94 protein-coding genes (1 of these 94 cut by a window edge) are annotated in these 106622 nt (G+C 65.9%); 36 read left to right on the top strand and 58 right to left on the bottom strand.

Features of this window, described 5'->3' with window-relative positions; translation table 11 throughout:
- Nucleotides 1-150: 150 nt before the first annotated feature.
- On the bottom strand, nt 151-1680 hold the full coding sequence (gene xseA / locus AC1DIO_RS09730) for an exodeoxyribonuclease VII large subunit (protein WP_441506133.1): 1530 nt from the start codon (nt 1678-1680) through the stop codon (nt 151-153).
- A gap of 92 nt (nt 1681-1772) precedes the next feature.
- On the opposite strand from xseA, the gene purD reads away from it, so the two are divergent.
- The 3 genes from purD (at nt 1773) to AC1DIO_RS09715 (ending at nt 4941) form a co-directional block, all read left to right on the top strand.
- A complete protein-coding gene (gene purD, locus AC1DIO_RS09725) occupies nt 1773-3053 on the top strand; it encodes a phosphoribosylamine--glycine ligase (RefSeq protein WP_476853362.1) in 1281 nt (426 codons plus the stop codon).
- 76 nt (nt 3054-3129) lie between these two features.
- On the top strand, nt 3130-4044 hold the full coding sequence (locus AC1DIO_RS09720; RefSeq protein WP_441506131.1) for an alpha/beta fold hydrolase: 915 nt from the start codon (nt 3130-3132) through the stop codon (nt 4042-4044).
- 27 nt (nt 4045-4071) lie between these two features.
- Nucleotides 4072-4941, top strand: coding sequence for a patatin-like phospholipase family protein (locus tag AC1DIO_RS09715; RefSeq protein ID WP_476853361.1), 870 nt, complete (start codon nt 4072-4074; stop codon nt 4939-4941).
- Here the strand turns inward: AC1DIO_RS09715 and AC1DIO_RS09710 are convergent.
- On the bottom strand, nt 4904-5647 hold the full coding sequence (locus AC1DIO_RS09710; RefSeq protein ID WP_476853360.1) for an ArsR/SmtB family transcription factor: 744 nt from the start codon (nt 5645-5647) through the stop codon (nt 4904-4906). The genes AC1DIO_RS09715 and AC1DIO_RS09710 overlap by 38 nt on opposite strands.
- 106 nt (nt 5648-5753) lie before the next feature.
- Here AC1DIO_RS09710 and AC1DIO_RS09705 point away from each other — a divergent pair, with 106 nt between their 5' ends.
- Nucleotides 5754-6497: a sulfite exporter TauE/SafE family protein gene (locus AC1DIO_RS09705; protein ID WP_441488875.1), complete on the top strand. Its 744-nt coding sequence runs from the start codon at nt 5754-5756 to the stop codon at nt 6495-6497.
- A 51-nt stretch (nt 6498-6548) separates the two neighbouring features.
- Here the strand turns inward: AC1DIO_RS09705 and AC1DIO_RS09700 are convergent, their stop codons facing one another.
- Complete coding sequence (locus tag AC1DIO_RS09700) at nt 6549-7703, bottom strand: oxidoreductase (protein WP_441506127.1); 1155 nt, start codon at nt 7701-7703, stop codon at nt 6549-6551.
- A gap of 1 nt (nt 7704) precedes the next feature.
- Nucleotides 7705-8100, bottom strand: coding sequence for a RidA family protein (locus tag AC1DIO_RS09695; protein WP_441488873.1), 396 nt, complete (start codon nt 8098-8100; stop codon nt 7705-7707).
- Between the two features lie 195 nt (nt 8101-8295).
- Between AC1DIO_RS09695 and gcvA the strand changes: the two genes are divergently transcribed.
- On the top strand, nt 8296-9174 hold the full coding sequence (gene gcvA, locus AC1DIO_RS09690) for a transcriptional regulator GcvA (RefSeq protein WP_441506126.1): 879 nt from the start codon (nt 8296-8298) through the stop codon (nt 9172-9174).
- 1 nt (nt 9175) lies between these two features.
- Here gcvA and AC1DIO_RS09685 read toward each other — a convergent pair whose 3' ends face one another.
- Nucleotides 9176-9403 (bottom strand): DUF4287 domain-containing protein, encoded by a 228-nt coding sequence (locus AC1DIO_RS09685; protein WP_441488871.1) that lies wholly within the window; start codon nt 9401-9403, stop codon nt 9176-9178.
- 92 nt (nt 9404-9495) lie between these two features.
- Nucleotides 9496-9924, bottom strand: a complete 429-nt coding sequence (locus tag AC1DIO_RS09680; RefSeq protein WP_441489224.1) for a nucleoside deaminase — start codon at nt 9922-9924, stop codon at nt 9496-9498.
- Between the two features lie 103 nt (nt 9925-10027).
- Between AC1DIO_RS09680 and AC1DIO_RS09675 the strand changes: the two genes are divergently transcribed.
- The gene (locus AC1DIO_RS09675; RefSeq protein WP_441506125.1) at nt 10028-12391 is read left to right on the top strand and encodes a pseudouridine synthase; all 2364 of its coding nucleotides are present in this window, start codon (nt 10028-10030) and stop codon (nt 12389-12391) included.
- Between the two features lie 12 nt (nt 12392-12403).
- Nucleotides 12404-12964, top strand: a complete 561-nt coding sequence (locus AC1DIO_RS09670) for an RsmD family RNA methyltransferase (protein WP_441488869.1) — start codon at nt 12404-12406, stop codon at nt 12962-12964.
- Nucleotides 12965-12969: 5 nt separating this feature from the next.
- Here AC1DIO_RS09670 and mutL read toward each other — a convergent pair whose 3' ends face one another.
- The 9 genes from mutL to AC1DIO_RS09625 all read right to left on the bottom strand — a co-directional run bounded on the left by mutL (nt 12970) and on the right by AC1DIO_RS09625 (nt 24903).
- Nucleotides 12970-14775 (bottom strand): DNA mismatch repair endonuclease MutL, encoded by a 1806-nt coding sequence (gene mutL, locus AC1DIO_RS09665; protein WP_441506124.1) that lies wholly within the window; start codon nt 14773-14775, stop codon nt 12970-12972.
- Nucleotides 14776-14818: 43 nt separating this feature from the next.
- Nucleotides 14819-16141 (bottom strand): glucose-6-phosphate isomerase, encoded by a 1323-nt coding sequence (locus AC1DIO_RS09660; protein ID WP_476853359.1) that lies wholly within the window; start codon nt 16139-16141, stop codon nt 14819-14821.
- A gap of 50 nt (nt 16142-16191) precedes the next feature.
- Nucleotides 16192-17487 carry a M16 family metallopeptidase gene (locus AC1DIO_RS09655; protein WP_441506122.1) on the bottom strand — a complete coding sequence of 432 codons (1296 nt, stop codon included), beginning with the start codon at nt 17485-17487 and terminating at the stop codon, nt 16192-16194.
- 58 nt (nt 17488-17545) lie between these two features.
- Nucleotides 17546-18838 (bottom strand): M16 family metallopeptidase, encoded by a 1293-nt coding sequence (locus AC1DIO_RS09650; RefSeq protein ID WP_441488865.1) that lies wholly within the window; start codon nt 18836-18838, stop codon nt 17546-17548.
- A gap of 101 nt (nt 18839-18939) precedes the next feature.
- Nucleotides 18940-19599, bottom strand: a complete 660-nt coding sequence (locus AC1DIO_RS09645) for a hypothetical protein (protein ID WP_441488864.1) — start codon at nt 19597-19599, stop codon at nt 18940-18942.
- Between the two features lie 86 nt (nt 19600-19685).
- Nucleotides 19686-20174, bottom strand: coding sequence for a signal peptidase II (gene lspA, locus AC1DIO_RS09640; RefSeq protein WP_441488863.1), 489 nt, complete (start codon nt 20172-20174; stop codon nt 19686-19688).
- Nucleotides 20171-23170 (bottom strand): isoleucine--tRNA ligase, encoded by a 3000-nt coding sequence (gene ileS, locus AC1DIO_RS09635; protein WP_441506121.1) that lies wholly within the window; start codon nt 23168-23170, stop codon nt 20171-20173. Before ileS ends, lspA begins: the two co-directional genes overlap by 4 nt.
- A gap of 206 nt (nt 23171-23376) precedes the next feature.
- On the bottom strand, nt 23377-24360 hold the full coding sequence (locus AC1DIO_RS09630) for a bifunctional riboflavin kinase/FAD synthetase (RefSeq protein WP_476853358.1): 984 nt from the start codon (nt 24358-24360) through the stop codon (nt 23377-23379).
- Between the two features lie 99 nt (nt 24361-24459).
- Nucleotides 24460-24903, bottom strand: a complete 444-nt coding sequence (locus tag AC1DIO_RS09625) for a MaoC family dehydratase (RefSeq protein WP_441506119.1) — start codon at nt 24901-24903, stop codon at nt 24460-24462.
- 254 nt (nt 24904-25157) lie between these two features.
- On the opposite strand from AC1DIO_RS09625, the gene AC1DIO_RS09620 reads away from it, so the two are divergent.
- Nucleotides 25158-25541: a response regulator gene (locus tag AC1DIO_RS09620; protein WP_043231142.1), complete on the top strand. Its 384-nt coding sequence runs from the start codon at nt 25158-25160 to the stop codon at nt 25539-25541.
- A 13-nt stretch (nt 25542-25554) separates the two neighbouring features.
- Here AC1DIO_RS09620 and AC1DIO_RS09615 read toward each other — a convergent pair whose 3' ends face one another.
- The 8 genes from AC1DIO_RS09615 to AC1DIO_RS09580 form a co-directional block, all read right to left on the bottom strand.
- On the bottom strand, nt 25555-26424 hold the full coding sequence (locus AC1DIO_RS09615; RefSeq protein WP_441488860.1) for a TIGR01459 family HAD-type hydrolase: 870 nt from the start codon (nt 26422-26424) through the stop codon (nt 25555-25557).
- A gap of 99 nt (nt 26425-26523) precedes the next feature.
- Nucleotides 26524-28017: an EAL domain-containing protein gene (locus tag AC1DIO_RS09610; protein ID WP_441506118.1), complete on the bottom strand. Its 1494-nt coding sequence runs from the start codon at nt 28015-28017 to the stop codon at nt 26524-26526.
- A 128-nt stretch (nt 28018-28145) separates the two neighbouring features.
- Complete coding sequence (locus AC1DIO_RS09605) at nt 28146-29936, bottom strand: hypothetical protein (protein WP_476853357.1); 1791 nt, start codon at nt 29934-29936, stop codon at nt 28146-28148.
- A 936-nt stretch (nt 29937-30872) separates the two neighbouring features.
- Nucleotides 30873-31367: a peptide deformylase gene (locus tag AC1DIO_RS09600; RefSeq protein ID WP_441506116.1), complete on the bottom strand. Its 495-nt coding sequence runs from the start codon at nt 31365-31367 to the stop codon at nt 30873-30875.
- 17 nt (nt 31368-31384) lie between these two features.
- Nucleotides 31385-33589 carry a 3-hydroxyacyl-CoA dehydrogenase NAD-binding domain-containing protein gene (locus AC1DIO_RS09595; RefSeq protein ID WP_476853356.1) on the bottom strand — a complete coding sequence of 735 codons (2205 nt, stop codon included), beginning with the start codon at nt 33587-33589 and terminating at the stop codon, nt 31385-31387.
- 23 nt (nt 33590-33612) lie between these two features.
- The gene (locus tag AC1DIO_RS09590; RefSeq protein WP_441506114.1) at nt 33613-34821 is read right to left on the bottom strand and encodes an acetyl-CoA C-acetyltransferase; all 1209 of its coding nucleotides are present in this window, start codon (nt 34819-34821) and stop codon (nt 33613-33615) included.
- A gap of 140 nt (nt 34822-34961) precedes the next feature.
- A complete protein-coding gene (locus AC1DIO_RS09585) occupies nt 34962-36758 on the bottom strand; it encodes an acyl-CoA dehydrogenase C-terminal domain-containing protein (protein WP_441506140.1) in 1797 nt (598 codons plus the stop codon).
- A 232-nt stretch (nt 36759-36990) separates the two neighbouring features.
- Nucleotides 36991-37458, bottom strand: coding sequence for a MerR family transcriptional regulator (locus AC1DIO_RS09580; protein WP_441488853.1), 468 nt, complete (start codon nt 37456-37458; stop codon nt 36991-36993).
- Between the two features lie 362 nt (nt 37459-37820).
- On the opposite strand from AC1DIO_RS09580, the gene AC1DIO_RS09575 reads away from it, so the two are divergent.
- The 3 genes from AC1DIO_RS09575 (at nt 37821) to AC1DIO_RS09565 (ending at nt 43255) form a co-directional block, all read left to right on the top strand.
- Nucleotides 37821-41360: an SEL1-like repeat protein gene (locus tag AC1DIO_RS09575; protein WP_441506113.1), complete on the top strand. Its 3540-nt coding sequence runs from the start codon at nt 37821-37823 to the stop codon at nt 41358-41360.
- 195 nt (nt 41361-41555) lie between these two features.
- Nucleotides 41556-42485, top strand: a complete 930-nt coding sequence (locus AC1DIO_RS09570; RefSeq protein ID WP_441506112.1) for a sulfite exporter TauE/SafE family protein — start codon at nt 41556-41558, stop codon at nt 42483-42485.
- Nucleotides 42482-43255: a TIGR02186 family protein gene (locus tag AC1DIO_RS09565; RefSeq protein WP_441488850.1), complete on the top strand. Its 774-nt coding sequence runs from the start codon at nt 42482-42484 to the stop codon at nt 43253-43255. The genes AC1DIO_RS09570 and AC1DIO_RS09565 overlap by 4 nt, the downstream gene beginning before the upstream one ends.
- Before the next feature lie 67 nt (nt 43256-43322).
- Here the strand turns inward: AC1DIO_RS09565 and AC1DIO_RS09560 are convergent, their stop codons facing one another.
- Nucleotides 43323-44579, bottom strand: coding sequence for a molybdopterin molybdotransferase MoeA (locus AC1DIO_RS09560; RefSeq protein WP_441506111.1), 1257 nt, complete (start codon nt 44577-44579; stop codon nt 43323-43325).
- Between the two features lie 7 nt (nt 44580-44586).
- Entirely contained in the window at nt 44587-45117 is a 531-nt protein-coding gene (gene mobB, locus AC1DIO_RS09555; protein ID WP_441493552.1) for a molybdopterin-guanine dinucleotide biosynthesis protein B, read from the bottom strand.
- 241 nt (nt 45118-45358) lie between these two features.
- Between mobB and AC1DIO_RS09550 the strand changes: the two genes are divergently transcribed.
- From AC1DIO_RS09550 to AC1DIO_RS09535, 4 genes are all read left to right on the top strand, one after another.
- Entirely contained in the window at nt 45359-45589 is a 231-nt protein-coding gene (locus AC1DIO_RS09550) for a sulfurtransferase TusA family protein (RefSeq protein ID WP_441493551.1), read from the top strand.
- Nucleotides 45590-45615: 26 nt separating this feature from the next.
- Nucleotides 45616-46749, top strand: coding sequence for an Mrp/NBP35 family ATP-binding protein (locus AC1DIO_RS09545; RefSeq protein WP_441493550.1), 1134 nt, complete (start codon nt 45616-45618; stop codon nt 46747-46749).
- A 165-nt stretch (nt 46750-46914) separates the two neighbouring features.
- Nucleotides 46915-47937 carry a MerR family transcriptional regulator gene (locus AC1DIO_RS09540; RefSeq protein WP_476853355.1) on the top strand — a complete coding sequence of 341 codons (1023 nt, stop codon included), beginning with the start codon at nt 46915-46917 and terminating at the stop codon, nt 47935-47937.
- A 112-nt stretch (nt 47938-48049) separates the two neighbouring features.
- Nucleotides 48050-48451: an SRPBCC family protein gene (locus tag AC1DIO_RS09535; RefSeq protein WP_441506109.1), complete on the top strand. Its 402-nt coding sequence runs from the start codon at nt 48050-48052 to the stop codon at nt 48449-48451.
- Between the two features lie 183 nt (nt 48452-48634).
- On the opposite strand, the gene mobA is transcribed toward AC1DIO_RS09535, so the two are convergent.
- On the bottom strand, nt 48635-49261 hold the full coding sequence (mobA, locus tag AC1DIO_RS09530) for a molybdenum cofactor guanylyltransferase MobA (protein ID WP_441493547.1): 627 nt from the start codon (nt 49259-49261) through the stop codon (nt 48635-48637).
- Between the two features lie 52 nt (nt 49262-49313).
- Entirely contained in the window at nt 49314-49829 is a 516-nt protein-coding gene (locus tag AC1DIO_RS09525; protein WP_441506108.1) for a DUF2478 domain-containing protein, read from the bottom strand.
- 198 nt (nt 49830-50027) lie between these two features.
- Here AC1DIO_RS09525 and AC1DIO_RS09520 point away from each other — a divergent pair, with 198 nt between their 5' ends.
- Nucleotides 50028-51272, top strand: a complete 1245-nt coding sequence (locus AC1DIO_RS09520; protein ID WP_441506107.1) for a peptide ABC transporter permease — start codon at nt 50028-50030, stop codon at nt 51270-51272.
- 21 nt (nt 51273-51293) lie between these two features.
- Here the strand turns inward: AC1DIO_RS09520 and AC1DIO_RS09515 are convergent, their stop codons facing one another.
- The 6 genes from AC1DIO_RS09515 to argE all read right to left on the bottom strand — a co-directional run bounded on the left by AC1DIO_RS09515 (nt 51294) and on the right by argE (nt 58418).
- Nucleotides 51294-52214, bottom strand: a complete 921-nt coding sequence (locus tag AC1DIO_RS09515) for an ABC transporter ATP-binding protein (protein ID WP_441506139.1) — start codon at nt 52212-52214, stop codon at nt 51294-51296.
- Between the two features lie 86 nt (nt 52215-52300).
- Nucleotides 52301-53287, bottom strand: coding sequence for an ABC transporter ATP-binding protein (locus AC1DIO_RS09510; protein WP_441493544.1), 987 nt, complete (start codon nt 53285-53287; stop codon nt 52301-52303).
- A 4-nt stretch (nt 53288-53291) separates the two neighbouring features.
- On the bottom strand, nt 53292-54245 hold the full coding sequence (locus AC1DIO_RS09505) for an ABC transporter permease (RefSeq protein ID WP_441506106.1): 954 nt from the start codon (nt 54243-54245) through the stop codon (nt 53292-53294).
- Between the two features lie 20 nt (nt 54246-54265).
- Complete coding sequence (locus AC1DIO_RS09500; protein WP_069882170.1) at nt 54266-55246, bottom strand: ABC transporter permease; 981 nt, start codon at nt 55244-55246, stop codon at nt 54266-54268.
- A 194-nt stretch (nt 55247-55440) separates the two neighbouring features.
- On the bottom strand, nt 55441-57030 hold the full coding sequence (locus AC1DIO_RS09495; RefSeq protein ID WP_441506105.1) for an ABC transporter substrate-binding protein: 1590 nt from the start codon (nt 57028-57030) through the stop codon (nt 55441-55443).
- A 236-nt stretch (nt 57031-57266) separates the two neighbouring features.
- The gene (argE, locus tag AC1DIO_RS09490; protein ID WP_441506104.1) at nt 57267-58418 is read right to left on the bottom strand and encodes an acetylornithine deacetylase; all 1152 of its coding nucleotides are present in this window, start codon (nt 58416-58418) and stop codon (nt 57267-57269) included.
- Nucleotides 58419-58585: 167 nt separating this feature from the next.
- On the opposite strand from argE, the gene AC1DIO_RS09485 reads away from it, so the two are divergent.
- The 3 genes from AC1DIO_RS09485 (at nt 58586) to AC1DIO_RS09475 (ending at nt 61522) form a co-directional block, all read left to right on the top strand.
- Nucleotides 58586-59554 (top strand): threonine ammonia-lyase, encoded by a 969-nt coding sequence (locus AC1DIO_RS09485; protein WP_441506103.1) that lies wholly within the window; start codon nt 58586-58588, stop codon nt 59552-59554.
- A 130-nt stretch (nt 59555-59684) separates the two neighbouring features.
- Nucleotides 59685-60146 (top strand): DUF4126 domain-containing protein, encoded by a 462-nt coding sequence (locus AC1DIO_RS09480; protein ID WP_441506102.1) that lies wholly within the window; start codon nt 59685-59687, stop codon nt 60144-60146.
- Entirely contained in the window at nt 60143-61522 is a 1380-nt protein-coding gene (locus tag AC1DIO_RS09475) for an FAD-containing oxidoreductase (RefSeq protein WP_476853354.1), read from the top strand. Before AC1DIO_RS09480 ends, AC1DIO_RS09475 begins: the two co-directional genes overlap by 4 nt.
- A gap of 2 nt (nt 61523-61524) precedes the next feature.
- Here the strand turns inward: AC1DIO_RS09475 and AC1DIO_RS09470 are convergent, their stop codons facing one another.
- On the bottom strand, nt 61525-62475 hold the full coding sequence (locus tag AC1DIO_RS09470; protein ID WP_476775466.1) for a phosphoribosylaminoimidazolesuccinocarboxamide synthase: 951 nt from the start codon (nt 62473-62475) through the stop codon (nt 61525-61527).
- A 166-nt stretch (nt 62476-62641) separates the two neighbouring features.
- Between AC1DIO_RS09470 and AC1DIO_RS09465 the strand changes: the two genes are divergently transcribed.
- Nucleotides 62642-63130 carry a GAF domain-containing protein gene (locus tag AC1DIO_RS09465; RefSeq protein WP_441506099.1) on the top strand — a complete coding sequence of 163 codons (489 nt, stop codon included), beginning with the start codon at nt 62642-62644 and terminating at the stop codon, nt 63128-63130.
- A gap of 43 nt (nt 63131-63173) precedes the next feature.
- Here AC1DIO_RS09465 and AC1DIO_RS09460 read toward each other — a convergent pair whose 3' ends face one another.
- The 3 genes from AC1DIO_RS09460 to AC1DIO_RS09450 all read right to left on the bottom strand — a co-directional run bounded on the left by AC1DIO_RS09460 (nt 63174) and on the right by AC1DIO_RS09450 (nt 66033).
- On the bottom strand, nt 63174-63911 hold the full coding sequence (locus AC1DIO_RS09460; RefSeq protein WP_476768383.1) for a DUF2161 domain-containing phosphodiesterase: 738 nt from the start codon (nt 63909-63911) through the stop codon (nt 63174-63176).
- Between the two features lie 261 nt (nt 63912-64172).
- Nucleotides 64173-64943, bottom strand: coding sequence for an acid phosphatase (locus tag AC1DIO_RS09455; protein WP_441493534.1), 771 nt, complete (start codon nt 64941-64943; stop codon nt 64173-64175).
- 295 nt (nt 64944-65238) lie between these two features.
- Nucleotides 65239-66033, bottom strand: a complete 795-nt coding sequence (locus AC1DIO_RS09450) for a bestrophin-like domain (RefSeq protein WP_441493533.1) — start codon at nt 66031-66033, stop codon at nt 65239-65241.
- A 255-nt stretch (nt 66034-66288) separates the two neighbouring features.
- Between AC1DIO_RS09450 and AC1DIO_RS09445 the strand changes: the two genes are divergently transcribed.
- From AC1DIO_RS09445 to AC1DIO_RS09435, 3 genes are read left to right on the top strand one after another with little or no spacing between them, the layout of a single operon-like run.
- Nucleotides 66289-67464, top strand: coding sequence for a M20 aminoacylase family protein (locus AC1DIO_RS09445; protein ID WP_441493532.1), 1176 nt, complete (start codon nt 66289-66291; stop codon nt 67462-67464).
- 13 nt (nt 67465-67477) lie between these two features.
- Entirely contained in the window at nt 67478-68584 is a 1107-nt protein-coding gene (locus AC1DIO_RS09440) for an NAD(P)/FAD-dependent oxidoreductase (RefSeq protein ID WP_441493531.1), read from the top strand.
- Nucleotides 68581-69246, top strand: a complete 666-nt coding sequence (locus tag AC1DIO_RS09435) for an IMP cyclohydrolase (protein WP_441506097.1) — start codon at nt 68581-68583, stop codon at nt 69244-69246. Before AC1DIO_RS09440 ends, AC1DIO_RS09435 begins: the two co-directional genes overlap by 4 nt.
- Here the strand turns inward: AC1DIO_RS09435 and eda are convergent.
- From eda to AC1DIO_RS09395, 8 genes are all read right to left on the bottom strand, one after another.
- Complete coding sequence (gene eda / locus AC1DIO_RS09430; protein ID WP_441493529.1) at nt 69243-69887, bottom strand: bifunctional 4-hydroxy-2-oxoglutarate aldolase/2-dehydro-3-deoxy-phosphogluconate aldolase; 645 nt, start codon at nt 69885-69887, stop codon at nt 69243-69245. The two genes, AC1DIO_RS09435 and eda, sit on opposite strands and share 4 nt — an antisense overlap.
- A gap of 30 nt (nt 69888-69917) precedes the next feature.
- Complete coding sequence (gene pgl / locus AC1DIO_RS09425; RefSeq protein WP_441493528.1) at nt 69918-70607, bottom strand: 6-phosphogluconolactonase; 690 nt, start codon at nt 70605-70607, stop codon at nt 69918-69920.
- Complete coding sequence (gene zwf, locus AC1DIO_RS09420) at nt 70604-72112, bottom strand: glucose-6-phosphate dehydrogenase (RefSeq protein ID WP_441493527.1); 1509 nt, start codon at nt 72110-72112, stop codon at nt 70604-70606. The genes pgl and zwf overlap by 4 nt, the downstream gene beginning before the upstream one ends.
- 115 nt (nt 72113-72227) lie before the next feature.
- The gene (locus AC1DIO_RS09415; protein WP_441493555.1) at nt 72228-72980 is read right to left on the bottom strand and encodes an ABC transporter ATP-binding protein; all 753 of its coding nucleotides are present in this window, start codon (nt 72978-72980) and stop codon (nt 72228-72230) included.
- Between the two features lie 2 nt (nt 72981-72982).
- Nucleotides 72983-73858, bottom strand: coding sequence for an ABC transporter ATP-binding protein (locus AC1DIO_RS09410; RefSeq protein WP_441493526.1), 876 nt, complete (start codon nt 73856-73858; stop codon nt 72983-72985).
- Nucleotide 73859: 1 nt separating this feature from the next.
- The gene (gene nikC / locus AC1DIO_RS09405; protein ID WP_441493525.1) at nt 73860-74765 is read right to left on the bottom strand and encodes a nickel transporter permease; all 906 of its coding nucleotides are present in this window, start codon (nt 74763-74765) and stop codon (nt 73860-73862) included.
- A gap of 10 nt (nt 74766-74775) precedes the next feature.
- Nucleotides 74776-75822, bottom strand: a complete 1047-nt coding sequence (locus tag AC1DIO_RS09400; protein ID WP_441493524.1) for an ABC transporter permease — start codon at nt 75820-75822, stop codon at nt 74776-74778.
- Nucleotides 75823-75978: 156 nt separating this feature from the next.
- Nucleotides 75979-77568 carry an ABC transporter substrate-binding protein gene (locus tag AC1DIO_RS09395; RefSeq protein ID WP_441506096.1) on the bottom strand — a complete coding sequence of 530 codons (1590 nt, stop codon included), beginning with the start codon at nt 77566-77568 and terminating at the stop codon, nt 75979-75981.
- Between the two features lie 251 nt (nt 77569-77819).
- Here AC1DIO_RS09395 and AC1DIO_RS09390 point away from each other — a divergent pair, with 251 nt between their 5' ends.
- The 5 genes from AC1DIO_RS09390 (at nt 77820) to pobA (ending at nt 86545) form a co-directional block, all read left to right on the top strand.
- On the top strand, nt 77820-81197 hold the full coding sequence (locus tag AC1DIO_RS09390) for a transglutaminase family protein (RefSeq protein ID WP_476770165.1): 3378 nt from the start codon (nt 77820-77822) through the stop codon (nt 81195-81197).
- Nucleotides 81198-81205: 8 nt separating this feature from the next.
- On the top strand, nt 81206-83725 hold the full coding sequence (locus AC1DIO_RS09385; RefSeq protein WP_441506095.1) for a circularly permuted type 2 ATP-grasp protein: 2520 nt from the start codon (nt 81206-81208) through the stop codon (nt 83723-83725).
- Nucleotides 83722-84606, top strand: coding sequence for a transglutaminase family protein (locus AC1DIO_RS09380; RefSeq protein WP_441506094.1), 885 nt, complete (start codon nt 83722-83724; stop codon nt 84604-84606). The genes AC1DIO_RS09385 and AC1DIO_RS09380 overlap by 4 nt, the downstream gene beginning before the upstream one ends.
- A gap of 2 nt (nt 84607-84608) precedes the next feature.
- Nucleotides 84609-85310, top strand: a complete 702-nt coding sequence (locus AC1DIO_RS09375) for an HAD family hydrolase (protein ID WP_441493520.1) — start codon at nt 84609-84611, stop codon at nt 85308-85310.
- Between the two features lie 62 nt (nt 85311-85372).
- Nucleotides 85373-86545, top strand: coding sequence for a 4-hydroxybenzoate 3-monooxygenase (gene pobA, locus AC1DIO_RS09370; protein ID WP_441493519.1), 1173 nt, complete (start codon nt 85373-85375; stop codon nt 86543-86545).
- A 3-nt stretch (nt 86546-86548) separates the two neighbouring features.
- On the opposite strand, the gene AC1DIO_RS09365 is transcribed toward pobA, so the two are convergent.
- A complete protein-coding gene (locus AC1DIO_RS09365; RefSeq protein WP_441493518.1) occupies nt 86549-86908 on the bottom strand; it encodes a winged helix-turn-helix transcriptional regulator in 360 nt (119 codons plus the stop codon).
- 98 nt (nt 86909-87006) lie between these two features.
- On the opposite strand from AC1DIO_RS09365, the gene AC1DIO_RS09360 reads away from it, so the two are divergent.
- Complete coding sequence (locus AC1DIO_RS09360; RefSeq protein ID WP_441493517.1) at nt 87007-88020, top strand: zinc-binding alcohol dehydrogenase family protein; 1014 nt, start codon at nt 87007-87009, stop codon at nt 88018-88020.
- 56 nt (nt 88021-88076) lie between these two features.
- Here AC1DIO_RS09360 and AC1DIO_RS09355 read toward each other — a convergent pair whose 3' ends face one another.
- Both AC1DIO_RS09355 and AC1DIO_RS09350 read right to left on the bottom strand, forming a co-directional pair.
- Complete coding sequence (locus AC1DIO_RS09355) at nt 88077-89522, bottom strand: aldehyde dehydrogenase family protein (RefSeq protein ID WP_476853353.1); 1446 nt, start codon at nt 89520-89522, stop codon at nt 88077-88079.
- A gap of 208 nt (nt 89523-89730) precedes the next feature.
- Nucleotides 89731-89883, bottom strand: a complete 153-nt coding sequence (locus AC1DIO_RS09350) for a hypothetical protein (RefSeq protein ID WP_441490044.1) — start codon at nt 89881-89883, stop codon at nt 89731-89733.
- Nucleotides 89884-90096: 213 nt separating this feature from the next.
- On the opposite strand from AC1DIO_RS09350, the gene AC1DIO_RS09345 reads away from it, so the two are divergent.
- A complete protein-coding gene (locus tag AC1DIO_RS09345; RefSeq protein ID WP_441490045.1) occupies nt 90097-90585 on the top strand; it encodes a pyridoxamine 5'-phosphate oxidase family protein in 489 nt (162 codons plus the stop codon).
- A gap of 9 nt (nt 90586-90594) precedes the next feature.
- Here AC1DIO_RS09345 and AC1DIO_RS09340 read toward each other — a convergent pair whose 3' ends face one another.
- The 4 genes from AC1DIO_RS09340 to AC1DIO_RS09325 all read right to left on the bottom strand — a co-directional run bounded on the left by AC1DIO_RS09340 (nt 90595) and on the right by AC1DIO_RS09325 (nt 93772).
- Nucleotides 90595-91272 carry a phosphatase PAP2 family protein gene (locus tag AC1DIO_RS09340; protein WP_441506092.1) on the bottom strand — a complete coding sequence of 226 codons (678 nt, stop codon included), beginning with the start codon at nt 91270-91272 and terminating at the stop codon, nt 90595-90597.
- Between the two features lie 41 nt (nt 91273-91313).
- Nucleotides 91314-92225 carry a diacylglycerol/lipid kinase family protein gene (locus AC1DIO_RS09335; RefSeq protein ID WP_441506091.1) on the bottom strand — a complete coding sequence of 304 codons (912 nt, stop codon included), beginning with the start codon at nt 92223-92225 and terminating at the stop codon, nt 91314-91316.
- 48 nt (nt 92226-92273) lie between these two features.
- Nucleotides 92274-93167, bottom strand: coding sequence for a transglutaminase-like domain-containing protein (locus tag AC1DIO_RS09330; RefSeq protein WP_441490048.1), 894 nt, complete (start codon nt 93165-93167; stop codon nt 92274-92276).
- Nucleotides 93168-93400: 233 nt separating this feature from the next.
- Nucleotides 93401-93772 carry a PRC-barrel domain-containing protein gene (locus AC1DIO_RS09325; protein ID WP_441479701.1) on the bottom strand — a complete coding sequence of 124 codons (372 nt, stop codon included), beginning with the start codon at nt 93770-93772 and terminating at the stop codon, nt 93401-93403.
- A 313-nt stretch (nt 93773-94085) separates the two neighbouring features.
- Between AC1DIO_RS09325 and AC1DIO_RS09320 the strand changes: the two genes are divergently transcribed.
- On the top strand, nt 94086-94349 hold the full coding sequence (locus AC1DIO_RS09320) for a glycine zipper domain-containing protein (protein ID WP_069877583.1): 264 nt from the start codon (nt 94086-94088) through the stop codon (nt 94347-94349).
- A 58-nt stretch (nt 94350-94407) separates the two neighbouring features.
- Here the strand turns inward: AC1DIO_RS09320 and AC1DIO_RS09315 are convergent, their stop codons facing one another.
- Nucleotides 94408-95157: a UTRA domain-containing protein gene (locus AC1DIO_RS09315; RefSeq protein WP_441490049.1), complete on the bottom strand. Its 750-nt coding sequence runs from the start codon at nt 95155-95157 to the stop codon at nt 94408-94410.
- Nucleotides 95158-95174: 17 nt separating this feature from the next.
- On the bottom strand, nt 95175-96542 hold the full coding sequence (locus AC1DIO_RS09310) for a formimidoylglutamate deiminase (protein WP_441506090.1): 1368 nt from the start codon (nt 96540-96542) through the stop codon (nt 95175-95177).
- Between the two features lie 100 nt (nt 96543-96642).
- On the opposite strand from AC1DIO_RS09310, the gene hutI reads away from it, so the two are divergent.
- The 5 genes from hutI to AC1DIO_RS09285 all read left to right on the top strand — a co-directional run bounded on the left by hutI (nt 96643) and on the right by AC1DIO_RS09285 (nt 102527).
- A complete protein-coding gene (gene hutI / locus AC1DIO_RS09305) occupies nt 96643-97866 on the top strand; it encodes an imidazolonepropionase (protein ID WP_441490051.1) in 1224 nt (407 codons plus the stop codon).
- On the top strand, nt 97863-99398 hold the full coding sequence (hutH, locus tag AC1DIO_RS09300; protein WP_441506088.1) for a histidine ammonia-lyase: 1536 nt from the start codon (nt 97863-97865) through the stop codon (nt 99396-99398). The genes hutI and hutH overlap by 4 nt, the downstream gene beginning before the upstream one ends.
- Nucleotides 99398-100207 carry an N-formylglutamate deformylase gene (gene hutG, locus AC1DIO_RS09295; protein WP_441490053.1) on the top strand — a complete coding sequence of 270 codons (810 nt, stop codon included), beginning with the start codon at nt 99398-99400 and terminating at the stop codon, nt 100205-100207. The genes hutH and hutG overlap by 1 nt, the downstream gene beginning before the upstream one ends.
- A gap of 62 nt (nt 100208-100269) precedes the next feature.
- The gene (hutU, locus tag AC1DIO_RS09290; protein ID WP_441490054.1) at nt 100270-101937 is read left to right on the top strand and encodes a urocanate hydratase; all 1668 of its coding nucleotides are present in this window, start codon (nt 100270-100272) and stop codon (nt 101935-101937) included.
- A gap of 2 nt (nt 101938-101939) precedes the next feature.
- Nucleotides 101940-102527 (top strand): HutD/Ves family protein, encoded by a 588-nt coding sequence (locus AC1DIO_RS09285; protein ID WP_441490055.1) that lies wholly within the window; start codon nt 101940-101942, stop codon nt 102525-102527.
- 19 nt (nt 102528-102546) lie between these two features.
- On the opposite strand, the gene AC1DIO_RS09280 is transcribed toward AC1DIO_RS09285, so the two are convergent.
- The 4 genes from AC1DIO_RS09280 to AC1DIO_RS09265 all read right to left on the bottom strand — a co-directional run.
- Complete coding sequence (locus AC1DIO_RS09280) at nt 102547-103617, bottom strand: class I SAM-dependent methyltransferase (protein ID WP_441506087.1); 1071 nt, start codon at nt 103615-103617, stop codon at nt 102547-102549.
- 257 nt (nt 103618-103874) lie between these two features.
- On the bottom strand, nt 103875-105281 hold the full coding sequence (locus tag AC1DIO_RS09275; RefSeq protein WP_441490057.1) for a TRAP transporter large permease: 1407 nt from the start codon (nt 105279-105281) through the stop codon (nt 103875-103877).
- A gap of 3 nt (nt 105282-105284) precedes the next feature.
- Complete coding sequence (locus AC1DIO_RS09270; protein ID WP_441490058.1) at nt 105285-105869, bottom strand: TRAP transporter small permease; 585 nt, start codon at nt 105867-105869, stop codon at nt 105285-105287.
- Between the two features lie 69 nt (nt 105870-105938).
- Nucleotides 105939-106622, bottom strand: the 3' portion of a protein-coding gene (locus AC1DIO_RS09265) for a sialic acid TRAP transporter substrate-binding protein SiaP (protein WP_476853352.1). The gene runs 291 nt beyond the window's last position; the window shows 684 of its 975 coding nt (coding positions 292-975); its start codon lies off the right edge, out of view — the gene reads right to left on this strand; its stop codon occupies nt 105939-105941.

The following is a 106622-nucleotide window of genomic DNA, read 5'->3' as shown; positions in this document are numbered from 1 at the left end:
AAGGGCCCGGCTGCTCTCTTTCGACCCTTGGAGCTCGGCTCGAACACGCGCCGTCGTGCGGGCGCTGCCATGAAGAACGCTTCCCATAATGCATCCTCCTCCTGACGACTCAGGATCGATGATGCACCATCAGATTTCGGGACTACACACCTAGAAGAGGTCGCCCTGCCCGCTGCGCGGAACGTCCCGGCGCGGCGCACGAGCCGGCCGTGGCGACAGCCCTTCCCCGCCCGCGGTGACGGTGACATCGAAGCTGCCGTCGCTGACCTGAACGCTGAGCGCCAGGCCGGGCTTTGCCTGCTCCACGCCGCGAACGAGCGCTCCCGAACCATCGCGCACCAGCGCATAGCCACGCGCCAGAACAGCCTGGGGGCCCAGCGAGCGGACCAGGCTCCAGGCCGATTCGAGCCTGTCGCGACGGCGCCCCAGACCCTGGACAAAGGCGCGGCTCGCCCTCAGCGACAGCTCGTCGGTGCGCTCATGCGCCCGTTGGAGGCGCAGCCGTTCTGCCCTGAGCAAAGCATCCCGCCCAGCCCGCAGGCGGCTTGAGAGCCCATCAAGCCTTGCCACATAGGTCGCGAGCCGGACTGATGGAGATTGCCGCACGAGCCTCTGCGACAAAGCTGCAAGCCGTTGCTCGTAAGCCCGCGCGTTGCGCGCCAATGCCGGAGCAAGACGCGCCGCGGCCAGATCGAGCCGCTGCCGCGGGCCGGAAAGGACAGCCTCCGGCCCCGGCAAGGCCCGCGCAAGCGCACGCAGATCGCTGCGACGGCGATCCGAGAGACGGCGCATCGCCCCCGCCTGCCGACGGGAGAGATCGGCGATCAGCGCCATCAGATCGGCGCGGACCGGCACGACCTTCTCGGCGGCGCCGGTCGGAGTCGGCGCACGCAGGTCGGCGGCGTGGTCGATCAGGGTCCAGTCGGTTTCGTGGCCGACTGCCGAGACGAGCGGGATCAGCGAGGCGGCAGCGGCGCGCACCACGACCTCCTCGTTGAAGCCCATCAGATCCTCGAGCGAACCGCCACCGCGCGCGACGATGATCACGTCGGGGCGCGGGATTCGTCCGCCTTCCGGCAATGCGTTGAAACCGGCAATGGCGGCCGCCACCTCGGCCGCACTGGTCTCGCCCTGGACGCGGACCGGCCAGACCAGGACATGGCGAGGAAAGCGGTCCTCGAGACGGTGCAGGATGTCGCGGATGACAGCACCGGTCGGCGAGGTCACCACGCCGACGACGCGCGGCAGATAGGGAATGAGCTGCTTGCGCCCCTCGTCGAACAGGCCTTCGGCAGCGAGCCTCTTGCGACGCTCCTCAAGCAACGCCATCAGCGCGCCGACACCGGCCGGCTCGAGCGAATCGATGACGATCTGGTAGCTCGATTTGCCGGGGAAGGTGGTGATCTTGCCGGTGGCGATGACCTCCAGCCCTTCCTGAGGCCGTGTCTTCAACCGCCCGAAGACGCCCTTCCAGATCACCGCGTCGATCTTGGCGTTCTGGTCCTTCAGCGAGAAATAGACATGGCCCGAGGCGACCGGGCCGCGATAGCCCGAAATCTCGCCACGCACCCTGACAAAGCCGAAGGCGTCCTCCAGCGTACGTTTGAGCGCACCAGACAGGTCGGAAACCGACCATTCCGGCGCATTGGAGGGCTTGGTGTCGGGCGATTCGATATCCATTGCGCGACCATAACGGTCGCAGCGACGGAGCAGAAGCGTTGCCCCGCGCCGCTGCGAAGGCTATTGCGCGCGGAGCAAGCGGAGACGGCGCGATGAACATCCTTCTGATCGGTTCCGGCGGACGCGAACATGCGCTCGCCTGGGCGATATCCGGCTCGCCGCTCTGCGACCGGCTCCTTGTCGCACCCGGCAATCCCGGCACCGCGCAATGCGGCGAGAACGTCGCGCTCGACATCGCCGATCACGCCGCAATCGTCGCCTTCTGCAAGCGGGAGAAGGTCGACCTCGTCGTGGTCGGGCCGGAAGGGCCGCTCGTCGCCGGCATCGCCGATGATCTCGTCGCGGCCGGCATCAAGACCTTCGGCCCCTCGAAGACGGCAGCCCAGCTCGAGGGCTCGAAAGGCTTCACCAAGGAACTCTGTGCCGAGTTCAACATCCCGACGGCCGCCTTCGGACGCTTCGGGGATGCAGCATCGGCCAAGGCCTATGTCAGGGCTCAGGGCGCGCCGATCGTGATCAAGGCCGACGGGCTCGCCGCCGGCAAGGGCGTGGTGATKGCACAGACCCTCGACGAGGCCGATGCCGCCATCGAGATGATGTTCTCGGGCGGCTTCGGCGCAGCAGGCGCCGAGGTGGTGATCGAGGAATGGATKATCGGCGAGGAGGCGAGTTTCTTCGCACTCTGCGACGGTAGCCATGCCCTGCCGCTTGCCTCGGCTCAGGACCATAAGCGCGTCGGCGACGGCGACACCGGCCCGAATACCGGCGGCATGGGCGCCTATTCGCCCGCCCCGGTGATGACCAAGGCCCTGGAAGACCGGGTCATGGCGGAGATCATCGCACCGACGCTCGCGGGAATGCAGAAGCGGGGCGCACCGTTCAAGGGCGTGCTTTTCGCCGGATTGATGATCACGGCGCAGGGGCCGAAGCTGATCGAGTACAATGTCCGCTTCGGCGACCCGGAATGCGAGGTGCTGATGCCGCGCCTGAAGAGCGATATCGTGCCGGCCTTCCTCGCCGCCTGCGACGGTGTGCTCAGCTCGTTCGACCTGCGCTGGCTGGACGAAGCCGCGCTGACCGTCGTTCTGGCGGCGCGGGGTTATCCCGCCACGCCCGAGAAGGGCAGCATCATTCGCGGCATCGAGAAGGCCGAGGCTATGGACAATGTCCTCGTCTTCCATGCCGGGACGAAGCAGTCCGGGACCGACATCGTTGCCGATGGTGGTCGCGTGCTCAATGTCGTTGGCCTCGGCAAGACTGTCAGCGAGGCCCAGCAACGCGCCTATGCCGCCGTCGACGCGATCGACTGGCCGGAGGGGTTCTGCCGCCGCGACATCGGATGGCAGGCGGTCAAACGGGAGCAGGAAGGCTGAACATCCGCGCTCGTCGGGGGTTAGGATTTCAGCCAGACTGATATCAGGCCAGCGGTTACGCCAGGAGCGCTCCTCCATGAGCAATCTCGATTCACTCTTTCCCGGCTTCACAGCCCATTGGGTCGACGGGCCCGTCGGCAAGATCTTTGCGCGTTCCGGCGGTGAAGGGCCGCCGCTCGTGCTCATTCACGGTTTCCCGCAGACCCACGCCGAATGGCACAAGATCGCGCCCGAACTGGCGAAGACCCATCGTGTCGTCTGCCTGGACTTGCGCGGCTATGGCTGGTCGGCGGCTCCCCATGGCGATGGCGGCAAGGAGACCTACACCAAGCGCGCCATGGGCGAGGACGTCGTCGCCGTCATGGAAGCGCTCGGCCATATCCGCTTTGCCGTGATCGGCCATGACCGCGGCGCGCGTGTCGCCTATCGCCTCGCTCTCGACCATCCCGGCAGGGTCGAGCGGCTTGCCGTGCTCGACATCCTGCCGACGCTCTCGATGTGGGACGGCATGGACGCCGCCCGCGCCATGCAGGTCTATCACTGGACCTTCCTGGCCCAGCCCGAACCCGTGCCGGAAAACCTGATCAAGGCCAATCCCCAGGCCTGGCTCGATCATACGATCGCGAGCTGGACACGGGCCAAGGCGCTCGACGTATTCAACCCGCTCGCGCTCCGATCCTATGGGGAATCATTCGACGACCCGCATCGCATCCATGCGGCCTGCGAGGACTATCGCGCTGGCGCCACCACGGATCTCGCCCAGGACAGGGCCGATCTCGCGGCGGGAAAGACCATCCTCTGCCCGGTGCTGGCACTCTGGGGCGAAGCCGGAATACCCGCCAAGGGCGAAAGCCCGCTCGCGATCTGGCGCTCGACCTTCGCGCCCAAGGCCGAGGGGAAAGCGATCATCAGCGGCCATTTCCTGCCGGAGGAAAACCCTGCAGCAACGCTGGAGGCCTTGAAGCCGTTCCTTGCTGGCTCGGTTGCCTGAGCAGGGTTCAGGCCGCAGCATCGCACCATGCCAAGCTTCACGACGCCTGCCGAGCAACGATCCGACAGCGCCGAGCCCAGGCTCGCGCTCGTGCTTGGGGCCGGAGGGGCACGGGGCCTGAGCCATATCGCGGTACTGGAGGCGCTGGACGAACTCGGCGTGAGGCCCGGCCTCATCGTCGGTTGCTCGATCGGGGCGATCATCGGCGCGGCCTATGCGGCCGGCCTCTCTGGCAGCGAGCTGCGGGAGCATGTGTCACTGACATTCCGTGACCGGGCCAAGGTGATCGCGCGGCTGCTCGACGCCCGCGTCGGCAAATTCACCGATCTCATGCGCGGGCTCGGCAATCCCGTGCTGATCGACGGCGAGCGGCTGCTCGACCTGTTCTGGCCGCAAGCCGTGCCCGACCGGTTCGAGGAGCTCAGATTTCCCTTCGCCGCGATTGCGACCGACTACCATCTCCATGCAGAGGTCTCGTTGACGAGCGGGCCGCTGACGCCGGCCGTCGCCGCCTCGCTGGCTATTCCGGGTCTCGTACGCCCGGTGGTGCTCGGCGGCCGCGTGCTGATCGATGGCGGAGCGATCAACCCCCTGCCCTATGACAGGTTGCTGGCGCCGGGGCGCATCGTCGTGGCGGTCGACACCAGCGCGCCGGCAACGATCAGCGACACGCGCGTGCCCGAGCCGCTCGAAGCGATGGTCGGCGTCTCGCAAATCCTGACGCGCACCATCGTACAGCGCATGATCGAGCGCCACCCGCCAGATATCCTGATCAGGGCCGGCATCGACGGCTATGGCGGGCTCGACTTCTTCCGGGCGCAAGCCATCCTCGACGCCTCCGAGCCGCTCAAGGACGAGGTCAAGCGAAGGCTGTCTCAGGCACTCCGGCAGGGCTGAGCGCCTCCGGTTCGTCGCAGCGAAAACCCGGCAATACCGAGATCAACGCGTCACGCCCCTCATCGGTCAGGATTACGGCACGACTGTCCTTCTTGCGCAGGACCCAGCCCGTCTCGAAGCAGCGGCATGCGAGGGCTGCGGCCAGGCTTCCCGCCAGATGCGGACGGCGCTCGCTCCAGTCGAGGCATGGCCGCAACGACGCGCGCCGGCTCCTGGCCGCCTGAGCGATGTCGATGCCGAGCGCCGCGAAAACGCCTTCCCCCGATGTCGCCAGGCCGTAGCCGCCATCGGCAACCGTCAGGTGCCCGCCCGCGACCAGCGCATCATGCAGGCCGATGCCGAGGCGCCCGGCGAAATGATCGTAGCAGGTGCGGGCCCGGCTGAGGTCGGCGCCGACCCGGGACGGCAAGCGGCGACTGGAGGGCTGGCTTCCGGCGAGGACCATCAGCCCTTCGAGCGCCGTGGCGACCTCAGGCCCGGCGAGCCTGTAATAGCGGTGGCGCCCCTGGACGGCGACCGCGAGCAGGCCGCCCGCCATCAGGCGGGCGAGATGGCCGCTCGCCGTCTGCGGCGCGACGCCGGCAATATAGGCGAGTTCCTTGGCGGTCAGCGCGCGCCCGTCCATCAGGGCGTGCAGCATGTTGGCGCGGGCTGGATCCCCCATCAGATGGGCGATCTCGGCGAGATAGGGGCCATGCGTGCTCATGCAGCCATCTTGCTCCCTTGCTCAGCCGAGGCAACCTGGAACAGTACGCTCCCCACCGTAGCGTTCGGGCGCGACAGTCCGCATCGACACTGCCACAAACAGCCTCATGGAAAACGCAGATCTCATCCTCTTCATCGCCGCCACCTTTCTTCTGGCCGGCTTCGTCAAGGGCGTCATAGGGCTCGGCCTCCCGACCATCGCAGTCGGCATCCTCGGCGTGGTGATGGCACCGGCGCAGGCCGCGGCGTTGCTCGTCGTGCCCAATATCGTCACCAACAGCTGGCAGGTCGCAACCGGCCCGGGGCTGAAGGCGATCATGATCAGGCTCTGGCCGATGCTTGCCGGCATCTGCGCGGGGACTTGGGCGGGCGCCGGGTTGCTGCAACAGAGCAAGGGCGGCTCGGCCACCTTCTGGCTCGGCTGTGCGCTGGTGCTCTATGCACTGGTCGGGCTGAAGGCGGCGAAGCTGCGCGTCCCTTCCAGTGCTGAGGGTTGGCTCGGCCCCGTCATCGGCATCACGACGGGCATCGCCACCGCTGCGACCGGTGTCTTCGTATTGCCGGCCGTGCCCTATCTGCAGGCGCTCGGCCTGGACAAGGACGAGCTGGTGCAGGCGCTGGGCGTCTCCTTCATCATTTCGACGCTGGCCTTGTCGGTCGGCCTGATCGGAGCAGGCGCCCTGGATGTCGGCGTGGCGCAATCCTCGCTGCTGGCGCTGCTGCCTGCGCTTGCCGGCATGTCGGTCGGCCAGGCGATCCGCACGCGCATCTCCGCGGCCACCTTCAAGCTCAGCTTCTTCGCGGGGCTGCTGATGCTGGGATGCTATCTGGTGATCAGGACGCTCGCCTGAACGTCCTGCCAGCACCTTGGGGGTACGGCGCCAATTCGTTTGGGCGCGCCCTCAGCTTGCAAAGTCGAGCAGCGCTGAACGGCGCCGTTCGGCGTTCGCCAGATCCGCGATCGGCGACAGGATGCATTTGTCGAACGGCTCCAGCGCCCGCCCCTCGCGGAAACGCGTCGGCCAGTCGGCATGGGTCAGCGCGCCACGCCCGAGCGACACGAAGTCCGCCTCGTCGCCCTCGATCATGGCCGCAGCACGTTGCGGATCGTGCAGCGACCCATTCGCCAGAACCGGAAGCCGGGCATGCATCCGCGCCAAGGCCGCCAGACTTGGCCCGGTATCGCCGAAGGCCGGGCGCCACCCCTCGAATTCGGTCGTATGGATGTAGTCGAGGGGAAGCGTGCCCAATGCGCTGAACACCATCTCCGCTTCGCGGACACCTCCGACCCATTTGTGGAGGAAGTCATTCACCTTGGCCTGCGAGATTCGCATGCCGACGACATGATCCGCTCCCACGGCCGAGCGAACGGCTTCGGCAACTTCGACGAGGAGCTGAAGGCGGCCCGCAATGCTCCCGCCATAGCGATCCTGGCGTCGATTGATGCCCTCGGTCAGGAACTGGTCGAGGAGGTAGCCGTTGGCTCCGTGGATCTCGACACCGTCGAAGCCAGTCTCCCTTGCGAGCGCGGCCGCGCTGGCAAAGCCTGCCACCGCTTCACCGAGATCCACCTCCGACATCGCACGAGGAATGCGGTAGGGGCCATTGCCGCGATAGAACGCCATTTGCTCGCCCTTGGGACGCAGGGCGGAAGGGCCGATGCTATGGTCCCGATGGATGTTGCCTTGCGCCAGGGCTCCGGCGTGCATCAGCTGCGCAACAATCCGCCCGCCTGCGTCATGAACCGTGCTGACGACCTGTCGCCACGCCTCGACCTGTTCGGCATCAGCGAGGCCGGGCTGGTACTGGTAGCCCTGCGAGAATGCCTTGTCGGTGTAGATGCCCTCCGTCACGATCAGGCCGAAGCCGCCTTCCGCGAATGAACGGTAATAGGCGGCCATACCTTCGGTGGCACGGCCATCGACGGTTGCACTCACGCGCGTCATGGGCGCAACGACAAGCCGGTTGGATAGAGCGAGCCTGCCGATCCGGACGGGGGAGAAGAGACTCTCCTCCGCCCTCTGGCGAGGCAGGCCGGAAGCGGGGTTGCCAGTCATCTTACCGGCCCTCCCCTGGCACTGCCGCAATCGCCTCGATCTCGATCATCACCCTGGAATCGTAGAGGCCCTTGACCTCAGCGATCGTGTCGGCGGGATAAGGCGCGCTCCAGAACCTGCGGCGAAGCTCGACCACGTCCTTGAACTGAGCCTGCATGTCGGTGACGAAAATCGTCACCTTGACGACATCCTTCAGGCTGGCACCGCCCGCTTCGAGGGCACGCCGCAAATTGGAGAAGGCCTGCTCGCCCTGGGCTAGGAATCCGCCCTCCACGACCTTGCCCTCGTCATCATAGCCGGCCTGGCCCGATACGAAGAGAAGGTTGCCGACCTTGATGGCCTGCGACAACAGATACGGCTCGTAGGGGTCGGGCCGCGTGACAACTTGCTCGAACATCTTTTCATCTCATCTGTGAATGGACTGGCCGCGTCGCGAGATGAATTTCATTCATCCAATCGGTGTGCCCGTCCGGCGATGAGATGAATGTGTGCGTTCACGCCCAGGACAACAAACGCGAAATCCTCACTCGATAACTGAATCAAACTCACTCATAATCAGGCAAGTTGTGAGCTCAATCATTGGACCTCCGTGATGCGACGCCTGCCGCCCTTATCCTCGCTGCGGGCATTCGAAGCTGCGGCGCGTCATGGCAGCTTCAAACGAGCCGCCTCCGAGCTGCTGGTCACGGCCACTGCGGTCAGCCACCAGATCCGGACGCTCGAGGAGCACCTCGATGTGCGCCTGTTCGACCGCCAGACGCGGCGTGTCAGTCTGACCGAACAAGGCCGGGCGCTCTATCTCGTGCTGCGCGATGGCTTCGACGCCTTCGCCGCAGCGATCGAGCGCATTCGGTCAGAGCGGAAACGGCCGGTCATCACGATCTCGGCGACCGTAGCCTTCTCTGCGAAATGGCTGGTGCCGCGCGTCGCCGGCTTCCAGAAAGCCCACCCCGGCGTCGATCTGCGGCTGCACGCATCAGACGATGTTGTCGATCTGCACTCGGGCCAGGTCGACCTGGCGATCCGATATGGCCATGGCAGCTATCCCAATCTCGACGCGCGCCAACTCATCGCAGACCGGTTCGCCCCGGTGGTCAATCCGGTGCTGGACGTCCACCAGCCCGCCGATCTCGCGAAGGTGCCGCTCATCCATTTCGAATGGCGCAGCGCAGATCCCGATCATCCGACCTGGCCGATCTGGTTCGAGCGGACAGATATGCGGCCCGATGCGAAATCGGCCTTGCGCTTCACCGATGAAAGCCAGGCGATCCAGGCTGCAGTCGCCGGCCAGGGAGCGGCGCTGCTCAGCCTGGCGCTCGTGAGGGAGGAACTCGATGCAGGCCGGCTCATCCAGCCATTCGGCCCAACGCTACAGGGACTGACGTATTCCGTGGTGACCCTGCCGAGCCGCTCCAAGGAGGCGCTTGTGCACGCGGTTCGCGACTGGCTGATTGCGGAAGCAGCGCGTTAGCTCAATCACCCGGCTTCTTCTTGCCCGTGAGCAGGGCATAGATCGCCATGGCGTGGCCATGGCCGAGATCGAAATCCGATTTCAGCCAATCCACGACCTGCCCTGCCTTGACGCCCGGCCTGAGCCTGCCCGCTTCCGAGAGGCCCTTCGCGTCGGCAAGCGCCTGCAGCTCCTCAGGCCCCTTGCCGGTTTTCTGCTTGATGGTGTCGAGATAGGCCTGAAAGGACATTGCGCCTCGCGATGTTCATTTGTCGGGAGCGGAACCGTAGCGACGCTGGATGCATCCGCAATCCCCAGGGCGGGACGAGCGCATAATCCCCCCTAACGCCGCGCCTTGAAGAACCCGCGCAACAGATCCGCCGCCTCGCTTTCAGCGATGCCGCCATAGACATCCGGCGCATGGTGGCATGTCGGGCTGGCATAAAGCCTGACACCGTTCTCGACCGCGCCTCCCTTGGGATCGGAGGCGCCGAAATAGAGCCGCCTGATCCGGGCGAAGGAAATCGCGGCAGCGCACATCGGGCAGGGTTCGAGCGTGACGTAGAGATCGCAGCCGATCAGCCGTTCGCTGCCGATTTCTTCGCAGGCGCGCCGCAAGGCCAGCATCTCGGCGTGTGCGGTCGGATCCTTCAGCTCGAGCGTGCGGTTGCCGGCACTGGCCAGGATGGTTCCGTCCCTGACGACCACGGCTCCGACCGGCACCTCGCCCCTGGCACCTGCCGCCCGGGCCTCCGCGAGGGCGAGATCCATCCCCTCCAGCTCGGCACGCTTCGATTGCAGCATGAAACCTCTGCTTTGGCGCTCGCGAGGCATGATACGCTCTGCTACAAGCGCCGGCTGTGCAGGAGCGATGATGAGCGACGACAACAACCAGAAAAGCCGTGGTCCACGCAAGGGCGGTGGAGCTGGCGGCAAAGGCGGCGGGTTTGGCGGAGGCGACGGCAAAGGCCGTGGCCCGTCACGCGGCCGCCCACCTTCGGGCGGAGATCGCCCGCCATTCCGTGGCCGTTCGGGCGATGACAGGCCGCGCCGCGATGCCGGGAGCGAGGGCGAACGCCCCGCCCGTCGCTTCGACAGGCCCGCAGGCCAGCGTGACGGCGCACCGCGCCCGCCGCGCGAGGGCGGCGAACGGCCGTTCCGCAGCAGGACCGAGGGCGAACGCGCTCCGTTTCGTGCGCGTTCGGGAGATGATCGCCCTTCGCACAGGACATCCGAAGGCGGCGAACGCCCCGCCCGGCGCTTCGACAAGCCGGCCGGCCGACGCGACGACGCCCCGCGCCCGCCGCGCGAGGGCGGCGAAAGACCGTTCCGCAGCAGGACCGAAGGCGAACGCGCCCCGTTTCGTGGTCGCTCGGGAGATGATCGCCCTTCCCACAGGACATCCGAAGGCGGCGAACGCCCCGCCCGGCGCTTCGACAAGCCGGCTGGCCGACGCGACGACGCCCCGCGCCCACCGCGCGAGGGTGGTGAAAGGCCGTTCCGAGCCCGCTCCGAGGGCGAGCGCAGCACGAGCCGTCCGCCCCGCGAAGGTGCGGCCCCCCGCGGCAGGAGCTTCGGCGACCGGGATGCTGGCGCACCGCGCTTCGACAGGCCACGCGCCGAGCGGCACGACCGTCCGCGCGGCGACGACCGGGTTCATCGTCCGCGCCGCGAGGATGCCGAGCCCCAGGCACCGGGCGCAGTCCTCCTGCCCTCGATCGAGCCGGAGCGCATCGCCAAGGTGATGGCGCGCGCCGGCGTCGCCTCGCGCCGCGATTGCGAGGCGATGATCGCCGAAGGCCGCGTCAGCGTGAACGGCAAGGTGATCGAAAGCCCGGCACTCGATGTCGGACCGAGCGACGTGATCCTCGTCGATGGCGAGCCATTGCCGGCGCGCGAGCGCACTCGGCTCTGGCTCTATCACAAGCCGCGCGGGCTGGTGACGACGAACCATGATCCCGAAGGCCGCCCGACCGTATTCGAGGCCCTGCCCGAGGACCTGCCGCGCGTTCTCTCGATCGGCCGCCTCGACATCAACACCGAGGGGTTGCTGCTGCTGACCAATGACGGCGGACTGGCACGCGTGCTCGAGCTGCCGGAAACCGGCTGGCTCCGGCGCTATCGTGTGCGCGCCTTCGGCAGCATCACGCAGGACAAGCTCGACACACTGCGCGATGGCGTCACCATCGACGGCATCAGCTACGGGCCCGTCCTGGCACGTTTCGAACGCGAGCAGGGCTCGAACACCTGGCTCGTGGTCGACCTGAGAGAGGGCAAGAACCGCGAGGTCAAGACCGTCCTCGAGCATCTCGGCCTTGCCGTGAACCGGCTGATCCGGGTCTCCTTCGGGCCGTTCCAGCTCGGCGATCTGCCGGAGGGTGAGATCGACGAGATCCGCTCCCGCGTGATCAAGGACCAGCTCGGCGAAGAGCTAATGGCCAAGGCCGGCGTCGATTTCGAGGCACCGCGCCGCGATGAGCTGCCGGCGGCGCCCAAGCGCGCGCCTGCGGGCGAGGATCGCCCGCGCCGCCGCGAGGGTGGCGAGGAGCGTGGGGCGCGCGGCAGTGGACGTCCGGTTTCGCAGGACACCCGCAGCGAGAAGCCTTGGAAGCGCACCGTCTGGCGCGATGAGGAGGCCGAGCCGCAACGTGAGCGCCGCTCGGCCCCAAGGCGTGGCGCCGATCCGAAGGAGGCGCGGCAGGCCCGCGAGGCGACCGGCCAGATCGAACGCAAACGCGACAAGGCGATTGCCGATCCGAAGGGACGCCGCGTGCTGGTCGAGCGCGTCAGCGCGCCGGCACGAGAAGAAGCGCCCGCCCGCCCGGCTCGTGCCGAGCGTACCGGGCCGGGAGCCCGCGGAGCGCGCCCGCAGGAGCGCGGCGCGTCACCTCGCGGCCTTGGTGACCGGCCTCAGCGCCGTCCACGCGATGAGGGGGCCGGCGGACAGGATCGCAGCGACGAGCGTCCATGGCAGGAGCGCGCGCCACGCGGCGAACGCCCTGAGCGCGCCCCTCGTGAGGGACGCGAGCGACCCGCCCGACCTTTTGCCGAGCGTCAGGGCGATGACCGTCCGCGCGGTCGCAGCTTCGGCGACAGGCCAAGCGGCGGCAGACCGTCCGGCGACCGCCCGCACGGGCGCGGCGCTGGCGGCAAGCCCGGCGGCGGACGTCCCTTTGGCGGCAAGCCCGGCGGCAAGGGACCGCGTCCCGGTGGCGGCGGCCGCGGCAAGCGTGACTGAGAGTAGCGCCTGATGAGAATCGTCGGCGGCCGCTTCGGCGGCCGGCCCCTGGCCGGCCCCAAGCCGGGTATCGGCACGATCCGCCCGACCTCCGACCGGTTGCGCGAATCGCTCTTCAACGTGCTCGCCCATGCCTATGACGACGTGGTCGAGGGCGCGCGCGTGCTCGATCTCTTCGCCGGAACCGGCGCGATGGCGTTCGAAGCGCTCTCGCGCGGTGCCGGCTTTGCACTGCTGGTCGATGACGGCACCGAGGCACGCGGCCTGATCCGCGAGAACCAGATGACGCTCGGGCTCGCCGGCCTGAGCCGTATCTTCCGCCGCGATGCGACCAAGCTCGGCCCGATCGGGCCGATGGCGCCTTTCCAGCTCGTCTTTTGCGATCCGCCCTATCGCAAGAATCTTGGCGAGAAGGCGCTCATCTCGGCACGCGATGGCGGCTGGCTGGCCGCTGGTGCGCTGATCGTGCTTGAGGAAGCGGCGGGGGTCGAGATCGCCCTGCCCGGCGACTTCGAGGAGCTGGAGCGACGCGACTATGGTGAAACCCAGGTCTGGATCCTGCGGGCGCCCTGAGGGCTTCACCGCCGCCCGAACAGCTTCTCGATATCGTTCAGCTTGAGCTCGACATAGGTCGGGCGGCCATGGTTGCACTGGCCGGAATTGGGCGTGACTTCCATCTCGCGCAGGAGCGCATCCATCTCCTCGGGCCGCAGGCGCCGGCCGGCACGCACCGAGTTGTGGCAGGCCATCGTCGCCAGCACATGGTCGAGGCGCCGTTCGAGCGACCCTGAATCGCCATGCTCGGCGAGCGTATCGGCGACGTCGCGAACTAGCTTCTGCAGATTGCCGCCAGCCAACGCGCTCGGCGCCTCGCGCACCAGCACGGCACCGGATCCAAAGGATTCGATGGTCAGGCCGAGCGAAGCAAGGTCACCGGCGACAGCGATCAGGCGGTCGGCGTCGACCGGATCGAGCTCGACCACTTCCGGCAGCAGCAGAGCCTGGCGGGCAATACCCGTCCTGGCCCTCTCGGCCTTCAGCCGTTCATAGACCAACCGCTCATGCGCCGCGTGCTGGTCGACGATGACCATGCCGTCACGTGTCTGGGCGAGGATATAGGTTTCATGGACCTGCGCCCGCGCGGCGCCAAGCGGGCGGTCGAGGGCATCCTGCGCCGGCTCGGCGACATGGGCTCGCGCATCGGCCGATGGCGTCACGAAACCCGTGAAATCGGCCTGCCGCGCCTCGCCGAACCCGGCCGATGGCGACGCCCAGGCAGGTGCGGACGGCAGCATTGGACGCTGCACTGACGGCTGCTGCCCGGCCCCAGAGAAGACCGCGCGGAAGGCTTCCAGCGTCCGGGCGCCACCTGTCGTCGTGGCGCGGTGCCCGGCCTCGGCCAAGGCGGCCTTCAGGCCGGATACCACGAGGCCGCGGACCAGGGCCGGATCGCGGAAGCGGACTTCGCTCTTGGCCGGATGGACGTTGACGTCGACGAAGCGCGGATCGCAGATCACATCGAGAAACAGCATCGGGTGCCGGTCGGAGGGCACCACATCGGCATAGGCGCCGCGCACCGCCGACAGCAGCAGCTTGTCCCGCACCGGCCGGCCATTGACCGCCAGATGCACGCCGGCCGAGGTCCCTCGATGGAAGGTGGGCAGCCCGGCGAAACCGATGACCCGAATGCCCTCGCGCGCCACGTCGAGCCGCAGCGCATTCTCGGGAAAATCACGGCCGAGCGCCCGCGACAACCGGCGCAGCAGCCCTTCCTCGCCGATCGCCTCGGCTGGCCAGTCGAAGCCGGTGACATGGTCACCTTCGAGGGAGAAGCGGATGGTCGGATGGGCGATGGCATGTCGCCGCAACATCTCGGAGACGGCCTGCGCCTCCGCCCGATCGCTCTTCAGGAACTTGAGGCGGGCCGGGGTGAAGATGAACAGATCGCTGACCTCGATGCGCGTGCCGGGCGCAGCAGCGGCCGGACGAACCACGCCCTTCTCACCGGCCTCGACGACGAGGCCGTGGCCCTGCGAAGCCTCGCGTTGGCGCGTGGTGATCGCAAGCCGCGCCACCGAGCCGATCGACGGCAGCGCCTCGCCGCGGAAACCGAGAGACTGGATCGCGAAGAGATCGCCATCCGGCAGCTTCGAGGTGGCGTGGCGCTCGACCGACAGCGCCAGATCCTCGGGCGACATGCCGGAGCCGTCATCGACGACGCGGATCAGCTCGCGGCCGCCGGCCGCAATGGTCACGGCGATCGCGCGCGCACCGGCATCGATGGCGTTCTCGACCAACTCCTTCACGGCAGCAGCCGGCCGTTCGATCACCTCGCCGGCGGCGATGCGATCGACCAGGATGGGATCGAGACGGCGAACGGTCATGCTGAGCCCGGCAAAAAGGGAGCGAGCGCGGAAACCCGAATCGTCAGCCGCGCCCTTCGGCAAGATAGCGCTTGGCGAGGAGTTTCGCCTCTTCGACCGCCGGCTGATCGAACGGATCGACGCCCATGGCGTAGCCCGTCAGGATCGTTTCCAGCATGAAGTGCATCAGGATCTCGCCATGCACCGTCTCGTCGACATGATCGACATGGAGGCGGCGCACCGCGCGGCCGTTCTTGGCGAAGGTATCGATCATGGCGACGCCCTGCGCCGCGACGAGATCGCCGATCGTCTTGCCGGCGAAACCGTCCTCGCCGATCTTCTTCGCCAGAGCAGCATCGATCCCCGGGCCCCTGCCCTTGGTGCTGAGGGTCAGAACGGTGAAGAACTTGTCCTTCGGCCCGGCGAGATAGAGTTGCTGCTGCGAATGCTGGTCGACGGGCCCGAGCGCCGCGACCGGCTGGGTGCCCTGTCCGTCCTTGCCGAGGCTCTCGGCCCAGAGCTGGACCCACCAGCGCGTCAACAGGGCGAGCTTGTCGGCATAGGGCATCAGCACTGCGATGCCCTTGCCAGAGCGCATGGCGGCGAGGTGCAGGGCCGCACCCAGCGCAGCCGGGACCTCGCGGACGCCCTTGCCCGCCAGCAGGGGAGCAAGTGCCTTTGCCGCACCGTTGCGCAGGGCTTCGATATCGAGGCCGAGGATCGCGGCCGGCAGCAGACCGCAATTGGTCAGGACCGAGTAGCGCCCACCCACGCCGGTATGATGGTCGAGGAAGGGCGTACCGAACGGCTCCAGCAGGGCACGCAGCGGGTGCAGCTTGCCGGGCTTGGCCGGCTCGGAGAGCCCCTGGAAGTGCCGGCCAATCTCACCATCGGGGATACCGGCGGCGCGCAGCGCGGTGATCGCCGCGATGCTCTGCAGCAGGGTTTCTCCGGTGCCGCCTGATTTGGAGATGGCCACGAACCTGGTCGACTTGAGCGGCAGTTTCGTGAGCAGGGAGGCAAATGTCTCAGGATCGAGATTGTCGATGAAATGCACGCGCGGCGTGGGCGCGAAGCTCGACAGGCCGGCAATGCCGGAGCCGGCGAGCTGGGCCAGCGTCTGGCCACCGAGGCTGGAGCCGCCCGTGCCGAGGATCAGGATATCGGTCGCGCCTTCGCGCAGGCGTTTTGCGGCAGCATGGACCGGTGCCAGATCGGCCGTATCGGCCGGCAATCCCAGCAGGGGCAGCGACTTCGCGTCCGCCTCGCCCTTCAGCCGCGCCAGCGCGGGCGCGAGAGCGGCCAATGCCTTCTCGAAGGCAGCATCGGGGATGCCACCGGCGCCGACACCGGATTCGAGCGCGAGGTCGAAGCGTTGCTGCAGCATGGCCTGGTATCCGTATGGGGTCGGTGGAAAAGCGGGTGGGCGGCGCGCCGTCAAACGAGGCCGACCGGCCGGCCGACGGCCTGCACCAGCAGGCGCGGGTCGCCGAAGAGCCGTTGCGCAACGCGCTTGATGTCGGCGAGCGTCACGGCGGCGAAGAGCTGGTTGCGCTCKGCGAGGAATTCCGGGCCGAAGCCGTTCACCGCCAGGCCCAGCAGCTCGGCAGCGATCTTCGGCGAGGTATCGAAGCGCAGGGGATACGAGCCGATGATGTAGCGCTTGGCCTCTTCGACCTCGTGCTCGGTCGGCCCCTCGGAGGCAAGCTTCATCATCTCCTCGCGAATGACGGCAAGCGATTCGGCCGCGCGATCGTTGCGCGTCGCAGTGCCGCCGACCAGCATCGCGCTCTCGCGCAGCGGCAGCAGGCTCGACGACACGCCATAGGCAAGGCCGCGCTTCTCGCGCACTTCAAGGAACAGGCGCGAGGTGAAAGCGGAGCCACCCAGGATATGGTTCAACACGCTGGCGGTGATGAAATCCGGATCGCGGCGCATCAGGCCCGGGCCGACGAAGCGCAGCACGGTCTGCGGCACATCGAGATCGATGACATGCGTCTCGCCAAGCCCCTGCACGGGAACGGGGTCGGTCGGGACCGGTCGAGCCGTGCCGATCGGGAGCGCGGCAAAGAGCTGATCGAGCCGCTGCGCCAGTTCTTCCGCCGTGATGTCACCGACCACGACGATCTTGAGGCCGGCGCGGGTCAGCAACTCGCGCGAGAGCGCCTTCAATCCGGCGGGCTCCGTGCGCGAGACGCTGTCGATATCGCCCTTCTCCGGACGGCCATAGGCGTGACCGGGATAGGCCGCCGCATAGAGTGCATTGCGGCAGAGCGTCTCCGGATTCTGCGCCTGACGCTGCAGGCCAGCGACGACCTGCGACTTCACGCGCTCCACGGCATCAGCATCGAAGCGCGGCGCGTTCAGCGCCAAAGCCAGCAGCGAGAACGCCTCGTCGCGATGGCGCGACAGGGTCTGCAAATGGCCGTGGAAATCGTCGCGACGGGCATCGAAGCCGAGGCTGATGGCGTGGTCGGCAAGCCGGCCGTGGAACGCTTCCGCGTCGAGATCGCCGGCCCCCTCATCGAGCAGACCCGAGACGAGGTAGGCGCTGCCGGCGGCATTGTCGGGATCGCGTGTCGCGCCACCGTCGAAGGCGAAATCGATCGCGATCAACGGCAGGCTGTGCTCCTCGACCAGCCAGGCCTCGATACCGGAGGTCGAGCGGACCTGCTGGACCGCCACCGAGGGGCCGGCAAGCGTGGAACCCGGGGTGGGGATGGGCGCGTTCATGTCGCTTCCTGACGGTGGGACGATGTCATCCCACCCGCATGAGAAAGGGGGCGCGGACTCAAGCTGCCGGCAAGAGCAGCCCGGTGACCGAACGGTCGGGCCGCAGATAGCGGCGCGCGGCCTCGATGACGGCCTCGCGCGTCACGGCTTCGATCCGTTCCGGCCAGGCCAGGACGTCCTCGACGGTTTCGCCGACGGCCAGCGAGGCACCGAAGATACGAGCGAGCGAAGATTGGCTGTCCCGGGCGAAGATGGTCTCCGCCACCAGCCGCGTGCGGGCGCGGCTCAACTCGATCTCGCTCGGCCCATCGGCAAGGAAGGTCGCGAGCGCCGCATCCAGGCCAGCTTCGAGCGCAGCCATGTCGATGCCCGGGCGTGGGCTGGTCGACATCTGAAAGGCAGCGCGATCGACCATCGAGCCCATGAAATAGGCGCTGGCACCGGCCGCGAGCTCCTGCTCGACGCAAAGCTGGCGATAAAGCCGCGACGTGGTGCCGCCGCCGAGGATATCGGCCACCAGTTCGAGCGCGAATGCCTCGCTGCGATCGCCGCTGAGATAGGTCGGCGTGAGCCAGCCCCGCCGCAGGGACGGCTGGCGCACACGCGGGTCGCTGAGCGAGACCCGGCGCGCTGCGCGCGGAGCGGGCTCGGCCGGGCGCTTGCGCACCGGGGCCTGTCCACGCGGCGCGATCTGGCCATAGGTCGCCTCGGCAAGCGTGCGCACCTCGTCGAGATCGGTGTCGCCGGCGACGACCAGGATCGCGTTCTCCGGCGTGTAGAAGCGCTGATAGTAGGTGAAGGCGTCGTCGCGCGTCAGGCCCTCGATCTCGTGCTCCCAGCCGATGATCGGCGTGCCATAGGGATGATGCACGAAGAGCGCGGAAGAGAACTCCTCCCCCAGCTGTGCAGCCGGGTCGGCATCGACGCGCATGCGTCGCTCTTCGAGCACGACATCGCGCTCGGGCGCGACCACGCTCTCATCGAAGGCGAGCCCGGTCATCCGGTCCGCCTCGTAGTCCATCATGGCGCGCAGATGTTCCTTCGGCACGCGCTGGAAATAGGCGGTGTAATCGAAGGAGGTGAAGGCGTTCTCCTGGCCGCCATAGCCCGCGACGATCTTGGAGAACTCGCCGGCCGGCCAGCGCGCCGTGCCCTTGAACATCAGGTGCTCGAGAAAATGCGCGATGCCGGACTTGCCGGCCGGATCATCGGCCGAGCCGTTGCGGTACCAGACCATATGAGTGACGACCGGCGCGCGCCTGTCCGGGACGACCACGACGTCAAGCCCGTTGGCGAGCCTGAAGGCTTCGACTGGAACCGACAAGCGTGCAGTCGGAGTATGAACCGTCATTTCAGGGTGGCACCTTCGCGGCAGGAGTGACCTTCGATATAGGCGCGATTACGCGCCGCGCCAGCGCGCGGCGCTCGCCATCACGGTTTTTCAGCGAAGGGTCAGGGCGTGCTCGGCGACGGCAGACCCTGCACGAATTCCTTCTGGCCCGTGCTGTTGGTGTCTTCACGCGGCCCGCCCCGACCGGGTCCGAGCGGCGCCGTACCAGCCGGCTTGCGGTAGCCGGTCGGCGGATCGCTCAGCAAGCGGCGCTGCGGCTCCTGGCCATGAACCAGGTTCGAGGTGTCGGTGGCAGCCTGGCGCGCCGCCAATTCACGACCGGCACGGATCGGGCCAATATTCTCCTCGAAGGTCTTGCTCTGGGTTTCCGGTGGTGCCTGAACCTGTCCGCCGGTCACGCGACCGCGACGCAGTTCCTGCTGGCTGAGCAGCGGGGTCTGGTTCAGCTTGTATTTCTCGCGCTCGGTCGCCGGAATCAGGGCGTCCTTGGCGTCCGCACGGCGGGCTGCAACATCGGGATCATTCGGCCATGCAGCCGTACGCTGCGAGGCCGGATCTTGCGGACGCGGCAAGGCGGAAGACGGCGGCACCACCAGCGGCGGGCGCTGGCGATACTCGATATCGGGCCCCTCCCCCGGCATCAGTCCAAAGGTCCGCATGGCGTTCTGGAAAAACATGCCTTCCTGAGCCGAGGCGGGAAGCGCGGCCGCGATCATGCTCCCAGCGAGCAGGATGCGGATTGCGCGAGCGCGATTGGCCATCTCAAAACCTCCGTGAAGGAACCTGCGTTCCTGTCCGTGTTTCGCCGTGTTGCACCAAGGGAAGGGCAAAAGCATGGCGACGCGCCTCAAGCCTGTGCAGACTTTGAGGCGTCAGGGCGGAAGGACTCATACAGGAGACCGAGCACACCGACAACGATAGCCGCATCGGCAATGTTGAAGATGTACCAACTGAAGCTGCCATAATGCAGGTGAACGAAGTCGACGACGGCACCGTACACAGCCCGGTCGACGCCGTTACCAAGCGCGCCGCCGACGATGAGTGCGAGACTTGCGACCGTCAGCCGGTCCGTTGCCCGCCACATCCAGCGGCTAAGCCAGATCGCCGCGACGACGGAAAGCAGCACCAGCAGCCAKGGCCCGAGATTCCCCTCCTGCTGGAACAGCCCATAGGAAATGCCGCGGTTCCAGGCCAGCACGATGGTCATGAAGGACGTTAGGTCATAGGGACCGGTTTCACCGAGATGCAAACCGAAGACCAGCCAGAGCTTCAACGCCTGGTCCAGCACGAAGACCAGCGCGACGATCCAGATCCCGAAGCGGCGCAGCGACGTCATCGCCCGGCCGCCTTGCCGAGCTCCCGCAAGGCCCTGGCGTCGCGCGGAGTGACATCGGGATGGTCGCGCTCGGCGGTCGCCGAATCGAAATACTTCCAGGAACGGGCGCATTTCACGCCGCTGGCCCGGACCGGGACGACCGCGACGCCGGGCACCTCCGGAAGCCGGAAGCCATCCTCGGGCCCCTCGCCCGCAACAATCTTGACACCCGACGTGATGCAGATCTCGGCGAGATCGACCCCCGACAGCGCCGCCAGCAGGTCGGGATCGGCGATGTGAACCTCCGGCGCGGCTTCGAGCGACGAGCCGATGCGCTTGGCCGCACGTTCCAGTTCGAGTGCGCCGGTGACGACACGCCGAACGCGGCGGATCTTGCTCCAGCGCTCGGCCAGCTCCGGATCGAGCCAGCTCTGCGGAGCCTCGGCAAAGGCTTCGAGATGCACGGAGCCACCCAGCGCCTTCTGCTCCGGATAGCGCTCGAGCCAGGCTTCCTCGGTGGTGAAGACCAGGATCGGCGCCAGCCAGGTTGCGAGACAGCGCAGGAGATGGTCGACCACTGTCAGCGCACTCTTGCGGACATGGCTCGAGAGCGGGTCGCAATAGAGCGCGTCCTTGCGGACGTCGAAATAGAAKGCGGACAGCTCCGTGTTCATGAACTGCGAGAGCAGCGTCACGACCCGCTTGTAATCATAGGTCCGATAGGCCTCCTCGACCTGCGGCCCGAGCTCCGCAAGGCGGTGCAGCATCAAACGCTCGAGCTCGGGCATCGACGCAGGCGAGGCGACGCGGATGTCCTCGCTGAAATGCGCGAGCGTGCCGAGCATCCAGCGCATGGTGTTGCGCAGCTTGCGGTAGGTCTCGACGAAGGTCTTGAGGATTTCCTTGCCGATGCGCAGATCGTCGGAATAGTCCGCCGCCGCGACCCAGAGGCGCAGGATGTCGGCGCCGGATTCCTTGATGACGTCCTGCGGCGCCGTGACATTGCCCTTCGACTTCGACATCTTCTCGCCCTTCTCGTCGAGACAGAAGCCGTGGGTCAGCACGATGTCATAGGGCGCCCGGCCGCGCGTGCCGCAGCTTTCGAGCAGGCTAGAATGGAACCAGCCGCGGTGCTGGTCAGACCCTTCCAGATACATCACCCGGTCATTGCCGCCCTCGCCGCGCCGGCGAGCCCGCAGGTCCGGCCGCTTCTCCAGCGTGAAGGCGTGGGTCGAGCCTGAATCAAACCAGACATCGAGCACGTCGGTGACGCGCTCATACATCTGCGGCTCGTAGCCGAAGGGCTTCAGGAAGCGCGCGCCGTCGACATCGGTGAACCAGGCATCGGCCCCCTCGCTCTCGAAGGCATCGGCGATGGCAGCGTTGACCCTCGGATCGACGAGGATCGTGCCGCTGTCCTTCTCGACGAAGACGGTGATCGGCACGCCCCAGGCGCGCTGGCGCGAGACAACCCAGTCAGGGCGGTTGGCGATCATGCCGGTGATGCGGTTCTCGCCAGCCGCGGGAACCCATTCGGTTTCCTTGATCGCCCTCAGAGCGCGGTTGCGCAACGTATCGACATTGCCACCCGGCGTGGACGGGACATCGGGGCCACCCAGCGCTTCGCCGAGCGGCTTGTCCATGGCGATGAACCATTGCGGCGTGTTGCGGAAGATGACCGGCTTCTTCGAGCGCCAGCTATGCGGGTACTGATGCTTCAACCGGCCGCGCGCGATGATGGTGCCGCTCGCCGCCAGCGCCTTGATCACGGCGTCGTTGGCGTCGCCCTTCTCGCCCTTGTCGGTGATGACCTGCCGGCCCTCGAAGCCCGGCGCATCCTTGGTGAAGCGACCATCGGCATCCACGGTGTAGGGGATATGCGTATCGATTCCGCGCTCGGCGAGCTTGCGGCCACTCGCCATCCAGATATCGAAATCCTCGCGACCATGGCCGGGAGCGGTGTGGACGAAGCCCGTACCGGCATCGTCGGTGACATGGTCACCGTCGAGCAACGGCACATCGAAATCGTAGCCGTGGCCGCGCAGCGGATGGGCGGCGGTCAGGCCATTCAGCTCGGCGGCATCGACATCGCGCACCAGTTCGAAGGCGTCGACCTTGGCCGCCTTGAACACGCTCTCGGCGAGAGCCTTCGCCAGCACATAGGTCGCGCCGACCTTCGCCCAGTTGCCCTCGGCCGCCGCGGTCACCCGATAGAGCCCATAGGCGATCTTGTGGTGGAAGGAGATCGCCCTGTTGCCTGGGATCGTCCAGGGGGTCGTCGTCCAGATCACGACCGAGGCGCCGGCCAGAGCATCCGCTCCCGACGCGACGGGAAAGGCCACGAACACCGTATCGCTCGTATGCTCCTCGTACTCGACCTCCGCCTCGGCCAGCGCGGTCTTCTCGACCACCGACCACATCACCGGCTTGGAGCCGCGATAGAGCTGGCCCGTTTCGGCGAACTTCATGATCTCGCGGGCGATCTGCGCCTCGGCCGGGAACGCCATGGTCAGGTAGGGATCGGCCCAGTCGCCCTCGACACCGAGGCGTTTGAACTCCTCGCGCTGAACGTTGACCCAGTGCTCGGCAAAGGCACGGCATTCCTTGCGGAATTCAACGACCGGCACATCGTCCTTGTTCAGGCCCTTGGCCCGGTATTGCTCCTCGATCTTCCACTCGATCGGCAGGCCGTGACAATCCCAGCCCGGGACATAGTTGGCATCATGGCCGAGCATCTGCTGCGAGCGGACGACGAGGTCCTTCAGCACCTTGTTGAGCGCATGGCCGATATGGAGATGGCCGTTCGCATAGGGCGGGCCATCATGCAGGATGAACCGGTCGCGGCCCTTCGCGCTCTCGCGCAGCTTGCGATAGAGCTCGATCGTCTGCCAGCGGGCGAGCAGTTCCGGCTCGCGTTGCGGCAAGCCGGCGCGCATCGGGAATTCGGTCTGAGGCAGGAACAGCGTCTGCGAATAATCAACGCTTTTCGATGGGGCGGAATTGGATTGGTCGTTCATGATCCGGCTCGGGCAGCTGGACTGGCGGGCCATGCATGGCTGGCGCGTCACCGGTCCTTAAGGACAAGGGAAAGCGGCGGTCATCCCGGCTTGCGCGGACGCCTGCGATCAGCGCAGGGCAGCGTCAGCCGGGCCCGTAATTCGCCGGAGCAATTCTATGATCTGGGCGCAATGAGCGAGCATGAACGGCTTCTAACAGGGGCAGGTTAAGGAAGGAAGGGCGGTGTTTGCGCCAGAATGGCGCGGGCCCGGGCACTGTCCTTGTCCATCTGCATGATGAGGGCTTCGAGCGAGTCGAATTTTTCCTCGCCCCGCAGCCAGGCGATCAGTGCGACATCGACGATCTTGCCATAGAGATCGCCTGCGAAATCGAAGAGGAAGGTCTCGAGCCGCGGCGCACCGTCATCGAAGGTCGGGCGACTGCCGAAGCTCGCCACGCCGTCGCGCCAGATGCCGTCGACCTTCATCCTGACGGCATAGATGCCGAATTTCAGGCGGCAATCACGGGCGAGATGCATGTTGGCGGTGGGGTAACCGAGGTCGCGCCCACGCTTGTCGCCATGGGCGATCTCGCCGCGCACGAACCAGGGCCGCCCAAGGAACTCCGCTGCGCGGCCGACATCTCCGGCTTCCAGCGCGGTGCGGATCAAGGTCGAGGAGACCGGCTCCCCCGCCCAGGAATAGGGCGGGACCACCGTGACCGGGACACCGCGCGCGCCCGCCCTCGCCTGCAGCATCTCGGGCGAGCCGKCGCGGCCCTTGCCGAAATGGAAGTCGTAGCCGCAGACGAGCCCCCCGACGCCGAGCCGCTCGAGCAGCAGGTCATCGACGAAACTCTCGGCGCTCACGGCCGCAATGGCGCGATCGAAGGGCAACACGAAGCTTTGCTTCAGCCCGGCCTGGGCGAGCAGCTCCCCCTTGACGTCGGGCGGCGTCAGCCGAAAGACCGGCTGCTCGGGGCTGAAGACCGATCGGGGATGCGGCTCGAAGGTGAAAGCGGCAGCCTCGCGGCCCTGCTTGGCCGCCATGGCGACCGCGACATGAGCGAGTTCGGCATGGCCGCGATGGACACCGTCGAAATTGCCCAGCGCCAGCACCGCTCCGCGCAAGCTGTCCGGAACCGGGCTGTCGCCATCGAGGACGAAAACATGAGGCCGGCCTGAAGAAGGCGCGGCGGCAGGACGGGTCATGGCACGAAGGGTTCCGCCTCGGCGGGGCACGCCCGCGCGCGGCAGTCAATGGCGGTTCAGGCCAGCAGCGTCAAGGACACCGGACGCAAGCCCCCTGCTTCAGCCCTTTGGCTTTGCCGGCGGCAAGGCGACCCAGGCCTCTCCCTCGAGCACGGCCTTGCCGTCGACGACACAGTCGCAGAACAGGCGCGCGCGCCGACGCTCGGCAACGAGTTCGACCACTTCGACCCGCGCCGTGACGACATCTCCGATCTTGACTGGAGCGAGGAAGGTGAGCGTCTGCGACAGGTAGACGGCGCCCGGCCCTGGCAATTTCGTGCCGAGCAGCGCGGACACGAGGCTCGCGGTCAGCATCCCGTGCGCGATGCGCTGGCCGAACTTCGTGCCCGCCGCGTAGCGCTCGCAAAGATGGATCGGATTGGCGTCCCCCGAGAGATCGGCGAAGAGCGAGACATCCCGCTCCATCACCGTGCGCATCAGGCTTTCGCTTTGGCCGATCGCGAGGTCTTCGAAAGCATGAACCTGATAGGAGACTGCGTTCATTGGTCCGGCTGCCCATGCAATTTCGATGCGCCGCCCTTGTTGCGGCGCAACATAGAATGCCACAGCCCCGGCGCCTCGGCCATGCGACTTTGGTGCCGCGGCCGGAGCGATACTTCCCGTACGTCAGTTTTCGTTCAAATTAACCGCTTCGAAACGCCAGTGCCCTATCACTCCCGGCATGGTCGCCACTCACTGAAGGCGGTCCGCGCGCGGGTATTGCCCCGCGCTGCAGTCGTTACGCTTGGAGCACCAGAATGGCTCTCGATCCGTCCATGCCCATCCTCGTGGTCGACGACTACCAGACGATGGTCCGGATCATTCGGAACCTGCTCAAGCAGCTCGGATTCGAGAATGTCGACGATGCGTCGGACGGCTCGACCGCCATCGCCAAGATGCGCGACAAGAAATACGGCCTCGTCATCTCCGACTGGAACATGGAGCCGATGACCGGCTTCGAGCTGCTCCAGCGCGTGCGCGAGGAAGATGCCCTCGCGACGACGCCGTTCATCATGGTCACGGCCGAATCCAAGACCGAGAACGTCATCGCCGCCAAGAAGGCCGGCGTGAACAACTATATCGTCAAGCCGTTCAACGCCCAGACCCTGAAGGTCAAGATGGAAGCGGTCTGCCACGCCTGAGCGTGGCCGAACGTCACCAGACGAGCTGCGGAATCGCGTAATCCGGGCGGGCATGCTGCCCTGCGAACCAGCCGTGGCGCTCTTCCCACGATTTCTCGACAAGATCCTGGGCGTGAATGCCCGCCAGCACCATGACGCTCGCCGCGCCGAAGGCGTTCGCCCCGGCGATGTCGGTTCGAATGGCATCACCAATTGCGCAAATCCGGTCTGGCGGAACGGGCTTGCCACGCCGCGCTTCGGCGATATGCAGCGCCATTTCGTAGATCGGGCGATGCGGCTTGCCGGCATAGATCACCCTGCCGCCGATCTGCTCGTACGCCAGCGCGAGCGAGCCGGCGCAGGGCACGATCTTGCCACCGCGATCGACCACCAGATCGGGATTGGCGCAGATCATCACGAGATCCCGTGCGACGAGATCGGCAAAGAGGCCGGCATAGGTCTCGGCCGTCTCGGTCTCGTCGTCGAACAATCCCGTGCAGAGCACGTAGCGCGCGTCCGCGGGTGAGACGCGCGGCGCATCCAGCCCGGCGATCAGGGGCAGGTCGCGGTCAGGGCCGAGCATGAAGACCGGCTCGCCGGACCGTTCCTCGATCAGCGCCCGGCAGACATCGCCGGAGGTCACGATCGCATCATAGGCAGCCTCCGGCACGGCAAAACGCGCGAGCTGGACCTCGATTTCACGGCGGGGACGGGGAGCGTTGGTCACCAGCACGACGGAAACACCGCGTTCCCGCATCGCAACCAGCGCATCGCAGGCGTCCTGATGAGCTGCCACGCCGTTGTGAACGACACCCCAGATATCGCACAGGCAGAGATCGAACCGGTCGGTGATTTCCGAGAATCCGCTCAATGCGACGGTGGGCGCGGTCTTGGCAGGCTGCAAAGCGGTCAACTCCCCTGAAACCAGTTGGGCTATGCGGCGCGACGGCAGCGCGGCACGGTGCCGGTTTAGGCCGTCGCAACGGGCAGCGATAGGGTTTTGTCAGGCGCTGGCGCGGCGTAGCACGGCGCGGAACGGCAGGCGCTCCGGCGCCGGGCCTTTCTGCGCAGGCCCGCTCGGCGGGGCTGGCAGCGCTGCCGCAGGCGATGTGCCGACGGTGGGATAGCCCAGAATCTCGGCCGAGATCCGCGCGGCGGGCCGCTCGGGCTCGGGCACTGGAGCGGCGGGTTTCGCCGGCTCGGGATCGGCAAAGACCTCCGGCTTGACCGGCCGCGGCGGTGAAATCACCAGCCCCTGGGCATAGGTCACGCCAAGCTCGATCATGTCCGCGACAGTCGGATCATCCTCGATCTTCTCGGCGACGAGGATGATCGAGGCCCGCGCGAGCTGAGCCGCGAGATCGGCGGCGGCGATATCGATCGAGGAACGCTCGGCTTCAGCCTGCAGCAGGGCGGCCGGCACTTTCACGAAGCGAATGCCACGATCATGCAGCGATGCCGGGTCGAACCGAAGATCGCCGACATGGTCGAGCGCGAAGCGCACGCCATTGGCGGACATCGCCCCCAGCAGGCCAAGGCTGGTCGGCTCCAGAGCGCGGAAGACGCGCTGCGGCATCTCGATCACCAGATGGCCGGCGTGCTCGCGATATTTCTCGAGGATACGGGAGAGGGTCACCAGAGCCTGCGACGAGGCCCAGGTTGCGGCGCTGAAATTACAGGCCACGAACAGGCCGCCGTCCTTGGATCCCAGATGGCGCGCGATCGCCAGCGTACGTGTCAGCACCAGTGCATCGAGCGTCGGGCCGAAACCCCGCTCCTCGACGATCGCCAGGAATTCGGCGGGGAGCAGCAAGGTGCTCTCGTCGAGACGCAGACGGACCAGCGCCTCGTAGCCACGTGTCCGGCGGTGCGGCAACTGCACGATCGGCTGGAGATGGACCTCGACCTTGCCCTCGGCCAGCGCGGTGCTGATGATCGCGGCTCGTTCATCGGCAGCGCGCAGCTGCTCGGCCTGAATGGCCTCCGCACGCGCTGCAGCAAGCGCCTCGCGATGCGCAATGCGGGCAAGCTCGGGAGCAGGCGCCGGCGGCGGCGGGGGAGCGGCTTCGGCATTGCGCCGGGCCTGCGCAGCCGAGAGTTGCGTGTCGTGATCTGCCAGCGTCGTTGCGACTTGCTGCAACAGGTCGCCGAGCAATCCGACCTCGGCCGTCAGTTCATTGATCGCAGCACGTGCGGGCGCGGCATCGGCCTCGCTCATCGGCAGTTGCTCGACACGCTGCGCCAAACTGTCAAGCCTGATGGCATTGGTAGCCAGGCGAACCTTGACCTCGCCGATCGCCGCGAAGATCTGCTCGCGCTGCGCAAGGACACGTCGCTCGTAGAAGATCGCGGATGCCGCCAACCCTGCCCCCGCCAGCAGGAGGCCGGCGGCGTTGGCCAGCGCTCCCGGCAAGGCGAGAACCGCGATTGCGCCAGCCGCCACGCCGGTCACGGCACTGGCGAGAGGATGCAAGGCGGTAAGGCGGACAGGGGCCAAGGCGACGACCGCGCGAAAGAGGTTGCTGGGGAATGAAAGCGACGAATCACTCTGCTACCCGACATTAACCGTCTGTTCACGCGCATGCGAGGGCCATGGACGAAAAGCGGCGACGGTCGGGAATTCGCTTAGTGAACGCCGCTGGCTTCAAGCCGACGCGGCCCGAGATCCGACATGATCCGGTCGATGACGGCTTCGCTGAACCCCATCCGCGACAGGTAAAGCCTGGCGTCGATCGCGAAGAGCGGAGCCGCCTGCGCCAGCCGTCGCAGGGCCGCTGAAACGCCCGGCTCATMATGCTTTCCCGCAAAGTGGAGGGCTMGGCCAAGCAAGCTGAGCGGACTGTCATCGGCGACGAAAATGGCGGCATGCGCATCCGCGAGCTTGTCATTGCCCATCAGATGCTCGGCCAGGAAGGCGTAGAAATCGTACCAGGCAGGACGGCCGCTGCTGGATGCCACAGCCCGCTGCAGCAGCGGCAGGCCTTCCGCAGGCTGACCGATCTGAACATAGCGCGCGCCGAGATCGGCCATGATGTCGGGATCGTAGGGATTGCGGACGAGCGCGGCCCGGCCCGCCCTGAAGGCATCTTCATAGGCGCCACGTGCGAAGTAAACGTCCATCATGGCCTGCTGCGCGCGTGCGCTGGACGGCGCCAGCCTGACCGCCGTCAACGCGGCGCTCAAGGCGCGATCGAGCGGCGAACCAGGCAGTGGATTGAGTCCGGCGGTGTATTCGTCGACCGTCAGCAGGGCGAGCTGCGACCAGGCGGGATGGAAGGCAGGGTCGCGCTCCAGAACCGCCTCCAGGCAGTTGCGGGCGGCCAGGTGATCTTCGGCGCGCATGGTGCGGCGGATATTCAGCGCCTGGAAGACACAGCGCATCGGCGACGCCGTCATCGTCTGGCGATAGTCGGCGTGAATGATGCCGAAGGGCTCGGCAAGCCTGACTGCGAGCCGTCGGGCGATCTCGCGCAATTCCGGAGCGTCCTCGCCCTTCGGCAATGTCCGGATGGCAGACGTCGTCCAGACCACACGACCGTCCTTGACGGAGCGCAACCGGCCGAAGCCTTCCGTCGCCCCGCCTTGCCGCGTCGCATTCATCTCGAAGACATAGTCGGCGCCGCTATAGAGGTCCGCGCCGGCGGCCGGCGTACGAACGGTAACGAGATCGTCGAATCGAGCCAGGGCATCGACCAGGAGCCGCGTGAAGGCCTGCACCAGCCCGGCCAGCTCCGGATCGTCGGCCGCGCCGCTCAGCGATACGACGACCATCGGCAAATGAGCCGACGCGCTCGATCCCGCGCGACGCGCTGCCTCCTCGATCAGTTGAGCCTGGCGCACCAGCGGGTCGGGTTGCGGTGTCGTCTCGAGCGGCGGGAGGTAGTGCCAAGTGGCGAGAGGCACGATCACGAGGACCAGCGCTAACACGGCGAGCCAGTGCCCGAGCCTGAAACCGTGCCTGCTCGGCCGCTCAGGGACCGGCAGCTGGGCCGCCCTGGCGTCGCCGGGCGCCATGCGCTCCTGCGCCGGCTCGGCCGGCATCCCGGCAGCCCCAAGATGTTCAAAGACAGGGACGTAAGCGCCGACCGGCATGGAAATGCGGATCGTGTCGTCGGCGCCATCGCCCTGATAATACTGGCCTAGCGCCCTGCGCAGACGACCGGCCTCGACCCTGACGATGGGGTCGGACTGCGGGTCGAAATCTGCCGGTCGGCCGAAGGCCTCAACCGCAATGGTGTAACCCTTGAGTTCCGAGCTGCGCCCTTCGATGCGGCGCTCCACGATGAAGTTCAGAAATGCGGAGAGCTGCGGTGCACTGCGAAACGCATCCGATGTCAGGATGCGTTCAAGGGCCTCACGGACAGCGAGAGCCTCCGGGTCTGCGAGCCGGTCGGTATCCTGACTGCTCTCGACCATTGGGGTTTGGTCCAGTTTGTTCCCCCCTTCATCCAAACTACGCCAAAACCGACGTTACGTCATTCGCAACGTCGAAGCGACCGGGCGACCGCGGCGCGCAGTGGTGCCCCGCCTCGCCCGCAATTTACAGCCCGCTTTGCGCTGTTAGGTTGAGAGAAGCTTAATTGTACAGGATGCGGCCGACAGCCTTCGTCTCGCAGCCGGGCGAAAACCCCCGTGATTTCGAAGCATTCTGCATGCCATTCGGCGTGTGCCGGCTCGTCAAGCAGACCCGGCGCATGGTCGCGTGCCGAAGCGTGTTTTACTAGGGCCGCGTAGGTAAGCCGGTAATGGGTGGCCCGGCCAGATGGCGGCGCTCAATGCGAAGCCTGCAGGCAGGCCGATCATCCCGGCGTTCAAGCCCCTGCCGACCAGCCGGACTACACCCCTTCCGTTCCGTTCGATCGCCTCGAGGTCTTTGCCGCGGAGCCCTGCTCGCTGTGCTGCCTCCAGGAGGTCTCGACCACGTCTTCTTCGCAGGCCAGCCTACCGAAGGGGTAGACACCCTGATGAAGAGCGCGCGGCCCCGCCGGAACGTCTCCCGGGAGGGAGCTGGGACGCACCTGAGCGGCTGCAGGCTCGGCCATCGCGGCGTCGGATCTGGCGGGATTTCGGTCAGCGGCATCGTCCGCAAGCACCCATTTTTCGGTGGATTGCTCTCAGATTCCGGCCATCCCCGTCGCAGCCGCGCTCGCGAAAAGCAGGCACTTGCGAAGGGCGAATCGGAATGTCGCGCGCGTTTCGCGCGCTTGAGCGAATCGTCACGTTTCGGTCGTCGTGTCCGGTTCCGGGCCAGTCAGGGGTTCGGCCGACCCATCACCGCCCAAAGGCTGCCGCAGGCGCCTGCGAGAGGCTGCGCCAGGCTCCGGTTCTGCCAAGGGCCGGCGAGCGGCAAGATCACGCACGCCGCAGCTTGTTGTAGCGGGCGATCAGCCTGTCGCGCTTCAGGCGTGACAGGCGATCGACCCAGAAAATGCCGTCGAGCTGATCGATCTCGTGCTGGTGGCAAACGGCGAGCAGGCCATCTGCCTCTTCGAACTGTTCCGCACCGTCCAGGTCCCGATAGGTGACATGGACGCGGGCATGACGCTCGATCTCGTCTGCAACCCCCGCCATCGAAACGCTGCCCTCGTGGTGGCGGATCATGTCAGGTGAAGCCCAGGCGATCGCCGGGTTCACATAGGTCCGAACCTCACCCGGCGACAGCTCCAGCACGACCAGCCGCTGGAGAAGACCGATATGCGGCGCCGTTATGCCGATGCCGGGAGCCGCCCGCATCGTTTCCAGCAAATCGGCCGCGAGCGAGCGAAGCACCGCATCGAAACGCGTCACCGGCTCGGCTGCCATGCGCAGCCGAGAATCGGGAAAGCCAATGATCGGCCGAATCGTCACGCGGTGGCCTCAGGGGATTATGCGGCAGCCTTCTTCTCCGCATTGCCATAGTAGCTCTCGCCCGTCTTCGCCATGCGCTTGAGCTGCCGGTTCGGCCTGAAGCGCTCTCCATGGGTCCTGGCGAGCTTCTCGCAGAGCTTCACGAAGACGGCCGCGCCCATGTTGTCGATGTAGGAGAGCGTGCCGCCCGAATAGGGCGCGAAACCGAAGCCGATGATCGAGCCGACATCCGCCTCGCGAGGATCGGTCACGACACCTTCCTCATAGGTGCGGGCAGCTTCCAGGGCCTGGGTGACGAGCAGGCGTTCCTTGAGCTCCTGCATGTCGATGAGCTCGGGGTCGAGCCGGTTCTTCGTCAGCTCGGCAAGCCCCGGCCAAAGCCGCTTCGGGCCGGCTTCCGGATAGTCGTAGAAGCCTTTCCTGTTCTTGCGGCCGAGGCGGCCATGCGTCTCGACCATCTCGGTGAGCAGTCTTTCCTGCGCCGGATCGACCGCCTGTTCGCCGAGTTGGGCCTTGGTCGCCTTCAGCACCTTGTAGGCGAGATCGACCGCGACCTCGTCATTGAGGGACAGCGGACCGACCGGCATGCCGGCCTGCTTGCCGGCGGCCTCGATCATCGCCGGGGGCACGCCCTCCATCAGCATCAGATGGCCTTCGCGGATGTAGTTGCCGACACAGCGGTTGGCATAGAAGCCGCGCGTGTCGTTGACGACGATCGGCGTCTTCCTGATGGCGCGGACGAAATCGAGCGCCATGGCGAGCGCCTTCTTGCCGGTCTTCTTGGCCATGATGATCTCGACCAGGAGCATCTTCTCGAMCGGCGAGAAGAAATGCACGCCGATGAAATTCTTCGGGCGCTGCGAGTGCTGGGCGAGCCCGGTGATCGGAAGCGTCGATGTATTGGAGCCGAAGATCGTCCTTGGTCCGACCACCGCCTCGACCTTGGCGATGACCTCGGCCTTGACCTTCGGATCCTCGAACACGGCCTCGATGACGAGATCGCAGCCCTTGAGATCGGCATAGTCCGCCGAGGCGATGATCCGGCCGAGCAGCGCGTCGCGGTCGGCCGTCTTGGCGCGCCCCTTCATGATCTGGTCGGAAACCAGCTTATGCGAATAGGCCTTGCCCTTCTCGGCCGCCTCGATGTCGCGGTCGATCAGGATGACGTCCAGGCCTGCCTGGGCGGTGACATAGGCGATGCCCGCGCCCATGAAGCCTGCGCCGACAACGCCGACCTTCTTCAGCCTGCTCGCCGGGACATCGGCCGGGCGGMGAGCCCCCTTGTTCAGCTCCTGCATCGAGACGAAGAGCGTGCGGATCATCGAGGCCGCCTCCTTCGTCCGCAGAATTTTTGCGAAATAGCGGCTCTCGACCCTGAGGCCGAGATCGATCGGCAACTGCAGGCCCTCATAGACTGCGCTCAGGATGGCGCGTGCGGCCGGGTAGTTGTCATTCGTCTCGCGGCGATAGATCGCGTTGGCCGGTGGCCAGATCTGCATGCCGGCGGGCGAATAGACCTTGTTGGAAGGCAGCTTGAACTTGGGATCGTCCCAGGGCGCCTTGGCCTGCGGATTGGCCTTCAGCCACTCCCGGGCGTTCTGAAGCATCTGATCCCGCGGCACGGCCGCATGGACGAGGCCGCTGTTTCGGGCCGGCAGCGCCTTGATCTGCTCGCCCTTGAACATCATCTGCAGCGCGTCGCCGGTCTGCATCAGGCGCGAGACACGCTGCGTACCGCCGGCGCCGGGGAAGAGCCCGACCTTGATCTCGGGCAGGCCGACGCGGGTTGAGGCATCGTCCGAGGCGACACGATACTGGCAGGCGAGCGCAAGTTCGAAGGCACCACCGAGGCAGACGCCATGGATGGCGGCTGCGAACGGCTTCCCGCAGGTTTCGAGCTTGCGATAGAGCAGCGAGAGCTTGCGGCTTTCGTCGAAGAAGGTCTGCATCGCAGCCGCTTCGCCCTTCTCCCTGGCAAGCCCGACATAGAGGTCGCGCAGCCCCTGGAGCATGGTCAGGTCCGCACCGCCCGAGAAGGCTTCCTTGCCGGAGGTAATGACGCAGCCCTTGATCGCCTCGCTCGAGACGACATGGTCGATGACCTGGTTCAACTCGGCCATGACCTCGGGGGTGATGACGTTCATCGAACGGCCGGGCATGTCCCAGATCAGGGTCGCAATGCCGTCGGCGTCGGTCTCGAAGCGGAAATTGGTGAGGTTCATAGGTTCTCTCCCCTTCGTGCCGATCAGACGCGTTCGATGATGGTCGCGACGCCCATGCCGGCGGCGACGCAAAGCGTGACGAGTGCGGTCTGCTTGTTCGTGCGCTCGAGTTCGTCGAGCACAGTGCCGAGGATCATCGCGCCCGTGGCGCCGAGCGGATGGCCCATCGCAATGGCGCCGCCATTGACGTTGAGGATGGCGTCGTCGATGTCGAAGGCCTGCTGATAGCGCAGCACCACCGAGGAGAAGGCCTCGTTCAGCTCGAACAGGTCGATATCCCCTGTGGTCATGCCGGCCTTTTTCAGAACCAGCTCCGTGACGTCGACCGGCCCGGTCAGCATCAGCGCCAGATCGGAACCGACAGTGGCGAAGGCCCGGATGCGGGCGCGCGGCTTCAGGCCAGCCGCCTTGCCGCCCTTCTTCGAGCCGACGAGCACGGCAGCCGCACCATCGACGATACCGGAGGAATTGCCGGCGTGATGCACGTGATTGACGAACTCCACATCGGGGTGAGCCGCCGTCGCGACGGCATCGAAACCACCCATCTCGCCCATCTGGACGAAGGATGCCTTGAGCGCTGCCAAGGCCTGCATGTCCGTATTCGGACGAATGGTCTCGTCGCGGTCGAGGAGAATCAGCCCGTTAACGTCGGTGACCGGGATGACCGAATTCCTGAAGCGGCCTTCAGCCCAGGCGGCGGCGGCCTTCTTGTGCGAGCGCACGGCAAAGGCGTCGACATCGTCACGCGAGAAGCCGTATTTCGTGGCGATCAGATCGGCCGAGACGCCTTGCGGCATGAAATAGGTGTCGATCGCGACGGACGGATCGACCGCAATGCCGAAGCCCGAGGCGCCCATGCCGACGCGGCTCATGCTCTCGACGCCGCCACCGATCGCCATCTCCTTCTGGCCGGCCATGACCTGCGCCGCGGCAAGGTTCACCGCGTCGAGGCCCGAGGCGCAGAAGCGGTTGATCTGCACGCCCGGCACTTCCTTGCCGTACCCCGCCTTGAGCGCGACGGTCCGCGCGATATCGGCGCCGGCCTCGCCGACCGGATCGACGCAGCCAAAGACGACATCCTCGACCAGCTTGGGCTCGAGCTTGTTGCGGTCCTTGATCGCACGCAGCACCTGCGTGCCGAGTTCGATCGCCGTGACCTCGTGCAGCGAGCCGTCGGCCTTGCCCTTGCCGCGCGGCGTCCGAACGTGATCGTAGATGAATGCGTCAGCCATCAAGGCCTCCCGGGGCTCGCCGCAATGGCGGCTCGTTGTTGGGACTTCGCCAACATGGCCGGGCATGTCCCGGCCATCTGGAAGCGAAGGCAATCTGCAAGCGATGCCCGGGTCAAGCCCGGGCATGACCTTTGGTCTGCTCAGAACTGCTCTGCCGAGAGCGCCATGGTGGAATCGGCGCCGGCCGTGATCCGTGCCAGATGCGCGGCCGTCTCCGGCAGGGTGCGCTCCATGAAGAAGCGCGCGGTGACGAGCTTGGTGTTCATCCGCTCGGTCGCGCCATTGGCACCGGCTTTGAGCTTGTCCTGCGCAGCCTTGGCGATCTTCACCCACATATAGCCGAGCGAGACGAGGCCGAGCAGGTGCATGTAGTCGGTTGCGCCGGCACCGGCATTGTCAGGCTTGGCGAGGGCGTTGTTCATGAACCACATCGTMGCCTGCTGGAGATGACCGAGCGAGGCCAGCAGGGGAGCGAGCAGCGGCTTCAGCCCCTCGTCCTCGCCATGTTCCTTGATGAAGCCGCCGACCTCGTTGAAGAAGGCCATGATGGCGCGGCCGCCGTCTCGGCCGAGCTTKCGGCCGATCAGGTCCATGGCCTGCACGCCATTGGCGCCCTCGTAGATCATGGCGATGCGCGCGTCGCGCACGAACTGCTCCATGCCCCATTCGGCGATGTAGCCATGGCCGCCATACATCTGCTGGGCCTTCACCGCGTTGTCGAAACCGACATCGGTCAGGACACCCTTGAGCACGGGGGTCATCAGTCCAAGCTGATCGTCGGCGGCCTGGCGTTCGGCGGCATCGGCAGAACGGTGGGCGACATCGGATTTCAGCGCGTTCCACAGCACGAAGGCGCGCGCAGCCTCGTTGAAGGCCTTGATCGACATCAGCGTGCGACGGACATCGGGATGGACGATGATCGGATCGGCAGCCTTGTCCGGCTCCTTGGCGCCGGTCAGCGCCCGTCCCTGGAGGCGGTCCTTGGCATAGGCAACAGCGTTCTGATAGGCGACCTCGGACTGGGCGAGCCCCTGGATCGCGACGCCGAGGCGGGCCTCGTTCATCATCACGAACATGACGTTGAGGCCCTTGTTCTCGGTGCCGATGAGCCAGCCCCTGGCACCGTCATAGTTCATGACGCAGGTCGAATTGCCGTGGATGCCCATCTTGTGCTCGATCGAGCCGCAGGAGACGCCGTTGCGCTCGCCGACCGCGCCGTCGGCGCCGACCACGTTGCGCGGCACCACGAAGAGCGAGATGCCCTTGACGCCGGCGGGAGCCCCCTCGATGCGGGCGAGCACGAGATGGATGATGTTCTCGGTGATGTCCTGCTCGCCGGCCGAGATGAAGATCTTGGTGCCGGAGATCGCATAGGAACCATCGCCATTCGGCACGGCCTTGGTCTTGATCAGGCCGAGATCGGTGCCGCAATGCGGCTCCGTCAGGTTCATCGTGCCCGACCAGACACCCTCGACCATCTTCGGGATATAGGTGCGCTTCTGCTCCTCAGTGCCGTGCACGTAGAGTGCGGCGATCGCGCCCATGGTCAGGCCGGGATACATCGAGAACGCCATGTTCGCCGCCGAGGCATATTCGTTCATCACGGCGCCGAGCGTATAGGGCAGGCCCTGGCCGCCATATTCGGGATCCATGGCAAGTCCGATCCAGCCGCCCTCGGCATAGGCCTTGTGCGCCTCCTTGAAGCCCTTTGGCGTCGTCACGGATCCGTCAGGGTTGCGCTTGCAGCCCTCCTGGTCGCCGGAATGGTTCAACGGCTGGAGCACTTCCTCGCAGAGCTTGGCACCCTCGCCCAGCACCGCCGCGACCACATCGGGCGTCGCATCCGCGAAACCCGGCAGGTTGTTGTAGCGTTCGATGTTGAAGACGTCGTTGAGCAGGAACAGGGTGTCTTCGACGGGCGCCTTGTAGACCGGCATGGTGTCCTCCCTCTCGCGCAGCGCGGCCGCCTGCAGAATGCGATCCGGGGCAGCCATTCATCAGATAGTTTATATATAAACAATCTATGGGTGACTTGTGAAGAGGGCTGGGCCATTTTGTTGCCGCACCCTGTCGCGTTTCCCATCCGCAGCGCATGACAAAACGGCCCCGGACACAAGTCCGGAGCCGTCAATCCCGATCAAATGATCGATAATCCGTGCCGTGAGGCGCTCAGGCCTTGTCGAGGCCCGCAAGCGTCGCTTCGAGCTCGGCGATCGCGCCTTCGATCTCGACCTGCTGCGAGCGCAGCAATTCGAGCTGCTCGGCAATCTGCCCGCGGGTGAGCTGCAGCCCGCCGACCGAAGCCGACTTCTCTGCGCCGGCCTCGCCCTTCTTTTCCTCATTGGCGAGCATGGCGCGGATTTCAACCAGCGTGAAACCGAGCTGCTTGCCCTTGAGGATCAGCGCAAGCCGCGAGCGATCGCGGCCGGAATAGATGCGCGTCATGCCCGAGCGGGCCGGAGCAAGGAGACCGCGCGATTCATAGAAGCGAAGCGTGCGCAGGGTCACCGCGAAATCGCGGGCAAGGTCGCTGATGGTGAAACCACCAGCCGAGTCGGCTTCACTGGAAGTAGGCGTCGACGATGTGCGGCCGGTATCTGAAGAGCCGGCCGCCATAGCATTGCTGTGGCGCGACATGGAGTTCCTTAAAAAGTTTGGACGCAGGGAACCGCCGGCATCGGTGGCGACGAAGTTCCGTTGGGTAGGGGGAATAGCTCGCCCCATCTCCTAGCGTCAGGTAATATCGGCCAATTGGGGGTAAATTACGGTTACGAGCCCGGCATTCGTGCTGCCCCTGTCCGGGCGTTTGCAAAAAATTAACGGCCGGCCCCCGGATATTAACCGTCCGTTTACCGTGACGGCCAAAAGTCGGGTCTGCGAGCCAGGCCGTCGTCAGCGGCAACTGAATCTTCACGATCGCCTGTTTCGCGCGGGGAAGCTGCGGCGCCAGGGGGCTGCGCATCCCGACTGAAGACCGGTCCCCTTAGGCGAGCGAGATCATGGCCAATAGCTTGCCCTGGAGCGTCAAGGGCGTTGATCCGCGCACCCGCGATGCCGCAAAGGCCGCGGCGCGGCGCGCCGGAATGACCCTGGGTGAATGGCTGGACCACAAGATTCGCGTCGAGGCGGAAGAGAGCGAGCCGACAGCCGCCCCTCTGGAGCAGCTCGACATCGCAGCGCTGTCCGAGCGCCTCGCCAAGCTCTCCCAAGGGCAGATGGAAACCTCCTCGCAGGCCGCAGCAAGCGCTGCGGCGCCGCAGTTTGCTCCCGAGATGTCGCGGGGCCAGATCGAGGCCGCGTTGTCGCAGGCCGCCCTCGCCGAGCGCATGACCCGGGAATCGAGCGCCAAGACGGCCGGCGCCCTGGATTCGATCGCGCGCTGGATCGAGAAGACCGAGAACCGTCTCGTCAGCGGCGAGCGCAGTAACGCCGAGCGTCAGGAACGCGCCACCAACGTCATCGCCGACGCGATCAAGACCATGGGCGAGCGCATTGCCGAGATCGAGCGCAAGGCGGTTGATGCCCAGAGCAAGGCTGCCGCCGCCCGCCCGGCCCTGAATCGCGATGGCCTGGCCGCAGCGGTGACGGATATCCGCACGCGCCAGCGCATGCTGGATACCGATCCCGAAGCCGCCGCCTCGGGCCGGACAGGCCTGAGCGAGAGCCGGGTCGCGGCCTTGCGGCAGGATCTCCGATCGTTGGGCGAGAGGGTCGGCGCCAGGGGCGACCATCCCTCTCTCATGTCCGAGCGCCTCTCCCCGGCTGCGGCGTCACGCCAGGTCGAAACGCCCGCACTGGAAAGGCTGATTGCCGATCTCGGTTCGAAGCTGGAGCGGCTGGACCGGAACGACCGTATCGAGCCTATCCTGAAGCCTCTGGCGCGGATCGAAACCGAAGTCGCCCGCCTCGCCCGCGAGAATTCCGGCGAGAGCTATGCCCGTTTCGAGCTGGAGCTCGCGCATCTCGCCGCCAAGGTCGACGCACTCGCGGCGCGCGGCAGCGACCGCGCTGCACTGACCCCTGTGCTTCGCGACATCGCAGAATTGCGTGAACTGCTCGCCACGAGCACCGGCGATAACCGCCTCGGCGATCTTTCGCATCAGGTTTCGGCTCTGGCGGGCGAAGTCGCCCGGCTGCGCGACGGGCAGCCTGATGCACTCTCGATGCGTGGCCTGTCCCAGGCGATCGAGGACGTGCGCGACGCCCTGCTCACCGACCGTTTCGGCGATCCCGCCCCGCTGCTTTCGCTGTCGCGGCAGGTCGAGGCGCTAGCTGACAAGGTCGATTCGCTGCCCGTGATGCGCCCCGAGGTGATCACGTCTCAGACCGAGCAACTCTTCGCGCGGCTCAACGAGATCGGCGCCTCCGGCTCTCCGGCATCGAACGAGCTGTCGCGCCGGATTGAGGCCCTCATCATCAAGCTCGAGGATGTCTCCGATCGGCAGCCGAACCAGCTCGCGGACCGGATCGACAGCCTGCAGCACCAGATCGAGACGCTGGCGGATCACGGCCCGGCAGCAGTCATGAAGCAGATCGAAGGGTTGGCTGCCCGGATCGAGAGTCTCGCAGCCTCCAGCAACCTGACCCAGATGGTCCATGACGGCGGCAACGTACAGGTCGCGCGCGTCGACATGCGCCCGGTTGAGGACATGTTGCGCAGCCTCGCCGAGAAGATCGACGAGGCGGGACGCCCTGGCGCCGAATCCGATTCCTTCGATGCACTCGAACAGCAGATCGCCGGCCTCGCCAGCCGGCTCGACGAGGCCGTCGCGACGCGTTCGGCCGAGACCGGGATCGAGCGCACGCTGCAGGACCTCGTGCGACACCTCCAGACCGTGCGCGAGGACACCGCAGCCGCGGCCGAACGTGCCGCACGCACCGCCATGGCCGATATGGCGAGCAAGCCCCCCGCTCAGGCGGGAGGCTTTGCTGAGCTGAGCACCCTGGTTTCCGGACTGCGCGAGAGCAACGCCGCCTCCGGCCGGGAGACGCAGGACGCGATCGGCGCCGTCCATCAGACCCTCGAGACGATCATCTCGCGCCTCGCCAGCCTCGAAGCCGAGCTCGGCCTCGAGCGGAAGGAGGTCGCGCTCGCACCGGCCCCGGCGGCCGCGGCGCGCCCCTCCACCATGCCGTCGACGCGTGGCCTTGCACTTCCTGCCAGCATGAGCGCCGCGATCGAGGATCGCTTTGGCGCCCGGCTGGAGACGACCCGGCCGGCGGAACGCGCAGCAGAAGCGCCTGCCGCCAGGTCCCATGACCTGCCGCTCGAACCGGGCTCGGGCCGGCCGCGCCAGGACACACCGGCCGCTCCGGCCGCGGCAGCCCAGGATCCTCAATCGGTCCGCCAGAACCTGATCGCTGCGGCACGGCGTTCGGCAAAGGCGGCCTCCGAAGCCGCAGCCTCTGTGCCCGCGGCGGAAGCCGAGCGCAGCGGCACCAGCACCTCCAAGGGCGGCAAGCTCAAGGAGATCATGGAGAAGCGTCGCCGCCCGCTCCTGCTCGGGCTGGCCGCTGTCGTTCTTGCCATGGGCACCGCCCATGTCGTCACCGGCGCACTGCAAAGCCCGAAGACGAAGGCCGCCGGCAACGAAACCGTTCAGACTCCTGCCTCCGCTCCCGCCGTCGCTGCCCCGGAACCCGCCGCCCCGGAAGCTCCAGCCAAGCCCACGAAGGATCAGAGCTCGGTGCTTTCGCCGGTCGAACTCGGCCCGGCCGCCGCCTTCGCGGGACCGGCAGCCCCGATTCTCGGCTCTCCCGAAACCACCAGCTCGACCACCCAACCGACGGCAACCGCCGCGCTGCCGCCAGCGACCGCGCCCGACCCGGTTCAGGCCGTCACCGGGCTCGGCGACCTGCCTGCCGGATTTGGAACGCCAGGCCTGCGCAAGGCCGCCCAGGCAGGTGATGCCCGTGCCGTCTACGAGCTCGCCAGCCGCGCGGCCGATGGCAGCAACGCGACACGCGATCCGAAACTGGCCTTGCGCCTGTTCGAACGCGCCGCGGTCGCCGGGCTGGCGCCAGCGCAGTTCCGACTGGCCAACATGTTCGAGAAGGGCGTGGGCACCCAGCGCGACATCGCACTGGCGCGGGTCTGGTACTCCCGTGCCGCAGAGCGCGGGAATGCCAAGGCCATGCACAATCTCGCCGTGCTTTATGCCGAGGGCGTCGACGGCAAGGCGGACTATGCGACGGCGACGGAATGGTTCCGCCGCGCCGCGGACGCAGGCGTGCGCGACAGCCAATACAATCTCGCCGTTCTGCTGGGCCGCGGCCTCGGCGTGCCAGCCGATCTCAGCCAGTCCTATCTCTGGTTCGCCATCGCCGCCAAGCAGGGCGACGACGATGCGGCCCGCAAGCGTGACGAAGTCGCCGGACGCCTCAACCCCAACGACCTGGCAGCGGCGAAGCTCGCTGTCGATTCCTGGAAGGCAAAGGTGCTCGAGCCTGGCGCCAACGAGGTTGCGGCACCGGCACAGGGTTGGGAAGACAATACAAGCGCGGCCGTCAGGAAGCCCGCAAAGCCAGCTCGCAGCTAATGCATGACAGGCAGGCCCCTGGCCTGCCTGTCATGGTTTCGACGCGTTACGCAGCCATCAGAGGTTGATCGCGACTTCAGCCGATCCGGCCGCAACACCTTCTTCGTCCACGATAAGGATTTGCCTAACCGGATTGGTGCAATCTGGGACGAGCCGGCGCCGAATCTCATGCCGCGCCGGCACACGAGGGMAAAGGTGCAGATTTATCTCCCGATCGCGGAACTGCCGATCAGCATCCTGATGGTGCTGGGTCTGAGCGGTGCCGTCGGCTTCATCTCCGGCCTGTTCGGGGTCGGCGGTGGCTTCCTGCTGACCCCTCTTCTGATCTTCCTCGATATCCCTCCGGCAGTTGCCGTGGCGACCGTGGCCGCCCAGGTCGCCGGCTCGTCGATGACCGGCGTCCTGACCTACTGGCGCCGCAAGGCGCTCGACCTCAAGCTCGGCAGCGTCCTGGTCGGCGGGGGCATCATCGGCACCATTTTCGGCGTTCTGTTCTTCAACTCGATGCGCCGGCTCGGTCAGCTCGATCTKGTCATCACCCTGTCCTATGTGACGCTGTTCACCATCATTGGCGGATTGATGCTCTATGACGCGCTGCGCTCGGCGCTGCGCGCCAAGGCGGGCAAGCCGGCACGCCGGCGCCGTCAGGCCGGCACACATCCGCAATGGATGAAGCTGCCCTGGCGCATGCGTTTTCACAGTTCGCAGCTCTACGCCAGCGTCATCCCGATCGCCGCGCTCGCCATCGTCATCGGCTTCATCGGCGCCGTGCTCGGCGTGGGCGGTGGTTTCATCCTGGTGCCGGCGCTGATTTACTTCTTCCGCATCCCGCCGGCGGTCGTCGTCGGCACCTCCTTGTTCCAGATCCTGGTGACGATGACGGGCGCAACCATGCTGCACGCCCTCACAAACCAGTCGGTCGACCTGATCCTGGCGGCACTGCTCCTGGTCGGCGGCGTGATCGGGGCCCAGTTCGGCGGCCGCGCGGCGCGCAACCTGAATGTCGACTCCTTCCGTCTGCTGCTTGCGCTGCTGATCCTGTCGGTGGGCCTGCGCTTCGCGATCGAGCTGTTCATCCCGCCCAGCGACCCCTTCTCGGTAGTCCTGCCGGAGAGCGCGCGATGAAGGGCTTCAGGTCCCTGGCCGCTGCGTTGCTGCTGACCTCCATCGCGGCCACTGCCCCGCGTGCCGAAACGCTGATCGCATCCGTGTCTAGCCATCAGATCCAGATCTCCTCGAACTATACCGGCGATCAACTGACGGTCTTCGGCCTGGTCGAACGCGGCGGGCGGACGGTGGCGCGCGGCGACCCTTACGACATCGTGGTGACGGTGCGTGGGCCACAGCGCATGCTGATCGTCCGCGAGAAGGAACGGCTCGGGCCGATCTGGATCAACCGGACGCAGCGGCGCTTCGTCGATCGCCCGATATTCCTGATGGTGTCGAGCAACCGGCCCCTGAACGAGATCGTCAACGAGGATGCGGCGCGGCGCGACAGGATCGGGCTGGCCAACACCCAGCGCAACTTGCCGCCGGAGCTCTATTATGAGGAGAGCACTGTGCGCTTTCGCCAGGCGCTGATCCGAATCCTCGAAGACAAGGGTCTCTATGCGCAGGACGAGCGCGGCGTCACCTTCCTGTCGGAAACATTGTTCAGCGCGCCGATCGATGTGCCCGCCACCGCACCGACCGGCTCCTACGAGATCGAGATCGCGCTCTATTCAGGCGGCGCCATGCTGGCGCGCCAGACCACCAATTTCGAGGTGATCAAGACCGGCATCGAGCAGCGGCTGGCGACCGGCGCACATGACCATCCGCTCCTCTACGGACTGGCCACGGCGGCCATGGCGCTGCTTCTGGGCTGGCTCTCCAGCGTCATTTTCCGGCGCGACTGAGCATTGGCCCGAAAAGCTAGGCCATCGGACCGGATACGATTTCCGGTCCGATGATCTAAACCCGGCGCTACGCGACCAGGAGATCATAGGCGAGGAACGGCACGAGGGTTCCGGACTCGAGGTATGTCAGGTCCTCCGCGAGCTCTACCAGCCCGTGCGTGCGCGTCAGCGAGGTCATGACCCCGGCCCCGTCCAGAGGATGCTTGGACGCGATCATGACACCGTCCGCTCCAGGAGCGAGCGAAACACCGACATACTCACGCCGCCCGGGCTTCTTCCGATAGGGGAAGCCGAGCCTTACAGGCAGCGGCACCGGGGCAACATGGGCCGAGCCGGCAAGCCGTGCCAGGACCGGGCGTGCGACAAAGGCGAAGGTGACGAACACGGCAACCGGATTTCCCGGCAGGCCAATAAACGGCACGCCTTCGATGACGCCCATGGCCACCGGCCGGCCCGGCTTGATGCCGATACGCCAGAAGACCAGCGCGCCGACCTGTTCGACCGCCGCCTTGACGTGATCCTCCTCTCCGATCGAGACGCCGCCGGAAGTCAGGATCAGGTCGCAACTCCGGGCCGCGCCGCTCAGGCGCGCAGCCAGGCTGCCCGGCTCGTCACGCAGGATGCCGAGATCGACCACATCCGCCCCCGCCCGCGCCACCATGGCACGCAGCGCAGCGCGGTTGGCGTCGTAGATCGCGGCCGGCGGCAGGGGCAGGCCCGGCTCCGCCAGCTCATCGCCCGTCGAAAAGATCGCGACACGCGGCCGGCGGCGAACGTCGACAGAGGCATGACCGAGCGCAGCCAGCAGCGCGAGATCCTGCGGCCGCAGGCGCCGGCCTGCCGACAGGGCGGTCTCTCCACGCGCGATATCCTCGCCGGCCGGTCGGGCATTGGCACCGCGTTTGAGGCCTCCGGGCAGACGGACGAAGCCTTCTTCCGCTGTCACATCCTCCTGCATGAAGACGGTATCGGCTCCTTCCGGTATCGGCGCGCCCGTAAAGACCCGGACGGCCACGCCTGCAGTTGCAATGCCCGCCGCGTCAGTGCCGGCGGCAAGCCGGCCTGAGAGCGCGAGGCGGGTCTCTCCTGCCGACGCCAGATCGACGAAGCGGACCGCATAGCCATCCACGGCAGAATTGGCGAAGGGCGGGAGATCGAGGCCGGCCACGACATCGCTGGCGAGAACCCGACCATCGGCGTCGGCCAAGGCGACCTGCTCCGTGCCCTCCACCGGCCGAATCCGCTGGCCCGCAAGGTCAGCCGCTTGCTCGATGCTCATCAAGGGGCCACCGAAGGCGAAAGTATCCTCGCTGAGTTGCGCCATTCTGCCCTCAACCCTGTTGCTGCACGCGAGCCAGAATGGCGGTGAGCGGCTCGGCGCAAGAAAGCACAATCTCTGCGATTGCGCCGATGTCGTCGAGATCCACGACAGGGCAGCCCGCCTCGGGAAATGCGCTGTCGCAGGCGATCGCGACGATCATGGGGTCGCCCGGGTGCAGCGGCGGCTTGCCGTTGGCTGCGCGATGCACCTCGATCTTGAGATGCGGCTCGCGCTTGAACCCCTCGATGATCACCAGATCGACCGGGGATAGTCGCCGGAGCAGATCCGGCAGATGCGCTTCCGGCTCGCCGCGCAGTTCATGCATCAGCGCCCAGCGGCGCTCGGACGAGATCAGCACCTCATGCGCGCCCGCCTGACGGTGTTCGTAGGAATCCTTGCCGGGCTTATCGAGGTCAAAGCCATGGTGCGCGTGCTTGACCGTGGAGACCGAGACACCGCGGCGTGCAAGTTCCGGGATCAGGCGCGTCAGCAAGGTCGTCTTGCCGGCACCGCTCCACCCTGCCAGGCCGATCACACGCATCAAAGCTGAATCCCCCAAAACACGATCGGGCACAAAGGCACCCTGTTGTCATCTGGCACGCCCCCTCCCCGGTCAAGCCAAGTGGATGGGACCGCCACGGCTCATGCCCGCGATCATCGCGCCCCGTGCGATGCCGACAGGGCAGCAAGGCCTCTCGCGCTCCGCTGCGGCGAAGGGCCGGTGGTTGCTCCCGCGCAAGAAGCCATCATATGAAGCACTGCGTATTCGACAGGCTCGGCCCATGATCTCGATCCCCCTCAATCTGCGCGGCTTGAAATGCCCCTTGCCGACACTGCGCGTGCGCAAGGCGCTGAGGAGCGCCGACGCCGGAGCCTTGTTCGTCGTCGAGTGCACCGATCCCATGGCGGCGATCGACATTCCCAACCTGATGCGCGAGACGGGCGACGCAATCGAGCTCAGCCGTTCCGAGGGCGAACTTCTCGTCTTCCACATTCGCAAAGCTGCGGCCTGACGCCGCGCCAGCCGGAGTACGCCTTCGTGGCCCTGACCGAATCCGACATTCTGCGCGCGCTCGAGCTGGTGAAACTGCCCGCGAGCGGCCAATCGCTGCGCGCTTCCGGCCGTATCGCGGAAATCCTGATCGACGGCGGCAAGGTGATCTTTGCGATCGGCATCGATCCGACCGAGGCTGAAGCGATGGAACCCGTGCGAAGGGCCGCGGAAAGCGCGGTCGGCGGTATTCCGGGCGTCACCCAGGTTCTGGTCGGGCTCACGGCAGACAAGGCGCCGTCGCGACCGGCGCCCTCTGCCGCCGCGCAGGCACGCCAGCAGGCGCACGGCCAGCCAGGTCCCGGCGGGCCGATGCCAAAGGCCGCCGGCGTGCCCGGCGTGAAGCAGATCATCGCGGTGGCCAGCGGCAAGGGCGGCGTCGGCAAGTCGACGACCACGGCCAATCTCGCGGTCGCGCTCGCGATGCTCGGCCTCAAGGTCGGCGTACTCGACGCCGATATCTACGGTCCCTCCGTGCCCAAGATCTTCGGCATCACCGGTAAGCCGCGCCTGGTCTCCGGCCGGACGCTGGCACCGATGGAGGCCTATGGGCTGAAGATCATGTCGATCGGCTTCCTGATCGACGAGGAGACGCCGATGATCTGGCGTGGGCCGATGGTGATCTCGGCCATCACCCAGATGTTGCGCGAGGTCGCCTGGGGCGAACTCGACGTGCTGGTCGTCGACATGCCGCCCGGCACGGGTGACGCGCAGCTCACCATGGCGCAGCAGACACCGCTCGCGGGCGCAGTGATCGTCTCGACGCCTCAGGATCTGGCTCTGCTCGATGCCCGTCGCGGCGTCGCCATGTTCAAGCGCGTCGAGGTGCCGATCCTCGGTATCGTTGAGAACATGAGCTATTTCGTCTGCCCGGAATGCGGCCACCGCTCCGACATCTTCGCCCATGGCGGGGCGCGGCACGAGGCAGAGCGGCTGGGCGTGCCCTTCCTTGGCGAGATCCCGCTTGCCATGCCGATCCGCGAGACCTCGGACGCCGGCCGGCCGATCGTGGCAAGCGACCCAGAAAGCGCCCATGCCAAGGCCTATCTGGCCATTGCGAGGCAGGTTCAGGCGGGCCTGAGTGGCAAGACCCGGGCCGCGCCCCGCATCGTCATCGAATAGAGGCACCGCCCCCCGGCCCGAAATCAGAACTCGGCGGCGAGCGGACACTCGCCTCCGGCCTCATGCCGCGAGCGTGGAGGCGGCCAGACATCGCGAGCGCGTTGTTGACCCGGCCCCTGGGACCGCCCCGATAAGGGCAGCGGTCAGCCGGTAACGAGGTGATTCGTGAGCTCTTGCACTCCTTTCCTGAACCCGGCCGAGGCGGCCAGGCGGCTTGGTGTTTCCGCCAAGGCGTTGCGCATCTACGAGCAGCGCGGACTGGTCGCCCCGGTCCGCACCATGGCCGGGTGGCGCGCCTATGGCCCCGCCGAGATGGCTCGTGCCGCCGAGATTGCCGCATTGCGCGCGCTTGGGCTGAGCCTCGTCCAGGTGGCGCGCGTGCTTGGAGGCGATGCCCAGGAGCTGGAACCGGCCCTGGCGGCTCACCAGGCTTCGCTCGAGGAGCGTGCCCGTCAGCTCGCAGGAACGCTGGAGAAGGTCCGCAGCCTGCGGACTGACCTTGCCAGAGGTCAGGCACCCGCGGCCGGAGAACTGGTGCGCCTGCTGGAGCCCGCAATCGAACGCGGCGTCGCCTTCGATCTGCCCTGGCCCTGGGGCGGCGAACGGTTTGAGCTGCGCGAAATCCTGCCGCTGACCTACATTGTCGGCCMGCTCGGCAGCGGCAAGACGCGGCTGGCCCGGCGCCTGGCCGAGGTCTTGCCCGATGCGGCCTTCCTCGGGCTCGATCGGATCGCGGCTGACGGCGCAATCGGCCGGGCAGACATGGATTCCGATCCGGCATTGAAGTCTCGGGTCGCCAGGACCCTGGCCCGGCTCGTCGACGACGGCGCCCGGATGTCTGGTGCGCTGGCCGCCCTGGTCGCCGAACTGGAAGCGGAGGGTCCCGCGGTCCTGGTCGTCGACATGATCGAGGACGGGTTGGATCAGGCCACCCAGCAAGCCTTGATCGCCCATCTGCGCGGCCGCGGGCCGCATGGACGGCCGCTCTTCATGCTCACGCGCTCCTGCGCGATTCTGGATCTGGCAGCCGTTGGGTCCGACGAGGCGATCATCCTCTGCCCTGCCAATCACAGCCCACCGGTCCGTGTCTCCCCCTACCCCGGCACTCCCGGCTACGAGGCCGTCGCCACCTGCCTCGCCTCACCCCAGGTGCGGGCGCGGATCGCATGCCCACCCCGGCTGGCGTAATCAATCGGCCCTCCGCACCGGCGCCCAGCCGCCCCGGCCGGATACCGGGGCGGCTCCAGGCATTTGCCAATGTTCTTCTTTTGTTCTAGGTTGACCGAAAGGAGGTCGTTCCATGCCCGTTCAGCCCGCGCGCCATATCAGCATCTCGATCGGCAGGCCGATTGAGCAGGTCTACGGCTTTCTGGCAGAGCCCCGTAACTTCCCGAAATGGGCCGAAGGGCTGGGCCATAGTTTCAGGCATATCGAAGGCATGACCTGGGCTGCCGAGACCCCATTGGGCCTGATGCGCATCCTGTTCAGCGAACCCAATCCTTACGGTGTGCTCGACCATGCCGTGATCCCCGATCACGGGGAGCCGATGCACAACCCGATGCGCGCCCTCGCCAATGGCGATGGCAGCGAGGTGATCTTCACTCTCTACAAGCGGGCCGAGATGAGCGACGACGATTTCGCCCGCGATGCCGACTGGGTCACGAGCGATCTGAGGCGTCTCAAAGCGCTGCTGGAAGGCTGACGAGAGCGATTGGCCCGTGCTGACGCCATCGGGCGCAGAAACCTGAGATCCATGCCTCGGCGCGCCTGTTTGACGCTGTTCGATGGTTTCCAATGCACCTTCGCGCTTCCGTAGCGAAGCCGGCACGCGCCCTCAGAGCCGGGCTCTGCGGCAAGCTGGTACAGCGGGCGCCCCAACCCACCATCACGCATCGCTCAGCCGCGCGTGAAGCTGCTCGGCCTCGACCAGGTCATCAGGGCGATTGGCATTGAAGAACGGGTCGACCGGATCGACCGGCCACTCCGCCGCCGCAACACCATGGCGCGCCGTCCAGCGGCCGATCTTTCGCTCATCCTCGACCGTGAGTGCATGCCGCAAGTCGTCACGCAGCGCGACCGGCCACAGCCCGATCACCGGATGGTCCCAGCCGCCCGATGCAGCGCAGGCCAGCGGAACATTGCCCGCTGCGCGCGCCACATGGAGCCGTTGCACAAGATCACGCGGGATGAAGGGGGTGTCTGCCGCAACGCTGACCATCCAGGCATGTCCGGGGCGGTTCGCGGCCATCCAGTCGAGCCCGGCCAGGATGCCGGCCAGCGGCCCGGCGAAACCGGGCACGCTGTCGGCGACCACCGGCAGGCCGAATTCAGCGAAGCGCGACAGGTCGCCATTGGCATTGATCAGAAGTCCGTCGCATTGCGGCCCCAGGCGATCGACGACATGGGCGAGAATGCTGCGCCCGGCGATCAGCCGAAGCGGCTTGTCGCCACCGCCCATGCGGCGCGCGAGCCCGCCGGCGAGGAGGAGACCAAGCGTTGGAGGGATGGTCATGCCATGGCCCGCAAGCGTCGCATCTCGCGTTCGCGATCGGCGGCGCCGGGCCTCACGCCGGCACACCGAGCCGATCCGCAGCCCAGGTCTCCACCGCTCGGCCCTCAGGCGGCAATGGGGTCCAGTCATCGCCGGCAAACTCACGCCAGGCCGAAACGAAATCCTCGCGAACGGCGATCAGCACGGGCAGGCCCGATAGCGCCGCGGCCGCGATCTCCTGGCGCAGGCCCTGACCAAGCTGCTCCTGCCGCCCGAACTTGTTGACGATCACGAGATCGATGTTTCCCGTCAGAGCGGCCGCGACCGCTCCTCCCGCTGCCGCAAGGCCGGCGACGTCGAGCCGGCAACCCGACGCGCCCGCACCACGATCCTCGCTGATCGGAAAGCGCCGGCCATTCGCGAGGTCCTCCAGCGCCATGGCGTGACAGCCATCCCCGCAATCATCGCCGTTGTGCTGGACGACACCGCCGAGCTTCAACCCCTGCCGCTTCATCTGGCTGGCAAGGCCAACCATGAATGCATCGATCTGGAAACCGGAGGAATAGACGATTGCGGCAAGCGTGTTCATCGTCCCTCCATCCCACGAAATATCATCCGCAGCCAGAACCGTGACCGCAAGGTGCTATGATGGCGTCATGGCCCTGCGTCAGATGCCGGCTCACTGTTGCAGCGCACCTACAGTCGCGCGGGCCGCCACAAGCTAGGGTGCTGCGGGGCTGACGTCCGGCGTGTTCTCCGGTCAAAGCCGTTTGTTCGGTTGCCGTCCATGATCCGCCACAACGCCAATGCCCCGATTGACCCCGCCGCGGACGCAGCCTTGCTGCTGCGTCGCATCGGCTTCGCCACGCTTGCGCTGGCGCTACCGATAGCGTCGCTGGTGTCGCGTCGCGCGGCCGTCGTGCTCGCGCCGATCGGGGTTGCGTTGCTCATCATTTCCTCGCTGATCGAGGAGCGTGGCCAGTTCGGCAGGAATCTGAGGGATTCCCTGCTGAGCCGGCCAGGCATGATCCTGATGGGGCTCGTGGCCTGGGCCCTGCTCTCGCTGGTCTGGAGCCCCTACACGCTTTCGGCGACCGAGAAGGCCACCAATCTGGTTCTTGCCGTCGCGCTCGGCTTTTGCGGTGCCGCGGCGCTCCCGGAACGCATGCGCGCCTCGAACCTCAATCTCGTGCCGCTCGGCACCGGCATCGCCGCGCTGTTTGCTCTCGCGCTGCTGGTCGCCGGGAACATGAGCGCCGCTGGCGTCTCTCCGGGCGTCGAACGCGGCGTCAGCGTCGTGCTGATCATGTCGTGGCCCGCCTTCGCCTGGCTCCTCTCGCGTGCGCGCGGCTTGAGCGCACTGGGCCTCGCTCTCGCCGTCGGCCTGCTTGCCATGACCCGCTTCGAGGATGGCGAGGCGGTGGCGATGATCTGCGGCACGGTGGCCTTCGGAGCGATCAGCGCCAATCGGGTCGTCGCCGCTCGCGCCATCGCCATTATCGTTGCCGGGCTGATGTTGCTGGCGCCGCTCCTGCCCTTCCTGCTGATGCCGATCGCATCGCGCTTGCCCGACGATCTCGCCCTCACCCTCGGCATCTGGGCCGACATCGTCAGCCGCGAACCGGTTCAGCTGATCACCGGGCACGGCCTCGACACCGTGCTGCGCGGCCGCCTGACGGGTGGCCTGCCTCAAGACACGCCGACGACCATTCTGTTCGAGTTCTGGTTCGAGCTCGGCCTTGTCGGAGCCGCTTCGGCCGCGATCTGCCTGTACTTTGCGATCAAGGCCGCGGGCCAGATGGCGGGAGCGCTCGCCGCCGGCGTCACTGCTGCCTATGTCACGGCCTTCGCGCTTGCCGTTCTGGGCTTTGCCACCTTCCAGACCTGGTGGCTGATGACGCTCGCCTCCGTCGCCCTGATGTTCACGGCGATTGCCCGCGGGCAATACCGGACCGAGCGACCGCTCGCGCCATTGATGCCGCAGCCTGCAGCGAACAGCAGGCCAAAGGCCGGCGGGCCTGCTTCCTCCTGATCGCCCCCTGAGCGGCGCGGCTCAGGCCGCCGCCGCCCGGTCGCCGTTCACGGCATGGCAGGCGACACCGTCGATCACCGGCGGATTCTCGATCTTGCAGCGGTCGAACGCCAGCGGACAGCGCGGATGGAAGGTGCAGCCGGAGGGCGGGTTGATCGGGTTCGGGATTTCCCCCTTCACGCCCTCGCGCGCCTTGCCGACCATGGCGAGATCCGGAACCGCATCGAGCAGCATGCGGGTATAGGGATGGCGCGGGGCCGAGAAGAGCTGCTTGCCCTCCGAAACTTCCACAAGCCGGCCGAGATACATCACGCCGATGCGCGTCGCCATATGCCGGACCACGGCGAGGTTGTGCGAGATGAAGAGATAGGTCAGCCCGAATTTCTGCTGCAGATCGCGCATCAGGTTGAGGATTTGCGCCTGCACGGAGACATCAAGCGCCGATGTCGGCTCGTCGCAGACGATGAACTCGGCATTCGAGGCGAGCGCGCGTGCGATCGCGATGCGCTGGCGCTGCCCCCCGGAGAACTCGTGCGGGAACTTCTTGGCGTCATCGGGATGCAGGCCGACCAGCGTCAGCAATTCGCCGATGCGGGCATTGATGTCGCCTTCGCCCTCGATGATGTCGAAGGCGCGGATCGGCTCGGCGATGATCCGGCCGACACGCCAGCGCGGATTCAGGCTGGCATAGGGATCCTGGAAGATCATCTGGATGCGCCGACGCATCCGCTGACGCTCCTGCGCGACCGCAACGTCGTTCATCGAGATGCCGGCGATGCTGACAGTACCGCCCGAGGGTGGCAGCAGGCCGACCACCATGCGCGCGACGGTGGACTTGCCCGAGCCGGATTCACCGACGAGCGCGAAGGTCTCGCCCTTGCGGATATCGAAGGAAACCCCGTCGACGGCCTTCAGATACTGCTTCGGCGCGCGTTCGAGCATGCGGTTGAGCCAGGGCTTCGACACGTCGAAGACGCGCTTCAGGTCGCGGACCTGGACGAAGGCGGCGTTAGGCGGAGGGAGCTGGCTCACGCTGCGATCTCCGCATTGGGCTGGTCGTAGAGATGGCAGGCGACCTGCCGGTCGCCGACCCTGGTCAGCTCGGGCCGCTCGACATGGCAGCGGGCGAAGGCATGAGCGCAGCGCGGATTGAAGGCACATCCCCGCGGAATGGCCGAAAGCCGGGGCATCGCGCCGGGAATCTGCACGAGGCGGTCGGCATCACCCTCGATCGACGGGATCGCGCCCATCAGCCCCTTCGCATAGGGGTGGAGCGGGTCCTTGACGACATCGCGGACCGGGCCGATCTCGGCGATCCGGCCGGCATACATCACCGCGACCCGGTCGGCCGTTTCGGCGATGACGCCCATATCATGGGTCACCAGCATCACCGAAGTGCCGCGCTCACTGCAGAGGCGTTTGATCAGCGCGATGATCTGGGCCTGGACCGAGACGTCGAGCGCAGTCGTCGGCTCGTCGGCGATAATGAACTCGGGCTCGGCGCAGAGCGCGAGCGCGATCACGACACGCTGGCGCATGCCGCCGGAGAATTCGTGCGGATAGCCGTCGATCCGCCGCTCCGGCGCCGGGATGCCGACCTCGTCGAGCAGGGCGATGGCGCGCGCGCGGGCATCCGCTGCGCTCAGGCTGGTATGAGTCCGGATCGTCTCGATCAACTGCTCGCCGACCCGGTAGAGCGGGTTCAGGCTGGTCAGCGGATCCTGGAAGATCATGCCGATCCGCTTGCCGCGGATCCTGCGCATCGCCTCGGGCGGCAGATTGTCGACGCGCTCGCCCGACAGCACGACCTCCCCGCCGGCGATGCGCCCCGGCGGATCGATCAGGCCGATGATCGCGGAACCGGTGACGGACTTGCCCGCGCCGGATTCGCCGACGACACCGAGCACTTCGCCGCGTGCGATATCGAAGGAGATCTTGTCGAGCGCGCGCAAGGTACCGCGCCGCGTCACGAACTCGACGGTCAGGTCACGGACGGAAAGAACGGGGACGGTCATCGGGTCACCTCAGCCGCGGATTGAGCGCATCGCGCAGCCAGTCGCCGAGCAGGTTCACCGCCAGCACCAGGATCGCCAGGGTCACGCCGGGAAAGGCGACGATCCACCAGTCGCCGGAGAACAGGTAGCGGTTGCCTATGCTGATCAGAGTGCCGAGCGAGGGCTGCGTCGGCGGCAGGCCGACACCCAGGAAGGAAAGCGTCGCCTCGGTGATGACGGCGAGCGCCAGATTGATCGTCAGGATGACGAGAACCGGGCCGATCACGTTGGGCAGGACATGGCGCAGCATGATCAGCGGCGCCGGCAGGCCGACGAGGCGTGCCGCCTGAACATAATCCTTATTGCGCTCGACCAGCGTCGAGCCCCGCACGGTGCGGGCATATTGCACCCAGAAGGACAGGCCGATCGAGATGACCAGAACATAGATCGCGGTGTCCTCGCGCGCGGCACTCTTGAAGATACCGCGGACGACGCCATCGATCAGAAGCGCGATCAGGATCGCCGGGAAGGTGAGCTGGACATCGGCGATGCGCATGATCAGCGAATCGACACGTCCGCCGAGATAGCCCGCGAGCAGGCCGAGCGTGATGCCGATCGAGGCGGCGAGGATCACTCCGAGGCCGCCCACCACCAGCGAGACGCGCAGGCCGTAGAGAATGGCCGAATAGAGATCCCGCCCCTGGTCGTCGGTGCCGAAGATGAAGCGGGCCTCCCCGCCCTGCTGCCAGGCCGGCGGGATGTTGGCGTCGGCGAGGAAGACGGAGGCAGGGTCGAAGGGATTGGTCGGTGCGATCCAGGGGGAGAAGGCCGCGCCGATGAACAGCAGCAGCACGACGAAGGCAGCGACCATCGTCACCTTGGAGCGCAGGAAGCTGGCCAGAATGTCGCTGTCGAGGAAGCGTTCCCAGCGGGTCGGGATCTTCTCGGGCGAAGCGGGCGGCTGAGTGGTCATGCTCATGGTTTCAACTCTCCGCCAGCTCAGTGCGCACCGATCGTCGCGCGCAGGCGCGGATCGACGGCGGCATAAAGCAGGTCGACGACCAGGTTGATGCTGACGAACAGGAAGGAGATCAGCATCAGATAGGCAGCCATGATCGGGATATCGACGTTCTGGACGGCCCGCAGGAAGAGCAGGCCCATACCCGGCCACTGGAACACCGTCTCGGTAATGATGGCGAAGGCGATGATCGAGCCGAGCTGCAGTCCGGCGATGGTGATGACCGGAACCAGCGTGTTCTTGAGCGCATGGCCGAAATTGACCGTCCGGGTGCGCAACCCACGCGCCCGGGCGAACTTGATGTAATCTGCCCGCAGCACTTCGAGCATCTCGGCGCGGACGAGGCGCATGATCAGCGTCATCTGGAACAGGCCGAGCGTGATCGAGGGCAGGATCAGTGCCTTGAGGCCGGACACGGTCAGCAGGCCTGTCGTCCACCAGCTGCCGATCTTCACGACCTCGCCGCGCCCGAAGGATGGCAGCAGGCCAAGCGTGACCGAGAACAGGTAGATCAGGAGGATGCCGATCAGGAAGGTCGGCAGACTGATACCGATCAGCGACACTGCCTGGAAGATCTTGGCGAGCCAGCTGTCGCGCTTCAGCGCGGTGTAGACACCCATCGGGATGCCGACGAGGAGCGAGAACAGGGCCGACATGAAGGCGAGTTCGAGCGTCGCCGGCGCGCGGTCACCCAGCAGCGAAATCACCGGAAGCCGGAACTGGTAGGACACGCCGAATTCGAGCCGGGCGGCGTTGTAGATATAGCGGAAGAACTGGACGATGACGGGGTCGTCGAGGCCGAGCGAGCGCCGGATCTGCTCGACCTGCGCCTGCGGCGTGTCGAGGCTGACGAGCTGGTTCACCGGATCGCCGACGAAACGGAACATCGCGAAGGCGATCAGCGCCACGCTCAGCATGACGAGAAGCGACTGAAACAGCCGACGCAGAATGAAAGCTAACATGGCCGCCTTGAATCCCCGGTTTGCCGAGGTCGGAAAACGCGCGGCCATCCCGGGCTGGGGGGACGCGGAGATCCAGAATCCAGCAGGAGCGCCATGCGCTGCAACGGATCCTGGTTCAGCGCGGCTGCACCGTCTGTCCGGGATGACGATGAGGATGAAGGAAGGCACGCGGATCGCTCCGCGCGCCTCTCACGTCACTCCTTGGTGGCGTAATAGAGCAGGACCGAGTTGTCGGCGCGCTGGGTCAGCTTGACCTTCTTCGAGACACCCCAGGCGAGAGCCTGCTGATGCAGAGGGATATAGGCGAACTCGTCCACCGTGATCTTGAAGGCTTCCTTGATCATGGCGTCGCGCTTGGCGGTATCGGGCTCGACCAGGATCTTGTCGGTCAGCGCGTCGACCTTCTTGTTGCAGTAGCCGCCGAGATTCGACTCTCCGCGCGACGAGCCGGCGACATCGCGGCAACCCAGGATGTCGTTGAGCACGTTGTGGCTGTCGAAGGTCCCGGGGGTCCAGCCGAGCAGGTAGAACGAGGTCTTGTAGCCGCCCGACTTCAGCACCTTGGCGAAGTACTGGCCCTTCGGCTGAGCGTTCAGGTTCACCTTGATGCCGGCGCGAGCCAGCATGCCGACCACGGCCTGGCAGATCTGGCCGTCATTGACATAGCGGTCGTTCGGGCAATCCATGCCGACTTCGAAGCCGTTGGGATAGCCGGCCTCGGCCAGGAGCTTCTTGGAGGCCTCGGTGTCGAACTTGGCCCGCGTGAAGCCGGCGTGCGGGAAAAGTTCCGGCGCGATCATCAGCGGCGACGGAGTCGACAGGCCGCGCATGACGCGGCTCTTGATCGTTTCGATGTCGATCGCCTGGTAGAAAGCCTGACGAACCTTCGGGTCCTTGAAGGGGTTCTTGCCCTTGACGTTGGATTCGAGCAGTTCGTCGCGGGTCTGGTCCATGCCGAGGAAGATCGTGCGCAGTTCCGGCCCGGTCATGACCTGGACATTGCCGGCGCTGTTGACACGCTGGATGTCCTGGATCGGAACCGGCTCGATCACGTCGACCTCGCCCGAGAGCAGGGCCGCGACCCGGGTCGCATCAGAAGCGATCGGCGTAAACACGATCTCCTTGAGATTGTGCTCGACCTTCTTGTTCCACCAGTTCTCGTTGACCTTGAAGACGGTCTTCACGCCGGGCTGATGGCTCTCGATCTTGAACGGGCCGGTGCCATTGGCATTGAGCGAGGCGTGGCTCGGCGTCGTCGCCGCTGCCGGTGTCGGAGCGACGGCGTTATTCGCCTCCGCCCACTTCTTCGACATGATGTACCAGGTGTCCCACTGGGCATTCAGGATCGGGTTCGGGGAGCTCAGCGTCACGTCGATCGTGTAATCATCGACCTTGGTGAACTTGGCGTCGGTCGGAATGCGCGTGGTGAAGTTCGAGCCGGGGGCGCGGACGCGCTCGGCCGAGAAGATCACGTCATCGGCGGTGAAATCCTCGCCATTGTGGAACTTCACGCCCTTGCGCAGAAAGAAGCGCCATTTCAGGCCGTCATCGGAGACTTCCCACTTCTCGGCGAGGGCGGGCTCGATCTTGAGGTCCTTGCCGCGCGCCGTCAGGCCCTCATAGGGGTGGCCGAGATGGGCATTGGTGGTGGTCTCGTTGACGGTATAGGGATCGAGCGACTTGAGCTCGCCTTGGTTGGCATAGCGCAGTGTCTGTGCCTGCGCGGCGCCGCACATCAGCGCCAGAGCCGCAACCGCGGCGAGGCAGTTCGTCTTGAATGACATAATTCGATCGCTCCCAATCGTTTTTGCTACCCACTCCTCCCGGGAGCGGCTCCCGCCGGGCGCCTCCCAAGCGCCCGGCGAAAGAAGATGGCAGATTAATGACGCTTCGTGAGCGGCGTCCAGTACGGCTGATGAGAAACGCTCCAGATTGCATTTTCTTGCGCACCGAACCCAAGGCTCACACGCAACCATCAAAATCGACGCCAGGAACGGACGTTCATGGCGTCGGATATCTCTCAGCGTGCCAATTCGGCGATTACGCCACGGATGAACCGCGCCCCGGCATCGAGCTGGGCTACCGTAATGAACTCGTCGGGCTGGTGAGCCTGGGCGATATCGCCCGGGCCGCAGACCACCGTCGACCAGCCTGCCGCCTGGAACAGCCCGCCCTCGGTGCCATAGGCGACGACATGGCTGCCATTGTCGCCGGTCAGCCGGCGTGAAAGGGCCTCCGCCTCGCCACGCTGCTCCGGTCCGAGCGCGGGCGTGAAGGAGGTGACTTCCATCTCGATGCCCGTCTCGGGCGCGATCGCCTTCATCCCGGCCTCGAGTTCGGCGATGCGGGCGCGGTAGCGCTCGACGTAATTCTGGTCGCGCTCGCCAGGAATGACGCGCACCTCATGGGTGAAACTGCAATGTTCGGCCGTGATGTTGACGGCCGTGCCGCCCTGGACCACGCCGACATGCAGCGTCGTGTAGGGCGGTTCGAAACCGTTATCATTCGGGGTCCGGGTCTTGTTTTCCGCCATGACCTCGTCGTGCCAAGCGATCAGCTTGCCGGCGATCATGACGGCCGGCACGCCGATGTCGACGCGGCTCGAATGCACCGCATGGCCGCGCACCGTCGTCTTCATCCGCGTACCGCCCTTGTGGCCGGTGACGACCTGCATCATCGAGGGCTCGCCGACGATCACCGCCGACGGCGTGAGGCCAGCAGTGACCATGGCCTCAATCATGATCCGCGCGCCGAGACAGCCGACCTCCTCGTCATAGGAGAGCGCGATATGGACCGGGCGCTTCAACCCGGCCTCGATCATCTCCGGCACCAGCGCCAGCGCGGTCGCGTCGAAGCCCTTCATATCGCAGGCTCCACGACCGTAGAGCTTGCCGTCGCGCTCGGTCAGCGTCCAGGGATCGGAGCTCCAGTCCTGCCCCGCGACGGGAACGACGTCGGTGTGCCCGGAGAGCACGACGCCGCCGGCAACCGCCGGTCCGACCGTCGCATAGAGATTGGCCTTCTGGCCGTCGGGGCTCGGAACGATCGTGCTCTCGACACCGAGGCTGGCGAGGTAATCACGGCAGAAATGGATGAGCTCGAGATTGCTGCGCTGCGATTCCGTATTGAACGAAACCAGCTTCGCCAGCATTTCCTTGGGGGTGTATTTCACGGGGTCGGATCTCCAAAGGCAGACGGGAAGGCAGGTTTCATGCCGACACGCTAGGCAGCCTGACAGCCAGGTCAATCGTCAGCTGTGGCTTGACCGGCCTGCGCCGGACGCGTTGATGTGCGCGCCGAGACGCCGGCGCCGCCGGGCCATGAGAGAAGTCCAGTCCCATGAATTTCGACGTCACGCTCGCCGATATCCAGGCTGCCGCCACCCGCATCTCCGGCAAGGTGCGGCGCACTCCGAGCTTCCATAGCGCCGGCCTCTCGGCGCGGCTCGGCGTCGAGACCGTGGTGAAGGTGGAGAGCCTGCAGCTCGGCGGTTCGTTCAAGGTGCGCGGCTGCTTCAACAAGCTGATGGCGCTCAGCGAGGACGAGCTGAAGCGCGGCATCGTCACCGTTTCCGGCGGCAACCACGCGATCGCGGTTTCGATGGTCGCCAAATCGATGGGCGCCCGCGCGCTCGTGCTGATGGCGAAGAATGTCGCGCCCTTCAATGTCGAGCTCACCCGGCAGGCCGGCGGCGAGGTCGAACTTTGCGAGGACGCGATCGAGGCCTTTGCCAAGGCCGACGAGTACGCGGCGAAGGGCATGACCAATGTCCACTCCTATGACGATCCGGCGATCATCGCCGGCCATGGCTCGCTCGGCCTCGAACTGGCGAATGATGCCAGCGGGCGCCTCGACCATGTCTTTATCTCGATCGGCGGCGGCGGCTTCGTGGCCGGAGTCGGCACGGCTCTCAAGGGACTCGACCCGGCGGTGCGCATTCATGGCGTCGAGACGGAGGGGGCAACGACGATGACCCAGGCGCTGGAGGCCGGCAAGCCGGTACCGATCCGGCCGACCTCGATCGCCCGCGCGCTCGGCGCCCCCTTCGCGACCGAACGCACCATGGCGGCAGCGCGCCAGTATCTGGAGGAGATCGTCACCGTGCCCGATGCCGAGGCCGTGCGCGAAATGGCCTGGGTGCTGCAGAACGGGAGGGTGCTGATCGAGCCGGCGGCAGGCTGCGTGGTTGCCGCAGCCGTGGCGCGCAAGGAGATGTTCAAGCCCGGGGAGCGCGTCGGCCTGATCCTCTGCGGCTCCAACGTCTCGCTCGACGATTTCGCGGCGTGGCGCAAGGAGTACGGGGTGTAAGGCAACCTCGTTGCCGCCGGGTTTGATGCTTGACCTTACGCCAGGGAGCCGACCGGTCAACGATGAGTTGACCTGCGCGATGAGCTAGCGTTGTCTTGGGCGGCGATACCCTGCCGTTCGAGGGAAGACCATGGCCGTCTTGCTCGCAGTGCTCATCGGGGTCGTGGCCGGGCTGCGCACCATGATGGCACCGGCCGCCGTCAGTTGGGCCGCCCATCTCGGCTGGATCAACCTCGGTGCCAGCCCCCTGGCCTTCCTGGGCTATGCCTGGACGCCCTGGATCCTGACCGCGCTGGCCATCGGCGAACTGATCACCGACAAGTTGCCGTCGACGGCGAGCCGCAAGGTCCCGACGCAGTTCGGCGGCCGCATCGTGACAGGCGCCCTGTCCGGCGCGGCCATCGGCGCCGCGGCCGGATCGCTCGCGCTTGGCGCGATCGCGGGCGCGGTTGGCGCCGTCGCCGGTACGCTTGGCGGGGCCGCAGCCCGGGCGGGCCTCGCAGGAGCTTTCGGTCGCGACAGGCCTGCCGCGCTGATCGAGGACGTGGTGGCGCTACTCGCCGCCTGGCTGATCGTGGTGGCCGCGCGATGAACCGGACTTTCGACGCCATCATCATCGGGGCCGGCCAGGCCGGACCTTCACTGGCAGGCCGGATGACCGGTGCCGGCCTGTCGGTTGCGATCGTCGAACGCCATCTCTTTGGCGGCACCTGCGTCAACACCGGCTGCATGCCGACCAAGACGCTGGTCGCCAGTGCCTATGCTGCGCATCTCGCGCGCCGTGGCGCCGAGTACGGCGTCATCCTGGATACGCCGCCGCGCATCGACATGTCGAAGGTCAAGGAGCGAGCCGCCCTCCTCTCCGCCAATTCGCGCCGCAATATCGAGACCTGGCTGCGCGGGATGAAGGGCTGCACCGTCCTCACCGGGCATGCGCGCTTCGAGAGCGCCGACCGGATGCGGGTGGGCGACGATGTAATCAGCGCACCCCGCATTTTCCTGAATGTCGGCGGGCGCGCCGTCGTGCCGGACATGCCCGGGATCGGCGACATCTCCTACCTGACCAACACCTCGATCCTTGGTCTCGACACGGTGCCGAAGCATCTCGTCGTCATCGGCGGCAGCTATATCGGCCTCGAATTCGCTCAGATGCACCGCCGCTTCGGTGCAGCCGTCACTGTTGTCGAGAAGGGTCCACATCTCGTGTCCCGCGAGGACGAAGAGGTTTCGGAGGCGATCCGCGATATCCTTGTCGCCGAAGGGATCGAGATCCGGACCGGCGCGGAGTGCATTCGATTCGCTCCCCACCCGGAGGGCATCGCGGTCGGCGTGGATTGCACTTCCGGCGCACCCGAGATCATCGGGTCACATGTCCTGCTTGCCGTCGGGCGCCGCCCGAACACCGACGATCTCGGTCTCGACAAGGCCGGGGTCGCAACGGATGCACGAGGCTATATCGAGGTCGACGACAGCCTGGCGACCAATGTCCCCGGCATCTGGGCAATCGGCGACTGCAATGGCCGCGGCGCCTTCACGCACACGGCCTATAATGATTTCGAGATCGTCGCCGCCAATCTACTCGATGGAGAGACGCGCAAGGTCAGTGACCGCATCCCGGCCTATGGGCTCTTCATCGATCCGCCGCTCGGGCGGGTCGGCATGACGCTTGCCCAGGCGCACGCCAGCGGCCGGCCGTTGCTGGTTGGCCGCCGGCCGATGACGCGCGTCGGCCGCGCCATCGAGAAGGGCGAGACGCTTGGTTTCATGAGCGTCATTGCCGATGCCGAGACGCGCCGCATCCTCGGCGCTGCGATCCTCGGGACGAGCGGCGACGAGGCGATCCATGGGATCCTCGACATAATGAATGCGGGCGCGCCCTATGACAGGCTGCTGCGCGCTGTTCCGATCCATCCGACCGTATCGGAGCTCATCCCGACGATGCTTGGAGACATGCGCGCCCCAAACTGACCTCAGAAATAGCGCGCCAGGTTCCGGCGGATCCTATCCACCGGCGGCTCCTGGCCGGCAGGGGCCTCAAACGCCTGGCCCGTAATGGTCTCGAAGGCGCGGATATAGACCTGCGAGGTCTGCGCGATGAGCTCGTCCGGGATCTCGGGGATCGGCTCGTTGTAGGGATCGCAGCGTGCGGCGACCCAGTTGCGCACGAAATCCTTGTCAAAGCTCTCCGGCCGCTCTCCCGCCGCAAAGCGCGCCGGGTAGCTCTCGGCGAACCAGTAGCGGCTGCTATCGGGGGTATGGATCTCATCGGCCAGCATGATCCGGCCCTGCCGATCGGTACCGAACTCGTATTTGGTATCGGCAAGGATGAGCCCACGTCCGCGCGCGATGTCCTGCCCCCGGGCGAACAGGGCCAGCGCATAGCCGGACACCGTATCCCACTGTTCCTGGGTCAGGAGCTTGCTGCCGACGATCTCGTCCGGGGAAAGCGGCTCGTCATGGCCGCCGTCGAAGGCCTTGCTGGTCGGCGTGATGACGGCATGAGGAAGCGCTTCGTTGTCGCGCAGGCCATCCGGGAAACGGATGCCGTAGAGATCCCGCCTGCCCTGCTTGTACATGGTCAGCACCGATGTGCTGGTCGTGCCCGCGAGATAGCCGCGCACCACGATCTCGACGGGAAGGATATCGAGCTTCTGGCCGACGACGACGTTGGGGTCCGGATATTCCAGCACATGGTTCGGGCAGATATCCGCGGTCTTCTCGAACCAGAACCGGGCTGTCTGGGTCAGCACCTGCCCCTTGAACGGAATGCAGGCGATAGCGCGATCGAAGGCGCTGAGGCGGTCCGTGGCGATCAGAATGCGGCGCCCGTCCGGCAGATCGTAATTCTCGCGGACCTTGCCCCGATAATAGTTCGGCAGCTCCGGGATGACCGCTTCGCGAATGGGTTGAATCTCGGACATGGTGGACATCACTTCATCAAGGCGAGGAATCATGCAGGGAGAGAAACCCCGGCGCTGCGTTCCTTGTAGCCAAGTGGATCGATACGCACCATTGCGCTMTCGCTGTCGCCCCTGCGCGATGCTAGGGAGCGCCATAACGAAGGGCGAGCGCCGGAGGTGAGCAGCCATGTTTCAGGCACAAGCAATCGCGAGCAGCGACAAGGCAGGGTTCTATCGCGAGCTGACCTCGCAGCTTGAGGGCCTGCTGGCGGGAGAAAGCGACCCGATCGCCAACGCGGCCAATACCTCGGCACTGCTGTTCCAGATGATGCCGGATCTGAATTGGGCCGGATTCTACATCATGCGGGACGGCGAGCTCGTGCTCGGGCCGTTTCAGGGCAAGCCGGCCTGTGTCCGCATTCCCGTCGGGCGCGGCGTCTGCGGAGCGGCGGTCGCTCGCCGGCAATCCATGCTGGTGGAAGACGTCCATGCGTTTCCCGGCCATATCGCCTGCGATGCAGCCTCGCGCTCGGAACTGGTCGTGCCGCTACTCCGCGACGGTGAGGTAATCGGCGTGATCGATCTCGACAGCCCCCACCCCTCCCGCTTCGACACCGCCGACCAGGCCGGAATCGAACGGATCGCCGAGATCTATCTCGCTGCGAGCGCCTGCTAGACCGATCCATCCCCCGGCTGCGGGCGGAAGCGCGATGCGCCAATCAGCAGGCCGCGGCGGAGAGGCCCTCGTTGGTGTCCGCCACCGGAGGCACGACTCCGTGCTGCCCAGGTACGAGGGGGTCCGGAACCGACGTTGCCACCCATCTCGCCAGAGCCGTGCGGCCGGCGTCGGTCAGGGCGTAGACGCCGCGATCGGCTCGCTCGAACCAGCCATAGACGTTGCGGTGCAGGATCTTCTGTGCGTCCGGGCATGACTGTTTGAGATCGCGCGGCCGCTGCGGGCCTGCCGTCATGGCTGCAGCGCAAGCGAGCGCCTGCTGCCGGTAGGCCGTCATGATCGGTGCGCGCGAACCGCCGCCTGCGACAGGGTCTCCCCGACGCCGCTTGTGCTCCTCCACGAGCTTCGAACGCCGCTTGGCATCCTTGCGCGGCGTCGGCGCGGCCGGGGAAACGAGGATATCGACGCGACCGGACAAAGCGACCCCGAGAAGGCCGAAACCGAGATGCCGGCACAGATTGCGGTAGCGGGAATCGCTCTCGCGTCCCTTCCCCCGCGCCGACAACCGGGCTGCAAGCCAGATCTCGTCACCGAGCTTCATCCGGTCCACGCCCTGCAGGATGAGTTCGAGATTGAAGGTCAGCTTCAATTCTCCCACCACGACGACAGCCGGATCATCGCCTTTGAGACCAACAAGGTCGCAGCGCCCGACCTCACCCTTCACGGAATAGCCCAGGCCTTCGAGGAAGTGTTTGACCGGCAGATAGAGGGAAGTTTCCACGCGAGATCTCCGGTGCATTCCGATGCCGGACCGTTCCAGCAAGTCCGTGGCGCTGACCGCTACACCAAGGTGCAGCGGCGGTCGTTTCGGAATGGCAAACGGGAGGCAAGCCGGATGAGATCGACGGGCAGGCGTTCTGAACGCGGCACCTCAAAAGGCCGATGGCAACGCAAGGGGCAGCCCCCTGTCCAGGCGGCCACCCCTTGGGAATTCGTCACCGCGTCGATCCCGCGACGGGACCGACCTGCCATGACAGCTGGATCAGTGCGCCAGTCGCAAGGCGCCGCGGATTTCGGACTTCGCTCCTTCGAGATCCCTTTGGAAATCGGGGTTCCGGTAGGCGAGAACCGCGATCATCGCGGCCATCTCCCGGCCCGCCTGGATGTCGCTTGGGTAGTGCACTCCGCCGATCACCCGGTTCTCGCCGAATTCGACGGCACGCCCGAAGATCGCCTCGCCCTTCTCCGGCACGATATCGGCCAACACGATCGCGGTGAGGTACGAGAATGCAGCGTGACCGCTCGGATAAGAGCCGCTGTTCGCATATTTGGCGACCGGCTTGAGACGAGCGTCCACCACCGGTGGCCGCTGGCGATCCCATTTTTCCTTGCCCTGCTTGTTGAAGGCGCTCTCCGTCTTGTAGACCTTCGTGAAGAATGCCGCCGCTTTCGGCAGTTTTTCGGCCGTGAATTCGGGTCCCATCACGTCGGCGAAGCGAAAGACGCTCTGCTCAAGGTCCGCGACCGACCGCTCGGCTTGTTCGGCTGTTCGCTTCTCCTGCAGGCTTAGCATGATCTCGAGCTCCCGCCGGGTCGTATCCGCTGATGGCGGAGGCGCCATGAACCGGGTCGTGTCGAGTTGCTCCGGCGACACATAGTATTTGCTGCTCTGGACCTCCGCGCCGGCATAGCCAATCGCAAGAAGCGTAAGTCCGAGAGTCAGGCCCGCGAGTCTTTTCATCTTGTTGTCTCCCGATAAGCGTTTCTTCCCTGCTGCGGGAAGCAAGTCCGCGCAGCGCTCGATGCTGATCAAGAAACACGCCAGTCGTGCCCGCACCGCATGACCGCAATAGTATCAGAGGGTTGTCACGATTTCGGCGCCGAGCGGCGCGGGTAGTGTCAGGGAACGATGAGTAAAACCCGTAACATCGGCCGCGAGCATGGGTCATCGAAGATACCTCCTTGCAGCGCGGCCACTGATGCAGCCGGCAGCAAGAGGCGCCGGCATCCCCGGCAAAAGGACAGCAATCTGGCCCTACGTCATTCGTCGCCTCGCCCCCAAGCGAAGGCATCGACGACAACACTCGCACGAAATGAAGGTGAGCTGCCTACCGGCTCATGGCCTCGAACACATTGCGCATCGATGTGCTTGGGATGCCGAACAGGCCGCCATAGGGCGAGTTCAGGTCAACGATCACGAACATCACGCTCGATATCGAAACCACACCGATCGCCAGGACGATGGCGGCCAGCAGCTTGCGGGGGACCTGCAGGCCGAAGCTGACGAAGACCAGCATCAGCCAGAACGTCAGGACGTTCGTGAACAGCCGCGACGCCGGGTCCCTCGCATCTTCAATCACCGCCCAACGACGTTGTTGCAGGCTCATGAAATTCGCACGGCATTCCGTAGCTAGGTTCGCATGCAACCCGTCGACAGGGGCGAGGCCATTGATCTCGAGGCCGATCTGATTGACCAGCACGCTGAGCGTCGGGCTTTCCCCGTGGCGTCCCATGGTGCTGGGATCAGGATAGGCAATGCCGGTCGGCCTTTCCTCGTCGGGCCAGGTGCTCGCGATCACCGCGGCGGTATAGCTCCGGAGATTCTCGCGGGCCTTCTCAGCCCCCGGGCCGAAATTGCGCAGGCACTGATCGAGCTGGGCCAGTTGCCCGGCATCCGCGTTCCTGTCCCGGTACGCCATGTCGAACGCGCTCTTCACGCTCGACAGCTGCAGGCTGAGGACAAGCGCCGCAAAGGTAACGAGGAGGCTCGTGATCAGCCGCAGCGCTTCCATGTTCCTTTCGGTCAGGTGCTCCTCGGGCAACCGGCTCCGCAGCAGGAGGCCGAACACCGCGGCTGCGCTGAGCAGCGAGCAGAACGTGAAGGCTGAAAGCCACTCCACCATGACAGATCCTGCTCTCCTGGAAGCCCGCGACACGGACACATGCAGTCATCTCGACCGCGAGAACGATCTGCCGCCGACACCAGCCATCGATCCAGAATGATGCGAGGATTGCAACCATACGCGGTCGCGACGCCATTCCTCCGCTTCTGCCCCCTCATGCCGCAATCGGCTTGGACAGACCCGGTCGGACCGCGCTAGCTTGCATGACTTGGCAACCCGATTTCTGCCAACCTTCCCTCTCTGCCCGAGGACATGATGCCGAAGTCCGAACTCATCGCGGCGCTGACGCCCGAGCTCACCGCGATCCGTCGCGATTTTCACCGCCATCCCGAACTGCTCTTCGACGTGCATCGCACGGCGGGCATCGTTGCCGAAAAGCTCAGGGCCTGGGGCGTCGACGAGGTGGTGACAGGCATTGGCCAGACCGGCGTCGTCGGCGTGATCAAGGGCAAGCGCCAGGGTTCCGGCAAGGTAATCGGCCTGCGTGCCGACATGGATGCTTTGCCGATCCACGAGGAAACCAATCTCGAGCACCGCTCGACCGTGCCCGGCAAGATGCATGCCTGCGGTCATGACGGCCACACCACCATGCTGCTCGGCGCCGCGAAATATCTCGCCGAGACCCGCGATTTCGACGGCACCGCGGTCGTGATCTTCCAGCCGGCAGAAGAAGGCGGCGGCGGGGCCAAGGTGATGTGCGATGAGGGCCTGATGGAGCGCTTCGGCGTGCAGGAGGTCTATGGGCTGCACAACAAGCCTGGCATGGCGATCGGTCAATTCTGCATCCGCAAGGGCCCGCTGATGGCCGCTGCCGATCGCTTCCTGATCAAGATCGAGGGCAAGGGTGGCCATGCCGCCGCGCCGCACGACACCAAGGATCCGGTGGTTGCCGCCTGCCAGCTCGTGACCGCGCTGCAGACTGTCGCCTCGCGCAATGCCGACCCGCTCGATTCTGTCGTGGTCTCGGCGACAGCGATCAATGCCGGCGAAGCGTTCAACGTCATTCCGCAGACCGTCGAGATCAAGGGCTCGGTCCGGACGCTGACGCCTGCCATGCGCGACCTCGCCCAGAAGCGCATCCTCGAGATCGCCGACGGGCTGGCGAAGGCGTTCGATCTCAAATGCGACGTCGACTACGACCGCGGCTACCCGGTGACCTTCAATCACGCCGGGCAGACGGATTTCGTGACCAGCGCCACGCGGAACGTTTTCGGCAAGGACGCGATCGACACCGAGATCCCGCCGGTCATGGGGTCGGAGGATTTCTCCTTCATGCTCGAGGAGCGCCCCGGCGCATATATCTTCATGGGCAATGGTGACTCGGCTGGCCTGCACCACCCGGCCTATGAGTTCAACGATGCGGCGATCCCGGTCGGGGTGACCTATTGGGCGAGCCTCGTCGAGATCGCCATGCCGCCGCGCGCAGCCTGATCGCAGGATCACGATGGCCGATATCGATTGCCTCGTCATCGGGGCCGGCGTCGTCGGCCTCGCAACGGCGCGCGCGCTTGCGCTCGCCGGACGCGAGGTCGTGATCGCCGAGGCCGCCGACGGCATTGGCACTCAGACCTCCGCGCGCAACAGCGAGGTCATCCATGCCGGGATCTACTACCCGCCCGGCTCGCTCAAGGCGCAGGTCTGCGTCGAGGGCCGTAAGCAGCTTTATCGCTATCTCGGCGAGCGCGGCCTGCCGCACAAAGCCTGCGGCAAGCTGATCGTCGCGACAGCTTCGGGCCAGCGCCCGGCACTGGAAACGATCGCGGCGCGCGCGAAAGCCTCGGGCGTGGACTCGCTCCGCTATCTCGACACCGCCGAAGCGCGGGCGCACGAGCCCGAGGTCGCCTGCGAGATCGCGCTGTTCTCGCCAGAGACCGGCGTGGTCGACAGCCACGCCTTCATGCTCTCTCTGCTTGGAGAGTGCGAAGCTGCAGGCGGCTCGCTGGCCCTGAATACGCCCATCACCGGCTGGCGCCGCGAGGGCGAGGCGTTCAGCGTCGATTTCGGCGGCGACGATCCCGCAACCTATTCGGTCCGCAGCATCGTCAATTCGGCCGGCCACGGCGCGCCCCGCCTTCTCGGCAGGCTCGACGGCTTTCCTGCCGCCTATGTGCCAAAGCAGTCTTTCGCCAAGGGCAACTACTTCGCACTGCTGGGGAAGCAGCCCTTCTCGCATCTGGTCTACCCGATCCCTGAAGCAGCCGGGCTCGGCATCCATGCCACGATCGACATGGCCGGGCGGGTCAAGTTCGGCCCGGATGTCGAATGGGTGGATGACGACCAGGATCTGGTCGTCGACCCGGCCCGGGCCGAGCGATTCTACGCGGCGATCCGAACCTACTGGCCCGGTCTGCAGGACGGGGCGCTGGTCGCGGATTATGCCGGTATCCGGCCGAAGCTGCACGGACCGACGGAGCCGATGCCTGATTTCCGCATCGACGGACCGGCCATCCATGGCGTACCCGGACTGGTCAACCTGCTCGGGATCGAGAGCCCCGGGCTGACGTCCTCGCTCGCGATCGCAGAGCTGGTGGTGGACAGGCTGCCGGCATGACGGAGGGCGTTTCACGCTATGTCGGCCGCATCATTGCAGTCGGCAGAACGCCTCTCGGAGACTTGGTTTCGGCATACCGCGTTTCGAGCAGATCGTTTCCGAACAGAGTTGCAGAGCGCTCTGGCAACGCGATCCGGATCGTGCCGCGTGCGAACAGCGCCGACGCGGCATCGGAGAGCCCCTACATCGCCTATGAAAGTCTACTCTGGACCGAGCGCTACGTCGTCGCGAGCAATGGCACCCAAACCCGACCCATTTTCGAGCGGTTGCGGGCGGGTCACACGGTAAGAGATGCGCTGATCGGGGTGCTTTCCGGCCTCGACCGGGAGTTCGATGCGCATGATACGCCACGCATCTGTTCGGTGCTCGATCTCGCCAATGACACGGCTTATCTCGGAAGCATCACGGCGGAAGCGCTGTCTGTGACGCCGGTGCATATAGCTCCGGGGCAGGCGACCTACATCACGACCTATGGATCGCCCCTGGCGGCAGCCGACAGGGTGGATCCGCACTTCACCGCAAGGACGGCCGAGGACGCCTGCCAGCATGTCGTGGGTGGATCAATCTTCGCCCACCTCGACAGCCCGGTCTGCTCTGCGGCGCTTCATGCCGGAAAGTCCGGGCTGGAGGCAGCCGTCTTCAACATCAGGGATGACGCTTAGCCGCGGATCGCCTTCACGGCTTCCCGCGCTTCCCTGGCAAGCTCAGTCACACGCGCCCAGTCGCGTTTCGCAACCGCATCCGCCGGCACGAGCCAGGATCCTCCGACGCAGATCACCTGCGGCAGGGCAAGGTAATCGGCGAGATTGGCGAGGCTGACACCGCCGGTCGGGCAGAACTTCAGCTGCGGGAAGGGTCCGGACAACGCCTTCAGCGCCGGCGTGCCGCCCGCCTGCTCTGCCGGGAAGAACTTGCAGGTGATCCGTCCGGCCGAGACCGCGCGCATGCAGTCGGACGCCGTCGCCACGCCAGGCAACCAGGGCAGCCCCGCCGCGCGCATCGCCTCGTCCACCGCCTCGCTGAAGCCTGGGCTGACCACAGCCTGCGCGCCCACCCGCTTGACCTCTGCGACCTGCAAGGGCGTCACGACCGTACCGGCAACCGAAAGGATTTCCGGCACCTCGTGGGCGATCCTCTCGAGCGCGGCCAGTGCAGCAGGGCGGCGCAGCGTGACCTCGATCACGTCGATGCCACCCGCAAGCAGCGCCCGGGCCAGCGGGACCGCGACCTCGGCCTCGTCGATCACGACGACCGGGACAACGCCACAGGCCTTGAGGCGTGCAATTTCGGGTTCGCCTGACATTGGCTCGATCTCCTCGCTGAGCACCTTCGCTTAAGCCCTGGCCCAGTAAACGTCGAGCCCCTGCGGCCGTCGCAGCAGGATGCCGACCGGATAGGCCGCCGGAAGGGCCTGAGCCGTCGCCAGCGTCGTTTCCTTCTCCTTGCCGGCAATGAGCAGGGTTGCCCAACCTGCCTTCGCGATTCGCGCGGCCGAGAGTGAGATGCGAGGTGGCAGGCCGGGCGGACGGGCTGCGACTGCGTGGATTGCGTCGTCGCTGCGCGTAGCTGCAGCGTCGCCTGGAAAGAGCGAGGCGATGTGCCCATCGGCGCCCATGCCACTGACCAGGATGTCAATCGCAGGCAGGCGCGAGAGCACGGCATCGAGGCTACGCGCTGCCGCGGCGAGATCGTCGCCGGCATTGTGGAAGGACACGAAGCTGGCCCGTTCGTCACGCAAAGGGGAGAAGGCGTCCCGGATCATGCGCTCGTTCGAGGCGGCATCGTCCGGCGCGACGAAGCGCTCGTCGGTCGGCATCAGGGTAACCCTGTCCCAGGCGAGGTCGTGCGCGCCGAGTGCCGCAAGAAAACGTGCCGGCGTAGTACCGCCGGGGACCGCGAGCAACGCGCCCCCGCGGGCGGCTATGGCGGCACGCAGGCGCACTGCGACAGCTTCGGCCAGCGCTTCCGATGCGCCGGCCAACGTCTCGAAACGATGCCAGGAGAGCGGCCCCACCGCGCTCATTCCATCAGTTCCGGGTCGGCCCAGGATCGCCCTTCGCGCTCGATCAGACCGATCGCCTGAGACGGCCCCCAGGAGCCGGCGGCATAGCGATGCGGCTGCGGATAGTACTCCTGCCAGCCGGCAATGATCGGATCGATCCAGGCCCAGGCCTGCTCGACCTCGTCACGGCGCATGAACAGGGTCTGGTCGCCGCGGATCACATCGGTGAGCAGCCGCTCATAGGCGTCAGGTGAGCGCACGCCGAAGGCGGTGTCGTAGCGCAGATCGAGCTGGCGCGGGACGATCTTGAGCTTGCCGGAGCCTGGCACCTTCATCATCAGCTGCATCTGCACGCCATCATTGGGCTGCAGGCGGATGATCAGGCGATTGGCATCGAGCCGCCCACAATCGGCAGCGCTTCCGAAGATCGAGTGCGGCACCGGCTTGAAGGTGACGGCGATCTCGGAATAGCGCTGCGCCATGCGCTTTCCGGTGCGCAGATAGATCGGGACGCCGGCCCAGCGCCAGGTTTCGAGTTCGCAGCGGATCGCGACGAAGGTTTCGGTGTTGCTGGCATGGCCGAGTTCCTCGGCATAACCATGGACGCGAGCGCCACCGCTGACGCCCTGGCCATATTGCCCGCGCACGGTCGCCCGCAGCACATCGGGGCCGACGATCGGCTTGAGAGCCTTCAGAACCCTGACCTTCTCGTCGCGGACGGCATCGGCTTCCAGCAGGTTCGGCGGCTCGATCGCAAACAGGCAGAGCAGCTGCAGCACGTGGTTCTGCACCATGTCACGCAGGTGTCCGGCCTTGTCGTAATAGCCGGCGCGCGACTCGAGGCCGACCGTCTCGGCAACCGTGATCTGGACATTGTCGATGTCGCGACTCGACCAGGAGCGTTCGAACAGGGTGTTGGCGAAGCGCAGTACCAGAAGGTTCTGGACCGTCTCCTTGCCGAGATAATGATCGATCCGGTAGGTGCGGCTTTCCGGAAGGATCCTTGCCACGGCGTCGTTGATCTCGCGGGCGGAGGCGAGATCCCGCCCCAGGGGCTTTTCGAGAATGACGCGCGAGGTCGGCGTCAGGATGCCGGCACTGGCGAGGTTCTCGCAGATCGGGATGAAAAGATCGGGCGGCGTCGAGAGATAGAAGGAGCGCACACGCTCCGAATCGCCGAGCTCCTGCCGCAGGCCGGCATAGGTCTCCGGCTTCAGCGCATCGACCTGGACCACGGAGAGCCTGCGCAGGAATGTCTCGATCCTGGCGGCGGAAAGCCCCTCCTCGGTGAGCTTCCGGCTGATCTCGCCGGGCAGTCCGGCGACATCCTCGCTCTTGCGCACCATCGCCAGGATGCGGCTTTCCTCCGGCAGAACGCCTTCCTGATTGCGCTGGGCCAGCGCCGGAAAGAGTTTGCGCAGGGCCAGATCGCCGCTGGCACCGAAGATCACGAGATCGAAGGGCGGGACCGGAGTGCGCTCCGGCGCAGCTTCGAGCTTTACGACATGATCGGCGACGGCATCCATGGGCATACACACTCCGCAGCAGCGAATACGGGCCAAGCTAGCCGATCGCTGCGACGAGAGTTAGACGGTTTTGGCGCTCCACCCAAGCAGGCAGGACGCGCAACCGCCCTGCCGCTCAGGCGGTCTGGCGGCGGAAGCCTTCGCTCGCGATCAGCAATTGCTGGGCATAGGTCGTCTGCGGCGAGCGCGCCGCCAGCGTCTCGGCCGTCATCTCCTCGACGCCACGGCCGAACTGCATGACCAGCAGCCGCTCGCACATATGAGCAACGACCGCGAGATCGTGGCTGACCAGGATATAGGTCAGATTGCGCTCCTTGCGCAGCGCCTGGAGCAGGTTCAGCACCTCTGCCTGGATCGAGACGTCGAGCGCTGAAGTCGGCTCGTCGAGCAGCAGGATCTTCGGTTCGAGCACCAGTGCGCGCGCAATCGCCACGCGCTGGCGCTGGCCACCGGAGAGCTGGTGCGGGAAGCGGAAACGGAACGAATTCGGCAGCCCGACATCCTTCATGGCGCGTTCGATGCGCGCCTCGGCATCGTCGATGCCGTGAATGGCCAGTGGCTCGGCCAGCGTATCGTCGACCGTCTTCTTCGGGTGGAGGCTGCCATAAGGGTCCTGGAAGACCATCTGCACGGCGCGATAGAAGGCCTTGTCGCGAACCTTGGGCTGCTTGCTGCCCAGGATCGTGACGTCACCACTCCATTCGCGGTTCAGGCCGGCGAGGACACGCAGCACGGTCGACTTGCCCGAGCCGGATTCACCGACGATGCCGTAGCTCTCGCCGGATGCAACCGAGAAGGAGAGGTCCTTCACGACATGGGAATCGCCGAAGGAGACGTTCAGCTTCTCGACAATGATGGCGGGGTTCATGTTCATGCCAGCCATGCCGGGTCACGTTTCAGGGTGGCGAGCTTGTCCTTGCGATGATCGAGATCCGGCAGGCAGTCGAGCAGGCCGAGCGTATAGGGATGGCGATGGGCGCGTGCGCTCTCGTCGGCAAGTTCGGCGGCCGGCAGCGTCTCCATCGCCTTGCCGCCGTACATGACGATGACGCGGTCGCAGAAGGACTGCACGAGATGCAGGTCGTGGCTGATGAAGATCAGCCCCATGCCGCGGCTGGTGACGAGGTCGTCGAGGATCTTCAGCACCTGCAACTGCACGGTGACGTCGAGGGCCGACGTGGGCTCGTCGGCGATCAGGATGTCGGGTTCGGCGATCAGCATCATCGCGATCATCACGCGCTGCCCCATGCCGCCCGAGACTTCGTGCGGGTAGAGATCGTAGACGCGTGCCGGCTCGCGGATCTGGACCGCTTCCAGCATGGTGAGGCTGCGTTCCCTGGCCTCACGCGAACTCGCCTTGTGATGGACGCGATAGGCTTCGGCGATCTGCTCGCCCACGGTCTTCACCGGATTGAGCGAGAATTTCGGGTCCTGCATCACCATCGAGATATGGCGGCCGCGCAGCTTGCGGCGCGCGCCCTTGTCCATCGTCAGCAGGTTCTGCCCGCGATAGACGAGCTTGTCGGCCTGAACCTCGCCGGGATGGGGGATGAGGTCGAGAATGGCGCGGCCGGTCATCGACTTGCCGGAGCCGGACTCGCCGACAATGCCGAGCCGTTCGCGGCCGAGCGTGAAGGAAAGCCCGCGCACGGCGCGGACAATGCCGGTCGCGGTGTGGAAATTGACCCGCAGATTGTCGAGTTCGAGCAGCGGCTGTTCGATCGGGCTATCTGGTGCGCGCATCATCTCACCTCGCATCCATGACGTCGCGCAGGCCATCGCCCAGCAGATTGAAGCCGAGCGCGACAACGCAGATGGCTAGGCCGGGGAAGGTCGCGACCCACCACTGGTCGAAGATCTGCTCGCGGCCGGCTGAGATCATCGCGCCCCATTCCGGGATCGGCGGCTGCGCGCCAAGGCCGAGGAAGCCGAGCCCGGCAGCGGTCAGGATGATGCCGGCCATGTCGAGCGTGGACCGCACGATCAGGGATGGCAGGCACATCGGCACGACATGCCTGAGTACGATCCGCCATTGCGACGCCCCCTGCAGCCGGACCGCGGAGATGTAGTCCTGGTTGCGGATGATCAGTGTCTCGGCGCGGGCGACGCGCGCATAAGGCGGCCAGGCCGTGAACGCGATCGCGATGACCGCATTTTCAAGTCCGGGGCCGAGTGCCGCAACGAAAGCGAGCGCGAGCACCAGGCGCGGGAAAGCCAGGAAGACGTCGGTGATGCGCATCAGGACGCGATCGACCCAGCCGCCGAGATAACCTGCAGCAGCGCCGATCAGGAGGCCGATCGGCCCCACGGTGATGACGACGAGCAGCACGATGACAAGCGTGACGCGCGAGCCGTAGACGACCCGGCTGAAGATATCCCGGCCGAGTGAATCCGTGCCGAACCAGTTCGTTGCCGACGGCGGCAGCAGGCGCTTGTCGAGGGCCTGCGCCAGCGGATCATAGGGCGCGAGCAGCGGCGCGAAGGCTGCAGCAAGTAGCAGCAGCAGGACGATGGTCAGCCCGATGACGGCTGCGGGGTTGCGCCGGAACGCGAGCCATTGCCGGTAATACTGGCCAAGCCGTGCCTGACGGCGCGACGCGGGGGAATCGGTGATGAGCCAGGCGGCCCAGCCGGACGAAGTCTGTTCGGTCATGGCCATGTCCTCAGCGCGCCCGCGGATCGGCCAGGCGGCCAATGATGTCGGAGAACAGATTGACACCGATGAAGACCGCGCCAACCACCAGCGTGCCGCCGAGCACGGCGTTCATGTCGGCATTGAGAAGGGAATTGGTGATGTAACGACCGAGGCCGGGCCAGGCGAAGATGGTCTCGGTCAGCACCGAACCTTCGAGCAGGTGCATGTAGGAGAGTGCGATCACCGTCACGAGCGGCACGACGGCGTTGCGCAGGGCATGGCCCCAGATGACCTGCCACTCCGACACGCCCTTGACCCGGGCGGCGATGACATATTGCTGCTGCAGCTCGTTGATCATGAAGCTGCGCGTCATGCGGCTGATATAGGCGACGCTCAGCAGGCCCAGGACGGAGGCCGGCAGGATCAGATGGGAGAAAGCGTCCCAGAACGCATCCCACTCACCTTGCATGGCGGCATCGAGCATGATCACGCCGGTGATCGGCGTCACGAAATCCTGATACGCCACCGAAATACGCCCGGGTCCGCTGACCCATCCGAGCTTGGCGTAGAACAGCAGAAGACCCATGAGGCCAAGCCAGAAGACCGGGATCGAATAGCCGATCAAGCCGATGACGCGGGCGATCTGGTCGGGCCAGCGGCCCTGGTGGACGGCAGCGACGATGCCAAGCGGCACGCCGAGCATGATGCCGATCAGCGTGCCCAGCGTCGCCAGCTCGAGCGTCGCCGGGAAGACGGTCTTGATGTCGTCGACCACGGTGTTCGAGGTCAGTACGGAGCGCCCGAGATCGCCGGTGAAGACCTTGCCGATATAAATACCGAATTGCTGCCAGAGCGGCTTGTCGAGGCCGAGGTCCAGCCGCGCCTTGTCGTAGACATCGGCGGGAGCGCGATCACCGACCACGGCGAGCACCGGGTCGATCGGCATCACGCGCGCGATCAGGAAGGTGACGAGCAGAAGCCCGAACATCGTGATGGCGACCGTGCTGAACTCTCGCCCGGCAATCTTGCCCCAGCGACCCGATTTGCCCGCCCATGTCTCGCGCGATGACGCCATGCAACCAACCACTGTACAAAAGCCCGAAGAAGGGCGCTTCCGGAAGCCACGGCGCGCGGGAATGCAATCCCCTCGCCCGTGGCGCTCAACAGAAAAGAATAGAAATAAGCCCGCCGCAGCCATTTAGCCGCGGCGGGTTCCGTCAGAAGACGTGTCTCAGTTCTTGGAGATCGGCCAGTAGAAGTTGGTGTCGGAGCTCGGTCCGATCACCCAACCCTTGACGTTCTTGCGCTCGGCCGTGACCTCGACCTGCTGGTACATGATCACGAAGGGCGAAACCTTCTGGTGCTCGCGCTGCAGGACTTCATAGGTCGCCTTGCGCTTGGCCGCATCGGTCTCGAGCACGGCGGCCTGGGCGACCTTCGTCATGTCCGGGATATCCCAGGCATTGCGCCAGGCCAGCGTCTTCGACTTCGCATCTTCGCCATTGTTCTCGTTGATGGCGAAGGTCTCGGCATTGGTATGCGGATCGAGATAATCCGGACCCCACTGGCCGATATAGATGTCGTGGGTGCGGGCGCGATACTTGGTCAGCGTCTGCTTGCCGTCGCCCGGGATCAGCTCGAGCTTGATGCCGGCCTGGCCCCAGCTCGACTGGATCGCCTGCGCGATATCGGTGATCGGAGCGACCGAGCGAACGTCCATGGTGACGGTGAAGCCATTCGGCAGACCGGCCTTGGCGAGCAACTCCTTGGCCTTGGCGGGATCGAACTTGTAAGGCTTCTCGTCAATGGCTCCCAGGAAGCCCTTCGGCAGGAAGGATTCGTGGTGCTTGTAGGTGCCCTCGACGATGTTGCGCTCGATCGACTGGTAGTCGACCAGCCATTTCAGCGCTTCGCGGACCTCAGGCTTGTTCAGGTTGGCGTTCTTCTGGTTCAGGCCGAGATAGAGAATATAGCCCTTGTCGCCCTGGACGATCTGGATGTCGGACTTCTCCTTCACAGCGGCGAGCTGGTCCTTGGAGAGGTTGCGGGCCATGTCGATGTCGCCCTTCTCGAGCAGCAAACGCTGCGAGGCCGGCTCGGCGACATGGCGTACGATCACGCGCTTGTTCTTCGGCGCACCCTTGTACCAGGTCTCGTTGGCATCGAGCGCATACTGCTCGTTGGGACGATAGGCGCGGACCTTGTAGGCACCGGAACCGGCCGAGTTCAGCTTGAGCCAGGCATTGCCGAAATCGCCGTCCTTCTCGTTCGCCTTGACCAGCTTGGAATCGACGATCGAAGCCACGCCGGAGGTCAGGCAGTTCAGGAAGAAGGTCGGGGCGAAGGGCTTGGAAACGGTGACGACGACGGTGTTGTCATCGGTGGCCTTCACCTTCTCGAGGACATTCTCCTTGGTGAGGCCGAATTGGGTGAGGATGAAGCCCGGCGACTTGTTAAGCGTGACAGCGCGCTGGAAGGAATAGACCACGTCAGCTGCGGTCAGCGCGTTGCCCGAATGGAACTTGACGCCCGGGCGGAGCTTGAACGTGTAGGTGAGATTGTCCTCGCTGACGGTCCATTTCTCGGCAAGCTCGCCGACGAGGTCGTTGTTCTTGGCGAGATCGACGCCGATCAGCTTGTCATAGACATTGGCGCCGACTTCGACGCCGGAGAATTCGAAGGCTTCGGCCGGATCGAGCGTAATGATGTCGTCGATCTGCTTGGCCATGACCACCGTATCCTTCGGCGTCTGGGCCATGGCTGTCGTCGCCATCAACGCCGTAAAGGCGGAGGCAACCATCAATTTCGCAACGTGACGCATGGACTATCCCCATTGGTTCATAGGGCGGCCGTTTCGCCGCCGCTTGGGCGCTATCTGTGGCCAGAACGAGCCCGATGTCCAGCGGCTCGGAAATTGCACAGCGCACTGTTCACAAGCCTGCACTCTTCTTGCGCAACGAATTGATAGACCGACGCATTCTTGCGCAGCGACAGCTTTGCGAGCAATCGAAGCTGGGGCTATCCTCAGGGAGAGCCGTGCCGCGGGCACGCCCGACCGAGCAGGTGTCGCCCTTGGCCATCATCGCCGCGCTGAACCACGTCACCCATTACCGCTACGATCGCCCTGTCGTGCTCGGCCCGCAGATCATCCGGCTGAGGCCCGCTCCGCATTGCCGCGCAGCGGTCAACAGCTACGCGCTCAAGGTCTCGCCAGCGCAGCACTTCGTGAACTGGCAGCAGGATCCGAGCGGCAACTGGCTCGCCCGCTATGTCTTTCCCGAACCGGTGAGCGAATTCCGCATCGAAGTCGATCTCGTCACCGAGCTTTCGATCATCAATCCCTTCGACTTCTTCGTCGAGACCAACGCGGAGGTCTTCCCCTTCGTCTATCCCGAGGAACTCCAGGCGGAACTTGCTCCCTATCTCGTCACCGAACCGGCCGGGCCGCTGCTGATCGACCTCCTCGCCAGGGTTCCGCGCGAGCCGGTCAACACCGTGAACTTCGTCGTTGATCTCAATGCCCGCCTGCAAGGCATGATCGCCTATGGCATCCGCATGGAGCCCGGTGTGCAGGAGCCCGAGCACACGCTCCAGATCAAGTCGGGTTCGTGCCGCGATACGAGCTGGCTTCTCGTCCAGATCCTGCGCCAGCTCGGGCTCGCCGCCCGCTTCGTCTCCGGTTACCTGATCCAGATGAAGGCGGATATCGATCCGCTCGAGGGGCCGCGCGGGACCGACAAGGATTTTACCGATCTCCACGCCTGGGCCGAGGTCTATATTCCCGGCGCGGGCTGGATCGGGCTCGATCCGACATCGGGGCTGCTGACCGGCGAAGGCCATCTGCCCCTCGCGGCGACACCGCATTTTCGCTCGGCCGCGCCGGTGAGCGGCGTTGCCAGCTATGCCGAGACGACCTTCGACTTCGCGATGAGCGTCGAGCGCGTGCATGAAGTGCCGCGCATCACCCTGCCCTTTTCCGACCAGTCGTGGCACCGCCTCGATGCGTTGGGAGAGAGGGTCGATGGCGATCTCGCAGCGCAGGATGTGCGCCTGACGATGGGCGGCGAGCCGACCTTCGTCGCGACCGATGATCAGGAGGGCGCGGAGTGGAACACCGCCGCGGTCGGCCCGACCAAGCGCCGGCGCGCAGACGAACTGATCCGCCGGCTGCGCAGCCGCTTCGCGCCGGGCGGCATGCTGCATTACGGCCAGGGCAAATGGTATCCGGGCGAAAGCCTGCCGCGCTGGGCCTTCGCGCTCTATTGGCGCGAGGACGGCGAGCCGATCTGGCGCAATGCCGCATTGATCGCGCGCGAGCCCGGCGCCGTAACCGGCGGCGACCGTGAACTGGAAGCGGCAACCTCGACCCGCGATGCCGAGACGCTCGCATCGGGCCTTGCGGAGAAACTGGGCGTCGGTGCCGACCATGTCCTGCCCGCCTATGAGGATACCGGCCACTGGCTGCTCAAGGAGGCGCAGCTTCCAGACAATGTCGACCCGCTCGACCCGCGCCTCGCCGATCCGGAGGAACGCGCCCGCATGGCCCGTGTCTTCCAGCTCGGCCTCGGCAATCCGCGCGGCTATGTCATCCCGGTGCAGCGCTGGCAGAGCCAGGCAGGCGACCGGCGCTGGCGCTCCGAGAAATGGACGCTGAGACGCGGCAAGCTCTTCCTGGTCCCGGGCGATTCACCGGTCGGCTATCGTCTGCCGCTCGGCTCGCTGCCAGCCGTGCCGGAGGAGGAATACCCGCATATCCACCCGCAGGATCCGATGGAGGCGCGCGGCCCCCTGCCCTCGCCCGGCAGCGCGCCTGCGGCGCGCGCGGCGGAGCCCGCGCCCACGGTGCACCGGCATGCCCAATTCTCGATCCCGGGCGAGGCCCCCGCAGGCGCCGCGGCCCAGGATCGCGTCGAGCAGGAGATCGGGCGCGAGCATGTGCGCACCGCGCTGAGTCTCGAAGTCAGGGACAATGTGCTCTGCGTGTTCCTGCCCCCCGTCGAGCGCCTGGAGGACTATCTCGACCTGATCGCCAGCGTCGAGGCCGTGGCCGAGCAGACCGGGATCGCCGTCCATATCGAGGGTTATGCTCCGCCCTCCGACCCGCGCCTCAATGTCATCAAGGTGACGCCCGACCCCGGCGTGATCGAGGTCAATATTCATCCTGCAAAGAGCTGGCGCGATGCGGTCGAGATCACGCGTGGCGTCTATGAGGAGGCGCGTCAGGCCAGGCTCTGCGCCGAGAAATTCATGGTGGACGGCCGCCATACCGGAACGGGCGGTGGCAACCATGTCGTGCTCGGCGGTGTCACGCCGTCCGACAGCCCCTTCCTGCGCCGCCCCCATCTGCTGAAGAGCATCATCCTCTACTGGCAGCGACACCCCTCCCTCTCCTTCCTGTTCTCCGGCCTGTTCATCGGGCCGACCAGCCAGGCGCCACGCATCGACGAAGCCCGGCACGACCAGCTCTACGAGCTCGAAATCGCCCTTGCGGCGGTGCCGAAGCCGGGTGAGAAGCCGATTCCGCTCTGGCTCGTCGACCGGCTGTTCCGCAACCTGCTGGTCGATGTTTCCGGAAACACCCACCGCACCGAGATCTGCATCGACAAGCTCTATTCGCCGGACGGGCCGACAGGCCGGCTGGGCCTGATCGAGTTCCGCTCCTTCGAGATGCCGCCGGATGCGCGCATGTCACTGGCGCAACAGCTTCTGGTGCGCGCGCTGATCGCCTGGTTCTGGCGCGAGCCGCAGCAGGGCAAGCTGGTGCGCTGGGGCACGAGCCTGCATGACCGCTTCATGCTGCCGGAGATGATCTGGCAGGATTTCCGCGAGGTGCTCGCCGATCTCGCACATGCCGGCTATCCGTTCGACCCGGTCTGGTTCGAAGCACAGCAGGAGTTCCGCTTCCCGTTCTACGGCAAGGTCAACCATGGCGGTGTCGAGCTCGAGCTGCGCCAGGCCCTCGAACCCTGGCACGTCATGGGCGAGCAGGGAGCGATCGGCGGCACCGTGCGCTATGTCGATTCCTCGGTGGAGCGGCTGCAGGTCAAGGCAAGCGGGCTCGTTCCCGGTCGCCACGTCATCACCTGCAACGGACGGCGCCTGCCGATGACCCCGGTCGCGGGCTCCAGCGAGGCGATCGCAGGCCTGCGCTTCAAGGCCTGGCAGCCGGCCTCAGGGCTGCACCCGACAATTCCCGTGCATGCGCCGCTGACCTTCGACATCGTCGATAGCTGGGTCGGCCGGTCGCTCGGCGGCTGCGTCTACCATGTCGCCCATCCCGGTGGGCGCAATTATGAGACACCGCCGGTGAATTCCTACGAGGCCGAGGCACGCCGCCTCGCCCGTTTCGAATCCATCGGTCATAGTCCCGGCGCGCTGGTGATTCCGGTGGAAGAGCGCAGCCCGGAATTTCCGATGACCCTCGATCTGCGCCGTCCAGCAGGACTCTAACCAAGGCCATGGCTTTGCAGGGCCGATCGCCGTCGACACGTCTCCGAGCGGAGCGGCGCAATGCGCTGCTGGCCGATTATCGCCCCTTGCCCGGAGCCTATGACGAGTTCATGGCGCCCGATGGCAGTGTACGTCCGCATTGGGAACCGTTTCTCGCCGAGTGGAGCGGGCTCTCCCAGGATGAACTCGGCCATCGCTTCGGGCTCGCGGATCGCCATGTCCGCGACACCGGCGTGTCCTATCGCGTGCATGGCGATCTCGATGCGAGCGACCCGCTGGCCGGGGAGCGCTCCTGGCCGCTGAACCATGTCCCGCTCATCATCCCCGGCGCGGAATGGCAGACCATCGCTGCCGGCGTGGCGCAGCGTGCGACGCTGCTCTCCTCCCTGCTTGGCGACATCTATGGACCCGGCGAGATGATCGCCAAGGGCCTGCTGCCCGCGGCGGTCGTAACCGGCAGCCCGGACTATCTGCGCCCGCTGCAGGGCACGGCCAATGGCGGCACGCTCCAGCTCTATGCCGCCGATCTCGGACGCGGGCCGGATGGCCGCTGGTGGGTGCTCGGCGACCGTACGCAGGCCCCGTCCGGAGCGGGCTATGCGCTGGAGAACCGGCTGGCCCTGGGCCGCGCCTTTCCGGACCTGTTCCGGACCATGAATGTCGAGCGATTGGCCTCGTTCTTCCAGGGTTTCCGGGCCGGTCTCGCGGCAAGCTCGCGCCGGGTCGAGCCGCGGATCTGCCTGCTGACACCGGGCGCGCTCAACGAAAGCTATTTCGAGCACGCCTATCTCGCACGCTATCTCGGCTTCCTGCTGGTCGAAGGCGGCGACCTCCTGATGCGCGACGGACGCGTCCATGTCCGCACCATCGCGGGCTTGAAGCGTGCCGACGTGATCTGGCGGCGGATCGACGGCGATTTCTCCGACCCGCTCGAGCTCAACTCAGCCTCCGCGCTCGGCGTCGCCGGTCTCGTCCAGGCGGTGCGGCAAGGCAATGTCCAGATCGCCAATGGGCTCGGCTCGGGCGTCGTCGAAGCGCGAGCCCTCATGGGCTTCCTCCCGGCCCTCGCCGAACATATCCTCGGCGACGAACTGATCCTGCCGCATATCGCGACCTGGTGGTGCGGGCAGCAGCGCGCGCGATCCGAGGTGATCGACCGGCTCGATGAGATGAGCATCTCGTCGGCCTTCCGCGCCTCGATCGATGGCCTCAATGGCAACACGATCCTGCCCGGCGAGTTTTCGCCTGAAGCGCGCTCGGCGTTGCAGGCGCGGATCGAGGCACGCGGGCTCGACTATGTCGGGCAGGAGATCGTGCGCCTCTCGACCATGCCGGTCTTCCAGGGCGGCCGGCTGCAGCCGCACCCGATGACGCTGCGCGTCTTCGCGGCTGCGACGCCCGACGGCTGGAAGGTGATGCCGGGTGGCTTCTGCCGCATCTCCGAGGATGTCGACGCACGCGCCGTCACGCTTGGCAATGGCGTGCGCTCCAGCGATGTCTGGATCACGTCCGACACGCCCGTCGAGCAGGTGACGCTGCTGCCAAGCGCCGACCGCATCAGCATCCGCCGCATCATCGGCACCATGCCGAGCCGCGCGGCCGACAACCTGTTCTGGCTCGGACGCTATCTCGAGCGGACCGAGGCGACCTTGCGGCTGGTGCGCGCATTGCTCGGCCGACTGATCGACGCCGACGATGCCACGCCCGAGCGGGCGGAGACGCTGCGCCGCCTCGCCAACCTGCTGATCGCCTGGGGCGCCGCCCCGACGGGCAAGGAGCATTCCACCGCCTCCCAGGCCTCTGACGCGCTGCACAGCCTTGACCAATATGGCTCCGCCCTTTCCTCCGTCCGCGAAGCGCGGCGTACGGCGTCGGTCATTCGCGAACGCCTGTCGATCGACGCCTGGCGCCTCTTCGGCGACCTGCAGCGGCAGCTGACGCTCAACGGCGACAAGCCCAGCGAGGGCGATGCCTATGAAACGGCGGACACCGCCCTGAAGACGCTCGCCGCCTTCTCGGGCCTGAGCCAGGAGAACATGGTGCGGGGTGCGGGCTGGCGCTTCCTCGATATCGGGCGGCGGCTGGAGCGTGGCATCGCGACCTGCCGCTTTGCCCGCCATTTTGCCGACTCGTCCGCGCCGGGCGATTGCCTCGACGCTCTTCTCGACCTGACCGATTCGCAGATCACGTACCGCTCCCGCTATCTGCTCGGCCCCGCGCTCGCGCCCGTGCTCGATCTCGTGATGCTCGATCCTTATAATCCGCGCTCGGTCGCCTTCCAGATCGATCGCCTCGATGTCGAGATCGCCGCGCTGCCGACGCTGAGCGAAGACGGCATGCTGGAAGCGCCGCGCCGGCTCGCGCTCAAGCTCGCTGCCGAATGCCGCACCGCCGAGGCAAGCCGCCTCGACCGCACCAGCATCCTGCTGTTCGAGCAGTTGCTGATGGGGTTGGCCGGCTCCGTGGCGGACCGCTACTTCCTGCAGAACAGCGAACCCGAAGGCTCGCGGATGACAGGCATCGCGTGATCTACGACGTCCGTCATGTCACGACCTATGCCTATAGTCGGCCTGTGCCCTTTGCACGCTGCATCCTGCGGCTGCTGCCGCGTGACGGCGTTGGCCAGAGCGTGCGCAAGAGCAGCCTGAGCGTGACGCCGCGCACCAGCGAGCGCAATGACGGGATCTGCTTCTTCGGCAACCACATGACGACCTTGACCATCACCAAGCCGCATCGCGAGCTGAAGCTCGACATGCGGGCGCGGGTCGAGGTKAACCGGCCGGCGGCGCCCTTTCCCGGGTTGACGCGCGGCTGGGAAGAGGTCGGTGCACTGGCGCTGGCGTCCAACAGCCTCGCGCCGAATTCCCCGGCGCATCAGCTTTTTCCCAGTCGGCTGGTGCCGCCGGTCGCCGAGGTGGTCGACTATGCGCGCTCCAGCTTTGCGCCGCAGCGCCCCGTGCTGGAAGCAGCGAGCGAGTTGATGCGCCGCATCCGCACGGATTTCGTCTATGATCCCGAGGCAACCGAAGTCTCGACCCCGCTGGCGGAAGCCTTCCGCCAGCGCCACGGCGTCTGCCAGGATTTCGCGCATATCATGATCGCCGGCCTGCGGGGGCTCGGCCTGCCGACAGCCTATGTCAGCGGCTATATCCGCACTATTCCGCCGCCAGGCGAGAAGCGCCTCGAAGGGGCCGATGCCAGCCATGCCTGGGTGCATCTCTGGTGCGGTCCGGAGACGGGCTGGATCGGCCTCGACCCGACGAACGACCTCGTCGTCGCCGACGATCATATCGTCACCGCGATCGGCCGCGACTATGCCGACGTCTCTCCGCTCGATGGCGTGATCGTCGGCCCCGGCACGCAAAAGGTCGGCGTCGCCGTCGATGTCATTCCGGTACAAGACGCCTGACCATGCTGCCGCTGCGTGGACTGCTCTTCGACAAGGACGGCACTCTGCTCGACTATGGTGCGAGCTGGCCGCCGATCAACCGCGAGGCCGGACTGCTGGCGGCCGACGGCGACGCGATGCTGGCCGCCGACCTGCTGCGGCGCGCTGGCGCCGATCCGGAGACCGGCCGGGCGGTGGCCGACAGCCTGCTTGCGGCCGGGAATACCGAGGAGCTGGCGCAAGCCTGGCATGAAGCGGGAAGCCCGCTCGGCATTGCCCCTCTGGTCGAGCGTCTTGATGCTCTCTTTCAGGCTGCGGTCGTGCGGATGGTTCCGGTCTGCGAGCTATCCGCGCTGTTCGAGCGCCTGCGCGCCCGCGACCTCGCGCTCGGGATCGCTTCCAGCGACAGCGCCGCAGCGGTCTCGGCCACAGCCACGCATTTCGGCATCGCGCCGCATCTCTCCTTCGTCGCGGGCTACGATTCCGGCCACGGCGCCAAACCGGGCCCCGGTATGGTGCAGGCCTTTTGCGCCGCCTGCGGGCTTGCGCCTGGCGAAGTTGCCGTGATCGGCGACAACGCCCATGACATGGAAATGGGCCGAGCGGCCGCTGCCGGCCTGCGTATCGGCGTGCTGACGGGAACTGGAACGCGCACGACGCTGGAGCCGATCAGCGATCTATGCCTCGGCAGCATCGCGGAACTGGAGATCGCGCTTTTCCCGTGATCGTTGCTATGGCAACTTAATTGCGGCTCGCCGGCTGAGTGCGAGGGTTGCAGGGAACGCTCGTGCGCACGCAGGTCGCCATCATCGGCTCGGGCCCGGCCGGGCTTCTGCTCGGCCAGTTGCTGCACAAAGCCGGCATCGACACCATCATCATCGAGCGCAAGAGCCGCGACTATGTGCTTTCACGCATTCGTGCCGGCGTGCTCGAGCAAGGCATGGTGCGGTTGCTCGAGGAGGTCGGCGCCGCGGGCCGGCTGCATGCCGAGGGCCTCAGGCATAATGGCTTCGACCTGCTCTTCGGTGGGGCGCGCCACCATGTCGACCTCGCCCGACTGACCGGCGGCCAGCACGTCACCATCTATGGCCAGACCGAAGCCACGCGCGACCTGATGGACCTGCGCGAGGCGTCCGGTGCCGCGACCGTCTTCGAGGCTGAGAACGTCGCCCTGCATGATTTCGACCGCGACAAGCCCTCCGTCACCTTCGTCAGGGATAGTCAGGCGCATCGCCTCGATTGCGAGTTCATTGCCGGTTGCGACGGATATCACGGCATTTCGCGGGCCAGCATTCCTGAGGCTGCGCTCCAGAGCTTCGAGCGGGTCTATCCCTTCGGCTGGCTCGGCATCCTCGCCGAGGTAGCACCCGTCTCGCATGAGCTGATCTATGCCGGTGATGAGCGCGGCTTCGCGCTCTGCTCGATGCGCTCGCCCCACCGCAGTCGCTACTACGTGCAGTGCTCGCTCGACGACGATGTCGGGAACTGGTCGGATCAGCGCTTCTGGGACGAATTGCGCCGGCGCCTTGATCCGGCAACCGCCGAGGCGCTCGTCACCGGCCCGTCGTTCGAGAAATCGATCGCGCCGCTGCGCTCCTTCGTCGCCGAGCCGATGCGGTTCGGGCGCCTCTTCCTGGCCGGCGATGCCGCCCATATCGTGCCGCCGACCGGCGCCAAGGGGCTCAATCTCGCGGCCAGCGACGTGCATTACCTGTCGCAGGCGCTGATCGAGCGTTTCACGGAGCGCTCATCGGCCGGGATCGACGACTATTCGGCCAGGGCCCTGGCGCGTGTCTGGAAAGCCGAACGATTCTCCTGGTGGATGACCTCGCTGCTGCACCATTTCCCGGAGAACGGCGCCTTCGCACGGCGGATGCAGCGGGCGGAGCTCGATTATCTCGTCTCGTCGGACCACGCCATGGCGGCACTGGCCGAGAACTATGTCGGCCTGCCCTATTGAAGCTCAGGCGGCTGCTTCGACCGGCGGCACATTCCGCAGATTGGCTTCGCCCCAGGCCTTGAGCGCCAGGATGATCGGCTCAAGGCTCCGACCACGCGCGGAGAGGCTGTATTCCACCCGAGGCGGCACTTCGGGATAGACGACGCGAATGATCAGGCCATCGGCCTCCAGCTCGCGCAGCTGATTGGTGAGCATGCGCTGGGTCACCTGCGGCATGCGCTTGCGGATCGCGTTGAAGCGCATCGTCCCGTCCATCAGGAAATAGAGGATGATGCCCTTCCACTTGCCGTCGATCAGGGCGAGCGTACTCTCGACCGGACAGCCCGGCAGGCAGTTCAGGGTCTTGTGGCGCGCCCGGCGCATGACGGTATCCTTTTCGATACTATATGCGAAAATTGTGCGTTCTTGCGATGAACGAGTGTATCTCTCATCTCAGAGCTCCCGCAATCAAGGAGCCCGCCATGCGCGCCATCGGCTATCGTAAATCCCTCGCCATTTCATCGGCCGAGGCCTTGCTCGATCTCGATCTGCCCGAACCTGTGGCAACCGGACGAGACCTTCTCGTTGCGGTGAAAGCCGTCTCGGTGAACCCGGTCGACACCAAGGTGCGTATGCGCAGTGAGCCGAAGCCTGGCGATACCAAGGTCCTCGGCTGGGACGCTGCCGGCATCGTCAAGGCGGTGGGGCCCGAGGTGACGGGCTTCAAACCGGGCGATGCGGTGTTCTATGCCGGGGCGATCGATCGCCCCGGCAGCAATGCCGAGTTCCATCTCGTCGATGAGCGCATCGTCGGGCCCAAGCCCACCACACTCGGCTTCGCCGAGGCCGCTGCGCTGCCGCTGACCGCGATCACCGCCTGGGAGACCCTGTTCGACCGGCTCAAGGTCAAGGATCCGGTGCCCGGCGCGGCCAAGGCGATCCTGATCATCGGCGGAGCCGGCGGTGTCGGCTCGATTGCGATCCAGCTCGCGCGTCAGCTGACCGATCTGACGGTGATCGCCACCGCCTCGCGCGCGGAGACGCAGGCCTGGGCGCTGGAACTCGGGGCCCATCACGTCGTCGACCATACACAACCGCTCGCCGCGCAGGTCACGGCACTGGGGATCGGCGCGCCGGGGCTGGTCTTCTCGACGACCCATACCGACACGCATATGCCGGCGATCCTCGAACTGATCGCACCGCAGGGGCGGATCGCACTGATCGACGATCCAAAGGCACTCGATGCCATGCCGCTCAAGAGCAAGAGCCTGTCGCTGCACTGGGAGATGATGTTCGCGCGCTCACTGTACCAGACGGCGGACATGCAGGCACAGGGCGATCTGCTGGCGGAAGTCTCGCGGCTTGTCGATGCCGGCAAGGTCCGGACCACGCTGAGCGAGAGTTTCGGGACGATCAACGCCGCCAATCTGAAGCGGGCGCATACCCTGATCGAGAGCCATCGCGCCAAGGGCAAGATCGTGCTGGAAGGTTTCTGAAACGAAGAAGGGCCGCGCCTTGCCGGCGCGGCCCTTCTGTCGGACATCAAGGGCGATCAGGCGAGCGTGTAGGCCGTCTTCACCGTGGTGTAGAATTCCCGGGCATAGGCGCCCTGCTCGCGCGGGCCGTAGCTCGAGCCCTTACGTCCGCCGAACGGCACGTGATAGTCGACGCCGGCGGTCGGCAGGTTGACCATCACCATGCCGGCCTCACTGTTGCGCTTGAAATGCGTCGCGTGCTTCAGCGAGGTCGTGCAGATGCCGGCGGCAAGGCCGAACTCGGTGTCATTGGCGATTGCCAGCGCCTCATCATAGTTCTTGGCGCGGATCACGCTCGCAACCGGACCAAAAACCTCTTCACGGGAGATGCGCATGGCATTGCTCGCCTCGGTGAACAGAGCCGGCTGCATGTAGAAGCCGGGGCTCTCGCGCTTAAGCACTTCGCCGCCCCAGGCGAGCTTGGCACCCTCGTCCTTGGCGATGGCGACGTATTTCAGGTCCTGGTCGAGCTGGCTCTGATCGACGACCGGGCCGATATGGGTGCCGGCCTTCAGGGCATCGTCGACGACGAGGCCCTTCATGCGCTCGATCGCAGCCTCGACGAAGCGATCATGGATGCCTTCGGTGACGATCAAGCGCGAGGAAGCCRTGCAACGCTGGCCGGTCGAGAAGAAGGCGCCGTTGACCGCGGTCTCGACCGCGAGCGTGAGATCGGCATCGTCCAGCACCACGAGCGGGTTCTTGCCGCCCATCTCGAGCTGAACCTTCTTCATCGGGTTGGAGGCGATGCAGGCCGCCGCAACCTTGCGGCCGGTCGAGACCGAGCCGGTGAAGCTGATCGCATGCACATCCTTGTGCTCGAGCAGCTCCTGCCCGACCACCGAACCGCGCCCCATGACGAGGTTCAGCACGCCCTTGGGCAGGCCGGCGCGCTGGATGATGTCGACCAGCGCCCAGGCCGAGCCCGGAACGAGATCGGCCGGCTTGATCACGACGCAGTTTCCATAGGCGAGCGCAGGGGCGATCTTCCAGCCCGGGATTGCGATCGGGAAGTTCCAGGGCGTGATCATGCCGATGATGCCGACCGGCTCGCGCGTGACCTCGACGCCGACGCCCGGGCGAATGGAAGGGATCGCCTCACCGGCAAGGCGCAGGCATTCGCCGGCGAAGAAAGCGAAGATCTGGCCGGCACGGGTCGCCTCGCCAATGCCTTCCGGCAGCGTCTTGCCCTCTTCCCGCGAAAGCAGGCGGCCAAGCTCCTCCTTGCGAGCGAGGATCTCGTCGGACGCCTTCTTCAGGATCTCGTAGCGCTCCTGCGGGGTCGTGCGGCTCCAGGCCGGAAACGCAGCCTTGGCAGCCGCGACGGCGTTGTTCAGGTCCTCGACCGAACCCTGGGCATATTCGCCGACAACGTCATTGGTGTTGGAGGGGTTGATGTTGCGCGAGGCGTTCGAGCCGCCCACCCGTTCACCGGCGATCAGGTTCTTGAAAATCTCAGTCATCGCAGCCTCTCGACCAGTCGGAAGAATTCTCGGAGCCGGTGTTAACGCCTTTGTCAGGCGAACGCCATTCGTCCCGGTCATGGCTCACCGGCGCGTCAATCCGCATACAGTATGCAGAGAGTTTCTGTCGAGACGATCGACGCGCCGAGGCCGGTGCGAGGGGGCCGGGGCGAGAGGGCCGGGCAGCCCGATCGCGGCGGGGGAGGGCTCACTTCTCCTTGATCGACAGCCCGTTCTTTCCGACCGAGATCTGGACACCATCCGGCTGCTTCTTCTCCTCGTAGAGGGCATAGCCGGTCACGGCGAGGCCAGCGACCAGAATGGCGACGAGCAGCAGAAGCGTATTGCGGGAGGTGAACATCAGCGATCCTGTGGTCCAGACACAGCGACGGGGCGGCAGCCGGTCAACGTTTCGCGAGCGCCTGCGGTTCCACCTCATCATTCCGTGATCGGCATTGCCTTGCGGCTGAAAGGCGTGAAGAGTTCCCGGAGCCCCGGCACTGAGGAACGGACGCCTCAAAGGCGCGTTCCCCCAATGACGAGGACGGCGGCGTGCATGGAAGGAGAGGCGACAATGGTCGAGACACCGCTCCAGCAACGAATTTGGACCGCCCTCACCGATCACACGATCTGCATGGTGTCGACCATCGTCCGCGGTCGGATCAGGACCCGGCCCATGTCGGGGCATGTCGATCGTGAAGAACACCGCATCCTGTTCGTCACGCACAGCCATACCGGGCCGGTCGAAGAGCTCGATGCCTCGCAAACCGCCTCGATCGCCCTGAGCGACGAGAACCACAATTTCTATGCGACGATCGAATGCCGAGCCGAACGGCTTGATGACAACCACCTGCTCAGGAGAATCTGGAGCCCGTTGGTTGGAGCCTGGTTCCCGAACGGCCCCGACGATCCGGATGTGACCTTGCTGGCCCTGACGCCGGTCTCGGCCGAGATCTGGGACGGTCCATCGAGTGCCGTCGTGATCGCCTTCAAGCTTGCCACGGCCAAGATCCTCGGGCGGGCGCCGGATCTCGGCGTCAACACCACGATCGATATGCGCTGAACCGGCGGATCAGCCGGCGGAAGGGGTGCGAGCACTGGCGGGCTCCGCCCTTGCCATGCCCTGTCCGGCAAGGGCGAGCGAAAGACTCGACCACGCGATGCCGAGGCACCAGCCGGCCAGCACGTCGCTTGGCCAATGGACGCCCAGATAGATCCGGCTCACGCCAATCAGCAGCATCAGGACCCAGGCCAGCCCGATGCTGAGCCGTGTGATATCCCGATGCCGGGACGCCAGTCCGATCAAACCGGCGATGCCGAGCAGAACAACCGCCGATAGAAAGGCATGACCGCTCGGAAAGCTCGCAGTGAAGACGATTGCACTCGGCTCGACGACATCGGGGCGCGCCCGGCCGATCCCGATCTTCAGAAGCGTGCTGACCAGCGTTGCCAGCACGACATTGACGACGAGTGCGACGGCAAGGCGTCGATAGCCGGCAAGCCAGAGAGCGAGCGTCGCGGCGAGKGTCATGAAACCAAGCCCGACGAAACTGCCGAGCCCGCTGATGTCCCGCATCATCTCGGGCAACCATTGCGGCCCGATCGGCGTGGCCGGATCCCCAGCTTGCCGGAACAGCAGGATGAGGCCGGTATCGAAGGCGAAGGTGCGGCCGGACATGATGAACAGCGCCAGGCTGAGAAAGGCGAAGGCGGCCGCCAGAGGGACAAGAATGCGGGGATGAAGCGGCATCGAAATCCTGAATGATGGCAATCGACCGGAGGAACGTGTCTCTAGCCGTGCGCCCGACCCGGGGGCACCCGGCAAGCGATGATGCGCACCGCCTTTGGCAGGAGGCGATAGCGGAGCTCGCCGGCCTTGCGCTCGACCTCGCCGTCAAAGGTGATGTGACCGCGCTTCTTGTCGCGACGCGTCAGCGTGACTTCGTCACCGGTATAGGAGGTCAGGTTCTGGGACGAGCGCCAGTGCCCGGATGCGACCGACAGCGCTGCCTTGGTGCGAGAGAGAAGGCCGCCCGCATTGAGGATATGAACCTCGAAGACGCCGCCATCGAGCTTGCTGCGACGCCATTCGGGCCCATCGAAACTATTGATGGTGACAAGAACGGCATCGGCCTCGACCTGGCGGCGCTCCTGGCCGATCCGGATGTCCACGGTGATCGCCCGGGTGAACAGGATGGAGCGCGTCGCAGCGACCGCAAAGGCGACCGCGCGGCTGAAGGGGAAGCGCCTGCGCGCATATTCACGCTCGCGCGCCATCAGGCTGAAGAAGCCCATTCCCGAGATCGAGTGGAACAGCCGGTCGTTGACGCGGCCGATGTCCATCGTCACCGGCACGCCCGTGCAGAGCGCCTCGATCTGGCCCTCCAGCGTCCCGATGAGGCCGAGATCCCGCCCAAGGATATTCACCGTCCCGAGCGGGAGAACCCCTACTGGCCGTCCGGCCTGCAGCAGGACCGGCAGCACGCCGTTGATCGTGCCGTCGCCACCGGCAATGACGGGGGTTGCCGCAGCATCGGCGATCGCCGTCGAAAGCGCATGATGCAACTCGCGCGGCGGCACGAGCCGGACCTCCGCCTTGCAATCATGAGCATGGAACGCGGCCTCGATCCTGGCCGCGAAGGCCTCGGGCCCTGCGGCCAGCACGGTTCCCGCCCGCGCATTGACGATCACGATATGGCGCATGACGCCCTGATATCATCCCATCCATGCCGGAGCCCAGGCCAAGGCATTTCACAATGCAGCGGCCCGCTCCGCGCGCCACTCAACACGGTCTTTCGTCACAATCATGGCAGTTGCCGCGTCTTCGACCTCTTCGGTCGTGACTTCGAAATGCTGAAGCGAATGGGCTCCGAAGGAATTGAGCATCGCGACGTCGGTCGCGTCACGCCCCCGGGCGATCACGATCCGGCCGATGCGGCGGGCATTGTGACGCGCATCGAAGGTGTACCAGCGACCACTGAGAAAGACCTCGAACCAGGCGTTGAAATCCATTGGGGCCGGGTCCTTCGGCACGCCGATATCGCCGAGATAGCCGTTGCAATAGCGGGCCGGGATATTGAGGCAGCGGCAGAGGGTCACGGCAAGGTGGGCGAAGTCGCGGCAGACGCCGATCCGTTCCTCGAAGGCCTCCGCCGCAGTGCGCGTGTTGCGCGCATAGGCATAGCCGAAGGTCAGGTGATTATGGACGAAATCGACGACGGCCTGGACACGCTGCCAGCCCGGAGGGATCTGGCCGAAGAGCTGCCAGGCGCGATCCCCGAGCTTGTCGGTTTCGCAGTACCGGCTGCCGAGCAGATAGATCAGCACCTCGTCGGGCAGCTCGGACGGTTGCGCTTGCCGCGCCGCCGGATTGAAAGGATCGGGCTCGCCGGAATCATGGAGAAGTCCCGCTGAACTCAGCCGGATCCCGCCCGCTGGGGCGACAAGCCGGCGGCAGATATTGCCGAACGGGTCGCGATAGCGCTCGACTGGAACATGGCGACGTGGATCGACCAGGGAGACCGCGGTCATATCGTCTTGGCGGATGACATCGTGCTGACGGGAAGGATGCACATCGAGCATCGTCAACAGCGGCAATTCCTGCTGAGAGACGAGTTCGATGCGATAGCCGTAACGGATCTGCATGAGGGGCTCCTGGCAGGAACTGGGCCGTCTCAACAGGCCGGCGGGCAGTCCCACACGTGCCGGCGATGACGGAAAGGCGCTGTCAGGATGACGCGCGATCAGCGAATTGGTTCCCGAAAAAGGGAAGGAGTCGGGCCTCCAAACGGAAGATGCGGGCCTTTCGGCCCGCATCCCGCCGTCACGACGGTTCGGCTGGGGGGATAGCAACCGCCGCGACCTGCAGCCGGCGGTGCCTACATCATCCAGTAGGGCATCGTGCCGTAGTAATCATGCACGCGCTTGCCGTAATTTCTGTCGTCCCAGTCGGGCTCGCCTTCGCTGTCATACATCGGCGCCGCCTCGAGCTTCTCCTTGGTAAGAGGCACGACATAGCCACCGCGATTGGTGTCGTAGTCGAGCACACTCCAGGGGATGGGATGGTATTTTTCACCCAAGCCGAGAAAGCCGCCGAAGGACATGATGGCGTAGGCGACCTTGCCGGTCTGCTTGTCGAGCATCACGTCATAGATCTCGCCGAGATGATCGCCCGACGCATTGTAGACGCTGGTTCCGGCGACACGTGCACCGGCAATGAGCGGGTTCCCCGTGGTGGCAGTTGCGGTCATTGGAGCCTCCATTGAACGGCTACGCGGTGGCTCGCACCGCAGTCTGCCGGATCAACGCCGGGGAATCCGGAAGGTTCCGGGCAAAAGCCGAACCACTCCACTCCCTGTGGAAGACAACCCTGGGTATCTCCGCTCCACATGGCGAAGCCATAAATGGAACATTAATCCTTTGTCATGGTTGCTATGTCGCGCGATGTTGGTTGCGTCGCCCGTTACGGATCGTGTCTCGATCCTTTCGGGTGCGTTTCCATATCGAATGGAGCGGTTCGGACTGTGCATTAGGCCTGTCGATTGCATCCTGGGAGTCAAGACAATGAAGAAGCTTCTCATCCTCGTCGCGGTCGCGGCCTCGCTCGGTGCCTGCACGCAGCGCGAGCAGAATACCGGAACGGGCGCCCTGATCGGCGCTGGCACGGGTGCACTGATTGGTGGCCTCGCCACCGGCCGCGCTGGTGGCGCGCTCGCGGGCGCTGCAATCGGCGGTGCTGGCGGCGCCATCATCGGCTCGGCCACTACACCTGACCGTGTCTGCTACGGTCGCGACGAATGGGGTCGCCGCGTTCGCTATGCCTGCTGAACCGTTCAGCAGCTGAAGATGGAAAGGCCCGCATTCGCGGGCCTTTTTCATGCGCCGCTCAGACCGCACCGTATGGGCCGAAGCGACCAATGAAGCGGTGGCGCCCGCCAGGATAGAGCAGGCGAACGGCCGTCACCGGCTGGTTCTGATTCCAGGTGCGGCGCTCGACGAGCAGGCATGGCTCGCCCTGCTCGATCTCCAGCAACCCCGACTCCCGTTCGCCCGCCGCCACCGCGCTGATCGCGTGCTCGGCCTGCGACCAGAGACTGTGTTGCAGCAACCAGTCGCCGGGAGGCGTCGTCTCGAATCGTTCGGCCGCGGCTGCGGGCACGGTCGCGAGATGAATCACCCGCTCCTCCAGCACATGCGGCTGCCCGCCGCTGCGATGCAGGGTCACGAGATGGGCCACCTGTTCCGAGCGCTTCAGTTCGAAGCGCGCAGCGACTTCAGGCGAAGGCCGTGCGTCCCGCCGCGACAGAATCTCGAAGGAATAGTCCTGCCCGAGCTGCCTTACCTCGTCGGGTATCGACAGGATGTCGAGCATGGCATGGCTTGCCGGCGGGTTCGCCACGATGGTGCCGGACCGCCGGCGCCGCGTGATCAACCCTTCGCGCGCCAGCTGCACCAAGGCGCGATGTACCGTCATGCGCGACGCGCCGAGCCGCTCCATCAGAGCGTGCTCCGGCGGCACCGCCGTTCCCGGAGGCCAGGCCCCATTCAGGACGAGATCCCGGATGGCACGGCGGATCTGGTCATAGACCGGGCCCGTGCCATCCAGCTTTACAGCCTCGATCCCGTTATCCGACATGACGACCCTTCAAGGACTCAGGCAAGCAGCCGACGCATCGTCGCGGCGAATCGGCTCGCGACAGCGGCGCGTGCGACATGGCGACCTTCGCTGACAACCTGCCGCCCGCCAACCAGGACATCGCGCAAGGGTAAGGCGTTGGCAGCGAAAATCGCGCTGTCGAGCACCGCCTCGCCACGCTTTCCGACCAAGGCAGGATGATCGGGATCGAGCGAGACGAGATCGGCGCGCTGGCCGACCGCAAGGCTTCCAATGGCACGGCCGCAGGCCTGCGCGCCGCCGACACAGGCCTTTGCCCAGAGTGCATGTCCCGTGGAGGCGTCGGCATCCGCCAGCAAGGCACGCCCGCGATCGCGCAGGCGCTGGGAGTATTCGAGTTGGCGCAGCTCGGCGCCGGCATCGATCTGGATGTTGGAATCGCTGCCGACACCGAAGGCCCCGCCAGCGGCCACGTAGCGCACGCCATCGAAGATGCCATCGCCCAGGCTAGACTCGGTGATCGGGCACAGTCCCGCGACAGCGCCGCTGCGCGCGATGGTGTCGCGCTCCGCATCCGTCAGATGGGTGGCGTGGATCAGGCACCAGCGCCTGTCCAACGCAATGCTGTCCGTCAGGAACTCGACCGGGCGACGCCCAGTGATCTTCAGGCTGTCCTCGATCTCGCGCATCTGTTCGGCGACATGGATGTGGATCGGTCCATCAGGCGCCAGGCCAAGCAGCCACTGCAGATCCTCAGGCGAGACGGCGCGCAGCGAATGCGGCGCGACGCCGAGCCGCGAATCCGGCAGAGCGCCGATCGCGACAGCGCTCGCCTCCATGAGCCGGGCAAAACTGTCGCGATTATTGATGAAGCGACGCTGGCCATGGCTCGGGGCCGCGCCGCCGAAATTGCCGAAACGATAGAGCACCGGCAGCAGGGTCAGGCCGATGCCGGTTTCCTCGGCTGCTGCCGCAACCGCCAGCGCCATCGCCGCGATATCGGCATGCGGCTGGCCGTCCTTGTCATGGTGCAGATAGTGGAACTCGGCGAGCGCGGTGAAGCCGCCCTCCAGCATTTCGACCATTGCCTGCGCCGCGATCGCCTGGACGTCGTCGGGATCAAGCCGGTCGAGGAAGCGATACATCACCTCGCGCCAGGTCCAGAACGAATCCGCCGTGGCGCCCCGCCGCTCAGACAGGCCCGCCATGCCGCGCTGGAACAGATGGCTGTGGAGGTTCGGCATGCCAGGCAGCGTCAGCCCGGCCAGGTGCAGGGCACCGGCCGGAGCAACCTCTCCCACGCTCATGGAGGTGATTGTCCCCTCCGCGATCGTGAGCGTCACGTTGTCGGCAAAGCCCTCCGGCAAGAGTGCCTGGGCGAGATGCAGGGTCGGGTATTGTGTCACGCTGGCTCCTCGCTCGATTTGCATATGCAAATGACACTTGCTAATTGCATATGCAATTGTCTAGCATAGTCGGATCGCAAACGAAGTCGAGAGGATGCGGATGGCCGCGGAACCTTCCCACTGCGACAGGATCTGGGTGAATGCCCGCCTCGCGACCATGGCGCCCGGCGCCGGCCAGCCCTATGGCGCAGTCGAAGACGGGGTCGTAGCGGCCCGCGACGGCCGCATCGTCTTTGCCGGCCCGCGCAGCGAGGCACCAACCCTGGACGCGCGCGAAACCGTCGACTGCGGCGGACGCTGGATCACACCGGGCCTGATCGATTGCCATACCCATCTCGTCTATGGCGGAGATCGGGCACATGAGTTCGAGCTCAGGCTGCAGGGCGCGAGCTATGAGGAAATCGCACGCGCCGGCGGCGGCATCCTCTCCACCGTCAAGGCCACGCGCGCTGCCAGCGAGGCCGAGCTCTTCGCCAGCGCCGACCGGCGCCTGGGCGCCTTGATCGCTGAAGGCGTCACGACCGTCGAAATCAAGTCGGGCTACGGGCTCGAACAGCAGGCCGAGCTGAAGCAGCTTGCGGTCGCACGGCAGCTCGGTCGCGAACGGCCTGTCACCGTCCGCACCACTTTCCTTGCCGCCCATGCCGTTCCGCCGGAGTTCACCGGCCGCTCCGGCGACTATGTCGACCAGATCACCGGGCCGATGCTCGACGCCGTGACCGCGCAGGATCTTGCCGACGCAGTCGACGTGTTCTGCGAGGGCATTGCCTTCTCGCCCGAGGAAACGGCCAGGGTATTTACCGCAGCCAGGGCCAAGGGGCTGCCGGTCAAGATCCATGCCGAACAGCTTTCCAATCTCGGCGGCGCCGCACTCGCGGCCGAACATGGCGCACTCTCGGCCGACCATCTCGAATATCTCGACGAGGCGGGCGTGATCGCCATGGCCCGGTCCGGAACGGTCGCCGTCATCCTGCCGGGCGCCTTCTACTTCCTGCGCGAGACGCAGAAGCCGCCGATCGACCTGCTCCGCAAGCATGGCGTTGCAATTGCGCTCGCGACCGACGCCAATCCCGGATCCTCGCCGCTGACCTCGCCGCTGCTGGTCCTCAACATGGCCTGCACGCTCTTCCGGCTGACACCCGAAGAGGCGCTGGCCGGGCTGACGCGCCATGCCGCCAAGGCGCTCGGCCTGCAGGACGAGATCGGCACGCTCGAGGCCGGCAAGCGCTGCGACCTCGCCATCTGGGAGATCGAGCGCCCCGCCGAACTCGCCTACCGCATCGGCTTCAACCCGCTTCACTCCCGCATCTGGAACGGCCAATGACCGCAACATTCTCCCTGAAGCCGGGCGAGGCCGCCCTGAAGCAATGGCGCGCCGTGATTGACGGCACCGCAGCCAAGCTGGATGGCGCAAGCGGGGCAGCGATCGCCTCCGCCCAAGCGATCGTCGACGATATCGTCGCCGCCGGAACCGTGACCTATGGCGTCAATACCGGCTTCGGCAAGCTCGCCAGCGTGCGCATCGCCGATGCCGACCTGGCAACCCTGCAGCGCAACCTGATCCTCTCCCATGCCGTCGGCACTGGCCCTGCCCTGCCGGACCGGATCGTGCGCCTGATCCTCGCCATGAAGGCCGCGAGCCTGGCGCGCGGGGCCTCCGGCGTACGCCCCGTCGTGGTCGAGGCGCTGGTCGGCGCGCTCGCCTCCGAGGCGCTTCCGGTCGTTCCCGCCAAGGGCTCGGTCGGCGCGTCCGGCGATCTTGCGCCGCTTGCCCATCTCACCGCGGCGCTGATGGGCGTCGGCGAGATCAGGCTGAAGGGCGAGACGCTTCCCGCAGGGGATGCCCTGGCCCGGATCGGCCAGAAGCCGCTCGAACTTGGGGCCAAGGAGGGTCTTGCGCTGATCAACGGCACGCAGGTCTCGACCGCGATCGCGCTGACGGCGCTCAGCGACATCGCCCGCGTCTTCGATGCGGCGCTGGTCACTGGCGCACTCTCCGTGGATGCGCTGAAGGGCTCCGACACGCCGTTCGACCCTCGCATCCAGGCGCTGCGCGGCCAGCCCGGCCAGATCCGGGTCGCGCAAACATTGCTCGCGCTGATCGCGAAGAGCGAAATCCGCGACAGCCATCGCTTCGGCGATACCAAGGTCCAGGATCCTTACTCCCTGCGCTGCCAGCCGCAGGTGATGGGGGCCGTGCGCGACCTCCTCGCCAATGCCGCCGCAACGCTTGCGATCGAGGCCAACGCGGTCACCGACAACCCGCTGGTGCTGGGGCCGGGCGAAATCGTCTCGGGCGGCAACTTCCACGCGGAGCCCGTCGCCTTCGCCGCCGACATCCTCGCCATGGGGCTGTGCGAGATCGGCAACCTGTCCGAGCGGCGCATGGCGCTGCTGGTTGACCCCGTGATGAGCGGCCTGCCTCCCTTCCTGGCCCGCGATGCCGGGCTGAACTCCGGCTTCATGATTGCGCAGGTCACGGCAGCCGCGCTGGCATCGGAGAACAAGCAGAAGGCCTATCCCGCCTCGGTCGACACGATCCCGACCTCTGCCAATCAGGAAGACCATGTCTCGATGGCGACGCATGGCGCCTATCGCCTGCTCGACATGGCCCGGAACACGGCCAGCATCATCGGCGTCGAGCTGATGGCCGCGGCGGAAGCGATCGAGCATCATCGCCCGATGAAGACGAGCCCGCGGCTGGAGCCGGTTCTGGCCCTGGTCCGGCAGCGTATCGCGCCGCTCGACGCGGACCGCTACCTTGCCCCCGACCTTGCGGCGGCGACAGAGCTGGTGCTCAGCGGCGCGATCAGCGATGCCGCCGGGCTCGACAGCTTCGCGGAGTTCTCGGCGTGATGAGCATGAACCCTTCCGAGATCGTCAACGTCACGCAAGGCGCCGGTCCGCTGGTCCTGTCGATGCCGCATCCCGGCACTGGCTTGCCGGAGGAGGTGAAGGTGGCGCTGAACGAGACGGGTCGTTCCGTGCCCGACACCGACTGGCATATGCGCCAGCTCTATGCGTTTGCCGAGCGCTTCGCACCGACGATCGTCGAGGCCGGGCTGTCGCGCTATGTCATCGACCTCAACCGCGATCCGTCCGGCGTATCGCTCTACCCCGGACAGGCGACGACGGAACTCGTGCCGACCACGACCTTCGACGGCGAGCCGATCTGGGCAAAGGCGCCCGACGAGGCCGAGATCGCGCGCCGTCGCGCCGCCTATTTCCAGCCCTATCACGACGCACTCGCAGCCGAGATCGAACGGGCCAAGGCCGCGCATGGTTTCTGTCTGCTCTGGGACTGCCACTCCATCAAGTCGGTCATTCCACGCCTGTTCCCGGGCACGCTGCCGCTGCTCAATCTCGGCACCAATTCCGGTGCGAGCTGCGCACCTTCGGTCCAGCACGCGGCCGATGCAGCGCTTGCCGGCTCGGGCTTCAGCCATGTCAGCAATGGCCGCTTCAAGGGCGGCTGGATCACCCGGCATTACGGCCAGCCGGCGCGGGATGTGCACGCGATCCAGATGGAAATCTCGCTGAGCGGCTATCTCACCGAGGAGACGCCGCCCTGGCGCTTCGACACGCCTAGGGCCGCCCAACTGCAAACCGCCCTCTCCGCCATCATCGAAGCCGCGCTCGAAGCGGCCAGAAAGCTGAAACCCTGACCCTGATCGGGCGGAAACAACGCATTCCGCATGTCCCGATCACGGTTTGAACGGAGCCATTCATGACCCGCATCGACAATAGCCGCGTCATCCGCAGCCCCAGGGGCAGCGAGCTCTCCGCCAAGAGCTGGCTGACCGAAGCGCCGCTGCGCATGCTGATGAACAATCTCGACCCCGACGTCGCCGAGAAGCCGGGCGAGCTCGTGGTCTATGGCGGCATCGGCCGCGCTGCCCGGACCTGGGAAGATTTCGACCGGATCGTCGGCGCGCTGCGCTCGCTCGAGGCCGACGAAACGCTGCTGGTGCAGTCCGGCAAGCCCGTCGGCGTGTTCCGCACCCATGCGGATGCACCGCGCGTGCTGATCGCCAATTCGAACCTCGTGCCGGCCTACGCGAACTGGGAGCATTTTCACGAGCTCGATAAGGCGGGGCTGATGATGTACGGCCAGATGACCGCGGGGTCCTGGATCTATATCGGCACGCAGGGCATCGTTCAGGGCACTTACGAAACCTTCGTCGAGGTCGGCCGCCAGCATTATGGCGGCAGCCTCAAGGGCAAGTGGATCCTGACCGGCGGTCTCGGCGGCATGGGTGGGGCCCAGCCGCTCGCCGCGACGATGGCCGGGGCCTCGATGATCGCCATCGAGTGCAAGCCCTCCAGCATCGAGTTCCGGCTGCGCACCGGCTATCTCGACGAGAAGGCCGACAGTGTCGACGAGGCGCTGGAGATCATCAAGCGCGCCCATGCGGCCGGCAAGGCCGTCTCGGTCGGTGTGCTCGGCAATGCGGCGGAAGTCTTCCCCGACATGGTCAGGCGCGGCATCCGCCCGGATGTCGTCACCGACCAGACCTCGGCCCATGACCCTCTGAACGGCTATCTGCCGGCCGGCTGGACGCTCGAGCAGTGGGAAGAGCGCAAGGAGCGCGATCCTGCCGGTACGATCGAGGCCGCCAAGAAATCGATGGCCGTGCATGTCCGCGCCATGCTGGATTTCCAGCAGATGGGCGTGCCGACGCTCGATTACGGCAATAATATCCGCCAGATGGCGAAGGATATGGGTGTCGACAACGCCTTCGATTTCCCCGGCTTCGTTCCGGCCTATATTCGCCCGCTGTTCTGCCGCGGCGTGGGCCCGTTCCGCTGGGCTGCGCTCTCAGGCGATCCGGAGGACATCTATCGCACGGACCAGCGCGTGAAGGAGCTGATGCCGGACGATCACCATCTGCATAACTGGCTCGACATGGCGCGCGAGCGCATCAAGTTCCAGGGCCTGCCGGCACGGATCTGCTGGGTCGGCCTCGGCGACCGGCACCGGCTCGGCCTGGCCTTCAACGAGATGGTGGCCAAGGGCGAGCTCAAGGCGCCGGTGGTGATCGGCCGCGACCACCTCGATTCGGGTTCGGTCGCTTCGCCGAACCGCGAGACGGAAGCGATGAAGGACGGTTCGGACGCCGTCTCCGATTGGCCACTGCTGAACGCGCTGCTCAACACTGCCGGCGGCGCGACCTGGGTCTCGCTTCACCATGGTGGCGGCGTCGGCATGGGCTATTCGCAGCATTCGGGCGTCGTCATCGTCGCCGACGGCACCCCGGAGGCGGCAAAGCGGCTGGAGCGCGTCCTTTGGAATGACCCGGCGACCGGCGTGATGCGTCATGCCGATGCCGGCTACGAGATCGCGATCGACTGCGCCAAGGCAAAGGGCCTGAAGCTGCCGGGCATTCTCGGCTGATCATGCGCATCATCCGCGCCAGCGCGTGCCGCACCATGCCGTGGAAGAACGGCGGCGGCACCACGACGGAGATCGCAGCGCATCCGCCCGGCGCCTCGTTGGACGGCTTCGACTGGCGGATCTCCATGGCCCATGTCGGGTCGGACGGCCCCTTCTCCGTTTTTCCCGGCATCGACAGGACCTTGTCGGTGCTGACGGGCCGGGGAATCGTCCTCGCCTTCGGCGAGGGCGAAAGCAAACGCCTCGAGCGGTCCACCGAGCCCTATCCGTTCGCGGCCGACAGGCCGGTCGAGGGGCAATTGGTGGACGGGCCGATCGACGACCTCAACGTGATGACCCGCCGCGGTCGCTGGCTGCACAAGGTAACGCGCTTCAGTGGCACTGGCCCGTTCCAGCTCGACCAGACGGGAGAACTCGTGGTCCTGGTCGCTCGCTCCGATGGCTGGACGATAGCGCGGCCCCCGCACCGGGAAATCCTAGCCACCGGGGACAGTGCCCTGCTGGAATCGGTCGAAGGCGTCGTCCTGACGAATCCTCACGACTCCGGCGAGATCTTCGCGATCGTGCTGTCGGCCGCTCCGCAGATCTGACGCGCGGCCGACGCTCCGATCATGCCTCCATGTAACTGCGCGTCATCGGCAAGGTGTCGAGCCGCTTAGCGAGCTGGAGCTGGAAGACGACAAGGCCATCGTGGCGGAAACTCGCTTCCGAAGCCGCCAGATAGAACTCCCACATCCGCGCGAAGCGCTCGTCATACATGTCCACCGCCTCCTTGCGCCGAGCGAGGAATCGCTCGCGCCAGGCCTTCAGCGTCTCGGCATAGTGAAGGCGCAGCACCTCGACATCAGTGATGATCAGGCCCTCGCGTTCGATTGCCGCCGTGATTTCCGACATGGCGGGAATGTAGCCGCCGGGGAAGATGTATTTGGCGATGAAAGGGTTCGTCGCACCTGGGGGCGTGGTGCGACCGATCGTGTGAATGAGCGCAGCACCGTTATCCGTGAGCAGCTCCGTAATCTTGCGAAAATAGGCACGGTAATAGCCCACGCCGACATGCTCGAACATACCGACCGAGACGATGCGGTCGAAGGGTTCCGCTAGCATGCGGTAATCCTGGAACTGGAAATCGACCGGCAGCCCCTCGGCGGCAGCCCGCTCCTGCGCGACGGAAAGCTGCTCCCGCGAGAGGGTGATGCCCTTCACCGAGGCACCGGTCTCGCGCGCGATGCTCAAGCCCAGACCGCCCCAGCCCGACCCGATATCGAGGACGCGCTGGCCCGGCTCGATCGCCAGCTTGGCGATGATGTGGTGCTTCTTGGCCGCCTGTGCGTCCACGAGCGAAATGTCCGGGCTCGGAAAGTAGGCGCAGGAATACTGCAGGTCTTCGTCGAGGAAGAGCCGGAAGAACTCGGTCCTGAGGTCATAGTGATGGGCGACGTTGCGTCTCGCCCAAGCCAGATTGTTGTTCTGGGTGATGCGCCTGATCGCCGTGCGGAATTGCGTGAGAGGTCGCGTCCACGCGGTCAGTTCCTGTCGCGATGCGCCGGCGATCAGAATGTCGAGAAGGTCGTAGAGACTGCCACGCTCGACGACGACACGCCCGTCCATCACCGCCTCGCCAAGAGCAAGCTCTGGATTCAGCGCCAGTTTCAACTCGGTCGGCCGGTCGAGAATACGCATCGTCGGCCCAGGACTTCTCCCGGCGCCGACGGAGCGCTGGGATCCGTCGGCGAAGACAACATCGAGCCGGGATTTCCCCACCAGCCGAGACAACATCGATTCAATGAGCGCGCGCAAGGACGTCACTCCGTCAGCGAACTCCCCTTCGCCAAAAAAATGGCAATGGAGCCCCTTCAGTGCAACACCTTCAACCTGGGAGTGCAACAGGGGCCTGACTTCAGTGCATGGCGGCGGAGGCTCGGCTCCGCCGCCGAATATTACCGCAACATCCCCATCGTTCGCGGCAGCCACAGCGTCAACTCGGGAATGAAGGTGATGGCGAAGAGCGCCAGGAAGAGCGGCACCAGCCAGGGCAGGATCGCCATGGTGGTCTGCTCGACCGAGAGTTTCGCCACCCGCGAAAGCACGAAGAGCACCATGCCGAGCGGCGGATGCAGCAGGCCGATCATCAGGTTCAGCGTCATGATCAACCCGAAATGGATCGGGTCGACGCCGAGCTTGAGGGCGATCGGCAGCAGGATCGGCACCACGATGGTGATCGCCGCAATGGTGTCGAGGAAGCAGCCGATGAAGAGCAGCAGCAGATTGACCAGGATCAGGAAGACCCATTTGTTCTGGGTCAGCCCGAGGATCAGGTCGGACAGGATCTGCGCCGTGCTCGAGACCGTCAGCAGCCAGGCGAAGATCGAGGCGGCTGTGACGATGAAGAGGACGGAAGCGGTCGTCTCGATCGTGTCGAAGGTCGCCTTGGTCAGTGTGCGCAGCGTCATCGAGCGATAGCGGACAAGGCCGAGGAAGAGCGACCAGATCACCGCCGCAGCGGCGGCCTCCGTCGGCGTGAACCAGCCCAGCGTCATGCCGCCGATCAGGATGACCGGCGTCATCAGTGCCATCACCGCCGAGAAGTCGAAATAGTAGTCGAGCGCCAGCAGGGCGACGAGCGCGAGCCCGATCGCGACATTCTCCGACAGGCCTGCCCAGACGAGCAGATAAGCCAGGACCGGGAAGCCAAGCACGACCAGAACCTCGATCCCGGCCGAGCCGATCTGGCGCAGCGAGAATTTGGCGTCGGAGCCCCAGCCGCGCATGCGGGCGAAGACGGCGACCGTGCCCATCATGAACAGCGTCATCACCACGCCGGGAATGACACCGCCAAGGAAAAGTGCACCGATCGAGGTGTTCGACATCATGCCGTAGATGACGAAGGGCAGTGAAGGCGGAATGATCGGCCCGAGCGTCGCCGAGGCCGCCGTCACGCCGACGGCAACATCCATGGGATAGCCATGGTCCTTCATGGCCTTGATCTCGATCGTGCCGATGCCCGCGGCATCCGCGATCGCCGTGCCCGACATGCCCGAGAAGATCACCGAGCCGATGATGTTGACCTGGGCTAGGCCGCCGCGCATCCAACCGACAAGCGCGACCGCGAAGGCATAGATGCGACCGGTGACGCCGGCGATGTTCATCAGATTGCCGGCAAGGATGAAGAACGGCACCGCCAGCAGCGGGAAACTCTCGACGCCGGCGATCATCCGCTGCGCCATGATGACATCGGGCACAGTGCCGGAAATGACGATGAAGGCGAGAGAGGCGACGGCCATGGAGATGGCCACCGGCACGCCGAGGATCATCAGGCCGAGGAAGGTTCCGAGCAGGATGAGCATGCCTCAGGCCTCCGAGCCGTCGAAGGCCGAAGGCCGTTCCAGCACGGAATAGCCGCGTCGTGCATTCTGCCAGGCGACCTGGATCGAGCGCAGCGTCATCAGAGCGAAGGCAATGACGACGGCATTGAAGACGATCGACTTCGGAAACTGGATCGTCGTCATCATCTCATCGGGGATGAGCGACGCATATTTGTACATGAGCCAGGTGGCGTAGCCGAAGAAGACGATCCGCAAGAGATCGACGCCCGTCGACAGGATCCGCCCCATGCCGGGCGACAGGTAGCGGTAGATGAAATCGACCTGGATGTGGCGCGAGGCCCGCACGCACATCGAGGCGCCGAGGAAGACGACGACGATCAGCGCGTAGATCGCGATCTCTTCCGTCCAGGCGTAGGAATCGTTCAGGACATAGCGCGTGAAGAACTGCAGCACGACGCAACCGACCATCAGCCAGAAGGCGGCGAGCGTCACCCAGTCCTCGACGCCATAGCCGCTCAGATCGGCAGGCGGTGGCGCCTCGTCGAAGACATGCGCGATTTCCTCGCTGGTGACGGGGATGTGGATCTCCTGCGGGGTCTCGCTCGACATCGACGGCCTCGGCTCGGCGTGAGGACAAAAAAGGGCCGGTCAAAGACCGGCCCGATGCGACGGATCAGATCACTTGATCGCCTGGATGCGTTCCCAGTCGGCCTTGCGGTAGCCGAACTGCTCGAAGCTGACATTCTTCTGTACGGCAGCGAGGAAGTCGGCCTTGTCGATCTCGGTGACCGACAGGCCCTTGTCCTTGAAGACCTGCACGAGCTTGACCTCGTCGGACTGGATCTTCTTGGTCGCACGCTCGGCAGCCTCCTGCGCGACGTCGGTGAAGATCTTGCGGTCTTCTGGCGAGAGCTTGTCCCAGAGCTGCTTGGAGACGACCGTGTTGAGGTGGTCGACGATATGTCCGGTCAGGACGATGTGCTTCTGCACCTCGTAGAACTTCTTCGCCTCGATCGTGTTGAGCGGATTCTCCTGCGCCTCGACCGTACCGTTCTGGAGCGCGAGATAGACCTCGGCGAAGGCGATCGGCGTCGTATTGGCGCCGCAGGCGCGTGGCATGGCGAGATAGGCCGGCACGTCCGGCACGCGGATCTTCAGCCCCTTCATGTCCGCGCAGGTCTTGATCGGCTTGTTCGCGGTGGTGTGGCGCGTGCCGTAATAGGTGACGGCCAGGATCTGGTGCCMGCTCTTCTCCTGATAGCCCTTCGCCATCTCCTTGAAGACGTCGCTCTTCACGTAGGCGAGGAGGTGGTCCGGGCCGCGGAAGATGAAGGGATAATAGGTCACGCCGATCGGCGGATA

It is taken from the genome of Allobosea sp. 05T439, assembly GCF_056396005.1.
Note: the sequence above shows the minus strand (reverse complement) of the source record. Positions and strands in the feature narration are given on the sequence as shown.

What these genes read in the sequence shown, in the direction of transcription:
- AC1DIO_RS09650 (WP_441488865.1), bottom strand. Translation starts at nt 18,838, where the DNA reads ATGACGGTTCATACTCCGACTGCACGCTTGTCGGTTCCAGTCGAAGCC.
- AC1DIO_RS09495 (WP_441506105.1), bottom strand. Translation starts at nt 57,030, where the DNA reads ATGTCATTCAAGACGAACTGCCTCGCCGCGGTTGCGGCTCTGGCGCTG.
- eda (WP_441493529.1), bottom strand. Translation starts at nt 69,887, where the DNA reads ATGTCAGGCGAACCCGAAATTGCACGCCTCAAGGCCTGTGGCGTTGTC.
- AC1DIO_RS09720 (WP_441506131.1), top strand. Translation starts at nt 3,130, where the DNA reads ATGAGCAATCTCGATTCACTCTTTCCCGGCTTCACAGCCCATTGGGTC.
- AC1DIO_RS09330 (WP_441490048.1), bottom strand. Translation starts at nt 93,167, where the DNA reads ATGCAGATCCGTTACGGCTATCGCATCGAACTCGTCTCTCAGCAGGAA.
- AC1DIO_RS09675 (WP_441506125.1), top strand. Translation starts at nt 10,028, where the DNA reads ATGAGCGACGACAACAACCAGAAAAGCCGTGGTCCACGCAAGGGCGGT.
- AC1DIO_RS09625 (WP_441506119.1), bottom strand. Translation starts at nt 24,903, where the DNA reads ATGAACGCAGTCTCCTATCAGGTTCATGCTTTCGAAGACCTCGCGATC.
- AC1DIO_RS09550 (WP_441493551.1), top strand. Translation starts at nt 45,359, where the DNA reads ATGATCTCGATCCCCCTCAATCTGCGCGGCTTGAAATGCCCCTTGCCG.
- AC1DIO_RS09575 (WP_441506113.1), top strand. Translation starts at nt 37,821, where the DNA reads ATGGCCAATAGCTTGCCCTGGAGCGTCAAGGGCGTTGATCCGCGCACC.
- AC1DIO_RS09400 (WP_441493524.1), bottom strand. Translation starts at nt 75,822, where the DNA reads ATGGCGTCATCGCGCGAGACATGGGCGGGCAAATCGGGTCGCTGGGGC.
- AC1DIO_RS09365 (WP_441493518.1), bottom strand. Translation starts at nt 86,908, where the DNA reads ATGCGCCGGGCGCGCCACAAGACCCTGAACTGCCTGCCGGGCTGTCCG.
- mutL (WP_441506124.1), bottom strand. Translation starts at nt 14,775, where the DNA reads ATGACCGTTCGCCGTCTCGATCCCATCCTGGTCGATCGCATCGCCGCC.
- AC1DIO_RS09315 (WP_441490049.1), bottom strand. Translation starts at nt 95,157, where the DNA reads ATGTCGGATAACGGGATCGAGGCTGTAAAGCTGGATGGCACGGGCCCG.
- AC1DIO_RS09320 (WP_069877583.1), top strand. Translation starts at nt 94,086, where the DNA reads ATGAAGAAGCTTCTCATCCTCGTCGCGGTCGCGGCCTCGCTCGGTGCC.
- hutH (WP_441506088.1), top strand. Translation starts at nt 97,863, where the DNA reads ATGACCGCAACATTCTCCCTGAAGCCGGGCGAGGCCGCCCTGAAGCAA.
- AC1DIO_RS09505 (WP_441506106.1), bottom strand. Translation starts at nt 54,245, where the DNA reads ATGAGCATGACCACTCAGCCGCCCGCTTCGCCCGAGAAGATCCCGACC.
- AC1DIO_RS09415 (WP_441493555.1), bottom strand. Translation starts at nt 72,980, where the DNA reads ATGAACCCCGCCATCATTGTCGAGAAGCTGAACGTCTCCTTCGGCGAT.
- AC1DIO_RS09410 (WP_441493526.1), bottom strand. Translation starts at nt 73,858, where the DNA reads ATGATGCGCGCACCAGATAGCCCGATCGAACAGCCGCTGCTCGAACTC.
- AC1DIO_RS09660 (WP_476853359.1), bottom strand. Translation starts at nt 16,141, where the DNA reads ATGCTGCAGCAACGCTTCGACCTCGCGCTCGAATCCGGTGTCGGCGCC.
- AC1DIO_RS09395 (WP_441506096.1), bottom strand. Translation starts at nt 77,568, where the DNA reads ATGCGTCACGTTGCGAAATTGATGGTTGCCTCCGCCTTTACGGCGTTG.
- AC1DIO_RS09580 (WP_441488853.1), bottom strand. Translation starts at nt 37,458, where the DNA reads ATGTCGCGCCACAGCAATGCTATGGCGGCCGGCTCTTCAGATACCGGC.
- AC1DIO_RS09500 (WP_069882170.1), bottom strand. Translation starts at nt 55,246, where the DNA reads ATGTTAGCTTTCATTCTGCGTCGGCTGTTTCAGTCGCTTCTCGTCATG.
- AC1DIO_RS09645 (WP_441488864.1), bottom strand. Translation starts at nt 19,599, where the DNA reads ATGGCCAATCGCGCTCGCGCAATCCGCATCCTGCTCGCTGGGAGCATG.
- AC1DIO_RS09445 (WP_441493532.1), top strand. Translation starts at nt 66,289, where the DNA reads ATGCCGAAGTCCGAACTCATCGCGGCGCTGACGCCCGAGCTCACCGCG.
- AC1DIO_RS09335 (WP_441506091.1), bottom strand. Translation starts at nt 92,225, where the DNA reads ATGCGCCATATCGTGATCGTCAATGCGCGGGCGGGAACCGTGCTGGCC.
- gcvA (WP_441506126.1), top strand. Translation starts at nt 8,296, where the DNA reads ATGCGACGCCTGCCGCCCTTATCCTCGCTGCGGGCATTCGAAGCTGCG.
- AC1DIO_RS09515 (WP_441506139.1), bottom strand. Translation starts at nt 52,214, where the DNA reads ATGCTCGAACGCGCGCCGAAGCAGTATCTGAAGGCCGTCGACGGGGTT.
- hutI (WP_441490051.1), top strand. Translation starts at nt 96,643, where the DNA reads ATGGCCGCGGAACCTTCCCACTGCGACAGGATCTGGGTGAATGCCCGC.
- nikC (WP_441493525.1), bottom strand. Translation starts at nt 74,765, where the DNA reads ATGACCGAACAGACTTCGTCCGGCTGGGCCGCCTGGCTCATCACCGAT.
- AC1DIO_RS09435 (WP_441506097.1), top strand. Translation starts at nt 68,581, where the DNA reads ATGACGGAGGGCGTTTCACGCTATGTCGGCCGCATCATTGCAGTCGGC.
- mobB (WP_441493552.1), bottom strand. Translation starts at nt 45,117, where the DNA reads ATGCGTGTGATCGGCCTGGCAGGGTGGAGCGGTGCCGGCAAGACGACC.
- AC1DIO_RS09705 (WP_441488875.1), top strand. Translation starts at nt 5,754, where the DNA reads ATGGAAAACGCAGATCTCATCCTCTTCATCGCCGCCACCTTTCTTCTG.
- AC1DIO_RS09375 (WP_441493520.1), top strand. Translation starts at nt 84,609, where the DNA reads ATGCTGCCGCTGCGTGGACTGCTCTTCGACAAGGACGGCACTCTGCTC.
- AC1DIO_RS09385 (WP_441506095.1), top strand. Translation starts at nt 81,206, where the DNA reads ATGGCTTTGCAGGGCCGATCGCCGTCGACACGTCTCCGAGCGGAGCGG.
- AC1DIO_RS09680 (WP_441489224.1), bottom strand. Translation starts at nt 9,924, where the DNA reads ATGGATCTCGCCCTCGCGGAGGCCCGGGCGGCAGGTGCCAGGGGCGAG.
- AC1DIO_RS09270 (WP_441490058.1), bottom strand. Translation starts at nt 105,869, where the DNA reads ATGTCGAGCGAGACCCCGCAGGAGATCCACATCCCCGTCACCAGCGAG.
- AC1DIO_RS09360 (WP_441493517.1), top strand. Translation starts at nt 87,007, where the DNA reads ATGCGCGCCATCGGCTATCGTAAATCCCTCGCCATTTCATCGGCCGAG.
- AC1DIO_RS09470 (WP_476775466.1), bottom strand. Translation starts at nt 62,475, where the DNA reads ATGTCCGAGATTCAACCCATTCGCGAAGCGGTCATCCCGGAGCTGCCG.
- AC1DIO_RS09325 (WP_441479701.1), bottom strand. Translation starts at nt 93,772, where the DNA reads ATGACCGCAACTGCCACCACGGGGAACCCGCTCATTGCCGGTGCACGT.
- AC1DIO_RS09475 (WP_476853354.1), top strand. Translation starts at nt 60,143, where the DNA reads ATGAACCGGACTTTCGACGCCATCATCATCGGGGCCGGCCAGGCCGGA.
- AC1DIO_RS09465 (WP_441506099.1), top strand. Translation starts at nt 62,642, where the DNA reads ATGTTTCAGGCACAAGCAATCGCGAGCAGCGACAAGGCAGGGTTCTAT.
- pgl (WP_441493528.1), bottom strand. Translation starts at nt 70,607, where the DNA reads ATGAGCGCGGTGGGGCCGCTCTCCTGGCATCGTTTCGAGACGTTGGCC.
- AC1DIO_RS09350 (WP_441490044.1), bottom strand. Translation starts at nt 89,883, where the DNA reads ATGTTCACCTCCCGCAATACGCTTCTGCTGCTCGTCGCCATTCTGGTC.
- AC1DIO_RS09480 (WP_441506102.1), top strand. Translation starts at nt 59,685, where the DNA reads ATGGCCGTCTTGCTCGCAGTGCTCATCGGGGTCGTGGCCGGGCTGCGC.
- hutU (WP_441490054.1), top strand. Translation starts at nt 100,270, where the DNA reads ATGACCCGCATCGACAATAGCCGCGTCATCCGCAGCCCCAGGGGCAGC.
- AC1DIO_RS09345 (WP_441490045.1), top strand. Translation starts at nt 90,097, where the DNA reads ATGGTCGAGACACCGCTCCAGCAACGAATTTGGACCGCCCTCACCGAT.
- hutG (WP_441490053.1), top strand. Translation starts at nt 99,398, where the DNA reads ATGAGCATGAACCCTTCCGAGATCGTCAACGTCACGCAAGGCGCCGGT.
- AC1DIO_RS09525 (WP_441506108.1), bottom strand. Translation starts at nt 49,829, where the DNA reads ATGAACACGCTTGCCGCAATCGTCTATTCCTCCGGTTTCCAGATCGAT.
- AC1DIO_RS09685 (WP_441488871.1), bottom strand. Translation starts at nt 9,403, where the DNA reads ATGTCCTTTCAGGCCTATCTCGACACCATCAAGCAGAAAACCGGCAAG.
- AC1DIO_RS09710 (WP_476853360.1), bottom strand. Translation starts at nt 5,647, where the DNA reads ATGAGCACGCATGGCCCCTATCTCGCCGAGATCGCCCATCTGATGGGG.
- AC1DIO_RS09520 (WP_441506107.1), top strand. Translation starts at nt 50,028, where the DNA reads ATGATCCGCCACAACGCCAATGCCCCGATTGACCCCGCCGCGGACGCA.
- AC1DIO_RS09485 (WP_441506103.1), top strand. Translation starts at nt 58,586, where the DNA reads ATGAATTTCGACGTCACGCTCGCCGATATCCAGGCTGCCGCCACCCGC.
- AC1DIO_RS09275 (WP_441490057.1), bottom strand. Translation starts at nt 105,281, where the DNA reads ATGCTCATCCTGCTCGGAACCTTCCTCGGCCTGATGATCCTCGGCGTG.
- AC1DIO_RS09560 (WP_441506111.1), bottom strand. Translation starts at nt 44,579, where the DNA reads ATGGCGCAACTCAGCGAGGATACTTTCGCCTTCGGTGGCCCCTTGATG.
- AC1DIO_RS09565 (WP_441488850.1), top strand. Translation starts at nt 42,482, where the DNA reads ATGAAGGGCTTCAGGTCCCTGGCCGCTGCGTTGCTGCTGACCTCCATC.
- AC1DIO_RS09285 (WP_441490055.1), top strand. Translation starts at nt 101,940, where the DNA reads ATGCGCATCATCCGCGCCAGCGCGTGCCGCACCATGCCGTGGAAGAAC.
- AC1DIO_RS09535 (WP_441506109.1), top strand. Translation starts at nt 48,050, where the DNA reads ATGCCCGTTCAGCCCGCGCGCCATATCAGCATCTCGATCGGCAGGCCG.
- AC1DIO_RS09590 (WP_441506114.1), bottom strand. Translation starts at nt 34,821, where the DNA reads ATGGCTGACGCATTCATCTACGATCACGTTCGGACGCCGCGCGGCAAG.
- AC1DIO_RS09440 (WP_441493531.1), top strand. Translation starts at nt 67,478, where the DNA reads ATGGCCGATATCGATTGCCTCGTCATCGGGGCCGGCGTCGTCGGCCTC.
- AC1DIO_RS09280 (WP_441506087.1), bottom strand. Translation starts at nt 103,617, where the DNA reads ATGCGTATTCTCGACCGGCCGACCGAGTTGAAACTGGCGCTGAATCCA.
- xseA (WP_441506133.1), bottom strand. Translation starts at nt 1,680, where the DNA reads ATGGATATCGAATCGCCCGACACCAAGCCCTCCAATGCGCCGGAATGG.
- zwf (WP_441493527.1), bottom strand. Translation starts at nt 72,112, where the DNA reads ATGGATGCCGTCGCCGATCATGTCGTAAAGCTCGAAGCTGCGCCGGAG.
- AC1DIO_RS09695 (WP_441488873.1), bottom strand. Translation starts at nt 8,100, where the DNA reads ATGTTCGAGCAAGTTGTCACGCGGCCCGACCCCTACGAGCCGTATCTG.
- AC1DIO_RS09715 (WP_476853361.1), top strand. Translation starts at nt 4,072, where the DNA reads ATGCCAAGCTTCACGACGCCTGCCGAGCAACGATCCGACAGCGCCGAG.
- mobA (WP_441493547.1), bottom strand. Translation starts at nt 49,261, where the DNA reads ATGACCATCCCTCCAACGCTTGGTCTCCTCCTCGCCGGCGGGCTCGCG.
- AC1DIO_RS09700 (WP_441506127.1), bottom strand. Translation starts at nt 7,703, where the DNA reads ATGACTGGCAACCCCGCTTCCGGCCTGCCTCGCCAGAGGGCGGAGGAG.
- AC1DIO_RS09670 (WP_441488869.1), top strand. Translation starts at nt 12,404, where the DNA reads ATGAGAATCGTCGGCGGCCGCTTCGGCGGCCGGCCCCTGGCCGGCCCC.
- AC1DIO_RS09620 (WP_043231142.1), top strand. Translation starts at nt 25,158, where the DNA reads ATGGCTCTCGATCCGTCCATGCCCATCCTCGTGGTCGACGACTACCAG.
- AC1DIO_RS09450 (WP_441493533.1), bottom strand. Translation starts at nt 66,033, where the DNA reads ATGGTGGAGTGGCTTTCAGCCTTCACGTTCTGCTCGCTGCTCAGCGCA.
- AC1DIO_RS09510 (WP_441493544.1), bottom strand. Translation starts at nt 53,287, where the DNA reads ATGACCGTCCCCGTTCTTTCCGTCCGTGACCTGACCGTCGAGTTCGTG.